We start from the raw sequence: 113,431 nt of genomic DNA, 5'->3' as shown, positions 1-113,431 counted from the left end.
CGGCGTGGAGATCTCCATCGACAACGGTGACTGGAAGCCGGCTCTGCTCGCCGCCGAGGCGTCGGTGGACACCTGGCGCCAGTTTTCCTACCGCACCGACGCACTCTCCCCCGGAAATCATACGGTCCGGGCCCGGGCCACCGACCCGCAGGACGGCGTCCAGACCGAGGCGCGGGCCGACACGGTTCCGGACGGAGCCTCCGGCTGGCAGTCCGTTCAGTTCATGGTGGAATAGAAACATGCCTGCCACTTTTACCGCGTCCGATGCCGTTGAACTTGCCGTTGTGGAACGCAGCGGTTTCATCGAGTCCCGCCATATCGGTTCCGCCGTGGTCATGGCTGCAGACGGAACCGTTGTCACTGCCCTCGGCGACATCACCACCCCCGTCTTTCCGCGCTCCACGCTGAAGCCGTTCCAGGCCGTGGCCGCCATGCAGTCCGGTGTTCCGCTGCGCGGGCCGCAGGTGGCCTTGGCCGCCGCCAGCCACACCGGGTCCCAGGAGCACATGGACGTTGTGAAGACCATGCTGGCTGCCGCCGGCGTCACCGAGGACCACCTGCAGTGCCCCGAAGACTGGCCGCAGGACGAGGCCGCCCGCCACGCGCTGATCCGTGCCGGCAAGGGCAAGAACAAACTGGCCTTCAACTGCTCCGGCAAGCACGCCGCTTTCCTCTGGGCCTGCACCGAAAACAACTGGGACCATGCCACGTATCTGGACCCGCAGCATCCGCTGCAGCAGCGCATCGCCGAAGTCATCGAGGAATTCACCGGCGAAAGCGTCAGCCACTGGGGAACCGACGGCTGCGGTGCGCCGCTGGCCGCCGTCTCCCTGACCGGGCTGGCACGCGGCATTGGCCGCCTCGCCAAGGCACCGTCCGGCAAACACGGCAATGCCCGGGCAGCCACGGTTGCCACCGCCATGCTTGACTACCCCTGGGCGGTTCACGGCCACGGCCGTGAAAACACCGTGGTGATGGAAGACCTCGGCATCATCTCCAAGAACGGCGCCGAGGGCGTCCTGGTCCTGGGCACCGACACGGGAGTGTCGGTGGCCCTGAAGATGCTCGACGGCGACACCCGGGCAGCGTCCCTGGTGGGCCTGACCCTGCTCGCTGCCAGCGGCGCCGTGGATCCCGGCAAGATCAGCGCGGTGCTGGACAAGATTGTCCGTCCCGTTCTGGGCGGCGGCGAACCGGTGGGCAGCATCCGCCTCGGCGCACCCGTGACGGCGCTGCTGGATTCCGCCCTGCTGGATTCCTGAGCGGACCGGCGGGACAAACCATGGCACGACGACGGGTCCCGGCTGCCGGGGGCGAAGCTGCGCTGCGCGCCGCCCTGACAGCCGCAGCGGCCGGGACGAAGGCTGACCGGAACACCCTGGCCACGGCCGTCCGCTATTCGCTGGAAGAACTGGCGGAGCGCGCGCCGGGCAACAGCGTAGAGGTACGGGTGCCGCCGTTCGGCGTCACCCAGTGCGTCGCCGGCCCCCGGCACACCCGCGGCACCCCGCCCAACGTGATCGAAACCGACGCCGCCACCTGGCTGGGCATGGTCTCCGGGCAGCAGTCCTGGGATGAGTCCGTCCAGGCCGGCAAAGTGGCGGCGTCGGGACTGCGGGCCAATCTCTCCGAGTGGCTGCCGCTGTTCCGTGCAGGCCAATAACCTCTACTGCCGGTAGAATTTCCGTATGGATTCCCAGCAGCACAACCCTGAACGCCGTGAGATTACCGTCCGCCGCGCTCCCCGCTTTGTCCCCTTCCTCATGCTGGGCGTGGTTGCCGGCTTCATCGCCGCGCTGCTGGTCGCCTATCTCGGGCCGGAAAACCCCACCTACACACGTGAAGCAACACTGGGTTTCTTCACCATCGTCTTCGCCATCCCCGGCGTCGCGCTGGGAGCCCTGGTTGTGCTGCTCCTGGACTGGATCAGTGTCCGCAAAACCCGCCGCGCCGTCGTCGAACGGGATGAAGACTAGCCCTTCCGGTCCCGGCCGTAATGGTTGCGCACGAAGGTCGGGCTTTCCCCGCGGCGTGAGAGACTTATCCCATGGCACGCGGTGATGGAAAGCTTTCCCACGATCTCATGCCCGGCGAGAAAGGTCCGCAGGATGCCTGCGGAGTTTTCGGAGTCTGGGCCCCCGGCGAAGAGGTAGCAAAACTTACCTATTACGGGCTCTACGCACTGCAGCACCGCGGACAGGAATCCGCCGGCATTGCAACCAGTGACGGTACAAGAATCAGCGTCTACAAGGACATGGGCCTGGTTTCCCAGGTCTTTGACGAGACAACGCTGAACACCCTCGGCGGTCACATAGCGGTGGGACACTGCCGCTACTCAACTACCGGCGCCTCGCACTGGGCCAACGCCCAGCCCACCCTCGGCGCAACCGCCAGCGGCACAGTGGCGCTGGCCCACAACGGCAACCTGACCAACTCCGCTGAGCTCTACGAGATGATCGTTGAACGCGGGGGGCGTCCCCGCTCCGGCGAGATCGCCCAGGGCAACACCTCGGACACTGCCCTGGTCACGGCACTGCTTAACGGTTCAGACGGCCGCTCCCTCGAGGAAACAGCGCTGGAGCTGCTGCCCAAACTGCGCGGCGCATTCTCCTTCGTCTTCATGGATGAAGGCACCCTGTATGCCGCCCGTGACACCTACGGGGTGCGCCCCCTGGTCCTCGGACGGCTGAACCGCGGCTGGGTTGTAGCCTCGGAAGGCTCCGCCCTGGCCACTGTGGGTGCCAGCTTCATCCGCGAAATCAAGCCCGGCGAGTTCATTGCGATCGATGAAAACGGTGTGCGGAGCACTCAGTTCGGCGAGCCCACCCCGGCCGGCTGCGTTTTCGAGTACGTCTACCTCGCCCGGCCCGACGCCGTCATCAACGGACGCTCGGTCTACGAGAGCCGGGTGGAAATGGGCCGCCAGCTCGCCCGCGAGTTCCCGGTCGAGGCGGATATTGTTATTCCCGTACCGGAGTCCGGAACCCCGGCCGCCGTCGGATACGCCGAAGAATCCGGTGTCCCTTTCGCCCACGGATTCGTCAAGAATTCCTACGTGGGCCGCACCTTCATCCAGCCCAGCCAGACCCTGCGCCAGCTGGGCATCAAGCTCAAGCTCAACGCGCTGGAATCCGTCATCCGGGGTAAGCGGGTTGTGGTGGTCGACGACAGCATTGTGCGCGGCAACACCCAGCGGGCCATTGTGCGGATGCTGCGCGAAGTCGGTGCCAAGGAAGTGCACGTCAAGATTTCCTCCCCGCCCGTTCAATGGCCCTGTTTCTACGGGATCGACTTCGCTTCCCGGGCCGAGCTGATCGCCAACGGTGCGGCCGTGGATGAAATCTCCGCGTCCATCGGAGCCGACAGCCTGGCCTACATCTCCGAGAACGGCATGATCGGAGCCACCCAGCAGCCCCGGGAGCGCCTGTGCACCGCCTGCTTCACAGGTGTGTATCCCATTGAGCTGCCGTCGGCGGACAAGCTGGGCAAGTCCCTGCTGGAGCCCGCGGCACCGGCCAACCCCGCAGCTGATGACGGCTCGAACGGCTGCGACCCCGGCCCCGACGCCGAATATGAGAACCTCCTCACCGAATCCGATAAGAAGGAAGCCGTATGAGCTCGTCCGAGACCGCCATCACCTATGCCTCAGCGGGCGTGGACGTTGAAGCCGGAGACAAAGCCGTTGAATTGATGAAGGCAGCCGTGAAGGCTACCCATAATTCCTCCGTCCTGGGCGGAGTGGGCGGTTTCGCCGGTCTCTACGACGTATCCCGTCTCCTGACCTACAACAAGCCGCTGCTGGCAACATCCACCGACGGCGTCGGCACCAAGGTTGCCATTGCCCAGGCAATGGACATCCACGACACCATCGGTTTCGACCTGGTGGGCATGGTGGTGGATGACATCGTCGTCGTCGGCGCCGAGCCGCTGTTCATGACGGATTACATTGCCTGCGGCAAGGTTGTGCCGGAGCGTATCGCCGATATTGTCCGGGGCATCGCCGCAGCGTGCGAGGTAGCGGGCACTGCCCTGGTGGGCGGCGAAACCGCTGAGCATCCCGGCCTGCTGGGCGAACATGAGTACGACGTCGCCGGCGCGGCCACCGGCGTGGTGGAGGCCGCCAACCTGCTGGGCCCCGAACGCGTCCGTGACGGTGACGTGGTGATCGGCATGGCTTCCTCGGGCCTTCACTCCAACGGCTACTCGCTGGTCCGCAGCGTCATCAACCGTGCCGGCTGGCAGCTGGAGCGCCAGGTCAGCGAGTTCGGCCGGACACTCGGTGAGGAACTGCTGGAACCCACCCGCGTTTATGCCGCTGACTGCCTGGACCTGGCCCGGCTGGAAGCTGCCGGCGTCCACGGGTTCAGCCATGTCACCGGCGGCGGCCTCGCCGCCAACCTGGCACGGGTGCTGCCCAAGGGCCTCGAAGCGACGGTGGACCGCTCCACCTGGGAGCTGCCGCCCATCTTCAAGCTGGTGGGTGAACTGGGCAATGTGCCGCAGTCCGATCTGGAACGCACCCTGAACCTCGGCGTGGGCATGGTGGCCATCGTGGACGCGGCAGGGGCGGACGCAGCTCTTGCCCGGCTCGCCGAGCGCGGCGTCCCGGCCTGGGCCATGGGCACCGTGGGTGCCGCAGGCCCGGCGCAGGCAGGACCCGACTACGTCCAGGGCGCGAAGGGCGTCGACGGCGGCGCCGTCCGTCTGGTAGGTAACTACGCGGGCTGACCGGCCGCCCTTCAATAAGGGTCCTCACAAACAAGGGCGCTCATCGGCTTCGATGAGCGCCCTTTGCGTTGGGTTGCCGGGGCGGGAAGAGAACTCCGCCGCGGACACGCTTTAACGGCCTTCAGCGGATCCACCCGAGGGTGAATCCGCTGAAGGATAGCAATTGGCCGACGCTTTGAAGTGTGCCGCTTTAGCCGGTGCGGCGGGAAGTACCTTCATCGTCGTCATCGTCGCCAAATTGATCCGCGTACTTGTCTTCGTACGCCGAGTAATCCGGCTCGGCCGGTTCCTCGGGATATCGACTCGATGGACGGCTCGTTGGTCCCGCAAGCTCACGCTGCAGTGCCGAGTAGTCCGTGGCCGGGGTGAAGTACTTCATTTCCCGGGCCTGCTTGGTTGCTTTTGCCTTTTGACGGCCGCGCCCCATGGCGTGACCCCCTTTTTGCGTCGATCCGGAGGTGGTCACTCTGAGCAAGATGAGCGAGGCCCCGGAATATTTGGTCAATTTGTCGTAAGTACAGGTTACATGTTTTCGGGCCGTCATGTGCCCCGCCTCGCCCTATGTGGCACTCCGAGACCCCGGATTGCTCACGGCCCCCTGCGCCCCTCATCCTGCACGACCGCAGCCACACTGGGTAAAGTCAGGGGTAGAGACAGTTTTGGGGCCCCTTCCGGGCCGCCTACAGGGAGGACTGACGTTCACCATGAGCGATAAAAAGAGCACGCCGCCAGGGACAGGTTCCTCTCCCGTTTCGGGAGCATCCCCGGTGAAGCCGACCGCTGATGGGGCCGGAGCTGCGCCCGCTGCATCACCCGGACTGCCGGACCTGGAAGCCCACGCCGAGGCACCGCAGTGGCTGTCGGGGGACAGCGGACACGACACCCGGGTGTGGTCCGACGAATTCGACGGCACCGAAGCCGGGCCGGACGGCGCGTTGGCCGCTGAAGAACCGGAGCTGACCGACCCGGACGATGTCACCCTGGAAGAGCCTTCCCTGAGCAGCCCGGACATCAGCTCCGATGCGGCGGACGCTGCCTCGCTCAACGACGCCGCCGCCGAGGTTAAGGCAGTGGAGGCCGAAGCTGCGGATGCGGCTGTCCTCACCGACCCGGCAGCCAACCACCCCGCCGCCGCGGGCCACACGGCTGCAATCGAGGCTGACCCCGTGACCGGCAGCGGGGCCGCCGACGATGCGTCAAAGACGGCTGAAACTCCCCGCCCGGACGGAGGCACGGAGGTGCCTCCGTCCGCGGGCGAAGCTGCAGGCCCGGAGGCTCCTGCACTGGCTTCGGATACCCGCCGTTCCCGCCGCGGCGGAACAGAGCCCCGCAGCACCGCTGCAACATCCGGTTCAGACGAGCCGCCCGCCAGTGGAACTGCCCGGCGCACCCTGATCATCATTGGGATACTGGGGGTGCTCGCCGTCCTGGTGGTGCTGTTCTTCACCGTGGTCCTGGGTTCGGATAAGGAACCGGGGGTGCTGGAAGAGGACGTTGCCCCCATTGAGCTGGATGCCGGTGCCTGCCTTACCGATTTCACCGGAGTCAATGAACCTGCCACGGTGGTCACCTGCGAGACTCCGCACAACGCCCAGCTGGTTGCCGCCGACACCTACCCGGATAACGGTGAGTTCCCCGGCACCGAGGCACTCTCGGAACGGGCCACCGAAATATGCTCCCAGGTCCGCTACTCCGAGGAGGTGACCGATTCCCCTGATTTGGAGCTTCAGGAGAACAAGGTCATTCCCACCCGCGAGTCGTGGGACGAGGGCGACCGCCGCATCGACTGCTTTGTGGTTTCCAGCGGAGAAGCGGACCTGACAGCCTCACTGCTTGCCGACTAGTTGGCTGATGCGGCTCAGGCCGCCCTGACGGCCTCCACCGTCAATCCCGCCGGCTCTTCCGTCACCAGTTCCTCGCCGTCTACGCTCACGTTGCCCTCCGGGCGGTCCACGAGCACGGTGTCGCCGTCGCTGATCCTGCCGGCAAGGATGCCGCGCGCCAGCTTGTCGCCGATTTCACGCTGCACCAGCCGGCGCAGCGGGCGGGCACCGTAGGCCGGGTCGTACCCGGTCAGTGCCAGCCATTCGCGTGCTGCGTCGGTGACGTCCAGGACCAGGCGGCGTTCATGCAGCCGCTTCGCCAGTGCCTGCACCTGGATGTCCACGATCTTGGACAGGTCCTCCAGGCTCAGCGGATCAAACAGGATGACGTCGTCCAGCCGGTTCAGGAATTCCGGCTTGAAGTTGGCGTTGACCATGGACATGACGGACTCACGCTTCTGGTCTTCCGTCAGGCCCGGATCCACCAGGAACTGGGAGCCGAGGTTGGACGTCAGGATCAGAATGACGTTGCGGAAGTCCACGGTGCGGCCCTGCCCGTCGGTGAGCCGGCCGTCGTCGAGCACCTGGAGCAGAATGTCAAAGACCTCCGGATGGGCCTTTTCCACCTCGTCCAGCAGGATCACGGAGTACGGCCGCCGGCGGACCGCTTCCGTCAGCTGGCCGCCTTCCTCGTATCCCACGTATCCGGGAGGAGCACCCACCAGCCGGGAAACGGCATGCTTTTCCGAGTACTCGCTCATGTCGATGCGCACCATGGCACGCTCGTCATCGAACAGGAACTCGGCAAGCGCCTTGGCGAGCTCGGTCTTGCCCACGCCGGTGGGTCCCAGGAAGAGGAAGGAACCGGTGGGCCGGTCCGGGTCGCTGACGCCGGCACGGGACCGGCGGACCGCATCCGAGACGGCGCTGACGGCCTTGGTTTGGCCAATCAGGCGGGACCCGATGTTGGCTTCCATGTCCAGGAGCTTTTGTGATTCGCCCTGAAGCATCCGGCCGGCCGGAACACCGGTCCAGGCAGAAACAACCTCGGCAATGTCATCCGCTGTGACTTCCTCCGAGACCATCAGTTCACGGGTTTCCTCACCGAAGTTGCTTTCCTCCGCCTGCTGGGCAGCTTCCAGTTCCTTCTGCAGGGCAGGAATCTCCCCGTATAGGATCCTTGACGCTTCAGTGAGGTCGCCGTCGCGCTGGAATTTTTCCGCCTCGCTGCGCAGCTCATCGATTTGTGCCTTGAGATCACCCACGCGGTTCAGGCCCGCCTTTTCCGCTTCCCAGCGGGCGTTCAGGGCGGCGAGCTCTTCCTTCTTATTAGCCATGTCTTCGCGGAGCACTGCCAGCCGTTCCACAGAGGCTTCATCCGTTTCATTGGCCAGCGCCAGTTCCTCCATGGTCAGCCGGTCCACGGCACGCCGCAGCTCGTCAATCTCTTCCGGGGCGGAGTCGATCTCCATCCGCAGCCGTGACGCGGCTTCGTCCACCAGGTCGATAGCCTTGTCCGGGAGCTGACGGCCCGTGATGTACCGGTTGGACAGCGTAGCCGCGGCCACCAGGGCGGCATCGGCAATGGCCACCTTGTGGTGTGCCTCGTAGCGTTCCTTCAGCCCGCGCAGGATTCCGATGGTGTCGGGAACGCTGGGCTCCCCCACATAAACCTGCTGGAAACGCCGCTCCAGTGCGGCGTCCTTTTCAATGTTCTCCCGGTATTCATCCAGGGTGGTGGCTCCGATCAAGCGGAGCTCCCCCCGTGCCAGCATGGGCTTGAGCATATTCCCGGCATCCATGGAGCCTTCGGCAGCCCCGGCCCCCACCACGGTGTGCAGCTCGTCAATGAACGTGACAATCTCGCCTTCGGCGTTGGAGATCTCCTCCAGCACCGCTTTGAAGCGCTCCTCGAACTCGCCGCGGTATTTTGCTCCGGCCACCATGGACCCCAGGTCCAGGGAGAGCAGGGTCTTGCCGTTGAGGCTCTCCGGGACATCGCCTGCCACAATCCGCTGGGCCAATCCTTCAACGACGGCGGTCTTACCGACGCCGGGCTCCCCGATCAGCACAGGGTTGTTCTTGGTCCGGCGGCTCAGCACCTGGATGACGCGGCGGATTTCAGAGTCCCTCCCGATCACGGGATCGAGTTTGCCGCTGCGTGCCATCTCGGTGAGGTCGGTGCTGAATTTCTCCAGCGCCTGGAAGGTGTTTTCCGGATCAGCATTGGTCACTTTTCGGTCTCCTCGTACAGATGGAAGGGCTGCCTGCAAAGCATCGTGGCCGGCTCCGTTGTCCCGCAGCGCCTTGCCGGCCGGCCCGCTGTCCAGGGACAGTCCGAGCAGCAGGTGCTCGGTGGACACATACGCGTCACCCAGTTGTTCAGCTTCCTGCTGCGCCGCGTTGATGACCTGCAGCATGGAACGCGAGAACTGCGGCTGGGCCACGGAAGAACCCGAAGACGAGGGCAGTGAGTGGATCGCATTGGAAGCTGCGGCGCTGACAGTATCCGCGCTGGCCCCAGCCGCCTTCAACAGGGCCACGGCAACTCCCTGCCGCTGGTCCATCAGTGCCTTCAGGAGGTGGGCGGGCTCGATCTGGGGGTTGCCCGCCGTGGCAGCATTCATGGCCGCTGCCTGCAGCGCCTCTTGGCTCTTGTTGGTGAATTTGGTGTCCACTACGGGTTCCTTCCAAGCTCAAACTGAATTCCAGCTCCCGGAGCGAGTCCCAGAAAGGTCATCCCACCGGACGCAACAAAGTTGAGTCAATTCGACTCAACTTGAATTGTATAGTTCATTGCCGGCGTTTGCACGACAATTGCGCCCGGTTGCACGCAGGGGAAGCGAAAAATTGAGAAGGCGCACGCCGGATTGCGCACGGCCCCGTTTCATGAGAGGCCGGGAACGGCTTCGTGCTCCTGGTCCCACTCCTCTTTAGTCCGTGCCCACTCGGCGTTTCGTTCCCGGTACAGCCGCAGCTGCTCCCCTTCCAGCGAGGTCCAGCCGATCACGCCCATGGTTTCCTCGAACACCTCGCCGCCGAGATAACCGGTGACGTGATCGAGGAAGAATTCCCAGCCGGGTCCCGCCGCCCATTCCCCGGACTCCGAGTCGATGAGGAAAAAACCGCTGCGCACCGATGCGTACTTCAGCTCAATGCGGGTCTGCGAGTCCTCGGCAGCGAGGTGTATTTCCAGTTCGGCTGTTCGACCGCCCGGCCGGGTGAAGGAGACCGTCAGCAGCCGGGGCGGATCACACCGCAGGATAGCGCCCCTGGTGCCGTCGGGCAGTTCGTAATTCCCGCCCCGGCGCAAATCCCCCTCGGGCCGGCCCACGTACTGCTCCAGAGCATCCGGGTCCGTCAGGGCCGCCCACACTTCTCCGATGGGATGGTCAATGGTCCTGCCGAGAACCATCATGAGCGCGTGACCGGCTTGGATTTGCCGCCTGCCAAAAGTGCGTTCGGTGGGGGCAGCCGAGGCATACGGTTCAGGCATAACTTCTACTCCTCCGTAGAACAACCGGCCCGAACTCCGGCTCATCCAACGGCCGGCAGCGGAGGAAAAGCCATGGCGCCAAATCGCTGAAGCGGGCTTGCGACCGGTCCGCGAAGCGCCGGTTTTCCAAAACCGTAGCAGGGAAAAACTACTGTGCACAGGGTTCCCGGCGTTGCCGGAGGGTTACGCCGCTGTGAAGAAAGCCATAGAAATAGTGGCTCTGATCAGGGGTTTGATAGGTTCAAATTGTCTCCCCTGCCACCCCGCAGCCTTATTCCTGCGGGTCCCTGACCGGGATTTTGGCCGGACGCTGCACCGCCAGGGCAATGACTGCTGCTGGCTGCCGGAGCACATTAAAACTCCAAAGCAACCAAAGGAATGATCCCATGAGCAAACCTGCGGAACCGGAGACAGCGGAGCCGCCTGCTCCGCGGACCCGGGTGAACAGAACCGTCTTTATCGGTTCAGCCGCCGGAATTCTGGCCATTGCAATGTGGGCAATGCTGGCGAAGGACAATGCCGATTCCGTCATCGGTTCCATGGTCGGCTGGGTTTCTACCAATATGGGCTGGTATTACTTCCTGGTCGTCAGTCTCGTCGTCATCTTTGTTCTGGTCACCGCATTGACGCGGGTGGGCAAGACAAAGCTTGGTCCGGACCACTCCAAACCGCAGTTCAGCATGTTCACGTGGGCCGCCATGCTCTTTGCAGCCGGCATCGGGATTGACCTGATGTTCTTCTCCGTCTCCGAGCCTGTCACCCAATACCTCGCTCCCCCAACCGGAGACGGCGCCACCGCTGAAGCGGCACGCCAGGCGCTGGTGCTCACCCTGTTCCATTACGGCATCACGGGCTGGGCCCTGTACGCCCTGATGGGCCTGGCCCTTGGCTACTTCGCCTACCGGCACAACCTTCCCCTGAGCATCCGCTCCGCCCTGTACCCGATCTTCGGCAAGAAGATTGACGGACCGCTGGGCCACGGCGTGGATATTGCGGCTCTGCTCGGCACTATCTTCGGTATTGCCACGTCCCTGGGAATCGGAGTTGTGCAGCTCAATTACGGGTTGAGCTTCATGTTCGGCCTTCCCGAGAACCTGACCGTGCAGATTGCACTTATTGCACTGTCCGTGGTCATGGCGACGGTCTCGGTGGTGTCCGGCGTCGAAAAGGGCATCCGCCGGCTGTCCGAACTCAACGTCATCCTCGCCGTCGGCCTGATGCTCTTTGTGCTGATTGCCGGCAAGACCAACTTCCTGCTGGACGGCGTTGTCCAGAACATCGGTGATGTCCTCAGCCGTTTCCCTGCCATGACCATGGACACCATGGCCTACGACCGCCCGGATGAGTGGCTGAGCTCCTGGACCCTGTTCTTCTGGGCCTGGTGGATCGCCTGGGCACCGTTTGTCGGCCTGTTCCTGGCCCGCATTTCCCGGGGGCGCACCATCCGCCAGTTCGTGCTGGGCACCATGGTGGTCCCGTTCGCCTTCATCCTGCTGTGGATCTCCATCTTCGGCAACTCAGCGCTGGAACTGGTGATGGGCGGCAACGCAGCCTTCGGCGAAGTGGCGATGAACCAGCCCGAACGGGCCTTCTACGGCCTGCTGGAGCAATATCCCTGGGCCCCGGCGACAGCAGCCATTGCCACCTTTACCGGCCTGCTGTTCTACGTGACCTCTGCCGACTCCGGAGCCCTGGTCATGGCCAATTTCACCTCTCACCTGAAGGACGCGGATTCCGACGGCCCCAAGTGGCTGCGTGTCTTTTGGGCCGTGGTTACCGGTCTGCTCACTCTGGCCATGCTGATGGTCGGCGGGGTGACCACCCTGCAGAACGCGACCATCATCATGGGCCTGCCGCTGTCCATCCTGCTGCTGTTCATCATGCTGGGGGTCTACAAGGCTCTGCGGGTGGAAAACTCGCTGACGGACAGCTACCGGGCCTCCCTGCCCAGCATCATTGCAGGACGCAGCCTGGATGCCCGCAGCGGCCGCAGCTGGCGCCAGCGCCTCTCCCGCGTCATGACCTACCCCGGGCCGCGGCAGGCTGAGCGCTTTGTGCAGACCGTCGCCCGGCCGGCCCTGCAGGAAGTCCATGACGAGCTCAAGGAACGCGGCGCCGACGTCGCGCTCTGCGAGGGCGAGGTGGCGCCGCACGGCATCCACCATCTGGACCTCCAGGTAGGCATGGCCGAGGAGCGCGGCTTCAAGTACCAGATTTATCCCGTGCAATACGACACCCCGTCCTACGCGCACAACGCGTCGGCGGACAGCAAGTACTTCCGCATGGAGGTGTTCTCCCTTGAGGGAAGCCACGGCTATGACCTCATGGGCTACACGAAGGAACAGGTCATTACCGACGTCCTGGACCACTACGAGACCCACCTGGAGTTCCTGCACCTCAACCGTGAAGTGCCGGGCAATACCTCCATTGCGGAGGACCAGGTTCCGAAAGACAACTGGGAAGCTGACTTTGTCAGCGAGGAGGAACGATCATGACAACTGCCACTTTGTTCATCGACGGCCAGTGGGTGCCCGCATCCGACGGCGGCACCCGCGAGATCCATAATCCCGCCGACGGCGAATTTGTAGCCGCAGTTTCCGAGGCCACCCGGGAAGACACCGAGCGCGCAATCGCCGCCGCCAAAGCCGCCTGGGAACGCGGGGAATGGTCTGCCGTGCCCGCTCCCGAGCGGGGGGATTTCCTGCTGAAGGTTGCCGCCCGGCTGCGCGAGCGCAGGGACGAATTCGCCCGAGCGGAAACGCTGGACACCGGCAAGCGGCTGGTCGAGAGCGAAATCGACATGGATGACATTGCCGCCTGCTTCACCTACTTCGGCAAGATCGCAGGCTCCAACGCCGGCCGGATAGTGGACGCCGGCAACAACGACGTCGTCAGCCGGATCGAATACGAGCCGGTGGGCGTGTGCGGCCTGATCGCGCCGTGGAACTATCCGCTGCTGCAGGCTGCCTGGAAGATTGCCCCGGCCCTGGCCGCGGGCTGCACCTTCATCCTCAAGCCGTCCGAGCTGACCCCGCACACCGCCATCCTGATGATGCAGGTGCTGGAAGAACTCGGCCTGCCGCGCGGCGTTGCCAACCTGGTGCTCGGCGCCGGGCCCGTGGCCGGAGCACCGCTCTCGGAGTCCCCGGACGTGGACCTGGTCTCCTTCACCGGCGGCGTGGCCACCGGCAAGATCATTGCCGCCGCCGCCGCCAAGACCGTGAAGAAGGTCGCCCTGGAACTGGGCGGCAAGAACCCCAACGTTATTTTCGCCGACGCCGACTTCGACGCCGCACTGGACAACGCCCTGAACGCCGCGTTTGTCCACTCAGGCCAGGTCTGCTCAGCCGGAGCACGGCTGCTGGTGGAGGAACCGATAGCCGAACGGTTTGTGGACGAATTGGTGCGCCGCGCCCGGATGATCCGGATGGGCGGACCCTTCGACGAGGACGCCGAGACCGGGCCGCTGATCTCCGCCGCACACCGCGACAAAGTCACCGCCTACGTCAACAAGGCCGTGGAGGAAGGCGCCCGCATCCGCTGCGGCGGAACCTGGGGCACGGGCGATCTGGAGAAGGGTTTCTACTACGCCCCGACCGTGCTGGACAACGTGAAGCGCGGCGGCTCCTCCCTGATGGATGAGGCGTTTGGCCCCGTGGTCACCGTGGAAACCTTCAACGGCGAAGACGAGGCCGTGGAACTGGCCAATGACACCGACTACGGCCTGGCCGGAGCCGTGTGGACGCAGGACGCCGGAAAGAGCCAGCGCGTTGCCCGCCGGATGCGCGCCGGCACCGTCTGGATCAATGACTTCCACCCCTACCTGCCGCAGGCCGAATGGGGCGGCTACGGCCAGTCCGGGATCGGCCGGGAACTCGGGCCCACCGGGCTGGGTGAATACCAGGAAGCAAAGCACATTTACCAGAACATCAACCCGCAGGTGACCGGCTGGTTCACCGATCACGGAAAGGGCTAGCACTCAATGGCTGACAAGACGGAATTCGACTACATCGTAGTTGGCGGCGGGTCCGCCGGTGCGGCTGTAGCGTCCCGCCTGAGTGAAGATCCCGGCGTCGAGGTGGCACTGGTTGAGGCCGGCCCCGATGACCGCGGACTCGAGGAGATCCTGCAGCTGGACCGGTGGATGGAGCTGCTGGAATCCGGTTATGACTGGGATTACCAGATTGAACCGCAGGAAAACGGCAACTCGTTTATGCGCCATGCCCGCGCCAAGGTGATGGGCGGCTGCTCCAGCCATAACTCCTGCATCGCTTTCTGGGCTCCCCGCGAAGACATTGACGAGTGGGAAACCAAGTTCGGCGCCGAGGGCTGGAACGCCACGATGGCCTGGGAGCTGTACCGGAAGCTGGAGACCAACGAGGACGCCGGCCCGGATGCTCCCCATCACGGAGACTCGGGTCCCGTGCACCTGATGAACATCCCCGCCAATGATCCGTGCGGCGTGGCCCTGCTGGATGCCTGCGAACAGTCCGGCATCCCGCGGGTGAAGTTCAACACCGGGGAAACGGTGATCAACGGCGCCAACTTCTTCCAGATCAACAGGCGTGCGGACGGGACCCGCTCTTCCTCCTCCGTCTCCTACATCCACCCGATCATGGAGCGGAAGAACTTCACCCTGCTCACCGGGTATCTGGCCAAGGAACTGACCTTTGACGACGCCAACCGCTGCACCGGCGTTGCCGTCGTCGACAACCCGTTTGGCCGCGCCAGGCAGCTGAGCGCCCGCAGCGAAGTCATCCTCTCCGCCGGCGCCATCGATTCCCCGAAGCTGCTGATGCTCTCCGGCATCGGTCCGAAGGAACACCTGGCGGAGCGCGGCGTAGAGGTCCGGGTGGATTCCCCGGGAGTGGGCGAGAACCTGCAGGATCACCCTGAAGGCGTGATCCAGTGGGAGGCCAAGAAACCCATGCCGGAGACATCCACCCAGTGGTGGGAGATTGGTGTCTTCACCCCCACAGAGGATGGGCTGGACCGCCCGGACCTGATGTTCCACTACGGTTCGGTGCCGTTCGACATGCACACCCTGCGGCACGGATACCCCACCACGGAGAACGGCTTCTGCCTGACCCCCAACGTCACCCATGCCCGCTCCCGCGGCACGGTGCGGCTGCGCAGCCGGGATTTCCGCGACAAGCCGATGGTGGATCCGCGCTATTTCACCGACCCGCATGACATGCGGGTCATGGTGGCGGGCATCAAGAAGGCCCGCGAGATCGTGTCCCAGCCGGCCATGGCGGAATGGGCCGGCGAGGAACTGTACCCGGGCAAGGACGTGCAGACGGACGAGGAGATCACCGAGTACATCCAAAAAACGCACAACACGGTCTACCACCCGGCCGGAACCGTGCGCATGGGCGCCGCTGACGATCCGATGGCTCCGCTGGATCCCCAGCTGCGGGTCAAGGGTGTCACCGGGCTGCGGGTGGCCGATGCCTCGGTTATGCCGGAGCTGGTCACGGTCAACCCGAACATCACCACCATGATGATCGGTGAGCGCTGCGCGGAGCTGGTGAAGGCGGACCGCGCCGCCTAATATTCCCTGCGAGGCAACAGAGGGCGGCCAGGTGCTCCCGGCCGCCCTCTGCCGCGTCCCGAACCCGTGTCCCGAGCCCGTGTCCGGGAACCGGTCGGTGCGGGTACCCTGTCCGAATGGGGAAAAACCGCACACTCACATCCGTCCTGGCTGTTTCGGCTCTTACGCTGACACTGATGTCCTGCTCCGCCGAAAAGCCGGCGCCGGACGATGCCGCCGCCGCGCTGGCGGAGGGGCTCAGCAAAGCTGATCTGTCAGCTTCCTCTTTCACTGCCGGTACCCCGGCCCAGATAAATACCGAGCTTCAGACGCTGCTGGAAGGCATGGGAACGGTCCGTCCCGCCGTCACCGTGGCCGGGATCGAAGAAGACCCGGAGAACGACGACGCCGCCGCCGTCCGCCTGGCCTACGCCTGGGATGTAAATATGGACTCGGCTCCCGACTGGACCTATGAAAGCACCGCCCGGCTGAGCCGCGGCGAGAATGACACCTGGCAGGTCCAGTGGGCTCCCTCCGTGCTCTTTGACTCCCTTGCCGACGGCGACCGGCTGGTCCGCACCGCCTCCACGGGGCTGCGCGCGGACATCCTGGACCGCAACGGCCAGCCTCTCATGGGCTCCCGCCCGGTACTGCGGATCGGCATCAACAAACCGGACATTCCGGAGGACCGGCAGGGCGCCTCCGCCACGGCCCTGGCCGAACTTGCTGGCTTGGACCCGGCAGGATACGCGGCCCAGGTGGCTGCCTCCGGCCCCGAAGCCTTTGTCGAAGCCATCGTTCAGCGCGAGGAAGCGGACGGCCCCGTCACTCCGGAAGCACTCGCCGGCATTCCGGGGGCTTTGTCCATTCCCGATTCACGGGTGCTGGCCCCCACCCGGACTTTTGCCCGTGCGCTGCTCGGCACAGTGGGAGAGGCCACTGCGGAACTGATCGAGGAATCCGGTGGCCGTCTCTCCGCCGGCAACCAGACCGGTCTCTCCGGACTGCAGCAGCAGTATGACGAGCAGCTGCAGGGTGCCCCCGGCGCTGCGGTCACCCTTGAGAACACGTCAGGCGCCAACATCGTCTTCAGCATCAATGCCGAGGACGGCATGCCCCTGCAAACTACCCTCGATCCCGGGCTGCAGACCCTTGCTGAAGGAATTTTGGCGGACGAGCCGTCGGCATCGGCCCTAGTTGCCGTCCAGCCCTCAACCGGAGACGTCCTCACCGTGGCCAACGGTCCCGGCAGCGAGGGACAGCAGACGGCGCTTCTGGGCCAGTATCCGCCCGGCTCAACGTTTAAGATTGCCACCTCGCTGGCCCTGCTCCGGCAGGGGGTGACGCCCGACAGCTCGCTCTCCTGCCCGGCGGAGCTCAGCGTCGACGGCCGCAAATTCAACAATGCAAGCAGCTATCCGGCAGCATTCGTGGGGGACATTCCCCTGCGGGATGCTTTTGCGCAGTCGTGCAACACCGCCTTCATCAATACGCGGGACACGGTGCCGCAGGACGCACTGGCCTCCGCCGCAGAGGATCTGGGAATCGGGGTTTCCGCTTCCATGGGCGTACCCGCGTTCTTCGGCTCAGTCCCGGAGGACGCCGAGGGGACGGCACACGCCGCGTCCATGATCGGGCAGGGCGAAATTCTCGTCTCTCCCCTGGCCCTCGCCGTCGCCGCCGCCTCCGTGGGCAAAGGCGAACGCGTGACTCCCCTGCTGGTGACCCCCGGTGCCGGGACGCAGGCACCGGGCGCAGCGACCGAAACAGCGTCGGCACCGGCTTCAGCCTCCGCTTCCGCGGCGCCCGCCGAGAGCGACGCCGGATCCTTCACTGCTGCGGAAGCGTCGTCGCTCCGCGAACTCATGCGCGGGGTCGTCACCGGGGGCGGGGCCGCCATGCTGTCCGATGTTCCGGGAGAACCGGTGCTGGCCAAGACCGGCACCGCGGAATTCGGCAGCGAAACTCCGCCGCGGACACACGCCTGGGTAGTGGCCGTACAGGGTGACCTGGCGGTTGCGGTGTTCGTGGCCGAAGGTGAACTCGGCTCGACGTCGGGCGGACCGCTGATGCAGGCGTTCCTGGACGGTGCCGCCGGCCGGCCCTAGCCCCGGTACTGTCCGTAACCTCGGGGAGATCCTCCGCCCTGTCCGTAAGCACTGTACGGGGCGGCCGATCCGTACGGTACGACGCCGGGACGCCCGGTGGGAACAATGACTTTCCCCAGCGGCATGAGCGAGATCGGCACCATTTTGAGGTTTGCGATGCCCAGCGGGATGCCAATGATGCTGATGAACATGGGGATGGCCGTCAGAATGTGCCCAACGGCGATCCAAACCCCTGCCACCACCAGCCAAATGACGTTGCCGACGGTGGAGAACAGGCCGGGGGCGCCGCCGCGGTCCACCACGGTACGGCCGAAGGGCCAGAAGGCGTAGGCCGCAATCCGGAAAGAGGCTATGCCGAAAGGGATGGTAACGATCAGCAGGCAGCAGACAATACCGGCCAGCACATAGCCCAGCGCCAGCCAGATGCCGCCGAACAGGAGCCAGATGAGGTTAAGGATGAGGTTCATCGTCTCATTCTGATGCACCCCGGCCTGCAGCACCATGCAGCGGACGGCCGTTCGTTGTGGCCGGCGCCGGTGCAACTAGACTGGAGGCATGTTGCCTATCAAAGATGATGCCGGAACACCTGCTGCCAAACCCGTGGAACTGACCACCAGCCAGTGCTGGGAGTACATCCGCCAGGCACCGATCGGCCGGCTGGCCGTCATTGCCGATCAGCACCCCGAGATTTTTCCGATCAACTTCGTCGTGGACCGGGGATCCGTTGTCTTCCGGACCGCCGAAGGCACCAAGCTGCGCGCGGCACTGGAAAGCGCTGCCGTGGCTTTCGAGGTGGACGGATATGATGACCGGCTCGGTTTCGCCTGGAGCGTTGTGCTGAAGGGCTCGGCCGCCCGGCTGGAGTCCATCGAGGAGGTCCTCGCCTCCGAGGAGCTTCCCCTGTTCCCCTGGCAGGCCGGGGAGAAGAACCACTTCATGCGCATTGAGCCGGTGGAGACCAGCGGCCGCAGCTTCCGGATCAACAGTGCAGCCCGAAGGCACTACCTGCGCGGCACCAAGCCGCAGCCCACCATCGAATAAGTTCAGCTAATTAAGGACACCGTGACCAACCCAGTGAATGCCGCCCCGATCATCCGTTTCCCGGAGCTTCCCTCGGTTCCCTGGGGGAAGAACAACGGCCGGGTCAAGGAACTCGCTGCGGGAGCAGGATGGCGCCTCAGTGTTGCCTCCATCGACAAGCCCGGTGCCTTCACGTCCTTTCCTGGGATGGACCGGATTACGGTCCCGGTGGAGGGCGAGCTGCTGGTCCTCACCGTGGACGGTGCCGAACACGGCATGGAAAAGTTCCGTCCGTTCCGCTATTCCGGCGATGCAGCCGCAGAGGCTGCGCTGCCCACCGGGCCGGTGACGGTGCTCAACACGTTTGCGGACCGTGCCACCACCGGCGCTGCGGTGATGGTGGCGGAACTGTCAAAGAAGAATCCGCAGACGCTCGGGGCCGGCCAGTTCCTGGTCCTGCTGCACGGCAGTGCCACGGTGACCGCCGACGGCGGGACGGCTGCGCTCGAGCCGCTGGACGCAGTGGCGGGAGCCGATGAACGTCCGTCAGTGCTGGGACGCGGGTTCGCCGCCGTCGTATCCTTTTACGACCTGGACTAGCCGAACCCGGCTGCGAAAGCTGAAAGGCGCCTGTCTCCCGAAGGGAAACAGGCGCCTTTGGCGCTTTAGGGCCGAACCCTAGCGGGAACGGCGCTCGTTCGACGCCGGAGCCGTGGCGCGGCGGGGGCCGGCGCCTCGTGCGGGACGGCCGGCACCGGAGGGACCCTGGGCACGCGCTCCGGCCGAGCGGCCGGCACCTGCGGGAGCAACATCACCGGCGCGCTGGCCGGTGGCCGGACGGCGGTTGCGGCCCTGCGCGGTGGATGCGGCGGCAGCGCCGCGGCGTCCGTCCTGCGACCGCTGGGACCGGGGCGCATCGGGAGTGAAATCGTTGCGGTCCCGCTCGCCGCGTTCGCTGCGCTCCGCGGAGACACGTCCGCGTCCGCCGGATCCGCCCCGGCCGCCGGCACGGGGTGCCGTGGTGGAACGGGCGGCGCGCTTGCGCTGGGCGTTGGCGCCGGTGGACCGGCCGCCGCCCTGCTGCGGAGACTTCGCTGCCAGCTGGGCGGCGCGCACATGCGGCTCAACAACAGCGGCTCGGTCACCGATCAGCTTGGCGATGGACGGAGAATTATGCGAAACCTTTTCGATCGAGACGTCGACGCCGGCAGCCTTCATCAGCTTGGATACTTCGCCCTTCTGTTCCGGCAGCGTGAGCGTGACAACAGTTCCGGAAGAACCGGCCCGTGCCGTACGCCCTGAACGGTGCAGGTAAGCCTTGTGCTCCGTAGGGGGATCAATGTGAACCACCAGTTCGACGTCGTCCACGTGAACGCCGCGGGCGGCGACGTCGGTGGCGACCAGCACGCGCACGTCACCGGAGGAGAATTCCGCCAGGTTCCGGTCGCGGGCGTTCTGGGACAGGTTGCCGTGCAGGTCAACGGTGGGGATTCCGCTGTCCGTCAGGAATTTGGCCATCTTCCGGGCGTGGTGCTTGGTGCGCATGAACATAATGCGGCGGCCCGAGCCGGAGGCCAGTTCCTTGACCAGCAGTTTCTTGGCCGTCTGGTCCTGGACCAGCAGCACATGGTGGTCCATGGTGGAGACGGCTGCCTGCGGCTCATCCACCGAATGCGTCAGCGGGTTGGACAGGTAGCGGCGGACGAGCTTGTCCACGCCGTTGTCCAGCGTTGCCGAGAACAGCATGCGCTGCCCCTTTTCCGGGGTGCGGTCCAGCAGCCGCTGGACCACGGGCAGGAATCCGAGATCAGCCATGTGGTCGGCTTCATCGAGCACAGTGATTTCAATGGATTCCAGGCTGATGACCTTCTGCTTCATGAGGTCTTCAAGCCGGCCCGGGCAGGCAATGACAATGTCAACCCCGGCCTTGAGCGCCTTTTCCTGGCGCTGCTGGGAGACGCCGCCGTAGATCACGGTGGTGGTCAGGCCCAGTTCCTTGGCGAGCGGCTCAATCACGTTGTTGATCTGCGTGGCCAGTTCGCGGGTGGGTGCCAGGACCAGGCCGAGCGGACGGTTCGGCTTGCGGCGGTATGCCGCTTCAGCTTCAGCCAGACGGGCGACCAGCGGGAGGGAGAAAGCGAGGGTCTTACCGGAGCCGGTACGGCCCCGGCCGAGCACGTCGCGGCCCTTGAGGGTATCGGGAAGGGTTTCCACCTGAATCGGGAATGCTTCGTCAATTCCTGAAGCGGAGAGGGAGGAAACCAGAGCCTTGGGTACACCAAGGGCAGCAAAAGTAGTCATTAAAAGACAAGCAACTTTCGGTAACGTGGCCCCAAAGCCGTATGGCACCGGGGTTCGCCGAAGAAAAGTCAGACAGTGTCCAGTGGCTCGGCCGTAAGCGGCCGGCGGGACAAAAGAAAGCGTTCATCGACGCAGGTTGCGCTGCTTACACACGCGGCTTTTAGGCGCGGCAGTCACAACAACTTCGTCCAGTTTACCGGTTTGCGCCCAGTTTCCTAATCGCGCCCCCGCGGACGGCGCCGCAGACGCGTTCCGGACCTGCAATCGTGACGCCGTGCAGCCGATAGCATTAACAGTGATGACTACTGAACCAGCCCTGCCCGACGCCGCCTCCCCGCACGCTGAAGATCCGGCGGATGCAAGCCTGCCGGACGAGACTTCAGACCCCCGGCACTTCCGCTCGCCGGTGTCCTTTGTCCGGCGCGGCTCCCGTCTCCAGGGCCGCCGCCAGCAGGCCTGGGACGAGCTCTCGGACCGGTTCGTCATTGACGTTCCGCGCGCGGAAGCGGACACCTCGGTGGATCCCGGGTACGTGTTCGACGCCGCCGCGGAGTTTGGGCGCACCGCTCCCCTGGTGGTGGAAATCGGTTCCGGCCTCGGTGAAGCCGTGACCCACGCGGCGGAACAGAATCCGGACAAGAACTACCTCGCCGTCGAGGTCTACCTTCCCGGACTGGCCCAGACCCTGCAGCGCATCGGGCAGAAAGAGCTCACCAACGTCCGTGTGGTCCAGGCCAATGCCCCCGAGGTCCTGACCACCATGCTCCCCGCCGGTTCCGTGGACGAAGTCTGGGTCTTCTTCCCCGACCCCTGGCACAAGACCCGCCACCACAAGCGCCGCATGGTCAAGGATGAATTTGCCGAGCTCGTGGCCCGTGTCCTGGTACCCGGCGGCATCTGGCGCCTGGCCACCGACTGGTCCGACTACGCCGTGCAGATGCGCGAAGTCCTGGATGCCTCAGCCGGGTTTGTGAACCTGCACCACGGCGAGCAGGCCGGCGAAGACAGCCCGCTGACGCGCGTCAACCGGGAAGGCCTGGAAAAGAAGGCTCCGATGGACGACGTCGACACCCGGGGCGGGTGGGCGCCGCGGTTTGAGGGACGCACGCTGACCAGTTTCGAGAACAAAGCACACCAAGCCGGCCGCCTGATCTTCGACCTGACCTACCGCAAGGCCTGATTCCCATGACTGAACCCAATGATGCCCGCGTCGGTCTCTACATCGACTTCGACAACATCGTCATCTCCCGTTATCAGCAGCTGCACGGCCGCAATGCCTTCCAGCGCGACGGCATCCGTAATTTCGATAAGTTCAGCCGTGACGCCGACCCCGACATCGCAGCAAAGCTGACCGCCGCCACCGTTGATTTCAACGCCATCATCGATTTCGCTGCGTCCTTTGGCACGCTGGTGGTCAACCGGGCGTATGCCGACTGGTCAGTGCCCGTCAACGCGAGCTACCAGCGCCAGCTGATGTCCAGGGCTGTGGATCTCACGCAGCTGTTCACCACCACCACCCGCGGCACCAAGAACGGCGCGGACATCCGCCTTGCCGTCGACGTGGTGGAGGACCTCTTCCGGCTGCCGGACCTGACCCACGTCATTATCGTGGCCGGAGATTCGGACTACATTGCGCTCGCCCAGAAGTCGAAGCGGCTTGGCCGGTTTGTCGTTGGCATCGGCGTCGCCGGCTCCACCAGCACCTCGCTGGCAGCGGCGTGTGACGAATTCGAGGACTACGATTCGCTGCCCGGTATCAGCAAGGCCGCAGCACCGGAGCGCGGCGACAAGGACCGGGCGCCCGAGCCCTCCGAGGCACGGCAGGAAACAACCCCCGGCAAGGTCCATCAGCTCACGACAATCCCCATGTTCTCCGATGCCGGGGACACCTCGCTGAATGATGAGCCGGACATCCACGAGGACATCGACCCGCAGACCATCGCGACCGAGCTCCTCATCCGCGCCCTGCAGATCGGCCACGCGAAGGGCGACTCCGATGAGTGGCTCAACACCGGCACCATCAAGAACCAGATGCGCCGGATGGATCCCTCCTTCAACGAAAAGCCGCTGGGTTACCGGTCCTTCACGGACTTCCTCGCCTCCCACAGCGATCTGGTGGAGCTGGAGGAAAGCGGTCCGCAGCGACTCATCCGCCTGCGCCCCGGGGCCGGCACCTCTGCCCAGTGACATCTCCGGGAGTCTGAACAGAGGGCAGGGCGGGCGCAGTTTGCCAAGCCCGCAAAAGGACTATGCCGGCCGGGTGCCCCCGGTGCATGCTTCAGTTATGGAACATGGAAATCATCACGCTGCGGATTCCTCCGAGCCCGCTGAGCCGGGCCGCGGCTCCCCGCAGACCCCGGAGGCCGTCAGCGGCTTCTGGGACCAGAGCTACTCCGAAAAGCCCGCACTCTGGAGCGGCCGGCCCAACGCCGCCCTGGTAAGCGAGATCCGCGGGCTGCAGCCCGGACGCGTCCTGGACGTCGGCTGCGGGGAGGGCGCCGACGCGGTGTGGCTGGCTGAACAGAGCTGGGAGGTGACGGCGCTGGAGGTCTCGACGGTGGCGCTGGATCGGGCAGCCCGGCAGGCGGCCCGGCGGGGCGTCACCGTAACCTGGCTGCATTCCGGACTGGTGGAGGCCGCCCTCCCGCCTGCTTCCTTCGACCTGGTTTCCGCACAGTATCCGGCGCTGCTCCGCACCGGGGACAAGGCAGCTGAATTCGCGCTGCTTCACGCCGTCGCACCCGGCGGCACCCTCCTGGTGGTGCACCATCAGCTGCCCGCCGATCCGGACACCAGCGCACACAGTGCGGCGCTCCGGGACTACGTGGGGCTCGCCGACGTAGCAGCCTTGCTGGATGAAAACTGGCACCTTGAGGTGCATGAGACCCGGCCACGGAACGTTTCAACGGGAGCGGGCGCCCACCACACGGAAGATGTTGTCCTGCGGGCTCGCCGCCTGCGCTGACCATTCATAAAAGTTTCCAACCACCCTTGCCGCAGAGCAGTTTGCAGTGCAAACTACTTTGCATCCGGCGGAACACCCTGCCGGAACAGGAGCGGAGAGTTCCATGGCAAGGAAACCAGCCAACCTGCGGGACGGCAGCGGCCCTGGGAAGAGCACTGCCCCGGACGCTGCCGTTGCCGACCGGCCCCTCGATCTCGCCTCCGCGCTGCGCATAGTGGATGATGCCGAACGGTCAGTGCGCCGGCAGCTGAACGGGAGTGCCGCCCTGATCTACCTGCTGTGGGCGCTGGCCTGGATAGTGGGCTACGGGGCACTTCAGGGCAGCAGGCAGGGCTGGATTCCGCTTCCGCTCTCCACTTCCCTCGCCGTGCTGGGCGCAGCGCTGGCCGCGGCCACCACCGCAACCATCATTCTGTCGGTCCGCGGCGCCAGGGGGCTTCGGGGCCCCACCTCCTTCCAGGCCGGCATGTACGGCGCCTCATGGGCCCTGGGCTTCCTCATCATGGGCATCCTGAGCGTCCTCATTGGCCGGGCGGTGGACGATTTCTGGGTCCGGGGCATGCTGATCAACTCCGTTGCCGTGTTGATCGTGGGCCTGCTTTACGTCACGGGAGGCACCACCTTCAATGACCGCCTCCAGTGCTGCCTCGGAATCTGGCTCCTCGCCGTGACCGTTGCCGCCCTTCTTTCCGGCCCCGGCCACTTCCTGGCCGTCTTTCTGTATCTGGGGTCCTCGGGGCTGCTCGCGGGGTCAGCCTTTGAATACCTGGCAACGCGACGCCGTCGCCCGGGCGCAGTGTCCCATGCCTGAACTCGACCCGGTGATCCACGCCGAAGCCCGGCTGAGGGCCCTCACCATGCTCAATGAGGTGGGTGAGAGCAACAGCATCGCTTTCACGAAACTGCGCGCAATGCTGGAAATGACGGCGGGGAATCTCTCCACCCACCTTCGCAAGCTCGAAGATGCCGGCTACATCGTGGTCACCAAGACCATTGAAGGCCGCTCCCCCGCCACCTATCTGGGGATCAGTCCGGAGGGAAGGCTGGCTTACGCCCGGTACCGCAAAGCTCTGCAGGAACTGCTGGCCACACCGCAACTATCGGAGGCACCGTGACTTCCACTCCCGGTTCAGCCATCCGGCCGGCCAGTCCCGCCGGCACATCCGACGTGCTGGCCGCCGCCCGGAACGTCACCAAAAGCTACGCCGGCAGGAACGCCCTCAACGGTGTCAGCCTAGACCTGCGGGCAGGGGAAGCCCTGGGACTGCTCGGGCCCAACGGTGCCGGGAAGTCCACCCTCCTGAATCTGCTGTGCGGAATCCGTACCCCTGATGCGGGAACGGTGGAGCTGTTCGGCCGTAATCCCCGTGAGCCTTCCGCCCGGCGGCACTTGGGGACAACGCCGCAGGCAACGTCGGTGCCGCCCACCCTGCGGGTCCGGGAAACCGTGGACTTCGTTGCTTCCCATTACGAGCATCCGGTACCGAGAGCCAGGCTGCTGGAAGACTTCGGGCTCACCCATATTGCCGACAAACAGTGCGGCGGGCTCTCCGGCGGACAGCAGCGGCGGCTGCTGGTCGCCCTGGCACTGGTGGGAAGGCCCCGGCTGGTCATCCTTGACGAACCAACCACCGGCCTGGATGTTGAAGCGCGGGAAACCCTCTGGGGGCACCTGGCCCGGTACCGCAGGGACGGCGGCACACTGCTGGTGACCAGCCATTACCTGGAGGAGATCCAGGCCCTCTCGGGGCGGGTGACGGTTCTGAACAACGGGAAGGTTGTTGCCGACGGCACCGTGGACCAGATCCGCAGCCGGGTCTCCGTCAGCAGAGTCTCTTTCCATACCGATCTTCCGCCGTCGCTGTTCGAGTCCCTGCCCGAAAGCGCGGGAGTCTCCGCCGGCGGGGACAACTTGGTGACGGTGCTGAGCCGGGACCCGGATACAACCGTCCGGCGCCTGGTCCGCGACAACATTCCGTTTTCCGGACTCGAGGTTCACACGGCCAGCCTCGAAGAGGCCTTCCTCGCCCTGACCCACCTCTCGGCCGGCCCCGAACCAACAGCCGGCGAGGAGACGCCATGAGCACCGCAACATTGGTCCGCGCGCACACCAAGGCACAGGTCCTGGAGCAGCTGCGCATTCCGATTTCCGTGATTTCGTCCACACTGTTCCCCACGCTGGCGCTGGTGTTTTTCGTCCTTCCGCAGCAGGCGGTGACATCCAACCCCATAGCCTCGCTCATCGCCGTCGCGCAGCTGGCGCTCTTCGGGGTGATGAGTTCCTTCCTGTTCAACTACGGCATCGGCGTTGCCGAAGACCGCGCCAATCCGTGGAGCAGCTACGTACGGACGCTGCCCGCCGGCGCGGTCCCGCCCACTGCGGCACGCGCCCTGACCGCCATGCTGTTTGCCTTCTTTTCCCTGATCCCGGTGATGCTGGCCGGCATGTTCACCACCTCGGCGCTGGAAGCTTTCACCACGGGGGCACTGTCCTGGTGGCGGGTGCCCGCAGCCATGCTGGTCTGGCTGGCGTGCGGCCTGCCGTTCCTGTTCCTGGGCCTGCTGATCGGCTACCTCTGCACTTCCAAGGTGGCCATCGCCGTCACCCAGGTGGTGTTTTTCCCGCTTGCCTTCGGCGGCGGGCTGATGCTGCCGCCCGAGCTGTTCAGTTCCGGGCTTAACAGCCTGTCCCTGTTCCTGCCAACCCGGGCTGCACGCGACCTCGCGGTGACGGTTTTTGCCGGGCAGCCGCTGAGCCCTTCCGCCATTCCCTGCCTCCTCGCCTGGACGCTGGTGCTGGGAGCGCTGGCGGTGTGGGCAAACCGGAGAGACCAGGGCCGGCGGTTCCGCTGAGGGTGGCCGGAGGCAGCAGTCAGAGAGACTGAACGTAACCGCCGTCGTAATCCATGACCTCCTGTTTTCCGGCGGGAAGGGCCCGCAGCTTGCTGCGGCGCTGCACCAGGGACGCGAGACTGAGCTGGGTGGCGTAGGGCCGTGAGGCGGGAGGCCGCTGCCCGCGGGTCAGGGTCACGACGTCGCCGGCCAGCCCGGCGGCAAACACCCGGCTGCGGTCCGGAGTGCGCTGCCGGATGGAATCCAGCTCCGCGGACAGCTCCTCAACGCGGGCGCGGAGCCCGGACACCTGGTTTTCCAGCTGCATGATGCGCTTGATGCCTTCCAGCGAGACGCCCTCCTGGGAAAGCCGCTGCACCTCGCGAAGCATATCGATGTCATGCTGCGAATAACGCCGGGACCTTCCGGGAGCGCGGCTCGGGCAGACAATCCCCAGCCGGTCATACTGCCGCAGGGTCTGCGGATGCATGTCCGCCAACTCAGCGGCAACGGAGATCACAAAGATAGGCGCGTTGACGTCTATACCCATTGTTCCTCCTTGGCAGCTGTTCAAAATAGTAACCATAGCCCGGTTCCGGTTCCCGGATGCGGGAGAACCGGAACCGTGTTCCGGCGGTTAGAGCCGTGCCCTGGCAGCCAGTCCGGCGCGCGGATCCTCACCCTTGGTGGCCTCGGCGAAGGCTTCCACCGCGGCTTTGGCTTCCTTGTTGAGATGCGACGGGACGGCAACGTCGATGGTTACCAGCAGGTCGCCGTTGCCCTTGGACGTCTGAACGCCCCGCCCCTTGACCCGGAGGGTACGCCCGGACGGGGTGCCGGCCGGCACCTTGAGCTTCACTTTGTCTGCAGTCAGCGTGGGAACTTCAATCGTGGCGCCAAGCGCAGCTTCGGGGAAACTGACCGGCACATGGATCCGGATGTTGTTGCCGTCGCGGACAAAGAAATCGTGCGGGGTGACGTTCACGGTAACCATCAGATCGCCGTTTCCGGCGGCACCCGGCTGGCCCTTGCCGCGGACGCGGATCTTTTGGCCGTCCTTGACTCCGGCGGGAACACGGACTTCCACCACTTCACCGCTGGGCTCGCGCAGCCCAATGACGGTGCCGTTGATGGAGCCCGCGAAGGAAATGGTGGTGCTCGCCGTACGGTCTGCGCCCTTCTGCGGCTGAGCTGAGCCGAATCCCCCGCCGAAGCCTCCGCCGCCGAACAGATCGGCGAATTCCGGGGGTATGTTGCTGCCGCCGGTGCTGTAGCTGGTGCGGCGGCCGCCGCCGGGACGTGCGCCCTGGCCGAAGAGCCCGCCAAAGAGGTCCTCGAAGCCGGCACCTCCTGGGGAACCCGCCCCGCCGGCACCGCCCGCCGAGAAGCGTGCTCCGCTGCCCATGGCACGGATCGCGTCATACTGCTGGCGTTCCTCCGCGTCGGAGAGAACGGCATACGCTTCGGAGAGGTCCTTGAACTTCTGCTCAGCCGAGGGATCATCCTGGTTCTGGTCCGGATGGTATTTGCGCGCCAGCTTCCGATAGGCCTTCTTGATATCGGCTTCCGACGCGTCCTTGGGGACACCCAGAATCTTATAAAAATCCTTATCGACCCAATCCTGACTAGCCAATTGGCGTCCCCTTCCTCAATTTACTGCTCCTGCCCGCACCCCGCAGGTTGCGGACCGGACGTGCACTGCTGGAAAAAGGGTGCCCGGGGCCGCCTTGAGCGGCCCCGGGCTACCCCTGCCTACTGCTCCGGAACGGAGACGATAACCTGTGCCGCCCGCAGGACCCGGTCATTGGACTTGTAGCCCACCCGCAGAATCTGCGTCACCGTATCGGACTGGACGTCCGGGCTCTGCTGCTGGATCAGCGCTTCGTGGATGTTGGGATCAAATTCAACCCCCACCTCGTCGATCCGTCCCAGGCCGTACGCCTTCAGCGAGTTCTCCAGCTTGTTGGCGATGGAGGCAAACGGCCCCTCCACCAGGTCACCGTGCTGGCGTGCGGCATCAATGTCATCCAGGACCGGCATCAGGGAGTTCAGCACTCCAATCACTGCCATTTCCCGCGCGACATCGCGGTCCCGCTCAACCCGCTTGCGGTAGTTGACGTATTCCGCCTGCAACCGCAGCAGGTCATTGCGCAGTTCCACCGCTTCGGGTGATCCCGCAGCAGCCGGTTCCGCAGGAACCTCGGCGCTGTTGAGGATCTCCTCGGCCTGGGCCAGGGCATCGCCCTCTGCACCGCTGCCCGCAGCGGGAGCCTCGCCGGACGCCGCAGCGTCGGAGTCCGCCGGCTGGGTGCCGGCGGGATCCTGCTCGTCGCCGTTGCGCTTCTCGTTGTTTGCTTCAGTCATGATTACTTCTTGTCTTCGTCGTCGACAACCTCAGCGTCAACGATGTCTTCGTCGCCCGCGGAGGATGAGTCGGAGGCGCCTGCACCGCCGGCTGCACCGGCACCGCCTGCGGCGCCTTCAGACTGCGCCTGGGCGTAGATCGCTTCGCCCAGCTTGGTCTGCGAGGTCTGCAGCTTCTCGAACGCGGACTTCACTTCGTCGTCGTTCTCGGTGCCTTCCAGGGCCTTCTTCAGCGCGTCAACATCGCCCTTGACCTCGGTCTTGACGTCTTCGGGCAGCTTGTCATCGTTGTCCGTGAGGAGCTTGTCCACGGAGTAGGCCAGCTGCTCGGCGGAGTTGCGGACGTCGGCAGCCTCGCGGCGCTTCTTGTCCTCCGCTGCGTGCTCTTCGGCCTCGCGGACCATGCGGTCGATGTCTTCCTTGGAGAGGGAGGAACCGCCCGTGATGGTCATGGACTGCTCGGCGCCGGTGCCCTTGTCCTTGGCGGACACATGCACGATGCCGTTGGCGTCGATGTCGAAGGTGACCTCAACCTGCGGGACGCCGCGCGGAGCCGGAGCAATGCCGGTCAGCTCGAACGTGCCCAGCGGCTTGTTGTCGCGGGTGAACTCACGCTCGCCCTGGAACACCTGGATGGCCACTGACGGCTGGTTGTCATCCGCCGTGGTGAAGGTTTCGCTGCGCTTGGTGGGGATGGCCGTGTTGCGCTCAATCAGCTTGGTCATCACACCGCCCTTGGTCTCAATGCCCAGGGACAGCGGGGTGACGTCGATGAGCAGGACGTCCTTGCGCTCGCCCTTCAGGACACCGGCCTGCAGTGCGGCGCCAACGGCCACAACCTCATCCGGGTTTACGCCCTTGTTGGGCTCCTGGCCGCCGGCCAGTTCCTTCACCAGTTCGGTGACGGCGGGCATACGGGTGGAGCCGCCGACGAGAATGATGTGGTCAATGTCGGAAACCTTGATGCCGGCTTCGGAGATGACGTCCTTGAACGGCTTCTTGGTGCGGTCCAGCAGGTCCTTGGTCAGGTCCTGGAACTTGGCGCGGGAGAGGTGCTCGTCCAGGTGGACCGGACCTTCGGGGGTCACCGAGAGGTACTGCAGGGAGATGTTGGTGGAGGTGGCCGAGGAGAGTTCCTTCTTGGCCTGCTCCGCGGCTTCCTTCAGGCGCTGCAGTGCGATCTTGTCCTTGGACAGGTCCGCACCCTTGGCCTTGGCCTGGCTCAGCAGGTAGTCAACAATGCGCTGGTCCCAGTCATCGCCGCCGAGGCGGTTGTCACCGGCGGTGGCGCGCACCTGGATGGTGGAGAAGTCATCTTCATCCTTGCCGACTTCCAGCAGGGACACGTCGAACGTGCCGCCGCCGAGGTCGAAGACCAGGATGAGTTCGTCTTCCTTGCCCTTGTCCAGGCCGTAAGCCAGTGCAGCCGCGGTGGGCTCGTTGACAATGCGCAGCACGTTGAGGCCGGCAATCTCGCCGGCTTCCTTGGTGGCCTGGCGCTCGGCGTCGTTGAAGTACGCGGGGACGGTGATCACGGCGTCGGTGACCTTTTCACCCAGGTACGACTCGGCGTCGGACTTCAGCTTCTGCAGGATGCGGGCCGAGATTTCCTGTGCGGTGTACTTCTTTCCGTCTACGTCAACGCTCCAGTCGGTGCCCATGTGGCGCTTGACGGAGGAGATGGTGCGGTCAATGTTGTTGACGGCCTGGCGCTTGGCAATCTCGCCTACGAGGACCTCGCCGGACTTGGCGAAGGCAACAACGGAAGGCGTGGTGCGGCCGCCTTCTGCGTTGGCGATAACGGTGGGCTCGCCGCCTTCAAGGACGGAGACAACCGAGTTGGTGGTTCCAAGGTCAATACCTACTGCACGTGACATTTGCTTCCTCTTTCCGTGGAAAACGACGGCGCCGGGAGGCCTGGGCCTGCCGAACGCGTCTTGAGCGTTCTGCACTCAACTTTACTCACGGCCGAATCTTTGTCAATAAAGTTGAGTCGAAGCGACTCAACTTCTTAATTCCGGCGGGCCGGTCTTGACGTTTCGGCTTCGCCGCAGACATGCACCGGGGGAAAGCCCCGGACCGGAACAAGGTTCTTCACTCTGCAGCGCCGGCGCAGGGTTGTGCAGCGGCGCCCCTGGCCGGACGACACAGACCGCAAACTCCTGCGGATACGGTCCCGCCTCCGCGTATCCTCCTCCTATGGCTTCCGAACAGTATTCGCACGGCCACCATCAAAGCGTGGTGGGTGCCCACGCCGTGCGTACGGCCGCCGATTCGGCGGCGTATCTGCTCCCCTACCTTGAACCCGGCATGACGCTGCTGGATGTAGGCTGCGGCCCGGGCAGCATCACGGCTGACCTGGCCAACCTCGTGGACCCCGGATCAGTGACCGGGCTGGACCAGTCCGAGGACGTGGTGGCCCAGGCCCGGAAGCTGGCCGCCTCCCGGGGACTGGACAACGCCGGGTTTGTCGCGGGGAACGTATATGACCTGGACTTTCCGGACGCTGCCTTCGACGTCGTCCACGCCCACCAGGTGCTTCAGCACCTGGCCGATCCCGTGGCGGCCCTGCGGGAGATGCGGCGTGTCACCCGTCCCGGCGGGATTGTGGCGGTCCGGGACGCCGATTTTCACGGAATGAGCTGGTACCCGGAGCTTCCCGAACTTACCGACTGGATGGACACCTACCAGCTGATTGCCCGGGGCAACGCCGCGCAGCCCGACGCCGGCCGGCGCCTTGTTTCCTGGATTCTGGCGGCAGGCTTTACGGAATTTGTGCCCTCGGCGTCCAGCTGGCTTTACGCCACCCCTGACCGCCGCGAGTGGTTTGGCGACGGCTGGGCACAGCGGGTACTGCATTCCGCATTCGCCGGCCAGGCTCTGGACCGGGAGCTGGCTGACCAGGCCGGGCTGGACCGGATGGCAGCGGGCTGGCGGCGCTGGTCACAGAGCCCGGACGGATGGTTCCTGATTCCGTCCGGGGAGATCATCGCCTGGGCCTAGCCGAGGCGCCGGCTCTCTTCGCCCGCCGTCTGTTCCGGTGGGTACGCTGGATGAATGTACAGAATCATCACGGTCTGCACCGGCAACATCTGCCGCTCACCCATGGCCCAGTTCTGCCTGGCGCGCGCAATGGACGAGGCCGGGCTCGGAAAAGACGTCAGTATCGATTCCGCCGGGGTGACCGCATGGGAAGCCGGGCGGCCCATGGACCCCCGCGCCGCAGAGGAACTCCGACACCACGATTTTGCTGCTTCAGAGACCCGGGAATTCCGGGCCCGGGAGTTCCAACCGGAATGGTTCGCCGACCGTGACCTCGTGCTGGCCATGGATTACGGGCATTACACCGAACTCCGGAATCTGGCCGCGAGTCCAAAGGAACGGGACAAGGTACGGCTGATTCGAAGCTTTGATCCGTCCTCGGCACAGCTTCCGGTTGAAGAACAGGGCATTGAAGATCCCTGGTACGGCACCATGAACGATTTTGACTCCTCATACGCCCTGATCCAGGCTTCAGTACCGGGCGTGGTGCAGTATGTACGGGACGCCCTCACATCCTCCGGCGGATCCCGCTGAAACCGCTGCGCGTGATCCCCCGCACGGGCACACTTCCTGTCCTCATTGCGGTTGACGGTTTCTCCGGCGCCGGCAAAACCACCCTCGCCACAGAGCTGGCTGCGGCACTTCGCGCCCACCACTCCGTGTCCCTTTTCCATCTGGAAGACATCTATCCGGGCTGGGACGGACTGATGGAGGGAATGGGGTACTTCCGCCGGCACGTCGCTGAACCGCTGGCCGCCGGCCGTGCCGCCGTTTGGCAGGCCTGGGACTGGGGCCTTGGCCGGTATGCCGATGAACGCCGCACCGAACCTGCCGACATCATCATCTTTGAGGGCGTGGGCTCCTCCGGCGCCGCCGTGCGCGGCCTGCTTCACGCCGCCGTGTGGGTCAGCGCACCGCCGGAACTTCGGAAAGAACAGGCACTGGCCCGCGACGGCGACACCTACGCGCCGCATTGGAACCGGTGGGCCGCACAGGAGCAGGCCTGGGCGGCGAAGGATCCGGCGTCGTCCTGCGCGGACATCACGGTGGACCTCGGGCCTCAGCGGAACAGCGGCGCGGGAGATCCCGCTGCCACCGCCCAATACGTGCTGCAGGCCCTGGGTGAACTTCAGCTTCCGCTGACCCCCGGCTGGCCCGGGGGCGGCACTGACACCGAAACTGTCCGGGTTCGGCGGCTGGACACCTGGCCGGACCCCGAGCGGCTGTACGCCGCGCTGTACGGCAGCTCTTCCCGCGCAGTCTGGCTGGATAGCTCCAGCGCTCCGAACTCAGGCGCGGCGAACTCAGGCGCGGCAGATCTGGATGTACCGGCCGCGGATGCGCCGGCCGGCCGGGGACGGTCCGGCGCTTCGCACGTTGCGGCCCGCAGCCGGTTCAGCATCATGGCCGACGACGGCGGCCCGCTGGGACGCTACGCCGAGCACCGGCCGGGAGCCGGCGGCGGACTGACCACCATCGTGTCCGGGCCGGTAAGCGTCTGCCGGCCGGGAGCTTTCTTTCCCTGGCTGGACTCGGTGTGGGGCCGCCCCCGGGGACGGGCCCCGGCCGACTACCCCTGTGGTTTCGCCTTGGGCTGGCTCGGGTTCCTGGGCTACGGCCTGAAGCGGGAAACAGGCGGCAGCAACCATCCGGGCGCTCCCGGCACAAACCCGGACGCCGTCCCTGATGCCGCCCTCATTTATGCCGGGCGGGCCGTGGTGCTGGATCACCATCAGCAGTGTGTTTACGTGCTGGCACTCGCGGGCAACAGTCCGGACGGCGGGGAAAGCAGCGTCGACAGCTGGACCGCACTGGTACGGCGGGCCGTCGAGGCTGCGGCCGTTTCCGCTCCCGCTGTCCTGCCGGATCTCCCGGACCGCTCTCCGTCCCTCCCCGTCCCGCAGTTTGCGGTGCGGGACAGCAGGGATTCCTATCTGGCTAAGGTCCGTTCCGCGCAGGAGGAAATCAGCAACGGCAACTCGTACGAGGTATGCCTGACCACTTCGCTGACCGGGCACCTGCCCGGGCCGCCGGGCCCGGAGGCCGTTCTGGCGCTGTACCGCCGGCTCCGGCTGCGCAGTCCCGCCCCGTTCGCCTCGCTGCTGCGCTTCGGGGGCTACAGCCTTGCCGGAACCTCTCCGGAACGCTTCCTGTCCTTTGACGCCGCAGGCCGCATGCGGGCCGAGCCGATCAAGGGAACCCGCCCGCGCGGAGCCACCGCCGCGGAGGACCGGGAGCTGGAAACAGACTTGGTGTCCTCCGTGAAGGACCGTGCGGAGAACATCATGATTGTGGACCTGCTGCGTAATGATCTGTCCCGTTTCGCCGTCCCGGGCTCAGTCACTGTGCCCCGCCTCTGCGCCGTGGAAACGTACGCCACGGTCCACCAGTTGGTCAGCACAGTGGACGCGGATCTGCTTCCCGGCGCCTCCCGGGCCGAGGCCCTTGCCGTTTCCTTTCCGCCCGGGTCCATGACCGGGGCGCCCAAGATCAGCACCATGGCCATCCTGGACCGGTTGGAGGGCGCGCCGCGCGGAGCCTATTCCGGCGTCGTCGGCTGGTTTTCCCTGACCGGAGCCGCTGATCTGTCCGTCGTGATCCGTACCCTGGAAATCCGGAACGGCGCCCTGTCCCTGGGCGTCGGCGGAGCGGTCACGGCGGATTCGGACCCGGAATCGGAATGGGAAGAAGTCCAGGCAAAGGCCTTCGGCGTGCTCAGCGCGCTCGGAGCCCGGTTTCCCGCGTAGCCTCCAGTAGTTTCCGGATGCCCGGAAACTACTGGAGGGTGGCGGTCAACCGGCACACGTTGTCGATGTACCGCTGCCAGACCGGGCGCCCCACCCATTCGGAGAGCAGGAGCTCGCGGGACATGGCCCGGTAGGTATCCTCAATCCGCCGCATGTCGGTCACGATGTTCCCGTCAAACATCATGACGGACACCTCGAGGTTCAGGGAGAAGGACCGCATGTCCATGTTCGAGGAGCCCAGGACAGCCACCTCGTTATCGATGGTGAAATGCTTGGCGTGCAGCACCAGCGGTTTGGGGTACAGGTAAATCCGGATGCCCGCCCGCAGCAGCGCCTCATAGTAGGAGCGCTGGGCATGGTCCACCAGGAACTGGTCGCCCCGCTCGGACACAAACAGTTCAACCTGCACGCCGCGCTGGGCTGCCGTGGTGATGGCGTACAACAGCGAATCATCAGGCACGAAGTACGGGCTGGTGATGGAAATGCGGTCCGACGCCGAGTAGATCAGGGAGGTGAACAGGCGCAGGTTGTTCTCCGTGGTGAACCCGGGGCCGCTGGGCACCACCTGGCACGTCACGTCACCGGGATGACTGCTCCATTCATAGAGGCTCAGCTCCCGTTCAAGGTTTTCATCCGTTTCCGCGTTCCAGTCGGTGGCAAAGACCACGTTGATCTCATCAACCACCGGGCCTTCCAGCCGCGCCATCAGCTCCACCCATTTGCGGCCCATTCTCCGGTTGCGCGGCTTCCGGTAGGAGGGCTCCACCAGGTTCTGGGACCCGGTGTAGGCCACCCTGCCGTCCACCACGAGGATTTTGCGGTGATTGCGCAGGTCCGGCCGGCGCCACAGACCGCGGGCCGGGAGCACGGGAAGCATGCGCCGCCACTGGATTTCGGACCCGCGGAGTTCCTTCAACAGCGTCCGGTAGCCCTTCACCCGCAGCGTGCCGATGTGGTCAAACAACAGCCGCACCCGGACACCGCGTGCGGCAGCCTCCTTCAGCGCGGCGAAGAACTCCCGGGTAACACTGTCATAGCTCATGATGTAGAACTCGACGTGCACGTACTTTTGGGCGCTGCGGACCACTTCGGTCATTTCACGGATGGACTCGGTGTAGTCCCGCTGCAGCCCCACCTTGTTTCCGTCCAGGCTCGGAAAGGACCCAAGCCGACGGTTCAGCTCGGTCGCCAGGACCACCCACTCCGGCCCGGAATACCGGCTGCCCTCAGCTTCCAGTTCGCGGGTGTTCTCACGGACGGCCCGGTTAATTTCCGCCTGCCGCTTCACCCGGTGCTCGGAAAGGCGGAAGTTTCCGAAGAGGAGGAACAGGATGATTCCGGGCAGCGGGAGGAAGAAGATGCACAGCAGCCAGGCCATGGCCGTGGTGGGCCGCCGGTTCCCCGGCACCACCCCCAGAGCGATGATGCGGATCGCGTAATCCAGCACGGTTAGTCCTGTGGCGATCCACACTGGGAGCGCCGCGCCCGTTAATGCCACCCACACACGAGGCTCCTATCAGCTGTCCGGTTCCTCAATAGCCTAGTCTGCCGGACGAACAAACTAGGCTGGAGTCATGACTGTTCTGGTGTTCCTGGATCCGAAATTTCCCGAAGGCCGTCTCGCGGATGCGGCCGTTCCGCAGTTGATGGCCACTGATCTGGGTGCCACACGGGGAGACGGCGTGTTTGAATCGATGCTTGCCGTTGACGGCGCTCCCCGCAAAATGGGTGCTCATCTGGACCGGATGGCGGCGTCGGCCCAGGCCCTTGACCTCGTTTTTCCGGAGCGGGAGAGCTGGGAACGAGCCGTTTCCACGGCCCTTTCCGAGCTGATGATCCAGGCCGGGCCTGCGGAAGCGGTGGTAAAACTGCTGCTGAGCCGCGGGGTCGAAGGAGCAGGCTCCCCCACTGCGTGGGTTGCAGCTTCCCCAGTGGCCGCCGATGTCAGGGAGCGCAGCGCCGAAGGCCTGGCCGTCCTGCTGCTGGACCGGGGTTATGACAGCACCGTGGCTGACCGGGCGCCCTGGCTGCTGCTGGGTGCCAAGACCCTGTCCTACGCCGTCAACATGGCAGCGCTGCGCTACGCGAAAGCCCAGGGCGCAGATGACGTCATCTTCACCTCCTCCGATGGAAAGGTCCTGGAGGGTCCGACATCCAGCGTCATCTTGGCGGTGGAGGAAGACGGCGTCAAAACGCTGCTGACGCCCGAACTGGAGAGCGGCATCCTTCCCGGCACCACCCAGCGCGCGCTCTTCGACGCGGCCGAAGCCGCAGGGTGGGCCCGGGGTTACGGCCCCCTGGAGCCCGCCCATCTGATGGAAGCCGACGCCGTGTGGCTGGTATCCAGCATCCGGCTCCTCGCCCCCGTGACCTCCATCGACGGCACCGCCATCGCGTCCTCCCCCGAACTGACGGAGGAGCTGACCGCCCTGCTGCGCGGCGCACTGTAACCGGGACGCCCGACTCAGCCCAACCCCGCCGGGGCCTCAGCTCAGGATGAAGTTGAATGCTCCCGCGGCCACGGCGGCGGTCAGCGCCGCACCCGCCAGCAGCACCCCGTAGAGGGCAACCCAGACGTCCAGCACCGTAAACACCGAGGTACGGGCCCAGGTCCGGTTCCCGCTGCCAAAGCCGCGGGCTTCCATGGCTGCGGCCAGCCGGGTAGCCCGGCGCACCGCCTGCACCAGCAGGGCAACCGCCTGACCCATAAAGGAACGGACACGGGTCAGCGGACCGGAATCCGCACCCACCCCCCGGGCATGCCGGGCCATGCCGAGGCTTTGCCACTCGGAAATCAGCAGCCCCACCAGACGCATGGCGGCCAGCGCACCGAGCACAAACCGGTGCGGAAGCCTCAGCTTCTGGGCGAGGGCGTCCGCCAAATCCGTGGGATCCGTTGAGGCCAGCAGGTAGATCCCCGGCAGGGCTATCGCCAGACCGCGCAGCCCGATCGCGATGCCGGCGGCCACCGAATCCGACGTGAACAGCACCGGGCCGGCGTCCAGGAGAACAGTCCCCGTCTTTTCCGCCAGCAGTGCCGTTCCCCAGGCACCAATCAGCGCGGCAATAATCAGCGGCCAGATGCGTTTGAGCAGGATCAGCGGCCGGACCCGCAGCAGCGGCAGCAAAAGCAGCTCGCCGGCCAGGACAATGCTTGAACTGATCCAGTCCACGCTCACCAGCACCGCGAGTGTTACCGCCGCGGCTGCCGTCAGTTTTGACAGGGGATTTGCCCGTTCCAGCAGTGTTCCGGCCGGACGCCGGGTCGGATTGCGCAGGTCCGTACCCACTTGCGTGCTGCTCACTTCCACACCGCGTTCCGCACGGTGCTGCCCAGCGTGGCCGCGCCGTCCTCCACATGAAGGACGTCACCTCCCAGCGCCTGCAGGAACTGCGCGTCGTGGGTCACCGCTACCACGCAGCGGCCTTCGGCCAGCAGACTGCGGAGCAGAATCACCAGCTCGGCCCACGTGTTGGCGTCCTGGCCGAAGGTAGGTTCATCCAGCAGCAGGATGTCCGGTTCCGTGGCGATCATCGTGGCCACCGAGAGCCGCCGCTTCTCTCCCCCCGAAAGGGTAAACGGATTGGCATCCAGCAGGGCGGTGAGCCCCAGCCGGTCCGCGAGCCGGTCCACCAGGCCGGTAATCTCCGCCTCGCCCAGCCGCCCTGCGCGGCGTGGCCCAAAGGCCAGTTCCCCGCGGACGGTGCCGGTCAGGAACTGGTGTTCCGGCTCTTGGAACACCGTGCCGATCCGGGTCACCAGGTCAGTGGACTTCCACCGGCGCGGATCAGTTCCGGCAGTCCCGGCGAGCTCCGGTGTGGCACGCAGGGCACCGGCCACGGGTGGAAGCAGTCCGCCCAGGGTCAGTGCAAGGGTCGTTTTCCCGGCGCCGTTAGGGCCGGTGATGCCGAGTGAGGTTCCGGCCCGCAGCGTCAGGTCCACCCCGCTGACGGCTGCCGGTTTCCTTTTCCCGCGTCCGGCAGCAAGCCCGCCGGCCGTCAGCAGATCCGCGCCGGCATCCTGGGCCGGAGGGTCCGGGACCGCAGGCCTGGCCCCCGGGAGCCAGACGCCGGCAGCGGCGAGCCGGGCACGGTTTCCCGGGTCCGCCAGGACCTGCGAGGGTGCTCCGTCAGCCAGGATGCCGCCGTCGGCCGCGAGGACCACCACCCGGTCCACCACGTCCGCCCACACGGCAACGCGGTGTTCCACCACGATCAGCGTGGCCCCGGTACGTGCCAAAACACGTTCGACGGCGGCGCGGACTTCCCGTACGCCTTCGGGGTCCAGGTTGGCGGTGGGTTCATCCAAGAGCAGCAGCCCCGGCTGCATGGCCAGCACACCGGCCAGGGCCAGACGCTGTTTCTGCCCCCCGGACAGGGCGGATGTGGAATGGTGCAGCGGCACCCGCAGCCCAACATCGTCAAGGCTGGAGCGCACCCGCTCCCAAATCTCCTGCGGGGGTACCCGCAGGTTCTCCGCACCGAAGGCAACCTCGTCCCCCACCCGGGAGAGCACCAGCTGCGAGTCGGGATCCTGAAGTACCAGGCCGGCCCGGCCGCGGGCCTCCAGCGCACTGGCGCCGTCCAGGGTGAGACTGCCGTGTTCCTCCCCTGCTGCGTCGGGCCCCGTGCCTTCGCCCAGGACACCTGCAAGGGCGTGCAGCAGCGTGGACTTGCCTGCCCCTGAGGCACCCAGGAGCAGGACCTTCTCCCCCGCTTCAATGTCCAGTGTCAGTGAAGAGATGGCGGGCGTGCTGCGGCCGGCATGCCGCCAGGAGTAATCCCGTGCCCGCACGGCCACGGGGGATGACACGGGGGACGACACCGGGGACGACACCGGGGACGATGTGGTTGAACCGTCAGGAACGCGCATCCGCTGCCCGTCCCGAGGCGAATGACGCCAGCACTCCGGTCCGGGCCAGCGCCCGGGCGGCCAGCCAGGACAGCACCCCGGCCAGGACGGCACCGGAAACAGCGGCAAAGACGGTGTACAGCGCCTGCCACTGCAGGGCCCATTCGGGCCGGTAGAGAATGTTTTCGCTAACCCCCAGAAACACTCCGGACACCAGCCCGGCCAGCACTGCAACGGACAGGGTGTACCGGACATAGAGGAAAGCCAGGAAGACCAGCTCGGCTCCCAGCCCCTGGATGAATCCGGAGAGCAGCACCGAGAGGCCAAACTGCGTGCCCAGCACACCGGAGACACCCGAGGCGAGTACCTCGCAGTAGATGGCGGCTCCCGGTTTGCGGATGATCAGGGCACCCAGGACGCCTGCGATGAGCCAGCCGCCGGTGTAAAGGCCGCTGAGCGGCGGAAAGGCGAGGAACACAACCTCCACACCGCTGTAGGCCAGCGACCAGACCCAAAATATGACACCTACGGCCACTGCGAGCACGGATGCCACCACAATGTCTACCACCCGCCACGGGCGCCGCCATGGTGAATCCTGCCGGCCGCTGCGCTGCGTCGGGGAACTGTTCTGCTGCATGAAAAAACCTCCTGAGGTACAGGAGGGGAGGGACTTTTCACGGCGGACTGCCGTGGGATCCCTTGAGATCTCGACTCCCTAGCGCCGGTACTAACCGGATCAGGTTCGAGGGTCTGCGGTGGTCCGCACTCTCAGCGCCGTGGTCTTTCCTCCGCATGCCGGGGCATGGGCGGCAAGGGCGCTCCCCTGTCGTATGTCTTGCGGGTCCCACTCTACACACGGACAAAACATTTTGGGCGGCCCGGCGGGTAGGGTTAGGAAAAAGGCCACAAAAACTAGGAGCATCCATGAACCTGATCCTTAAACTGCTCGGTACCGGTGCGAGCCTCGGCGCAGGAATTCTCTCCGCCAAACTGCTGGACTTCCTCTGGACCCGGATCACCGGCAACGAACCGCCCCGGGACAAGGACGGAGTTCTGGATGTCAGCCTCCGCACCGCGGTGACCTTCGCCGTCGTCTCCGGCGCTGTCAGCCAGGCCATCCGGGTGCTGACCAACCGCGGCACGCAGCGCGCCATCCAGCGCTACCAGAAGACCCCCGAGGTCGTCTAAGCAGCACCGGGTTTCACCACAGGGCGCTCAGCCCTCGGGACTGTGTCCCGGGCGGCGGGCGCCCTGTGCTGTCTGCGCCGAAGAGTCGTCGTCCAGGGATCCGGCCTGGCTGTGGGCTCCGGGATCGTCATCCACCTGCGGGTCTTCATCTTCGTCGGCGTCCCCGGTGCCGTCGGCCCTGGACTGAAGCAGCAGTTCCTGGGCGCGGCCCACCACGTCATCAAGCTCGTCAATGGTGAGCAGTTCCGGCCGCAGGTGCTTGGTCCGGTACCCGGCCCGCCCCACCATGTGGGCGGACACCGGCGCGGTGAGGATCATGAACAGCCAGCACACGACGAGCACCGGCAGCAGGGACCAGCTTTCAAACTGGACCGCGATCGCCAACAGGAACAGCAGCAGTCCCAGCACCTGCGGCTTGGACGCGGCGTGCATGCGGCTCATCAGGTCCGGGAAGCGGGTCAGGCCGATGGCGGCGGCCAGGGACATCAGCGCCCCGCCGAGCATCAGGATTCCAACAATCAGATCATTCAGTTCTGCGCTCACGGGCTACCTCCGGTCCGTAACAAAGCGGGCAACGGTCACGGAACCAATGAACCCGATCAGTGAAATCGAGACCAGCAGCGCCAGATAGTCCAAATTGCGGTTCACGATCATGTCCGTGGCCAGTGCAGCTCCCACGATGGTCAGCAGGACGTCAGCCGCCAGCACACGGTCCAGGATGGAAGGACCGCGCGCTATCCGGAAGATGGCACCGGCCGCCGCGACGGAGAGCATGACGGCTACCAGGACCACAAAGATGCTCATCATGGGTTCACTTCCTTGCTGGTTGTGGCCGCGCCGTCTGCCTGGCGGCCGCTCGGCGGTCCGGCCAGCGCCTGCTCCGCCTTCAGCACGTCCAGGTCCTCACGGGTTCCAATGCTGCGGATCAGCCACGACTCGGTGTCCCGCACGTCCTTGCGGACCTTGTCTGCCGCTTCCGGAGTGGAAACGTTCAGGCAGTGCAGGTACAGAGTGGAGGTGGACCGGTCCACCTCCACCACGAGCGAACCCGGAATCAGCGAGAGCGCGTGCCCGGTTGCGGTGACCAGCAGGTCGGAGCGGCTGCGCAGTTTCACACCCACCACGGCGTTCTTGATGTTCGGGCCCTTGGACACGGAAAGCCACAGCACTTCAAAACTGGCGTGCACCAGTTTGTAGAAGAACCGGACCAGGAAACCGGCGGCATAGAGCGGGTTGAAGCGTCCGCTCAGTTCCACGGGAGGCAGATAGAAGATATTGGCCACGATAAACGCAAGCACCGCCCCAAAGATCAGGTTGCCGGCGCTGAAGTCCTGCCAGAGGGCTCCCCACAGGAACACCAGCCAAATCAGCAGCGGAATTTCCTTCAGCAGCGGAACGCGCGGACGGTTCCGCATTTGGGCCCTGCGGGTCATTGTCCGGCCCCCTCTCCAAGAACGGCTTCAATGTAGGGTGTGCGGTCTATCAGGTCCTGGGCAGCGTGGTCGCTGAGTGAGAACAGCGGACCGGCCAGGACGGTCAGCGCAACGCCCAGCGCCACCAGCCCCACCGTGGGGTAGACCATGGTGCGCGGCAAAAGGTCGACGGCGCCGCGGCCGGAGAACTTGCCGGTGGACTTTTCCGTGACATCTCCCGAGGTGCGCAGCGCCGAACCGTCCGTGCCGGTGGCCAGCAGGATGGGATCCGGGTGCACTGCATCTTCCGGCGTGCGCCAGAACGCCCGGTTCCACACCCGGGCCATCACCAGCAGGGTCAGCAGGCTGGTGAGGACACTGGCTCCCACCAGGACGTAGGCCAGCGGGGTGCCGAGCTCCGCTCCGGCTTCCAGCAGCCCCAGTTTGCCCAGGAACCCGGAAAACGGCGGAATGCCGCCCAGGTTGATGGCCGGGATGAAGTAGAGCACGGCCAAGATCGGTGAGAGCTTTGCCAGCCCGCCGAGCCGGTCCATATTTGCCGTGCCGCCGCGGCGCTCGATCAGGCCGGTCACCAGGAACAGCGAGGTCTGGACCGTAATGTGGTGGACCACGTAGAACACGGCGGAACCGATGCCGATCACGGATCCGACGGCGAGCCCAAAGACCATGTAGCCGATGTGGCTGACCAAGGTGAAGGACAGCATTCGCTTGATATCCGTCTGTGCCAGGGCGCCGAGGATTCCCACCACCATGGTCAGGCCGGCCACCACCATCAGCAGCGAGTTGATCCGGTCGCCGGGGAACAGCAGTGTCTCGGTGCGGACCATCGCGTAAACGCCCACCTTGGTCAGCAGGCCCGCGAACACGGCCGTCACCGGAGCCGGTGCGGTCGGGTAGGAGTCCGGCAGCCAGAACGACAGCGGGAATACCGCTGCCTTGATGCCGAACGCCACCAGCAGCATCAGGTGCAGCATCAGCTGGGTTGACGGATCCAGGTCACCGAGTTTCACCGCAAGGTCCGCCATGTTCACGGTTCCCGTGGCAGCGTAAATCATGGCGATGGTGATCAGGAAGAGCAGCGAGGAGACCACGCTGACCACCACATAGGTGACGCCGGCGCGGATCCGCGGTGTGGTGCCGCCCAGCGTCATCAGCACATAGCTGGCCGTCAGCAGAATCTCAAAGCCTACGTACAGGTTGAAGAGGTCCCCGGCCAGGAACGCGTTGGAGACACCGGCCACCAGGATCAGGTACGTCGGATGGAAGATCGAGATGGGCCCGTCTTCATCGCCGTCGGCCATGCCCTGTCCGGCCGCATAAATGAGCACGGCCAGGCTGACGGCTGTGGAAATGACCAGCATGAGGGCGGAGAACTGATCCACCACCATGGTGATGCCCACCGGCGGGAGCCACCCGCCGAGGTTCACTGCCTGGGCACCGGTCTCCCAGACCGAGAACAGCAGGAAGAGTTCCAGGACCAGCGTGAGGGACAGGATGCTGACGCTGATGATGCGCTGGGCACGGGTGTGGCGGATGAGGATGAAGGCCAGGGCCGCACCGATGAACGGCAGGACAACGGCCATTGGGGCCATGCTTATGGTGTTCATTCCTTGGCCTCCGGGCTGGTGCTCTGACCGGTGGCGCGCAGGGAGCCCGGCGCCTCTTCAGCCTCTTCGGGCGGGGTGAATTCAGTGGTGTCCTCGGGGACATCGGCGTCGTCTTCGGCGTCAAAGCTGCTTTGGCTGGCCACGCGGCGGTCTTCGATGTCGTCCTGGACCTCGTCCTGGCGGCTCAGCACCCAGGACCGGTAGATGATGCCCAGCATGAACGCCGTCACGGAGAAGGAGATCACGATGGACGTCAGGATGAACGCCTGGGGCAGCGGATCGTTGTAGTCCTCCGCTGCTATCCCGGCCTTGAACAGCGGGGCCAGGCCCTGGAATCCGCCGGTGGAAAGCAGCAGGATGTTGGTGGCGTTGGTGAGCATGGCAAGCCCCAGCACCACACGGGTTAGGCTGCGTTCCAGGAGGAGGTAGATGCCGCAGGCATACAGCGATCCCATGATGATCATGAACGTGATGTTGACGCTCATCGGGCCACCTCCTCTTCTTTGACGGGTATCTCGGGTTCAGGTTCCAGCAGGTCCTCTTCGTCGGAGGATCCGCCTTCGCTGCGTTCATCGATTTCGGAGCCGAGACTGCGCAGGACATCCAGGACCAGCCCCACCACCACCATGTACACGCCGATGTCGAAGATGGTCGAGGTGACGAACTTGATTTCGCCAAAGATCGGCCAGCTGAACTTGATGATGGCGCTCTGCAGGATCTGGCCGCCGAAGAGCAACGGCGCCGCAGCCGTGAGGCCGGCAATCCCCAGCCCGCCGCCCAGCAGCAGGCCTGCACTGACCGGGCTCGCCTCGGCAAGTTCAAACCGGCCGCCCGCCAGGTACCGGATGGTCAGGGCGAGCCCTGCCATCAGCCCGCCGGCGAATCCGCCGCCGGGAATGTTGTGTCCGGCCAGCAGGAGGTAGATCGAGAACATGATGACGGAATGGAACAGCAGCCGTGTAATCACTTCGAAGATGATGGAACGGCGTTCCGGTGCCAGCGTCCGCCCGGCCACCAGCCAGGCATCCCGGCTCACGCTGGAGAACTTCCGGGCGAGGGCCAGGGTGGCTTCCTGGCGGCCCGTTGAGGCGAAGTGTTCGCGGCCGCGGTCCACCGAGCCGGTGGCAACGCCCTCGGCACGGCGGCGCTTGTCTCCCCGTCCGCGGATGAAGATCAGCGAGGCTACGCCCGTGGCGGCCATGGCCAGCACGGAGATCTCGCCGAAGGTATCCCAGGCGCGGACGTCCACGAGCGTGACGTTCACGATGTTGGCGCCGCCGCCCACCTCGTACGCGAGGTTGGGGAAGAGCAGCGAAATGGGCTCGGCAACCCGGGCGTTCATGGCGGTCATGGCAATCAGCACCATGGTGGCGCCGAAGGCAAGACCCAGCAGCGCCCGCAGCAGCCGGTGCCCTGCGGGTTCGCGCTTCCACAGCCGGGCCGGCAGGGACCGCAGGGCCAGCACGAAGGCCACCAGGACGATGGTTTCCACCAGCATCTGGGTCAGGGCCAGGTCCGGTGCCCCCTGCAGGGCGAAGATCAGGGCAATGCCGTAGCCGGTGACGCTCACCATGAGCACAGCCAGGAAACGCTTGTTGGCGCGTGCCGCGGCGAGGGCACCCAGGATGATTCCGACGGCGATTACGCCCTGCAGCGGGGTGTCCCACCAGTGGAACTGGTCGGGCAGCGATGCCCCCTGCCAGAGTAGCGCGGACAACGGCGTCAGGACGGCCACCGTCAGGATTACGAACAGGTAGAACATCAGCGAACCGCGCTGGGTGCGGCCGGTAATCCAGACCGCGACGTCGTCGAGCACGCCGATGGTGCCGCGGTAGGAACGCTCGGCGTCCAACGGAGTGGCAAACCGGCCCTGAAGCCTTTCCACTCGAACACGCTGCCAGAACAGCAGCACCCCGGCGCCGATGGTGATGACCGTCAGCAGCAGGGCCGTGGTGAAACCGTGCCACAGCGCCAGGTGGGTGGGGGCGCCGTCGGCCGGGTAGAGGTCAGCGTAGGAGGCAACGGCCGCATCGATGGGTGCCGGCCACAGACCGAACACCACGGTTGCGGCGGCGAGAATGGCCGGCGCTCCGATGAACGCCCACGGAACGGGTTTGAACGGCGTCGGCCGGCAGTTGGCCTTGGCCGCAAAACCGCCCCACACAAACCGTGCGCTGTAGGCAAAGGTGAGGATGGATCCGATCACGACGCCGGTCAGCAGGACGGCGGCACCGAGCGTTCCCTGCTTTTCGGCAAAGTGGACAAAGGTCTCGTAGACGGATTCCTTGGCCACGAAGCCGAGCAGCGGCGGCACGCCCGCCATGGAGGCGGCACCGATGAGGGCCACGACAAACAGTTTCGGTGCGGAGCGGCCAATGCCGGAGAGTTTGCGGATGTCGCGCGTGCCGGCCTGGTGGTCCACGATTCCCACGACCAGGAACAGGGTTGCCTTGAAGAAGCCGTGCGCCAGCAGGAGGCCGAGACCGGCGATGGCGGCCTCGTGGTTGCCAAGTCCCACCACCAGGGTCAGGAAGCCGAGCTGGCTGACCGTACCGTAGGCCAGGATCAGCTTGAGGTCATGCTGCCGCAGTGCCCGCCAGCCGCCCAGAAGCATGGTGGCAAGGCCAAGGATGAGCACAACCGCGTGCCAGTAGGCGCTTTCCGAAAACCCGGGGGCCAGCCGGGCAACAAGGTAGATGCCCGCCTTGACCATGGCGGCCGCGTGCAGGTAGGCGCTGACCGGAGTCGGCGCGGCCATGGCTGCAGGAAGCCAGAAGTGGAAGGGCAGCAGTGCGGATTTGGAGACGGCACCAACGAGCATGAGCACAATGGCGACATCCACGAGTGCGCCGCGTTCCAGCAGCTGCGGGGCCATGGCCATGATCTCGGAGATCCGGAATGTTCCGGCAGCGTCTCCGATGAGCACCATGCCCACGAGCATGGTCAGCCCGCCGAAGGTGGTGACCACCAGTGCTTGCAGGGCCGCGCGGCGGGCCGAAAGCCGGTGCGCCGAATAGCCGATCAGCAGATAGGACAGGACGGTGGTTATTTCCCAGAAGATGAACAGCAGGATCAGGTCATCCGCCGTCACAAGGCCGAACATGGCTGCCGCAAAGGCCAGCAGCTGTGAGCCGAAGGCACCCATCTGGGTGTCCCCCGGGCGGAAGTAGCGTGCACAGTAGAACAGCACCAGCGAACCGACGCCGAGGATGAGGATGGACAGGACCGCGGCCAGGGTGTCCATCCGGAACGCGAGCTCAACTTGGAGATCGGGAATCCAGGGGATCACTACGGACGGCGGGGCGTTGGGAGCGCCCGAGGCCAGCGTCTGGCCGGCATCTGTGTACCGGGGGAACGTGACCAGCAGCCAGACAAAGGCTGCTGCGGGGACGGCGGCCAGGACGTAGAACGCCGACCTGCCGATCCTGCGAAACATTAGGGGCGCCACCAATGCCACCGCAAATAAAACGGTGAGCACAACTAGCACTAGATCTCCCGAGCTTTTTTGACAATCTTCCGGCCGCAAATGCAGCTGTCATTATCAAGATGGTGGTCAGAGGGCGTATATCTATTCTACTCATGGCATACACCCCAGCCGTATTCGTGTGTTTCTTCTCCCGCCCGGGACATGCCGGGGTACGGGTTGTGTCCCGGACCCGGCCACGGCACCTATAGCATCTGCCTATGGTCTCCAACACAGAAGTTCGCAGCGCCCGGCCGGGCGGGCCGCCTCCGCGGTACCGGAAGCGGCAGGTCCTCGCCTGGGCCTCCTGGGACTGGGGGTCCGCGGCCTTTAACGCCGTCATGACAACGTTCGTCTTTACGGTGTACCTCACGTCGGAGAGCTTCGGCGGGGAAGACCATGCTTCCTCTGTCCTGGGGTACGGCATTGCACTGGCCGGGGTGGCGGTTGCAGTGCTCGCTCCGGTCATGGGGCAGCGATCGGATGCCGGCGGCCGGCGCCGGCTGTGGCTGGGTATCAACACGGCACTGGTATGCCTGGTCACCGCCCTGTGCTTCTTCGTTTTTCCCCGGCCGGAATTCCTGCTGCTCGGGGTCGCACTGATTGCACTGGGGAACGTCTTCAGTGAGTTTGCCGGTGTGAACTACAACGCCATGCTGTCCCAGATTTCGACTCCGGCAACGGTCGGCCGGGTCAGCGGTTTCGGCTGGGGCATGGGTTACGTGGGCGGCGTCGCTGCCCTGGCCCTGGTACTGGCGGGCTTCATCAATCCGGACGTGGGCTGGTTCGGTGTCACGTCGGAAGACGCTTTGAACATCCGCGCCGTAGCCTTGTTTGCCGCCGTCTGGCTCGCTGTCTTTGCGCTGCCCGTCCTGTTCGCGGTTCCCGAGGTTCCGCGCCAGGAGCGGGCCGCGAGCCTGGGCTTCCTGGCCTCTTACGGACTGCTGTTCCGCCGCGTCAAGGCCATCTACAAGACCAGTCCGCACACAATCTGGTTCCTGCTCGCCAGCGCGGTGTTCCGTGACGGTCTGGCCGCCGTGTTTACTTTCGGCGGGATCATTGCCGGAGGAACCTTCGGCTGGTCCCTGTCCGAGGTCATCGTGTTTGCCATCGTCGGCAACGTGGTGGCTGCCGTGGGCGCCGTTGCCGGCGGGTTCTTTGATGACCGCGCAGGCCCCAAGAAGGTCATCGTCTTCTCGCTCGTCGGCCTGCTGGTTTCCGGCGGAGTGATTGCCCTGTTCGGTGCCGGGGAGCAGAGCCTGTTCGGACTGCAGTGGAGCGGTGACACCACGTTCTGGATTTTCGGCCTGCTGCTCTGCCTGTTTGTGGGCCCGGCCCAGTCGGCGTCCCGTGCCTTTCTGGCCCGGCTTGCTCCGGCCGGCGAAGAGGCTGAACTGTTTGGGCTGTATGCCACCACGGGCCGTGCCGTGAGCTTCTTGGCGCCAACCATGTTTGCTGTCTTCATCACCATTTTCGGCGCCCAGCGGTACGGGATCCTCGGGATCCTGCTGGTGCTGCTCGCGGGCCTGCTGGTGCTGCTGCCGGTCCAGGCACCGGGCAAAGCACCGCGCGCGGTGGTTCCGGAGGTCTGAGCGGGGCAGCCCCCGCGCTAAATCTCGGTGCGGTGGAAGTTCAGGTGGCTGCGCGACGCCGTCGGGCCCCGCTGGCCCTGGTAGCGGTTGCCGTACTGTCCCGACCCGTAGGCATGTTCCGCCGGGGAGCTCAGGCGGAAGAAGCAGAGCTGACCAATCTTGGAACCGGGCCACAGCTTAATCGGCAGCGTGGCCATATTGGACAGTTCCAAGGTGACGTGCCCGGAAAAGCCGGGGTCAATGAAGCCGGCGGTGGAGTGCGTCAGCAGCCCGAGCCGGCCCAGCGAGGACTTGCCCTCAAGCCGTGCCGCGATGTCATCGGGCAGGGTGACCGTCTCGTAGGTGGACCCGAGGACAAATTCCCCCGGATGCAGTATGAACGGCTCGTCCGGATCAACTTCCACCAGGCGGGTCAGGTCCGGCTGGTCCGCTGACGGATCAATGTGGGCGTACTTGTGGTTGTCGAAGAGCCGGAAAAACCGGTCAATACGCACGTCCACGCTGGAAGGCTGAACCATTCCGGGATCGTAGGGATCAAGGACGATCCGCTGGTCGGCAATTTCGGTTCGGATGTCGCGGTCAGAAATCAGCACTATCTAAAAATAGCGCATGCCCGCCGGGCTGCCTGCCGGGCTCTCAGCGGCCAATCTCCGTCCGGACGGCATACAGCTCAGGGAAAAACGTCAACTCCAGCGCCCGCTGGAGGAAGGACGCTCCGGAGGATCCCCCGGTCCCCCGCTTGAATCCAATGGTGCGCTCCACGGTCTTCAGGTGGCGGAAGCGCCAGAGCTGGAAGTTGTCTTCCAGGTCCACCAGCTCTTCGCAGGCCTCGTAAACGTCCCAGTTCTGTGCGGCGTTCTCATAAACGTGTTTGTAAACACGCATCAGTCCTTCATTGGCCACATGTGCCTGCGTAACGTCGCGGTGGAGCAGTTCTTCGGGCACGGCATAACCCCGGCGGTGCAGGAACCGGATGAACTCGTCATAGATGCTGGTCTGTTCCAACAGTTCGGTGAGCAGTGCCTGTGCTGCAGGATCGGCAGCGAAAACGTTGACCATTGCGGCGTTCTTGTTGCCCAGCAGGAACTCCACGGCGCGGTACTGATAGGACTGGAATCCGCTCGAGGCGCCCAGATCCCCCCTGAACCCGGCATATTCCGACGGCGTCAGCGTCGCCAGCACCGACCACTGCTCGGTCAGCGAGCGCTGGATGTGCTTGATCCGGGCGATGCCCTTCATTGCGGCCCGCAGATCATCCGCAGCCAGGTTGGATCGGACGGCCCGCAGTTCATGCAGGACAAGCTTCAGCCACAGCTCCGAGGTCTGGTGCTGGATGATGAAGAGCATCTCGTCGTGATGCTCCGGACTGCTTACCGGATGCTGCGCAGCCAGCAGCTCATCCAGTGCCAGATAAGAGCCGTAACTCATCTTGTCGGTGAAGTCCCGCTCAATGCCCGGCTCCAGGTTTCGGGTGTTCCTGCTGACGCTCATTCTCCTACCGTAGCTTGATTCACCCCCCTGCCGCTGTGCCAGACTTGCGGCTGGGCCTTTGGCAGATACCGAGTACTCGAGGAGACACCATGACAGAGAACACAGACAGCACCGGCGCTGAGAGCACCGCAGCGGAAACGGACGGCATGCTGCCCGGCCAGGCACAGTATCAGGATCCCGAAGGTGCCGCGGCGCTGGAAGAAGCCATCCTCGCCGGCCAGGAAGGCCGGATCACCAGCCAGGAGCTGGTGGCCCGCATCTGCGAGTCGGAATTGCTCAGCGTCGGCCGGCTGCTCGATGAGAACGATCCCGCATCCTTCCAGGCCCTGGTGCTGAAGGCTCCTGAAGGGGACTCCGCCGTCGCCGCCACGTTCACCAGCGCCGGACGGGTACCGGAGCAGATCCGCGAAGCCGCACCGGTGATGGTCAAAGCCGGCGGCGAGGCAACTCTGCGCAGCATCGCTGAGGGCTACGGGCTGGCCATCAACCCCGGCAGCAACCTCGGACTGGAACTGGGTCCGGAGGGAATTGCCGCCATTGTGGCCGCCTATGACCAGGCCGCAGCTAACCGGGCAGCGGGCGGCGGCACGGACAAAACCGGCAACGCAGACGAAGCCGGCAGCTAAGCGCAGGCTTCGCGGCCTCCCCTCTTGCACTGTCGGAGGGGGGCCCTAGGCTGGGGCCACAGGTGTACAGGGAAACCAGTTGCCCTGACCCGGACCCCGGAGGACAGCATGATCTGTTCAAGCAAGACGTGTTCGATTGTTCCCCCCTATCTTCTGGCGCGCATCGCCGACCTTCAGGACGGCACATACCAGCGGGCCGCAGACGCAGCCCGGCGGGCACTCGCTGAACTGCCGCCCGTCCACGAGGCCCGGTCACGGTCCCTGCGGCCCCCGGCTTCTGCGCGGGGCACAGCGGCGGCGCCCTCCCTGCGCCGTGAAGTGTCCGACGCCGAAGAACGCGAGGTTCTTCCCGGCACCCTGGTGCGGAAAGAGGGCGACGCACCTACCGGTGATGCGGCGGCGGACGAGGCCTATGAAGGACTTGGAGCCACTGACGCGCTTTTCCGCGACAGCTACGGCAGGACGTCTGTGGACGGCACCGGCGGGACGCTGGCGGCAACCGTCCACTACGGCCGTGAATATGACAACGCGTTCTGGAACGGTGAACGGATGGTCTTCGGCGACGGCGACGGCGAGATCTTCCAGCGGTTCACAAAATCCCTGACGGTCATTGGCCACGAGCTGACGCATGGAGTGGTCCAGTACACCTCCGGGTTTGAGTACTCCGGCCAGGCCGGGGCCCTGAACGAATCGGCAGCAGACGTTTTCGGTGTCCTGGTCGAGCAGAAACTACTGCGCCAGGAGGCAGCCCGGGCAACGTGGCTGGTGGGGGCGGGATTGTTCACCGCCCAGGTGACGGGAGAAGCGCTGCGGTCCCTGAAGGCTCCCGGCACGGCCTACAACGACGACGTCCTGGGCCGGGATCCGCAGCCGGCCACTATGGCGGATTACGTTGACACTGAAGCGGACAACGGAGGAGTCCACATCAACTCCGGCATTCCGAACCATGCGTTCTATCTGGCGGCAACGGCCATGGGTAATTTCGCCTGGGAACGGGCCGGTCAAATCTGGTACGACACCCTCACCGAACAGGATCTCCCCGAGGACTGCACGTTCTCCCGCTTTGCGGCCGCAACGCTCGCTGCGGCGGACAAGCGCTACGGCAGCGCGAGTGCGGAATACGAGTCCGTCTCCGATGCCTGGGAAGCCGTGGGCGTGCAGCCGTGAAGATTGTCGTCATCCGCACCGGCGGATTCGCGGGGCTCACCCGGGTGTGGAGCACCCAGGTGAGTGCTGAGGAGGCCGAGCGGGAGTGGCTTCCGCTGCTGCAGGAACCGCCGCCGGAAAAACCCGCGGGCTCGGACCGGTTTATCTACGAAATCAGTGTGGGCCCGGCCGCTGTCACCCTGCCCGAGCAGTGTGTCCGGGGCAAATGGCGGGACTTGGTGGAACTCGCGCGGCAGGGCGGGAAGGAAGCGGAGGGCGGCGACGGCGCATGAACACGGAATTCGGCGCGGGGCAGGTTCCATGTAAAGTGGTTTTTTGTGCCGGAACCTTCCGTCGCTGCGGGCGTAGCTCAATGGTAGAGCGCTAGCTTCCCAAGCTTGATACGCGGGTTCGATTCCCGTCGCCCGCTCCCGGAAAAGACCCCTTGCGAATCCGCCGTGATTCAGAGGGGTCTTTTGTTGTCTGCGATGGTTTCTGCCGGGGATATACTGGGCCGGTGTTGGGGGTACTTACCGGGTTCACCGTTGTCTGGATCATCATCCTTACGGGATACCTGATCGGCAGGCTGAAGGTGCTGGGCGCAAACGCGCAGAATGTCCTGAGCCGGCTGGCGTTCTTCGTTGCCTCCCCGGCTCTGCTGCTCGTCACCCTCAGTGACGCGGACCTGCACACCGTCTTTTCCCTGCCGCTGCTCGTAGCGGCTGCCAGTGCCGTGGTGACAGCCGGCATCTTTGTCTTGAGCACCCGCTGGTGGCTGCGCCGTCCCCTGCCCGAGACACTAATCTCGGCCATGTCGTCGTCGCTGGTCAACGGTGCCAATCTGGGCCTGCCCATAGCCGTCTATGTTCTGGGGGACGCCGCCCTTATAGCCCCGGTCCTGATTTTCCAGATGGCCTTCTTCACTCCGCTGTTCCTGATGCTCCTGGATTCGGCGACCAGCGGGCGGCGGACCTCACTGCGCACGTTCCTGGGCCAAATCGTGCGCAACCCGATCATCATCGGTACCTTGATCGGCTTGTTCCTGGCCGGCACGGGACTCACGCTGCCGGTCATTATCCTGGAGCCGGTCACCCTCATCGGCGGAGCTGCGGTACCGGCAATGCTGCTGGCCTTCGGCATCTCCCTCGTGGGGTCCCGGCTCCTGGAGCGCGACGGCGGCCGCCGCGCCGATGTCCTGCTCGCCACAGCATTCAAACTGGTGCTGCAGCCGCTGCTGGCCTACGCCCTGGCGCGGTACATCCTGGGGATGGAAGGCGCCCTGCTGTTTGCCGTCGTCGTCACCGCTGCGCTGCCCACCGCCCAGAATGTCTTCGTTGCAGCGAACCGGTACGGGCAGGGAGAACTCGTCGCCAAGGACACCGTTTTGCTGACCACCATCCTCTCCCTTCCGGTCCTGACAGTCATTGCTGCACTCTTGACCTGATGTTTCTCTGCGTCCACCGGCCCTGAGAGTGGCGGAATTCATACCCAAGGCATAGTGTCATTTCGAAAGGCTGCTTAGGGTGGCAGCCTTGCGGAAAGTTCCATCTATCCGCGCCTACGACGAGGTGGAGGCACAACACCGATGCCAATGGATGCGAGACACTACGGCCGGCCCCGCAAACGGGCGCGTGCAGCTGCGGGGATTGCCCTCGCCATCGGAGCGACGCTGTTGACCGGCTGTTCCTCCGAAGAAGGTCCCCCAACCCTCACCTGGTACATCAACCCTGATGACGGCGGACAGGCGACGATCGCCCAGATCTGCACGGACCAGGCGGACGGGGCCTACACCATTGAGACTTCGCTGCTGCCCAGCGATGCGGGAGCGCAACGGGAGCAGCTGGCCCGCCGCCTCGCCGCCGGCGACGACACCATGGACATCATGAGCCTGGATCCGCCGTTCGTTCCGGAGCTTGCCGAACCCGGTTACCTCGCCCCGGTTCCGGAAGACGTTGCTGAGCGCACCACGCAGAATGTGGTCGAAGGCGCGCTGACCGGAGCCACCTGGAAGGACAAGGTGGTAGCTGTCCCGTTCTGGGCCAACACGCAGATTCTCTGGTACCGGAAGTCGGTGGCGGAGGCCGCCGGCCTGGACATGAGCCAGCCGGTCACCTGGCAGCAGCTCATCGACGCCGCCGCCGGCCAGGGCAAATTCCTGGGTGTTCAGGGCGCGCGTGCCGAATCCATGACTGTGTGGGTCAACGCCCTGGTGGAATCGGCCGGCGGAGCCATTGTCGAGAATCCCGATGCCCCTGCGGATGAAATCCGGCTGGGGCTCGAATCCGAAGCCGGAACCCAGGCCGCGGAAATTGTCTCCGCCATCGGCAAGGAAGGCCTGGGCGGCCCCGGGCTTCCCACCCAGACCGAAAACACCTCCATGATCCAGTTCCAGGGGGACCAGGGCTCGTTCATGGTCAACTACCCCTTCGTCTGGCCGGCCACCAATGCGGCAGTGGAAGCGGGAACCCTGCCGGCAGGCCTGATTGAGGACATCGGCTGGACACTGTATCCGCAGGTCAACGCCGGTGAAGACACCGCTCCCCCGCTCGGAGGCATCAACCTCGGAGTGGGTGCGGACAGCAAGCACCAGGACCTGTCCTACCAGGCCATCGAGTGCATCGTGAGCCCGGAGAACCAGTCCCTCTACTTCACCACCAACGGCAACCCCCCGGCCAACACCGATGCCTACAATGCCCCGGGCATTTCCGATACCTTCCCAATGGCGGAAACCATCCGCGAATCGCTTGAGCTTTCCAAGCCCCGGCCGCAAACCCCGTACTACAACGAGGTTTCGACCGGCATTCAGCAGACGTGGACCCCGCCCAGCGCCGTCGATCCGGCAACCACGCCGGCAACCAGCTCCGAGTTCATCCTTGCGGTCCTGAAAGGGGAGAAGCTGTTGTGAGTACTTCGGTAGAAGCTAAGCGGGGAGCTGCACCCGCACCCAAGCCCGCCAAGCCGCGCCTGAGCGACCGGGCCAGGGCCGAGCGCCGGCTCGGCCTGTGGCTGGCCGGACCGGCATTCATCATCATGCTGGCGGTTACCGCCTATCCGATCCTGCTGGCCCTGTGGGACTCCTTGTTCAAGTACCGGCTGACCGCACCGGATGACCGTGCGTTCATCGGTCTGGGCAACTACGGCGTTATCCTCACCGACAGTGTCTTCTGGCGCGACCTCGGCGTAACGCTCCTGATCACGGTCATTACCGTGGCTGTGGAACTGGTTCTTGGCTTCGCCCTTGCCCTGGTGATGAACAGTGCGCTGAAGGCTGTTCGGGGCTGGCTGCGCACCGCCATCCTCGTCCCCTACGGAATCATTACCGTGGTGTCTGCGTTTGCCTGGTTCTACGCCTTCGATATCAACTCCGGGTACATCAACCACTGGTTCGACTGGGTTCCGGGCATTAGCCCTGATCTGAACTGGTTCGCCGACGGCCCCACGGCACTGTTTGTCATCATTGCCTCGGAAATCTGGAAGACCACGCCGTTCATTTCGCTGCTCCTGCTCGCCGGCCTGGCCCAGGTTCCCGGCGAGCTGACTGAAGCCGCGGAAGTGGACGGCGCCACCTGGTGGCAGCGGATGGGGCGGGTCATCCTGCCGAACATGAAGGCCGCCATCATGGTTGCCGTCCTGTTCCGGGCACTGGACGCGTTCCGCATCTTCGACAACGTCTACATCATGACCAACGGCGCCTACGGAACCGAGGTCTTGTCGCTGCTGGCCTACCGCACCTCCATCTCCCGGCTGGAGATCGGCATGGGCTCCGCCATTTCAGTGCTGCTGTTCCTCTGCGTGATCATCATCTGCTTCATCGCCATCAAACTGTTCAAGGTGGACCTCACCGGTGCACGAGGGGGTAACTAATGAAGTCCTCACCCGTCCGTCGGAGAGTGACCTGGACCATCATCTCGATTGTGGTCATTGTCTACGCACTGTTCCCGGTGGCGTCCATCCTCGCCACCTCCTTCAAGATCCCCAGCGACCTGACCTCGGGGACTTTCCTCCCCAACACCTGGTCCACCACGAACTATGAGGAAATCCTGGTAGGAGATGCCCAGGACCTCTTCCTCTCCGCCCTGCGCAACTCCATCGGCATCTCCCTGATTGCAACGTTCGTTGCCGTGGTCCTGGCAACGCTCTGCGCCTACGCCATTGCACGGCTGGACTTTCCGGGCAAGAAGCTGATCCTGACCACCGCTCTCGGCGTGTCGATCTTCCCGGTGATTTCCATCGTGACCCCGCTGTTCAATCTCTGGCGGAACATCGGCCTGTACGACACCTGGCTCGGGTTGATCATCCCGTACCTGTCGCTGACCCTGCCGATCTCCATCTGGACCCTCGCCGCCTTTTTCCGGCAGATTCCCTGGGAGCTGGAACAGGCCGCCCAGGTGGACGGCGCCACTACGTGGCAGGCATTCCGCAAGGCCATTGTTCCGCTGGCGGCGCCCGGTGTGTTCACGACGGCGATCATTGCCTTCTTTATCGCCTGGAATGACTTCGTCTACGGCATTTCGCTGACCTCTACCGATGCGGCCCGGCCGGTGCCTGCAGCCTTGGCATTCTTTACCGGTGCATCCCAGTTCGAAGAGCCGACGGGCGCCATTTCGGCGGCCGCAATCATTGTCACCATTCCCGTGGTCGTGTTGGTGCTGGCGTTCCAGCGCCAGATCGTCTCGGGTCTAACCCAGGGCGCCGTCAAGGGCTAAGCGCCCGCGTCCGGTCGAAGAAAAGGATTTGTTCTCATGGCATCGATCACCCTCAACAACCTCGTCAAGAAATACGGAGACGGCTTCCCGGCGGTCAACGATGTCAGCCTTGACATCGCTGACGGCGAGTTCATCATCCTGGTTGGCCCGTCCGGCTGCGGAAAGTCCACTCTCCTGCGGATGATCGTGGGGCTTGAAGACATCACGTCCGGAGATCTGCTGATCAACGGGGAGCGGGTGAATGACAAGGCACCGCGTGACCGCAACCTCGCCATGGTGTTCCAGAACTATGCCCTCTACCCGCACCTGACTGTGTACGAGAACATTGCGTTCCCGCTGCGTCTGGCCAAGGGCAAGTACACCAACGAACAGATCGACAAACTGGTCAGCGATGCAGCCGCCACCCTGGAGCTGACCGAGCACCTGGACCGCAAGCCTGCCAACCTTTCCGGCGGCCAGCGCCAGCGGGTTGCCATGGGCCGTGCCATTGTCCGCCAGGCTGATGCCTTTCTCTTCGATGAGCCGCTCTCCAACCTGGACGCAAAACTGCGAGGCCAGATGCGGTCTGAAATTTCGCAGATGCAGCGCCGCCTGGGCGTGACGAGCGTCTATGTGACCCACGACCAGACCGAAGCCATGACCCTCGGAGACCGGGTGGCTGTGCTGAAGAAGGGGGTCCTCCAGCAGGTGGCCTCCCCGCGTGAGCTCTACGAACAGCCCATCAACCTGTTCGTGGCGGGGTTCATCGGGTCTCCGTCCATGAATTTCCTGCCGGCCACGCTGGACGGCAATGTACTGCGGACTGCCGTGGGGGATCTGACGATTCCGCAGGAGAAGGCAGCGAAGGCCGCCGGCAAGGACATTGTGCTGGTAGGCCTTCGGCCGGAATTCTTCGAGGACGCCAAGTTCGTCGACGAAGCCAAGCGCCCCCACGGCTCAGTGTTCACCGCTCCCATCAGCCACACCGAATGGCTGGGCAACGAACAGTACGGCTACATCCCCTTCCATCCGGACGCCGAGGTCAAGGAACTCCTGGACAACCTGGCCCGGGACATGGATGCCGACGAGCTGCGGCCGCAGATCGTGGTTACCCTCGACGCCGCCTCCCGCATCCGCGGCGGACGTGACGCCGAGCTGTGGCTGGACACCCGCAAGGTGCATCTGTTCGATCCGGAGACGGGGGACAACCTCACCCGCGACGCACAGGCAGGCGCTGAGCTGACCGAAGAAGCCAACGCCGCACGCGCAGAAGAGATTGCCATGGCCCGCGAGAATGACAAGGTGGGCAGCGGAAACTAAAGTTCCGGCGGATTTCCCGGCGAAGCCCCGACGGCGGCGGCCCGCTGTCCGGGCTTCGCCTGTTCCACCCGGTATCGTTTGATCGGTGCAGGGAACAACGTCAGTCATCAAAGCAGTGGCCGCCTGGCTGCTTGCCTTCATGCTCACCGTTGCGGCGGCGGTGGTTGTCATCCACTTCGTCAACGCCAAGGTGTACGGCCCCGGGCAGCAGATAAGCAGCTACTTCGAGGCCCTCCAAGAAGGAGACGGGGAACGTGCCCTTGGGCTGCTCTCCGCAAAGGTTCCGCAGTCCAATGCCGCACTGCTGGACGGAGACGCGCTGCGGGCCGCCGCCGCGGATCTTGAGCTGATTCAGATTGGCGAGCCCCGCGACGCCGGTGACAACAGGGTGGACATGGACGTCACCTACACCGTGGGAGACGAAGAAGCGCGGAGCACCTTCCGCCTGGCCCGCGTTGAAAAGGACTGGTTTTTCTTTGACCGGTGGTCCTTTGTGCCTTCGGTCCTGCCAACAGTGACGGTCACCGCCCCAAGCCAGCGTGAAGCGGTCCTCAACGGCGTTCAGGTTGCACTGCCTGAAGAGACCACCACGTTTGCTTCCTTCTACCCTGCACGTGTGGAAACGTCCTACGAGTCGGAGTTCTTCGCGGCTCCGTCGGAAACGGGAGTGCTGACGTCGCCGCGCGAAACGCTCTCCCTGACGCTGGCCACCGAGGCCACCGAAGCGCTGACAGACGCCGTGGATGCCGAGGTCCGCGGATTCCTCGCCGGCTGCACCAGTGCCCGGGACCGGCTTGCCCCGCCGGGCTGCCCGTTCTTCCACTTCACTGACAACCGGGTCCAGCCCCCCATCGTGTGGGACATCATCCAGTATCCGGAAGTCAATATTCGTTCAGTGTCAGGGAAGTGGGTACTCTCTCCGCTCAACGGCAGGGCGCGCCTCACCGCTGAACAAACGGACCTCTTCAGCGGCGCCAGGAGCCCGCTGGAGGTCGAGAAGGACTTCAGCTTCGCGGCGCAGCTGTCCGTGGGCGCAGGCGGGGTATCCGTCACTCCCCTCATCGACTAAGCCCGGCCGGACGTTTCCGGCCGGGCAGCCCCGCAGGTACCGCTAGTCGAGACCGCGCAGGTCCAGGGTGAGCTCCGTATCTCCCGCGGCGTCGATGGTTACCGGGATACCCCAGTCCTGCTGGTAGAGGTGGCAGGCGGCGTGATCGGGGATCTCACCGCCGGGCTCACCGTCGCAGGCTGCGGCGCGTGCCGTGATGTGCAGGACACCGCCGGATACCTGGTCCGAAAGCACCAGCTCACGCGTCAGGCCGGTGGACGTGCCGCCGCCGGAAACCAGCAGTTCCTCCGGAGAGGATGAGATCTTCAGCTGGGTGGGATCTCCCCACCGGTCGTCCAGCTTCTGGCCCTTGGGGGCGGCGAAACGGACGGAAAGCGCCACCGTGCCCGCTGCCATGGGGCTGGCCGGCCGCTGGGTCTGCCGGGCACCCTCATCCACGGACTGGGCTTCCTTGGGGATGGGCACCCGCACCAGTTCGTGCTTATTGGCCTCCACCACGATCAGGAGCGGCTCATCCGCAGTGGCATCCACCAGGACGCCGGAAGGCTCGGAAAGCCCCCGGGCCAGGGTGGAAACGGTCTCAGTTGCCGGGTCGTAGCGGCGGACTGCGCCGTTGTAGGTGTCAGCAATCGCCACCGAACCGTCCGGCAGCACGGCAACACCCAGCGGGTGCTGCAACCGTGCCTCTGCGGCAGCGCCGTCGCGGAAACCAAAGTCAAAGAGCCCGGCACCGACAGCGGTGCTGACTGACACCCGGGTCCCGCCGTCGGCCTCGGTGAAGGCCAGCCGGCGCACCGCGGAGGTTTCCGAGTCGGCAACCCAGATGTTGCCCTCAGCGTCCTCGGCCAGACCGGAGGACTGGGCAAACCAGGCCTCGGCACCGTCGCCGTCGAGCAGGCCTTCCAGACCGGTGCCTGCCAGGATGCCCAGCGCACCGGTGAGCGGATCAAAGCTGAAGATCTGGTGTGTGCCCGCCATGGCTACCACCAGGCGGTCCAGCGAGGAGGACCAGGTTACGTCCCACGGGGAGGACAGGGACACGGCCAGCGGGTCGGTTCCGAGCAGCTGCTGAACGGACTCGGAGCCGGAAGCGGCGCTGTGTCCCGCTGAGGCGGCTTCGGAGGGATGGTCTGCACCCGGAGCCCGCTTTGTCTGGTTGCCGGCGTCCAGGAGGCGCTGTACGCCGTTTCCGGCAACCGTCGTGACTGTTCCGGAGCTCAGGGCCACGCCGCGCAGCCGGTGGTTGACCGTGTCAGCCACCACGACGTCGTACCCCGCCTGCTTCGCCGCGGCGGCCGGCAGGACGGCCAGCCCCTGGGGTTCGTTGAACTGTGCCGTGCCGGCTTCGCCGTCGCGCCATCCCTTGGTGCCCTCGCCGATGACCGTGCGCACGGTGGTGAGGTCCGCTTCAAGCTCCACGAGGCGGTGGTGTCCCGTGTCGGCCACCAGGAACGTGCCGCCGGGAAGCGGAACCGCTTTGCCGGGGAAACGCAGGTTGCCGGCGGTGGGTTCGGCCGGAACGTACGGACCGTTTCCACGGTGCAGCGTGCCCTTGGCCTCGTGCTCTTCGACCAGCTCGCTGATCAGTGATTCGAGGCCGGCGGCGTGCCCCTCACCCGACAGGTTGGCCACGATGTAGCCTTCCGGGTCCAGGACCACGAGCGTCGGCCAGGCGCGGGCCGCGTAGGCCTGCCAGGTGATCAGCTCCGGGTCATCCAGGACCGGGTGGTGGATTTCGTAGCGTTCCACCGCAGCGGCCAGGGCCACGGGATCAGCCTCGTGCTCAAACTTGGGTGAGTGCACGCCCACCGTCACCAGAACGTCGGAATACTTCTCCTCCAGCGGACGGAGCTCGTCCAGGACGTGCAGGCAGTTGATGCAGCAGAAGGTCCAGAAGTCCAGGAGCACGATCTTCCCGCGCAGGTCTTCCAGCTCCAGCTGGCGGCCGCCGGTGTTGAGCCAGTTGCGGCCCTCCAGTGCGGAAGCCCGCACCCGGTATCCGGCGCGCACGGTTTCAGTCATTTACGGTCTCCTTCAAAGCTGCTGGCATCCCGCTTGGCCAGATTGGCAAACATATTGTTGTAAGCAGTCAGCTCAGCATCATTATTCCGCTCGGCCGCCCGATCTTTACGCCGTGTTTCACGGGCATCAGTCCGGGACCACTGCAGTGCCACGCCAATGGCCACCATGACCGTGGGAATCTCCCCCAGTCCCCACATGATGGATCCGCCCAGCTGCTGATCAGCGAGGGCCGACAGGCCCCAGTCGCGTCCCATATTGCCAAAGTAGGAGGCCTGGATCAGCGAGGTGCCGCCCATCACCGCCACACCGAAGAAGGCGTGGAAGGCCATCGTGGCCAGCAGGATCACCAGGCGCAGCGGATAGGGCGCCCGGTAGGGCAGCGGGTCGATGCCGATCATGGTCAGGACAAAGATGTACCCGGTCAGCAGGAAGTGCACCACCATCAGCTCGTGGCCCACGTGCTGGCGCAGGGCAAACCCGAACAGCTCCGAGTAGTAGAAGATCACAATGGACCCGGCAAAGTTGACGGCCGCGAAAATGGGATTCGTGACCAGTTTGGAGAACCAGGAGTGCACACCGATGAGGATCCATTCCCGGATCCCCCGGGTGCCGTCGCCGCGCGGCCTCAGCGCCTTCAGCGCCAGGGTTACCGGTGCGCCGAGTACCAGGAACAGCGGAACCACCATGGTCAGGGACATGTGGGCCAGCATGTGGGTGCTGAAGAGCACCATGCCGTACACCGCAGGAGCGCCGGACGTGACATAGGTCAGCGCGGCAAGGCCGAACAGCCAGCACAGGGCACGGACCACGGACCACTTGTCACCGCGCCGGCGCACCTTGATCATGCCGGCGATGTAGGAAACCGCCAGGACAAGCACGATCGCGACCCACAGCCAGTCGAAACGCCACTCGGTGAGGTACCGTTCCGTGGTCAGCTCCGGCGGCAGGTCATATCCGGTGAGGATCCGTGCCGGAGACGCGTTGGGCGGCAGCTCTTCGGGCCGGGGGGTGGCAGTGCGGCCCAGTGCAACTGCGACGCCGGAGACAGCGGACATGATGAGCAGCTCAACGCCGATCAGCTGCCAGAGGATACGGTTGGCGCTCTTGGCCCGCGGGCCGCCCCGTTCGCTGGAGCCGGCCGCGGAGCCGGGGATTTTGGCGGGAAGCTGGGGAATGATCCACCGCCGGTGCAGGAATCCGATAACGCCCAGCAGCAGGGTTGCCGCCGCCTTGACGATGACCAGGTTCCCCCACTCGGAATTCAGCTGGGAAAGCGACGTGATGCGCAGGGAGGCGTTGACGATGCCGGAGAGGAAGACCAGCGCGAAGGCAAAACCGGCAAGCGCCGAGTAGCGCCGCAGCACCACACCGGTGATGGGGCCCAGCTGGCGGGAGATCACGGCCAGGACAACGAGCCCGCCGATCCACAGGCACACGCCGGCCAGATGCAGGCCGATGGAGTTCACGGCGGCGCTGTGATCGTCACCGCCGGCCGAGTGGCCCACCAGGGCGATGGGAACGATGGCGCCGGCGGCCAGCACTGTGGTGGCCGCGAGACCATTCAGGGACCGGACCCCGAAGCTCAGGGTGGTGACCACCGCAGCGATGATGCTCACGGCAAGCCAGGCGCGGCCGGCGGAGAAATCAGTGACGAAGGCGCCCAGGCCCTGCGTGTAGCTGGCGTCCCCGCTCAGCGGCAGTCCGGAGACATCCGAATAAGTGAAGACCAGCACGGCCACGGCGGCCAGTGTCCAGACGGCTGAGGCATACCCTGCCAGTGTCAGGGCCCTGGCAAAGGCGGGGTGCTCGGGCTCGTCCGCCCGCACCTTGCGGGACCGGGTGAATTTCAGGGATTTCGGCAGGATGGCCACGGAGAACACCAGCGCACCGATGACGGCGGCCATGGCACCGTTCTGCACGGCCTTGGCAACAGGCAGGGCCCAGCGGGTCAGTGCGCCGGGGTCGGAAAGCTGCTGTGCCGCGGCCGCTCCGGAAAAGACCAGGGCCGCGGCAAGGGCCGTGAAGAGAACGGCGGCCGCAGCAGCCAGCCAACTGCCGCGGAGCGCTCCGGCAGGCGCGGCAGCGTCCGACGGCAGGCTGGTGTCCGGCGCCCGGCCGGCGCCGGCGGTATCGGTGTTCGCAGTTTTAGGCACGATACCTATTCTCTACCCACGGTAGAAATTTGGGCGAATTAGACGCAAAAGGCCGGCACCCGAAGGTACCGGCCGGTGCCTCTCGGCAAGAAGTTACTTCTTGGTGGAGACGGCAGCCTTCAGCTTGGAGCCGGCGGTCAGCTTGACGCTGTGGCCTGCCGGGATCTGAATGGTTTCACCGGTCTGCGGGTTGCGGCCCGTACGTGCAGCGCGGTCCGTGCGCTCGACTGCGAGCCATCCGGGGATGGTGATCTTCTCGCCATTGGCAACAGAGGTTGCGAAGATGTCGAAGACAGCGTCGAGAACGCCGTTCACTGCCGTCTGGCTGTTGCCGGACTTCTCTGCCACTGCTGCAACAAGTTCACTGCGGTTCATAGCCAATTTATGTCCTCCTGGACTAGGTGTTAGCTCGAGCGGATCACGGATGCGAAACCGCCACTGTTGGAAACTTACCAGTCCGCACCCGAAAATCAGGAAAAATCCGCTGTTTTTCGCGGTTTTTTCAGCTTTTAGCCCAGAAAAAGGTGCCATGTGCCCCATCCTCACCCTTAGCCTCTTTCCGCGCAACGGCGCGGATTTTGTCCGCACGGTCCGCCCGGCTTTTCCGGGGCATGCAAAAGGGCGGCAACCGAAGAGGTTGCCGCCCTTTTTCAAGCGGGTGAAGCAGTGCTTACCAGCTGGACTTCTTTACACCGGGCAGTTCGCCGGCGTGTGCCATGTTGCGGAAACGCACACGCGAGATACCGAACTTCTGGAGGGTACCGCGGGGGCGGCCGTCAATCTGGTCGCGGTTGCGCAGGCGAACCGGCGAGGCGTTGCGCGGAAGCTTCTGCAGGCCGAGGCGTGCAGCTTCGCGGGCTTCGTCGGTGGCGTTCGGGTCAACCAGGGTCTTCTTCAGTTCGAGGCGCTTTGCAGCGTAGCGCTCAACAACGACCTTGCGCTGCTCGTTGCGGGCAATCTTGGACTTCTTTGCCATTCTTAGCGCTCCTCACGGAATTCGACGTGCTGGCGGATCTTCGGGTCGTACTTCTTCAGGACCATGCGGTCCGGGTCGTTACGACGGTTCTTGCGGGTCACATAGGTGTACCCGGTGCCGGCGGTCGACTTCAGCTTGATGATCGGACGTACGTCCTTGTCCTTAGCCACTAGAGCTTCACACCCTTCGCGATAAGGTCAGTGATGACGGCGTCAATACCGCGCACATCGATCGTCTTGATGCCGCGGGCCGAAACCTGCAGCGTGACATTGCGGCGCAGGGACGGAACCCAGTAGCGCTTCTTCTGAATATTCGGGTCGAACCGGCGCTTGTTGCGGCGGTGCGAGTGCGAAATGCTGTGACCAAAGCCGGGGATGGCTCCGGTGACCTGGCAATAAGCTGCCATGATCTCTCCTCCAGTTGTAGTAAATATGACGGTCCTCAAAAAACAGACACAGGGCGTTTGCCTAAGCACCTGCCATAAAGAGCGTCCCGCCACCAGTTTTGACACCGTTATTACTGCGACTTTCCGGAGGTGAACCTGGCGGGGTGAGATCCAGCCGAAGTGCCTCGCCGCGGGGAAGACGGTGAAGTTCAGGATGCCAAGCAGTATCTGCCGGGACAGCCTTCAATTCTAGGTTTATACGGGTGGCTGCGCAAATGTTCCCCGGGCCGCCTCACGGCAGCCCCTTGTCGAACATAGGCGCAACTTAACGCCTCTCTATCCTAGGGGCAACCCGGCTTTCATTCAAACCGGCGGGATACTGTACCCGCAAAAGGTGCCTGACCTCACCCCTCGGACGGTGAGGACGGCCTTTCCACAGCACCGTCGGCCCCAACAACCACTACTGCCGCTTCCGGATCCAGCCCGGCGCCGTCGAGTTCAGTGCCGCCGCCAATTACTGCTCCGGCGTCCACAACGGCGTTGCGCAGCTTCGCTCCGGAACAGACCCTCACGTCGCCCAGGAGAACACAGTTCTCTACTTCGGCACCCGCTTCCACCAGGACACCGGCGCCCAGCACGCTGCGGCGGACGGTGCCTTCCACCCGTGAACCGGGCGCGAGCAGACTGCCCGAAACCCTTGCCGCAACCCCAACGAAACCGGGCAGGCGGCGCGGAGAGGCACTCAGGACGGGCCACTGCGGGTCATCGAAGTCCAGCCCGCGTCCGTCAATGAGGTCCATGTGGCCCTCGTGGTAGCTGCTCGGGGTACCCATGTCCCGCCAGTACCCGTCCAGCCGGTGCTCCGCCACCTTCTCCGTCTTCACGAGGTAGGGAATCAGCTGGTCACCGTAATCCTCCAGCTGGCCGTCCCTTTCCATGAGCTCGTCCATGGCATTGAGCAGCACGGATGCATCGTAAAGGAAGATTTCAGCTGCAATGAGGTCGGTTTTGGGCTTTTCCGGCTTGTACTCGAAGCCGGTCACAAAGCCGTCCTCAACCTCCACGACACCGTGGTCGGAGGGATTCCTGCGGATTTTGGTGGTAACCACGGTCAGGGCGGCGCCGGTGCGCCCGTGGGTGGCAAGAACATCCCGGTAATCGAGCCGGTAGAGGTGGTCCGCGCTGAGCACCAGGACCAGGTCCGGATCATATTCGCGGATATAGTCGGCCTGACGATACAGGGCATCGGCATTGCCTTCGGCAAACCCCTCTCCTTCGCCGCCCTGATAGGGCGGCAGTACCCGCAGGCCTCCGTTGGTCCGGTCCAGGTCCCAGGGGCGGCCGCTGACCAAATGGTCATTCAGTGACTTGGGCTTGTACTGCTCCACGATCCATACGTCGGACAACCCGCTGTTGTGGAGGTTGGAAAGCGGAACGTCGATGAGCCGGTAGGAGCCGGCAACGGGCATGGCGGGCTTGGCGCGGTGGTCGGTGAGGGAGCCAAGACGGCCCCCCGTTCCGCCGGCAAGGATCAGGGTCAGGATGCGGGGGGTGTGCATGGTGGTACCTCTCGCCGGGATGCTTGTTGACTGCTCTCCATTTACTTCAAGGCTAGCAAAACAGCCCGGACGCCCCTTACGGGGTGTTGTCTTCGACGATGCTGTTCCCCGGTTCCAGACGCCCCAGGATGCGCCGGCCAATGCGTTCGAGGTCGCTCACGTCCCGGGCATCCAGTCCGTCGAAAACCAGGTCCCGAACCGAACGGACGTGGTCCGGGGCCAGCGCGGCCAGGGCTGCCATACCGTCGTCGGTGAGCGCTGCCATGGTGACGCGGGCATCGTCCGGCGACTGTGAGCGTTCCATCCAGCCGCGGCCTTCAAGCTTCTTCACCACGTGCGAGAGCCGGGAGAGGGATGCATTGGACCGGGCCGCCAGCTCACTCATCGGCAGGGCACGGTGCGGGGCCTCGGAGGTCATCGCCAGCACATGGTAATCAAAGAGCGTGATTCGCGCCCGCTTGGACAGGTCCGCATCCAGGGTGGGATTCAGCCGTGTAGCCACGGCGTAGAGCGCCAGCCACGCCCGCCGTTCATCGGGGCTCAGCCAGGGGACAGAGGAAAGCTCGGTGTCGCTCATGGATCCATCCTCCCATATTTGCTTGAGCCTTCAATTATTTGGCGGGCGGGCCGGCCTTTCAGTTCCCCTGCGGCTTTGACTCAGCGGCACTTTCGATGCCGAACGGCAGGGCCGCGACGTCGAGCCGGGGGTTTTCGTCCTGTGTTGCGACAAGTTCCCGGGCTTCCTCGTGCGTCTCCACACTGGGCATGGACCCGGGCATGGGCCGGTTGGCGGATTCCTTCATGATGTACACGGCCACGGCACCCACGGCAGAGGTTGCCATCAGCCAGAAGGCCGGCATCAGCTCATTGCCGGTCAGGTTGATCAGCCCCTGCATGATCAGCGGTGCGGTGCCGCCGAAGATTGCCACAGCGAAGTTGTAGGAGATGCCCATGGCGCCGTAGCGGCTCGCCGTGGTGAACAGTGCAGGCAGTGCCGAGGCGAGGTTGGACACGTAGAGCGTCACGGGAACGGCCAGCAGCCCCAGTCCCAGCAGGGTGGACCAGACGGGACCGTTGGCGATCAGCAGGAATGCCGGAACGGCCAGCACAATGGTGGACCCGGCACCCATCAGCAGCACCGGCCGGCGGCCGATGCGGTCCGACAGCTTTCCGCACAGCGGGATGCACAGTGCCATCGCCACCAGCACGGGAATGGTCAGGAGGGTGCCGTGCAGCGCGTCGTATCCCATCGAGTCGGTGAGGTAGGACGGCATGTAAGAGGTCAGGGTGTAGCCGACGGTGTTGGCCGCGGCCACCAGGACCATGGCCACGATAATCGGGCGCCAGTAGAGGCCGATCATGGCCAGCGTGCCCGGGGGTGCCGTTTCGCCGTCGGGGTTCTCCGAAGCTGCGTTGGCTTCCTGCGCGTCCAGGGTTGCCTGGAACGCCGGCGATTCCTCGATCTTGAGCCGGAAGTAGATGGCGATCAAACCCAGCGGACCGGCAACCAGGAACGGAATACGCCAGCCCCAGTCCAGCATGGTTTCGGCGCTGAGCGTGAGCTGCAGGACGGACACCACTCCTGCGCCAAGGGCGAAGCCCATGTAGCTGCCGAGGTCCAGGATGCTCGAGAGGAAGCCGCGGCGCTTGTCCGGGGCGTACTCCGTGACAAAGGTGGTGGCACCGGCGTATTCACCGCCGGTGGAGAAGCCCTGGAGCAGCTTCATCAGGATGAGCAGAATCGGAGCCCACATGCCGATCTGGGCATAACCGGGCAGGAGTCCGATCACAAAGGTGGAACCGGCCATCAGCATCAGGGTGACGGCCAGGGTTTTTTGCCGGCCCAGGCGGTCGCCCAGCCGGCCGAACACAACCCCGCCGAGCGGGCGGGCCAGGAAGGTGGCAGCAAAAACGCCCAGGCTGAAGATGAGCTGGGCGGAGGCATCAGCCTCGGACAGGAAAACGGCACCCATGGTGACGGCAAGGTAGCCGTAGACACCAATATCGAACCATTCCATGGTGTTGCCGACGACGGTTCCGCCGACGGCCTTTTTCATCATTGATTTGTTGACAACATTCACGTCATCGACTTTGAGCCGCCGGCGCCTGAGGACAGGGCGGCGGAGGGTGGGTGCATCTTTCGGCATGTTGGCTTTCTTTCCTAGAAGTCAGCTGCGTGTATCGGAAGCAACCGGCCGGGACGCTGCAAAAAGGCGTCAGGCAGACCATAAAGTTTAGGAAAAACAGCGCAGGTTACCGAATTACCGGTGCCCGGAGGCCTCTCTCAGGGGCACATTCGCGGTGCCGCTGTCCCTGCAATTACTGGGAATTCAAAAAAATGTGTGAAACACCCCACAGGGACTGTTCAGGCGGCTTCGAGATGCACGGGAAGCGGGTATTTGGGTGCCAGATTGTCGCCCGAAGAAACGCCCCGCAGCCGGCGCCCAACCCAGGGACCGAGGTACTCCCTGGCCCACTGGGCATCACGCCGCAGCTGCTCGGCCCGGGTCCGTGCGGGCAGCTCATCCAGCTCCGGAACATCGATGGCATCGGTGCGGCGCAGGACTTCGAGGACTTTCTTGGCGGTGAGCATGTGCCCGGCCGGTGCCATGTGCAGCCGGTCGATGTCCCAGTACCTCTCGTCCTGCAGCTCCTTCATCCGCCAGTAATCCACGAGCTCGGCACCGCGGCGGTCAGCGACTTCGCGCACCAGCTCGTTGTACAGTGCCGTCCGCCCCCGGGTGGCACCGAATACCGGAGACCTGCCGGAATCAAAACCTGTGAACATCAGCACAGCTGTGCCGGAGGCGCGCAGCTTGGCGACGGCGTCGTCGTACGAGTCCATCAGCGCGTCAATGTCCACCTTGGGGCGCAGAATGTCATTGCCGCCCGCGTAAATGCTCACCAGGGTTGGTTTCAGTGCGACGGCGGCATCCACCTGTTCGGCGAGGACCTGGTGCAGCTTCTTGCCGCGGATCGCCAGGTTGGCATAGCCCCACGAATCATCGGCCAGGATCAGCTGCTCGGCGACGCGGTCCGCCCAGCCCCGCACGCCGTTGGGGCGGGAAACATCCCAGTCCCCCACACCTTCCGTGAATGAATCGCCCAGGGCCACATAACGAGAAGTAAAAGTCACTCCCACAGGCTACAAGTTGACCCGGCAGTTTCCGCATCGGCAGCAGTCGCGCGCCCGGGCGGATTAGACTCTGAACAAACCCCTGACCGTTTCGCAGCACACCGCGAGCAACCAAAGGAACCCATGGCCAGCTCAGCAGCCGGACCGCGCCAGCGTGCCGCAGTCATCATGAATCCCATCAAGAAGACCGATGTGGACATCCGCGCCCTGGTGGAGAGCGCCTGCCGGGACCGGGGCTGGGAGCAGCCGCTGTGGCTGGAAACCACAAAAGAGGATCCGGGACGCGGCATGGCCAAGGAGGCCCTGGCGGCCGGTGTGGACGTGGTGATCGCCGCCGGAGGCGACGGGACGGTACGCTGTGTTGCCGCGGAACTGGCGGGCACTGACACGCCGCTGGGGTTGATCCCGCTGGGAACGGGGAACCTGCTGGCCCGCAATCTGGACATCGCCGTCGACGATCCGGCGGCCGCGGTTGCCGCAGCCCTCGGGGGAGCTGACCGCAATATCGACGTCGTCCATGTCACGCTGGACCGCGCCCTGAAAGGCGACGTTTTCCTGGTCATGGCCGGGCTCGGTTACGACGCAGCTCTCATGGGCGACACAAACGACACACTCAAGGACCGTGTCGGCTGGCTGGCCTATATTGACGCGGGTATCCGAAACCTGCCCGGCAAGCCGGTCAAAAGCACTATCCGGCTCGACGGCGGCAAGGAAATCTCCGGCTATCCCCGCAGCGTGATGGGCGGCAACTGCGGAAAGATCATGGGCGGTCTGGAGATTTTTCCCGGAGCCAGGATCGACGACGGGCTCCTGGACATCATGACCATGGCCCCCAAGGGGCGGCTTGGCTGGCTCGGTGTTGTGGCCGGCCTGCTGCGGCGGGGGAAGGGCAGGGGAACTTCCGTGGAGTATTACCAGTGCAAGGAAGCTGAGATCTTCACACAGACTCCGCAGGAATTCGAAGTTGACGGTGACCACCTGGGCCAAGCCTCGCACGTGGCTTTCCGCGTCGACCCCGGCGCTTTGCGGGTTCGGATGCCGCAGGGGACAAAGGATCCGGCCATTCTCACCGATCCGGAGGTCTAGGGCGGCGCTCCGGCGCCTGCCGGGTCAGAGACCCAGCAGGGGCGCCGGATCGATGTACTCACCGTCGCGGAGCATCTCGAAGTGCAGGTGGGGTCCGGTGGAGTTACCGGTGGTGCCTACCGTACCGATCTGCTGGTTGAAGTCCACGTGCTGTCCCACCTCGACGAGGATCTCGTTCAGGTGGTTGTAGGTGGTCTCCAAGCCGTTACCGTGGTCAATAACCACCCGCAGGCCGCCGTACTGGTGGTATTCCGCGTAGGTGACCGTACCGGCGGCGAAGGACTTCACGGGGGTACCGGTATTGGCCCCGAAGTCGATGCCGTTATGGAGCTCCGCAGCTCCTGCGGGCAGCAGCGGATTCACGTTGGACCGCCAGCCGAACTCGTTGGTCACCCACATGTCGTCCAGGGGTACCGACGGTGCCGGCTCCTCGGGTGCAGGCTCAGGCGCCGGCTCGGGTGCAGGTTCGGGCGCCGGTTCCTCGGCCGCAGGCTCTTCCGATTCCGGGGCGGACTCTTCCGCCGGAGCCTCGTCACCTGCTTTCTGTTCCGCCGCGCCTTCAGGTTCCGGCTCCGTGGAAGCGCCGTCTTTGGCTGCTTCACCTTCTGCCGGAGCCTCGCCGCCTTCGGCTCCCTTTTCGGCTTTGTCGCCTTCACCGGAAGAATCCGCCGAGCCGGCTTCATCGCCGCTGGCCTCATGCTCACCGTCGTCGGGTCCTGTTACTCCCGCAGTGGTTCCGGTTTCGGGATCAGACTTGCCGTGCAGCAGCTCATTCAGTTCCGATGCCACCGATGTGCGCTGCACCTCGATGGGTTCCACTGCCTGAGCGGTTCCTACGACGACGCCGCCGAGGACAAGGGCCGCCCCGGCGCCGAAGGCTCCGGTCTTGCGCAGCGGAGTGGACAGCCAGTCCCGCTTCGGGACAGCAGCCTTGACCGCCGGCGGAAGCTTTTCGGGGAGCTTCCTGACCAGCTCGGACGCTGCCGGGGGGAGCTTGTCGGGCAGTTGCTTCGCGAAGGAGGACACCGCGGCGGGAACCTTCTCCTCGCGGGGACTGTTGTCAGTGGCCCAGTCCAGGACACGGGCCTTCAGCCCGGAAAAATATCGGATGGTCTCCTTTGAGATATTCGTCATTCATCACCTCGTTGCAGTGCAGGCAAAGGGGTACTGAACAATAGATCTGGGGAGTGCGGGCGAGGACGTTCTCCATCCTCCGCCCACAAATCCAGTTTACCGGCGAAGGTTTTTTGGGATTAAGCAAATGTGAGCAATAACAGATGCCCTCTGGCTGCAGATCACAGCCGCTGCAGCCGTGCGGAAACTAGCTTTCGGCGCGTCCTGCGCGCCAGTAGCCCATGAAGGCAACCTGTTTGCGGTCAATTCCCGCTTCGCTGACCAGGTATCGGCGCAGGCCGCGGACCATGGCAGCTTCACCGGCAATCCATGCATAAAACGGCAGGGCACCGGCAGGAGTTTCCGGATTGGGTGTGGCCTTCACTACAGCAGCTCCCAGGCGCTGCGGTGTCTCCCAGAGGATGGTCTCATCCACATTCACGTCTTCGATCAGGGGACGTGCGGGCGGAACGGGGCCGCCGTCCACGGAGGCCCAGCCGGGAAGCGCCACAGCCTCCCGGACAGCGGCTTCCAGCAGCTCCCCGTGGGGCCGGCCGCTCCTGGCAAGCCAGGTAACCCGGACCGAGGATTCCGTGGAGACCTGCTGCTCGTCCGTGGCCGCGGGAACTTCCAGCAGTGCATGGCCGGTGACGTCCGCCGGCAGGGATTCCAGGATGGCGGTGATAGCCGGGACTGCGGTTTCGTCACCCGCCAGCAGGATGTGCCGTGCCATTCCGGGACGCCACTCAATCCCGCCATAGGACTCCGCCGTGACGCAGTGGGCGGCGTTGGGGCCAATGATACTGACCCGGTCCCCCGGCTTCGCAGCGGCAGCCCAGCTGGACGCGGGACCGCCCCGCCCTTCTTCATCAAAGTGCAGGACGAAATCGACGTCGATCTCCGGTTCTGCAGCCGAGCAGCGGGCAGCCCTGACGGTGTAAGTGCGCATGGAACCGCGCACGGCAGAGTCCAGCTGCAGCCAGTTCCGGTACCAGGCGGTATCACTGCAGTCGAACGCCGGCAGCGGAATCCGGGTGCCGTCTGCGGCGACGGAGGGAACCACCACTTTGATCCGCAGATCATGGGTTTGCCCCTGGACCCCAAACTCGGAAAGACCCGGACCCGCAAAGGTAATGCGCTGGAAGTTTTCGCTCAGGCGCTGGACCCGCCGCACCTGGACGTCGAAGCACATCACGGCTCCAGCGCCCGAGGCACGCCGTGCTTTGCGGGGTGCCTCTGTTACTCCGGTGCGGGTGCTGACCTGAGTCATGATGCGGCCTCCAGGCGGGATTTCTGTTCACGTGCGGTGTGGGTGTCGTGCGGGTTGGGCAGGTAGCCCACCGGTCTGGCAGGATCCTCATCAGCCGGCTGCAACACATGATGGCGGCCAATGGGAACCACCATAGGGGTTCCGGAGACCGGATCGGGAATGACTTTGGATTCCAGACCAAAAACGTCACGGACCAGGTCTTCGGTGACCACCTCGGCCGGGGTGCCCTGCGCGGCGACGGCACCGGACTTCATGGCAATCAAATGGTCGGCGTAGCGGGCGGCAAGGTTCAGGTCATGCAACACGATTGCCACGGTGGTGCCTGCCCGCCGGTTCAGGTCGGTGATCAGATCCAGCACTTCAATCTGGTGGGTAACGTCCAGGAAGGTTGTGGGCTCATCCAGCAGGAGAATTTGGGTTTCCTGCGCCAGGGCCATGGCAATCCACACCCGCTGGCGCTGGCCGCCGGAGAGCTCATCGACATTCCGCTCCGCCAGATCCAGCGTGCCGGTGGCTGCCAGGGCGGCGGCAACAGCCTCGTCATCCCCGGGGGTCCACTGGCGGAACCAGCCCTGGTGCGGATAGCGGCCCCGGCCCACCAGGTCCGCCACGGTGATGCCGTCCGGCGCCACCGGGGTCTGGGGCAGCAGGCCCAGCGTGCGCGCCACCTCGCGGGCCGGGCGGGAATGGATGTCCCGCCCGCCCAGCAGCACCGTGCCGCCGGCGGGCTTGAGCAGCCGCGACAGGCCGCGCAGCAGCGTGGACTTGCCGCACGCATTGGCGCCGACGATGATCGTGATCCGGCCCGCGGGGAGGGTAACCGACAGGCCGTCCACCACCAGGCGCTCACCGTAGGAAAGAACCAGGTCCTGGGCGCTCAGGGTATGGGAATCGGGGGTATTACCCATCTCAGCCTCCTCGGCCTACGCGGTTGGAAGTCACCAGCAGCCATAGCAGGAACGGCGCGCCGAGGGCGCCCGTCACCACGCCCACGGGCAGTGAAACTCCGGGAACCAGATTGGCTCCCGCAAAATCTGCGGCCAGCACTATGACGGCGCCCACCAGGGCGGAAACTGTCAGTGAGTGCCGTCCGCCCAGCAGCCGCCGGGCAATGGGGCCGGAGAGAAAGGCGATAAAGGCCACCGGTCCCGCTGCGGCGGTGGCCACGGCAGCCAGCGCCACCCCCGAAACCAGCAACCCCAGTTTGGACGCCTCAACCCGCAGTCCCAGTCCCGCCGCTGTGTCTTCTCCCAGCTCCAACCCGCGCAGCCGGCGCGCAAGGACCGCTGTCACGGGCAGCAGCACCAGCAGGGACAGCGCCAGAACAGCGGCACGGTCCCAGTTGCTGGAGTTCAGCGAACCATTCAGCCAGACCAGCACCTGGGAGGCAGTGCGGATATCGGCCCGCGTCATCAGGAAGGTCACCAGTGCCTGCATCACGGCCGCAAAACCCACACCGATCAGAATCAGCCGGTAGCCGGCCGCACCGCCGCGCCGGGAGAGCAGGTAGATGGCCATCGCTACCACCAGGGCTCCGCACAAGGCGGCCAGGGAAACGGTGGTTCCGGCGGCGCCGAAGACCACGATGGCCACCACGGCGCTGGCGCTGGCTCCGTAGCTGATGCCAATAATGTCCGGGCTGGCCAGCGGATTGCGCAGCATGGTTTGGAAGATACTGCCCGAAATCCCGAAGGCCGCGCCCACAAGCAGTCCAATGACGGCGCGCGGCAGCTTGCTCTCCATCACGATGAACGTGGCGCCGGGGATCTGTTCTCCGCCGAGTATCCGGAAGAAGTCCGGGATGGTGACGGTGTAGGTGCCCAGCAGGATGCTGACGGCAAAGAGCACGACGACGGCGGCCGTCAGTACAGCGGCCACGGCACGCCCGCGTTTCAGGGACCGGCGGCGGGCAGCGCGGACGATAAGGGCTCCCGGTCCGGCTGCGGAACGGTCCAGCAGCGCGCTCACAGCTGTGCCTGCTTCCGGCGCCGGACCAGCCAGATAAAGACGGGAGCTCCGATGACGGCGGTCATGACGCCCACGGGTATTTCCCCCGGCGGGAGGGCAAGGCGCCCGATGATGTCGGCAGTGATCAGCAGCACCGGGGCCAGGATCAGGGAAAAGGGAAGGATCCACCGGTAGTCCGGCCCGGTGAAGGACCTGACCATGTGCGGGATGACCAGGCCGACAAACCCGATCGGTCCTACGGCGGCAGTGGCCGCACCGCACAGCAGCACCACGCCCAGAGCGGTGATGCCGCGGCTGAGGCCCACCCGCTGCCCGAGCCCCCGGGCCACGTCATCCCCGAGGGACAGTCCGTTCAGCGCCCGTCCGGCGCCCAGCGTGATGAGGGCCCCGGCGGCCAGGAAGGGAACAACGGCGCTGATGACGTCCCAGCCCCGCCCGGACAGGCTGCCGGCCTGCCAAAAGCGGAAGATGTCCAGCGTCTGCTGGCTGGAGACGAGGACTGCACTCATGAGCGAGCTGAGCCCCGCGGTCAGGGCAGCCCCGGCGAGTGCCAGTTTGACCGGGGTGGCGCCTTCCCGGCCAAGGCTTGCCACCGTGTATACAAGGACAGCGGCCAGCGCAGCGCCGGCCAGGGCAAACCAGATGTAGCCAAGGAAGGTGGAAACGCCGAATCCGTAGATGCCGAGCACAACAAAGAAAGCCGCTCCGGCGTTGACCCCCAGAATCCCGGGGTCCGCGAGCGGATTGCGCGCCACGCCCTGCATGGCGGCCCCGGCCAGTCCCAGCGCGCCTCCTGCCAGCAGGCCCAGGACGGTGCGGGGAATCCTGGACGCCACCACCGCATGGTCTCCGTTGGCCGGGTCATAGGCGGTCAGGGCTTCGAGTACGGTTCCGAAGGACAGTGCCCGCGCCCCGAAGGCCACGGACGCCAGGCAGGCCAGCGCCAGCACGCCGGCCGAGACGGCCAGCAGGGCCGTCCGGCGGCCGTTGCGGGGAACCGCAGCGCGGGACGGCACCTGCCCCTGGCTCCCGGCGGAGGGGAGGGTTTCGGGTGCCGGTGCGGAGGTGCTGGCGCTTATGCCCACCGCGGCACCTCCTTAAGACGGAATGATCTTAAGTAAGGCTAACCTACTGTCCCGGTCCTTAAGAAACATTTCCATGCCCTATTCCCGGGTGGAGATGTACTTAGTGCGCGCCGTGTCCCGGCGCCACCTCTTCACCGGGACGCACCGGCCCCGGAGGGGTTCCGTCTCCGAACGGCCGGCCGCCCAGCTCCTCCCGGTGATGCTCAGTGAGCCACCCGGACAGATCCGGCCCCTTGGGGACAATTCCCGTGGGATTAATGTCCTCATGGACGATGTAGTAGTGGGCCTTGATCTGCTCAAAGTCCACGGTGTCCCCAAAGCCGGGCGTCTGGAAGAGGTCCCGGGCGTAGCCCCAGAGGTTCGGCATCTCGCTGAGCTTGTTCCGGTTGCACTTGAAATGGCCGTGGTAGACCGCATCGAAACGGACCAGGGTGGTGAACAGGCGGACGTCGGCCTCGGTGATGGTGTCTCCGATGAGGTACCGCTGCCGGGAGAGCCGGTCCTCCAGCCAGTCCATGGCGGCCCACAGCCGGTCATAGGCGGCGTCATAGGCCTCCTGTGACCCGGCGAAGCCGCAGCGGTACACTCCGTTGTTGATCTCGGTGAAGACGCGCTTGTTAACGGCCCGCATTTCCTCCATGTGCTCTGCCGGCAACAGATCCGGAGCGCCTTCTCGGTGGAAGTCCTTCCACTCAGTGGAGAAATCTTCGGTGATCTGCGGAAAGTTGTTGGTTACCACGGCGCCGCTGGGAATGTCGACGACGGCGGGAACGGTGATGCCGCGGCTGTAGCCCGGTGTGCGGCGGAAGAATGCCTCCTGCAGGCGTTCGATCCCCAGCACCGGATCTTTGCCGTCCGGGTCCAGGTCGAAGGTCCAGCTGCGGGCGTCGTGGGTGGGGCCGGGGGTGCCCAGCGAAATGGCATCCTCCAGGCCCAGCAGGCGCCGAACAATGATGGTCCGGTTGGCCCAGGGGCACGCGCGTGCTGCGATCAGCCGGTACCTGCCGGCTTCCACCGGGTAACCGTCCCGGCCGTCGCGCGTGATCCGCGTTTCGATGTAGTTGGTGTCCCGGGTGTACTCCGTACCGCCGGTGACATAAGCACCGCGCGTGCTGAAACCGGAGCCGCCGTCCTGGTCTGTTGCTGTGTTCTCAGCCATGGAAGTCCTCATTCGGGTACGTGTGCCTGTTTTCGTACCCAACATTAGCCGCTGGAACCTGCCGCGCCTGCCCCCTGCTCTGCGGCCCGCCTCACCGGTAGAGTCGAGGTACAAAGCCTGCATATCCAGGATCACCACAGCGGAGGAAATGAGCCACATGCGAGTAGCTGTTATCGGAGCAACCGGAAACGTCGGCACAGCCCTGCTCCGCCGCCTGGCCCAGGCCCGCAGCGAACGTCCGGACGGTCTGGAAATTGTGGGCATCGCCCGGCGGATCCCGGACGGCGGCACCCCGCCCTACGACGGCGTCCAGTGGCACAGCATCGACATCGCCACGAGTGAGGGCAGGGAAAAGCTGACAGAGGCACTCAAGGGCGTCGACGCCGTCGTTCATCTTGCCTGGGCCATCCAGCCCAACCGTGACGAGGCGGAGCTGCACCGCATCAACGTGCACGGCACCGAGAATGTCCTGGCCGCTGCGGCGGCCGCCGGAGTACGCCAGTTTGTCTGTGCTTCTTCCGTGGGTGCCTACTCCCCCGCGCCCAAGGACCGCCTCACCGACGAGTCCTGGCCCGCGCGGGGCATCGCCAGCTCCCACTACAGCCGGCACAAGGGCGAGCAGGAAGCGCTGCTGGACACGTTTGTCCGCGAGTATCCCGAAATCCCGGTGGCCCGGCTGCGTCCCGGACTGATTTTCTCCTCTGACGCCGGCACCGAAATCGGCAATTACTTCCTGGGCCCGCTGGTGCCGAAGTTCATCCTGAACAAGCTGCGGCTGCCGCTCATCCCGCTCCCCAAAGAGTTCTCGTTCCAGATTGTCCATGCCGATGACATGGCCGATGCCTACTGGCGCGTAGTGGACCAGCGTGCCGAGGGCGCCTTCAACATTGCCGCCGATCCGGTGATCACTCCCGAGCTTCTCGCCGGAGTGCTCGGTGCCCGCCGGCTGCTGAACATTCCGCTGAAACTGGTCCGCGCCGTCGTCGGCCTGACGTGGGCCGCGCACCTGCAGCGCACCGATCCGGGCTGGATTGACATGGCTGCCGGTGCGCCGCTGATGGACACCTCACGTGCGCGGGAAGTACTGGGCTGGAACCCGCGGCGCACCTCGGTGGAGGCACTGCGGTTCGTGCTGGACGGAATGACGAAGGGCGACGGCGTCAAAGGCTCGCCGCTGCTTGCCCCCAGGCGCTGACCGCTTCCACGGTGTCTTCCTCCACCAGCTGCGCGTTCAGCGCGACGGCAAGCCGGTAGGCGTCACCGGCCACCGGCACCACCTGGCCGGAGGGATCGGTGACGTTGCCTACGGCCCAGATCCGGTCTGCGCCGGTCCGGCCGATCTCATCGGTTTTCACGCAGCCGTCCGCGTCCAGGGTGCATCCGGGAATCTTGGCCAGCAGGGGATCCACCGTGGCAGCCGGTTCACAGAACAGGGCCCGGCAGGGCACCGCCCGGCCGTCCGCGAGGACCACTGCATCCAGGACATCGTCGCGGATGAGCAGCCGCTGCGCCGTCCCATTAACCACGTCAACTCCCATGGCTTGCAGGGAACGGGCATCATCGCCGGACAGTTCGAGCCCGTCATGGACGATCAGTGTCACTTCGGCGGAGAAACTCCGGACCAGGATGGACTGCTGGACGGACGGCTGCCCCGTTCCCAGGACGGCCAGCGCCTGGTCCTTCACTTCCCAGCCGTGGCAGTAGGGACAGTGCAGGAGATCCCGGCCCCACCGTTCGCCGGCTCCGGCAATGTCCGGCACGGTGTCGCTCAGCCCCGTAGCCAGCACACCACATGCCGTCCCTGCAGCGTCCGGCCGCAGGCAAGCTCGACTGTCCTGTCTCTGTCCACCCGGACAACCCGCCCGGGCACCTGTTCAACGTCATAGCGCTTCAGGTCCGACCGGCACGCCCGGAGAAGCTCCCCGGGCGCTATGCCGTCCCGGGACGGGAAACCGTGGACCTGTTCGGCCGGAGCGTTCCGGGGCCGGCCCGCATCGACAACGGCTACCCGGCGGCGGGCCCGCCCCAGCACGGTGGCAGCGGTTAACCCGGCCATCCCGCCGCCGATAATGACCACATCAAAGATGTCCGCTGAGTGTTCCGCGGACGCAGGGAAAGATCGGCTCATAAAACTTTTCTACCGCACTTTTCAATAATCGTCAGCACACTTAGTTTTACTCCATGACCTCGACGCCGCAGAGAGGTTCCGATTCAAAACTCAAGCAGGGCATCACCGGGCCCATGCTGTATCTCTTCATCCTCGGCGATGTCCCGGGGCCGGCATCTATGCGCTGGTGGGCGAAGTGTCCGGAGAAGTGGGCGGAGCCATTTGGGTGCCCCTGGCTACGGCTTTGCTGCTGGCCCTGCTCACGGCATCCTATTACGCCGAACTGGTCACGAAGTACCCCAAGGCCGGCGGGGCGGCATTATTCGCGGAACGTGCCTTCAAACGTCCGGCCCTGTCCTTCATGGTGGGGTTCTGCATGCTCGCGGCCGGCGTCACCAGCGCGGCAGGCCTCGCCCTTGCCTTTACCGGCGACTACCTTTCGGTCTTCCTGGACGTCCCGCCGGTGCCGGCAGCCGTCGTCTTCCTGCTGCTCGTTGCCCTCCTCAACGCGCGGGGCATTTCTGAATCGGTCCGGACCAACGTGGTCATGACCGTCATCGAACTTTCCGGCCTGATCCTCGTCATTGTGCTGGTGGCGGTGATGGTGGGCCGGGGCGACGGCTATACCGAACAGATCACCCGGTTCCCTGCCGACTCAACCCGGCAACGGCGGTACTGGCAGCCTCACTGCTCGCCTACTACTCCTTTGTGGGCTTTGAGGTTTCGGCCAATGTTGCCGAAGAGGTCCGGGACGTCAGCCGGGTGTATCCGCGGGCGCTGTTCGGGGCGATGCTCACCGCCGGAGTGGTGTATCTTCTGATCGGGATTGCCGCATCCAGCGCCCTCCCCACGGAGAAGCTTGCCAATTCCAGCGGCCCGCTGCCCGCTGTCATCAGCGCCACGGGCTTCGGCCTTCCAGACTGGATTTTCAGCCTGATTGCGCTCGTGGCTGTGGCCAATGGAGCCCTTCTGACCATGATTATGTCCAGCCGGCTGACCTACGGCATGGCAGAGCAGGGACTGCTCCCCGCAGTCTTCGGCAAAGTCCTCCCCCGGCGGAAAACACCATGGGTGGCGATTGCGGCGACCACCGCCGTCGCCATGGCGCCGACCATGACCGGAGGCCTTGCATCCCTGGCCGAAACAGTGGTCCTGCTGCTGCTCCTGGTCTTCCTCAGCACGAATCTTTCAGTGATCGTGCTGAGGAAGGACTCCGTGGACCACCCGCATTTCCGCACCCCGCTGGTACTGCCCTACCTTGCCATCGCCTCCTGCATCCTGCTGCTCACCCAGCAGTCGGGATGGGTATCGCTGCGGGCCGGAATCCTGCTGGCAATCGGCGGGGTGCTGTATCTCGTGCGCCGGGCAGTTAAGGGCACGGCGGGGAGGGACTCACTTGAGGTCGTCGTCGTAATCCTTGCCGGCGTGCTGCTGGCGGAGCTTGCGGCCCTCCTCGATGTCTTCTTCCATCTGCGCCTCGCGCTTCTCCGTCTGGCGGGTGTCGCGCGGGGGCAGCTGGACTGACTCTTCAGCCTGGATGCCGGCCTGCAGTTCACGTCCGCGTTCCACTTCGGCATCGAACTCCGCCCCAAACAGCAGCGAGACGTTTGCCAGCCACAGCCACAGCAGAAGGACGATCACACCACCGATGGCACCGTAGGTTGCGTTGTAGTTGCCGAAGTTTGCCACGTAGAAACTGAAGCCCAGGGTGACGATCCCCAGCACGATCAGCGCGATGAAAGCACCCATGCTCATCCAGCGGAACTTGGGCTGCTTCACGTTGGGCGTGGCGTAGTACAGGATGGCAACCAGCAGCACGGCGAAGATCAGCATCACCGGCCATTTGGCGATGTTCCAAATCATGACAGCCTCGGTGCCGAGGCCAACATAGTCGCCCAGAGTTTCAGCAATCGGGCCGCTGAGGACCAGCATCATCAGCAGTGCGGCAACCAGCAGGACGAGCACCAGGGTGATCAGGAGCTGGGCCGGCAGCAGCTTCCAGGCCGGCCGGCCCTCATCCACTTCATAGATCCGGTTCATGGACCGCCCAAAGGCTTTGACATAGCCGGAGGCGGACCAGAGGGCGCCGAGAATACCGACGATCAGGGCGAATCCTGCACTGCTCGACGACGTCAGCTGGGTGATGGGACCTTCCAGGACTTCCACGGCGCTGCCCGGAGCGAACTCCCCAAGGAGCTCCAGCATGGTTTTGGTGGTGCTTTCCGCCTGCCCCACCAACCCAAGGATCGACACCAGCGCCAGCAGCGCCGGGAAAAGAGCCAGGACCGTGTAGTACGTCAGCGCCGCCGCGAGGTCCGTGCACTGATCCTTGCTGAACTCGCGGATGGTCTTGCGGACAATGTACTTCCAGTTTGGTTTCGTGACCTCGGCCGGGGTCTCCGGCTTGCTCGCGTGGTCCGGGCTGGGAGCCGTTTGCGCCTTGCCCCCTGTGTCCTGCTGCGCCATAACGGCCTCCTGGATACGCTGAATGACAGATTGGTTTGTAAGCGAGCTTACTACCAAGTGGCGGGGACGGCCGCGAAAGACAGCGGGCCGGGGATGTCAGAACTGTTTGTAATAGTCCGTCAGCAGCGTCTCCTCGGCGGGACTCAGGGCGCCGTCGGGATCAACCTCGGGCGAATCATCCACAGCCTGCCGGGTGTAGTTGACGTAAATGTCATCTTCATCCCGGCGGGCACCCGCCAGGGGAACAAAGTGCTGCCGGGTTTCGAAAAGTCCCAGGGCTACGGTGATCCATTCCGGCGCACCGGTGGCCCGGTCCAGGTGCACCTGACCCACGAGCCCCAGCCGCTCACCGTCTTTGGCCCAGACATTGGATCCCTGAAGTTCGTGGAGGACAAACTCATCTGCCATAACCGTTCCTCTTCTCATGTCCCGCCGGTTGTGTCCCGCCGGAGCGCGGGTTATCCCAGCAGGCCAGATAAGCGCCCGGACTGTCAACGGATGCCGGCGGAAAGATCAGCGGCTGCGGCCTCCCTGATCTCCGGGCGAGCTTTCCCCGCGCTCCTCATAGACCTCCTGCCCCGGCCCGGCAAAGGAATGCCGGCGGTCAACGGCCTCAAGTGAACCGGTAAAGAACTGCGAGGTGCTGGTATCCGCGGGGTCCCCGCCGGAGAGCGGACGTGTGTGCGGCTGCCCGTCCAGCTGCCCGTCCAGCTGCCCGTCCAGCTGCACACCCGCACGGGCGGACTTGACTTCCTCAAAGCGCCGCCGGGGCAGGGCACCCGGATGCCGCTCCTGCAGATAAATGACCATCGCTTCACGCACGAGGCAGCGCAGGTCAAACAGGGCTCCGCTGTCCGCGGCGCTGACCAGGATGCGCACACGCACCAGTCCTTTGACTGCGTCGGTGATCTGCAGAACGCCGGTGCGGCCGTCCCAGAGATCGGTTCCGGCCAGGGTTTCCTTCAGATGGCTGCGCAGGTCCCCCACCGGGGCACGCCAGTCCAGGTCCAGTTCCACCGTGCCCAGGATGGCGGACTGCTTCCGCGTCCAGTTCTCGAACGGCGTGGTGGTGAAGTAGGTGGAGGGCAGGATCAGGCGGCGGTCATCCCAGAGGTGCACCACAACGTACGTCATGGTGATTTCTTCGATGGTTCCCCACTGGGTTTCCACCACCACCACGTCATCCACCCGGATGGCGTCCGTGAAGGCGAGCTGCATGCCGGCAAACACATTGGTCAGCGTGCTCTGTACCGCCAGACCGGCCACGATGGAGATCAAACCGGCCGAGGCCAGGATACCGGCGCCGAGTGCCCGCACCTCGGGAATGGTCAGCAGGACGCAGGCCACGGCAACGGTGATGACGGCTGCCACGCCCAGGCGCCGGCCCAGTATTACCTGCGTCTTCAGGCGCCGCATCCGGCGGTTGTCCTTGGTATCGGTCTTGTACTTGCTCAGGAGCATTGCTTCGATGATGAGCAGGGTGACCACGGCAAGCCAGGCCAGCGAGGCAATGAGGGCGAGGGTCAGGATGTAATTGACCGGAGGGAACCACGGTTCGCCCGACACGGTGGCACCCAGGGCAATGCGGGTGCCGATGAGGGACAGCACCACCCTCAGGGGATTGCGTCCCAACGCCGTCACTTCCCGGATCCTGGGCACGCGCCGGAAAATCTTGGCGGTGGATTCGCGCACTATCCGCGCCAGCAGCAGGGCTGCGGCCAACGCGATCAGAACGGCAAAAACAGGTTTGAGACTGGAGGCTACAGAGAGGACATCTTGCATACCTTCGATCGTGTCAGCTCCCCCGGGGGTGCTGTCCAATCGAAGAAAAGGGCATCCCGGCCGTGCCGGGATGCCCTTTTTCCGCCGTAGTTACTTGGCGGCGTCGGCTGCAGCAGCCGCCTCCGCAATCATCGGCACTACATTATCCAGGGCGTAGGGGACGCTCAGGACATTGATGGCCGAAACAGAGAAAACGCGCTCAGCATTGGCATCGGCAACCAGGGCACCGTTCTTGACCGCCGGAATCTGGCCCAGCAGCGGGTCGTCCTCGAGGGCCGCTGCAGCCTCGTCGTCAGCCACCCAGGTCACAAAGATGTCGGAGTCCAGCCGGTTGGCGTCCTCATCGGCCCACGGGAAGTAGAAGGCATCCGCCGGAGCATTCTCATCCACAACCGGCGCCTGAACCATTCCCAGCTCGGTCAGGAACTTGGGGCGGTTGTCCAGGGAGGTGTAGACGGAGGAGGCACCCTTGGCGAGGTTGCCGTAAATGAAGGTCTTGCCCTCCAGTTCCGGATACTTGGCGGCGGTGTCCTTGATGGACTGCTCCGTCTCGGCCACCAGCTCCCCGGCCCTTTCGCTCAGTCCCAGGGCTTCACCGGTCATCTCAGCGGTTTCCTGCCATGAGGTGCCCCAGGGAGCATCCGGGTATGCGACGACGGGAGCGATCTTGGAGAGCTTGTCGTAGTCTTCCTGGGTCAGGCCGGAATAGGCGGCAAGAATGACGTCCGGATCCGAGGCAGCCACCTCTTCAAAGTCGATGCCGTCGGTATCCGAGTACAGGGCCGGAGCATTCTCGGATCCGATGGGAGCATCCAGTTCTTCCAGCGCCTCATCGATCCAGGGCGTGGTTCCCTGGTCATTGCCGCCGTAAGTGATGGCGGGCATGACCACAGGCACAACACCAAGGGCCAGAGCTGTTTCTGCATTCGACCACGCAACGGCCGCCACCCGCTCAGGAGCGGACTCTATGGTCGTTTCACCGTAGATATGTTCGATGGTAACCGGGAAGGAATCGTTTGCCGCTGCAGCGGAGCTGGCGCCGCTGCCCGCTTCGCCGGTGGCACCGGTTGAGCAGGCGGAAAGGGACAAAGCAGCGACGGCGGCAACAGCCGCAGCACGGCGCATCCGGGACAGGGCCATGGGGGCTCCTTGACTAAGGGTTGGACTCTTGAGCAAAACCAATGTCCGGTAAATCCGGACAGAAGTAAGGCTAACCTATCCTCGGATTAAATACGCAACGTCTGTCTTGCGTATTACATTGTCCGGGTCACTGTTCCTGGTCCGGAGCCTCTTCCGGGTAAAGGTAGACGCCGTCGTCGCGCGCTTCCACGCGATGCGTCCTGGCGTTCACCATCGCGGGCAGGCACAGGGCCCGGCCGGTGCGCAGACAGAACCGCGCCGAATGGACCGGGCACTCCACCTCCGTGTCCTCGATCCACCCTTCCGACAGTGACGCCTCCTCATGGGTGCAGGTGTCATCCAGGGCGTAGTAGTCTCCGTTGTCACTGCGGAACACCGCAATGTCGTCCGGGGTGCCGGCCACCTCCGCCTCGACTTTCAGTGCGGTTCCTTCATCAATTTCATCAGCGGCAGCTATACGTATGCCTTCGGCCATCATTGCCCTCCTCCGGCGCGGGACGCACAGGGTGTTCTTGTCACCCACCACGTTACCCGGCGCCCCGGTCCGCCGTGCGGAACGGCGGCGGGGGCTGCAGGGAGGCCGGCGCCCCGGTGCGCTTGACCTCCATTTCGCGAATGAGTCCGATAAGTTCACGGCGGAGTTCCGGCCGGATGGCTGCAGTGAATCCGGCCTGCTCAATATCATCGGCACGCCCCAGCATCTTTAATCCGTGCTCGGAGATGCTCACTGCCCGGCGTGAACCGTTGGTTGCGGGCGTAAATTCGCCCACGAGCCCCTGGCGGGACATCGTCACCAGTGACGTACCCAGCGTCTGCGCCGTAACCCGCAGCCTCCGTGCCAGCTCCGCCCGCTTCATCGGACCCTCGGCCTCCAGCACCCGAAGCACCGTGACCCGCTCCTGTGTCAGGCCAACACTCCTCAACCGGTTATCGATCTCGCGGCGCACCAGCCGGGCCGCCGTGGACAGCAGTCGGACAGCTTCCCAGTCCCCCTCGTTCTGCATTTGCCTGCTTTCCTGTCAATATCTCCAGTTGGCATCAAACAATCAGCGTGCTTACTATTCCAACGCGACAGAGGGGGGGTTTGTCAACAACGGGGGCCGGCGGATGGTCCGGCGGCACCAAAGTCAGATCCCTGCGGAAAGGGCGCCGCTTCACCCTTTCTGCCCGCTGTTGCCGCGCGTAGGCTGTGGCGCACAGCCAACGGAGGTTGCCTGGAGCAGCCCGGAGCGAGGGGAAGTGCCATGAGCACCAAGGACCTGCAGGACGCGCGCACCACCGCCAGCGAGGGTGTTCGGGAAGTCAAGGAACGCGTGGTTACCGCCCAGGATGCCCGTGCGCTGGCTGAAGAGTCCCGCATCTCCGAGGACCGGCGGCCCGGTTTCGCCAAAGGGCTCTACATGGGCAGTTATAACTTGGACCTGATTCGCCCCCAGCCGGCGGATCCCGAGGAAGCCGTCCGCGAGCGCGATTTCCTGGACCGGCTGGAAGCCTTCTGCCGCACGCTGGACGGGCAGGTCATTGAAACCACCGGCGTCATCCCCGATGAGTATCTGAGGGGACTGACGGATCTGGGGGTCTTCGGCATGAAGATTCCGCGCCGATACTCCGGACTGGGATTGTCCCTGCTCGCCTACGGCCGGGCACTGATGCTGCTCGGCTCCGTGCATCCCAGCCTCGGTGCACTGGTCTCCGCCCACCTGTCCATCGGCGTACCCGAGCCGGTCAAGGTGTTCGGCACCGACGAACAGAAGGAAAAGTACCTCCCCCGCTGTGCCGCAGGAGCCATCTCGGCGTTCCTGCTGACCGAACCCGATGTCGGGTCCGACCCGGCACGGATGCGTGCCACCGCGGTGCTTTCCGGGGACGGAACCGAATATGTCCTGGACGGCGTAAAGCTCTGGACCACCAACGGCGTAATTGCCGAGCTGGTGGTGGTCATGGCCGCAGTGCCGCCCCACGGCACAGAGAAGGGCGGCATCAGTGCCTTCGTCGTGGAAATGGACACCCCCGGCATCACCGTTGAAAACCGCAACAACTTCATGGGCCTGCGCGGCATTGAAAACGGGGTGACCCGGCTGCGCGGCGTTCGGGTTCCGGCCGCCAACCGGCTGGGCAGGGAAGGCCAGGGATTGAAGATTGCCCTCACCACCCTGAACACCGGACGCCTGTCCATCCCCGCCCTCTGCGCCGGCGCCGGCAAGTGGTCCACCAAGATCGCCCGCGAATGGACGGGCACCCGGGAGCAGTGGGGCCGGCCCATTGGCCGGCACGAGGCCGTGGCGAAGAAAGTGGCGTTCATCGCCGCCACCGCCTTCGCCCTGGAAAGTGTCTTCGAGCTGTCCGCCTCCCTGGCGGACGCCGGCACCAAGGACATCCGCATCGAAGCCGCACTGGCCAAACTATGGGCATCGGAAATGGCCTACCGGATTGGAGATGAACTGGTCCAGGTCCGCGGCGGGCGCGGGTTTGAAACAGCAGCATCGCTCGCCGCACGCGGTGAACGGGCCGTAGCGGCCGAACAGCAGCTGCGGGATCTGAGAATCAACCGTGTCTTCGAGGGCAGCACGGAGATCATGCATCTGCTGATCGCCCGCGATGCGGTGGACGCCCACCTCAAGGCCGCCGGCGATTTGGCGGTGGCGGATGCCCCCTGGGGCAACAAGGCCAGGGCCGCCGTGAAGGCCAGCGGATTCTACGGGCGCTGGCTCCCCACACTCGCCGCAGGGAAAGGGTCCGTTCCTAAGGCGTATGCCGAATTCGGCCCCCTGGCGGGCTATCTGCGCTACGCGGACCGGGCTTCACGCCGGCTGGCCCGCTCCACGTTTTACGGGATGGCACGGTGGCAGGCCCGGCTGGAACACCACCAGGTGTTCCTGGGCCGCATTGTGGATATCGGCGCAGAGCTTTTCGCCATGTCGGCAGTGTGCATGCGGGCGGAAACCCTCCGCCGCCGGAATCCGGAAGAGGGAGCCCAGGCATACCAGCTGGCAGAGGCGTTCTGCGCGCAGTCACGCGTACGGACCGAAACCCTCTTTGATGATCTGTGGCGCAACTCGGACGCAGAGGACCGCCGGCTCGCCAGGAGTGTGCTCGAGGGACGCTACACCTGGCTGGAGGAAGGGGTGCTGGACCAGTCCGAGGGCACCGGGCCGTGGATCTCTGAATCCGCGAACGGGCCGGAGGCCGGCGAGGACCTGCACCGACGGTACCGCTGACCACCCCCGGCCGCCCCTGCCCGTCAGCCGCCCATGGCGGCGCGGGCAATCACCACATACCGGGCGGCCAGCTCTTCCGGGGACAGTTCACCGGCTGACCGGTACCACTGGGCGACGCCGGTGCACATGGTGATCACGGCACGTGCGGATTCCGCAGGAAAGGGCGTGACGAAAGCACCGGCGGCTACGCCGTCGTTCACCACCTCCATCAGCAGCCGCTGCTGACGGTCACGGGACGCAATGTGTGCTGCACGGGCATCGTCATGGAGGCTGCGGATTTCCGAGGCCGCAATGAACGCGAGCTCACTGCGGTGGGCGTGAAAAAGCACCAGGCATTCGATGAGCAGCTGGAAACGCTCCTCCACTCCGGGGCCCGCCTCCGTAAGGGCGGCTTCGCTGCGCCGGAACAGATCAGCCATCGCGCGCTGAGCTATGCCTTCCAGGAGCGCGTGCTTCGAGGAATAGTGGTGATAGATCCCGGGGACAGAGAGTCCGGCACGGCCGGCCACTTCCCGGATGGTGGTGCCGTGGTAACCCTGCTCCACGAAACAGGCCAGGGCAGCCGACAGCACAGGCGGCAGCTCCTCTCCGGAGTAATTTCGCCACTGCGTATCGTCGGCGGCCGCCTGCAGTGCTTCCCCGCCGATGCTTCCGCTGACCATCGCGCTCACGCCCCTTCAATCGCCCGTCAGTGACCCTTGACACATTTTTCCCTCTGCACCAGACTAAGCGTACCCGTGCGCCATACCGATCGGTTGCTCGGTCCCAGTGCTTTTTGGTTCGGCTCTCGCCGGTCCCCGTTTCATCCTGAGGAGTTCCATGCCAGAGAACAGCGTTCCCGCCCGCAGGCTGGACGGAAAAACAGCCATTATTACCGGTGCCAGCCGGGGAATCGGGCTGGCTGTGGCCCAGCGGCTGGTGGCAGAAGGTGCCCGCGTCTGCATCACCGCCCGCAAGCCCGAACCTCTGGCGGAAGCCGCGGCAGCATTCCCCGCAGGCTCCGTCCTTGCCATTGCGGGCAAATCGGACGATGCCAACCACAGGGACGAAGTGCTGGACGCGGTGGCGGCAGAATTCGGCCGGCTGGACATCCTGGTGAACAACGCCGGCATCAACCCGGTCTATGGTCCGCTGATGGACCTTGACCCCGAAGCCGCCCGCAAGATCATCGACGTCAACCTGTTCGGCACCCTCGGCTGGGTGCAGGCTGCCTACCGCCACGAAAAACTCGATTTTGCCGGCCGGGGCGGTTCCGTGATCAACCTGTCCTCGGTCAGCGCCCAAACACCCTCTCCCGGCATCAGCTTCTACGGGATCAGCAAGGCTGCCATTGAGCAGCTCACGCGTTCCCTGGCCGTGGAGCTTGGCCCGGCCATCCGGGTCAACGCCCTGGCTCCCGCCGTCGTCAAGACACAGTTTGCCCGGGCACTCTATGAAGGACGCGAGGAGCAGGTGGCCGCCGCCTATCCGCTGGGACGGCTGGGCACACCTGAGGACGTGGCGGCAGCCGCCGCCTTCCTGGCCTCGGATGACGCGGCCTGGATCACCGGCCAAATCCTGAACCTCGACGGCGGCCTCCTGGCTGCCGGCGGCAACGCATGAGCCACGCAAAGGACACCGAATGAATACCCTCCCCCCGGACATAGAAGACCTGCGGCTGCGCACCCGGGACTTCATCCGCTCCGTTGTCATCCCGTCCGAGCCTTCCCCCGGCGAACGGCTGCAGGAATCCGAGCGGGACCGGCTGCAGGCCGCGGCCAGGAGCGCCGGAGTGTTCGCTCCCCATGTTCCGCGGGAATACGGCGGGCAGGGTGTTCCCCTGCAGTTCTGGTCCCCCGTCTTCCAGGAGGCGGGTTATTCACTGATCGGCCCCACGGTGCTCAACTGCCAGGCACCGGATGAGGGCAACATGCACATGCTTGAACTCATCGGCACCCCGGCACAGAAAGAGCAGTATCTGCGTCCGCTCGTCTCCGGTGCTGCACGTTCCTGCTTCGGGATGACCGAGCCGCATCCGGGTGCCGGATCGGATCCGGCCGCACTGCGGACCTCTGCGGCAAAGGTGGACGGCGGGTGGGTGATCAACGGCCACAAACGTTTTATCAGCGGTGCCAACAATGCATCCTTCTGCATCGCCATGGTGCGCACGCCGGAGATCGCTGCTGCAGCCGACGGCGGCTCCTCCTCCGCCCCCGCCGGCGCCACCATGCTGCTGGTGGACATGGATACTCCCGGCGTGCGGATCGGCGAACAAATCTCCACCATGGACCGAGCCATCGGCGGCGGGCATCCGCACCTGCACTTCGAGGACGTTTTTGTTCCGGACAGCGCTGTGCTGGGCGCCGCGGGACAGGGATTCCGCTATGCCCAGGTCCGCCTCGGTCCGGCCCGCCTGACGCACTGCATGCGCTGGCTGGGACTGGCCCGGCGGGCCATGGACATTGCCCTGGACCGGACCAACACACGGGAGATTTTCGGCTCCGGCATGCATGAGCTCGGGATTGCTCAGGACATGCTGGCCCTGAACGTGATGGATCTGGAAACATCCGACGCGATCATCACCAAGACGGCCGCCCTCCTGGAAGAGAATGCCAAAGCGGGCTCCGCGCTGAGCTCTGTCGCCAAGGCGCACACCTCCGAGGCGGTGTACCGGGTGATCGACCGCTCGCTGCAGCTGTGCGGGGGCGACGGCGTTTCCGACCGGCTGCCGCTGGCGTCCTACCTCAACGAGGTTCGGGCATTCCGCATCTATGACGGATCCAACGAAACCCATAAATGGGCCATTGCCCGCCGGGCCTCCGCCGCCCGGCGGCGTGAGGTGGAAGCCGGTGCCCCGTTCCAGGCTTCAGTGGACACTGCCGCCTCCTTTAGTTCCGCGGAAGGCTAGAAGATGTCGATCGGCACACTTTCCATGCAGTCGGTGCCTGACGGCAGCGAGGTGGTGGCAACCTCCGCCGAAGCCGCCGAGCTCGCCTCCCCGCCGCTGCTGATCCTGGACGCAGTCACCGCTTTCCTGGACGCCCGCAACCTCGGATCCGGGCCGTTGTCCTGGGCCCAAATCGGCGACGGGCAGTCCAACATCACCTACCGGCTGGAGCGCGGCGGTGAGGTGTTCGTGCTCCGCCGCGGCCCGCGGCCTCCCCTGCCCCGGTCAACACATGACATGGTCCGTGAAGCCCGGATCCAGCAGCTGCTGCAGGACCGCGGCATCCCGGTCCCCAAGATCCTTGCCGTCTGTGAAGACGAGTCGGTTCTGGGCGTGCCGTTTTACGTGATGACCTTCCTGACGGGGATGGTCATCACCAACGTGATTCCGGAAGCCCTGAGCTCACCCGAGCAGCGGCTGGCGACCAGCAACGCCGTCGTCGACACCCTGGTCCAGCTGCACGCTGTGGATGCGGCGGCCGGTGATCTGGCGTCCTTCGGACGTGCCGACGGATACCTGCGCCGCCAGGTGGAACGCTTTTCCGCACTGTGGGAGATCAACACCACCCGTTCGCTGCCCGACGTCGCCCGGCTGGGAACCTGGCTGGCTGACAATCTGCCGTCAAGCCAGCAGGCTTCCGTGCTGCACGGGGATTACCGGCCCGGCAACCTGATGTTCCATCCCGGCGCACCGGCGCGGGTCACTGCCGTCCTGGACTGGGAAATGGCGGCGGTGGGCGATCCCCTCGCTGACCTCGGCTACCTCACTGCAACCTACGCCGAGCCTGACAGCCCGCCCAGCCCGCTGGAGCTGACCGCAGTCACCCGCAATCCGGGCTACCTGACGCGGGCACAGCTGATCTCCCGCTACCAGGATCAAACCAGCCTGTCCCTGGATGCCCTCCCCTGGTACCAGACGCTGGCGCTGTGGAAAGCCTCCATCTTCTGCGAAGCGATCTACACCAGGTGGCTCAAGGGAGAGCGCCCCAACGACAGGCTGTTTGCGCCGTCGCTCGACGCCGGCGTTCCGCAGCTTCTCGCCCAGGCCCGGGTATTTGCGGGCCTGTCCCCTGCCCCGCGGTAGGAGCGTGCCGGCTACGGCACGATGACGGCGCGGCCCAGGACCTGGTTTTTCCTGAGTTTTTCGTAGGCCTTGGGCGCTTCCTCAAGGGAGAACACCTCGGTATGCACATTGATGCCGCTGGACCGCGCCAGATCAAAGACTTCAATGAGCTCCGGCCGGGTGCCCCAATACGGCGACCGGATGGATGACTCCATAGCCCCTGCCATGAGGCCCACCGGCAGCACGCCTGCACCAACGCCCACCAGCACCTGGTCCCCCTGCGCCCGGATCATGGCCTGGCCCAAATCCATGGTGGCCTGGTTGGCCACAAAATCGAACACCACGTTGGCGCCCTCACCGTGGGTCAGGTCCCGCACCAGCGCCACCGTTCCCTGCTCGGACGGGAAGGTGTAGTGGGCGCCCACATCCGAGGCGAGATTCAGCTTGTCCTCGCTGATATCCAGGGCAACCACTGTGGCCGGGGTCATCGCGCGCAGCAGCTGTACCGCCACGTGCCCCAGTCCGCCCACGCCAATCACCACGCAGGTGGCGCCGGCATGAAGTTTGCCCAATGACCCTTTAATCGCGTGATACGGCGTTAGCCCCGCATCCGTCAGCGAAACGTTCTTCACCGGATCAAGGTCGCCAAGCGGAACCAGATGCCGCGGACTGTCCACGATCATGTATTCCGCCATGGCTCCGGGTGCCCCCAGCCCCGGCGGGGTGATGCCGTACGCGGCCGCGTTGGTGCAGTAATTCTCGCTGCCTTTGGAACACTCGTAGCACTGCCCGCAACCCCAGGGTCCGTAGACCGCCACCGATGTTCCGAGTTCCAGGTGCTCCACGCCGTCGCCCAGCTTGTCCACTATGCCGGCGCCTTCATGGCCCAGGGTCTGCGGACGCCCATAGACGTACTGGTCATCGGGCAGGCTCATGATGAACTCATCTGAATGGCAGACGCCCGCGGCGGTCACCTTGATCCGGACCTGGCCGGGACCGGGCTCGGGAGTATCGATTTCCACGACTTCAGGCGGCGAGCCGATGGTGCGGTATTGGAGGGCCTTCACGTCTTTCTCCTTGTCCCCGCACGCAGGCAGATGGCTGCCGGTGCGGAACGATGAGTGGATGTGTCCCCCATAGTGACATCCCTCCCTCCGCCAAAACACCCCCTCTCCGGATAACGTGCACGCGCCGGACCTTCCGTTTGCCGGTCAGCCGAAGAGGGCCGCGGCGCGGGAGAGCGTCTGGAAGACGCCGTAGGCCAGCGGGACGCCCACGAGCAGCCAGCTCACGGCGATGCGGATACCTGTCTTGCTCATTTGTGCTCCTCTTCCAGTTCGGTTTTCTCAGCCGGCTCTTGGTGTTTGGCTGGTTCCTGGTGTTTGGCTGATCCCTGGTGCTTGTCCGGTTCGTGGTGCTTGGCATCGACCGCACGCACCATCAGGTTAGCGATGAAGCCGATCACCAGCAGGGCCACCATGGTGAGCAGCGCCGGCTGGTACGCCTCCGCGTTCAGCTCTCCCGGTGTTCCCTGCGCGTCAAGGAAGGAGTTCACGATCAGCGGGCCGGCGATGCCTGCAGCGGACCATGCCGTCAGCAGCCGTCCGTGGATGGCACCCACCTGGAAGGTGCCGAAAAGGTCCCGAAGGTAGGCCGGAACCGTGGCAAAACCGCCGCCGTAGAAGGACAGAATCACAAAAGCCAAGAGCACGTACAGGATGGTTGATGTGCCCCCGAACAGGGCGAGCATCAGGTAGAGGACGGCTCCAACTCCGAGGTAGACCATGTAGATCCGCTTTCGCCCGATCACATCCGACGTGGCGGACCAGACAAAGCGCCCGCCCATGTTGCCGATGGACAGCAGGCCCACAAAACCTCCGGCAACGGCCGCGCTCACCAGGGAAACGCCGTCGGGCTGGCGGAAGAAATCCTGAATCATGGGCGCGGCCTGTTCCAGGATGCCGATTCCGGCGGTGACGTTGCAGAACAGGACAATCCACACCAGCCAGAACTGCCGGGTCTTGATCGCGTTGGCTGCGGACACATGGTTTGTGGTGACCAATGCTTTGGACGCCACTGTTTTTGGATCGAATCCTTCCGGTGCCCAGCCGTCCGCCGGCACCCGGATGGTCAATGCCCCGTAGAGCATATATACGAGATAGATCGCGGCTAGGGTCAGGAAAAGCTTCCCGACGGCGTCGCCGGCATTCGCTCCGGGGGTCCCGAACTCGGGATCGTAGAAGGTCAGCAGTGCAGAGGAGAGCGGGCTGGCGATCAGCGCGCCGCCGCCAAACCCCATGATGGCCATCCCCGTGGCCAGCCCGGGACGGTCGGGGAACCATTTGATCAGAGTGGAGACCGGAGAAATGTAGCCGATTCCCAGCCCGATGCCGCCGATGACCCCGTACCCGATGTAGAGCAGCCACAGCTGATTCGTGAAGATGCCGAGCGCACCCACCAGAAAGCCTCCGGTCCAGAAGACGGCGGAGACGAACATTGCCTTGCGCGGCCCGTTCCGGTCAACCCAGGTCCCCATGACCGCGGCGGACAGACCGAGCATCACAATCGCCACCGAGAAGATGATGCCGATCTGGGTCAGGCTGGCGTCGAAGTGCTCCACCAGCGCGTTCTTGTAGACGCTCGTGGCATACACCTGGCCGATGCACAGGTGAACGGCCAGGGCTGCGGGCGGAATCAGCCAGCGGTTGAATCCCGGCGGGGCAATGGTGTTTTCACGGTCGAGCCAGCTCATCCATAACTCCCTTGTAAGGCTTAGGCACCTGCATCACTGTGTGCCAGCCAGCATTCCCCATGGCCGCCCGCAGGAACGCCGTGACACGCCGCAACCGGTTATCCGGGGGGCGGGAAATCTGCAACCTACCGGCCGGTAAGTTTTTTCCCCGGATTCCTTGCTTTGTTACCGCTCAGTAAGTTAGATGTAACAGACATCACACTTGTGTCGGGGGAATTCGTCATCAGAGCAGAGGCGCTTTCTGTCCGGCACGCCTGAATTCGAGGGCCCACCGGCGCACTCCCGGCTGACTGTCCGCTTATCGGACCCCCTTATGACCACAAAGGAATTTCAATGACGAGTTCTCTTTCCGGCCGGAACCGTTCCCGGCCGCATGCCCTTCTCACGGCACTTCTGGCTTTGTTCCTCATCCTCCTGCTGGCTTTCTTTGTACTGTTCACCAGCAGGGTTGCCGCGGGGGCAACCCAGCTCAGTGAAGGCGCGGTTCGCGCATCAACCGGTGCCGGCGACCTGAAAGAGGGAGCAGCCAGGGCCCGGGAAGGTGCCGCCAAGGTTGCCGCGGGCAGTGAGAAGGTCGATGCCGGCGCCAACACCCTGGCCGACGGCATTGCCGGTGCCAAGACCGGTGCCACATCGCTGAAGGATGGTGCCGTTGCCCTGGATGAGGGAGCCGTGAAGCTCCAGACCGGCGCGGTGTCTGCGGCCGAGGGAGCGCTGAAGATCGCCGCCGGCGCGGGAACGGCAAATGCAGGTGCAGGCCAGCTCGCCAACGGCGGCATCCAGCTTCGTGACGGGGCGGTCCGTGCCTCCGACGGGGCCCTGCAGCTCGCTGCCGGCTCTGGGGACCTGAACAAGGGTGCGTTGAGTGCCGCTGAAGGCGCAGGTGCGCTCAACGCCGGTGCCGTAAAGCTGAACGACGGCGGACTCGCACTGCGCAACGGAGCAGGACAAATTGTGGGCGGAGCCAAGGCGCTGAACGACGGCGGCAACAAGCTCCGTGACGGCGCCACGGCAGCCAAGGCCGGAGCGGGACAAGTGGCCGCGGGAGCCGGGGACCTCAATAAGGGGGCCCTCGCCGCCAAAGACGGCGCCGACACACTGAAGGTAGGTGCCGGAAACGCCAAAGACGGAGCCGACAAGATTTCCGGCGGCGCCGGGGCCCTCGCCGAGGGCGCACAGTCAGCCAAGGATGGGGCCACGGAGCTGGCTGCGGGCGCCGACAAGCTCAACGCGGGCGTTTCGAAGCTGGCCCAGGGGGCAGGCGGCCTCCGGGTGGGCGCAGAATCTCTGTATGAAGGAACCGGAGCTGCAGTAGCCGGCACCGAGGCGCTGCTGGCCGGCGCCAACCGGGTGAACGCGGGCGCTGCGGCTCTCAGCAACGGGGTCAACACGGCTGCAACCGGGTCAGCCGACCTGGCGGCGGGCGCGCGGAACCTCTCCAACGGCATCAATGCCCTCGTCAACGGCGGACCCCTGCTGCGTGACGGGGCTGCAGAACTCGCAGCCGGGATCCCCCTGGTCAACGGCGGTGCAGCCGTCCTGACAACCAGTGCAGATACCGTGGCCGGCGGTGCGGCAAACGCATCAGCTGCCGCAGCAAACATGGTGGCCCAGCTGCAGCAGCTGCAGCTGGATGCGCGGTCCCTGGGCGGGACACAGCTGGATGACCGCCTGGCGGCGATCACGGCGCAGGCGCAGGGCACCCAGGCCGGTGTGGACGGCATCGCCGCCGGTGCCACCAACTTCAGCAACGCGTACAACTCCCAGCTCAAGGACGGACTGGAACGGGTTCGTTCGGGCGCAGCGGATGCAGGCGCAGGAGCAGCCGCCCTCGCCGGCGGAGTCCCCGCCGTCCGCGACGGCGGACTGCAGGTTGCCGCGGGTGCGGAAACGCTCAACAACGGCATCCTCACCATCAAGGCCGGATTCGACGGCCGGGGCACCGCCGAGGAACCGGGACTGCGCAACGGTGCCAAGGGCGTGGCCGACGGCGCCGCAGCGCTTGCCGCGGGTTCCCCGCAGCTGCAGGGCGGGGCAAAGCAACTGGCAGACGGCGCAGGCGCCCTTGAGGCCGGCCTCGCTGAGGCGGCGGCCGGAACCGGAGCATTGAAGGCCGGATCCGCCGCGTTGGCGGAAGGCAACGGGAAGCTCGCCGCCGGCGCAACGGATCTGTCCACCGGAGCCTCAGATCTCTCCACCGGGCTTGCCGCACTGCGCGGCGGAGCAGGCAGCCTCGCCGCCGGCAACGGAACCCTGGCTGACGGCGCGGGCAGGCTGAACGCCGGCGCCGCCGCTCTGGCAACGGGCACAAAGGCCCTGGAGACGGGTGCCGCCCAGCTGGCTACCGGCGCGGGCGTCCTCACTACCGGTGCTGAAACGCTTTACGCCGGAACCGGAGAACTCTCCACGGGCCTGGCCACGCTCCGGGCAGGTGCCGGATCCCTGGCATCAGGCACCGGCGCCATTGCAGAGGGTGCCGGCAAGCTCAACGCGGGTGCCTCGGAGCTTGCCGCCAAGACACCGGAACTGGTGACAGGTGCAGACAAGCTCGCAGCCGGTGCGCAGACCCTCTCCACCGGTTTGACCACTCTTGAGACCGGCGCGGTGACGCTTTCGGAAGGCAACGACAAGCTGGCTACCGGGGCAACCAGCCTGGCCGAAGGCACCGGCAAACTGGTATCCGGCAGCGGATCGCTTGCTGACGGCACCGTCAAGCTGGACGAGGGCGGGAAGACGCTCACCGCTGGAACGGGCGAGCTCAGGGACGGCGCTGCCGAGCTGGCCGAAGGCAACAGCAAGCTGGCCGAGGGCAGCACAACCCTCGCTGACGGCAATGGAGAAATTTCCGACGGCGCCGACACCATGCGGGCCAGCACCACGGCCATGACCCCCGGTGAAATTGCCTCCTCCCCGATGGTTTTGGCCGTGCTCATCCCACTGCTCCTGCTCCTGATTCCCGCGGCCATGCTGTTTGCCGGCCGCTCACGCCGGTCTCAGCACTAGGCACAGGCACAACCCGCCGAAAGGGCGGAGCCGCTCACGCGGCTCCGCCCTTTTGTTGTGCCCTTAACCGGGTTCCTGGCCGTTGAACTCCTGCGAAAGGGAGGTGGCCGCAGAGCGCAGCAGCGGAACAGCACGCGCGGCGAAGCCTTCGTCCACCCGGGAGATGGGGCCGGAAACCGAAACCGCCGTGGGGGTGGGAGCATCCGGCACGGCGATGGCGAAACAGCGCACGCCCAGCTCCTGCTCCTGTTCATCAACGGCATATCCGCGCTTGCGGACCTGTCGGAGGTCTGCCAACAGCTCGTCCACGGTTCCGATGGTCTTATCGGTGGGCGTCGGCATCCCGCTGCGGGCGACGATTTCGCGCACCTTGTCATCGGGCAGCTGCGCCAGGATGGCCTTGCCGACACCGGTGGCATGGGGGTGAACCCGGCGGCCAACCTCGGTAAACATCCGCATCGAATGCTGGGAGGGGACCTGTGCCAGGTAGACCACCATGTCTGAATCCAGCACCGCGATGTTGGCTGTCTCTCCGAGCCCGTCAACCAGCTTCTTGAGCTGGGGAAGGGCCAGGGAACCAAGCTGCTTTGTGGCCCCCTCGCCCAACGGAATGAGGCGCGGCCCCAGGGTGTAGCGCCGGTTGGGCAGCTGCCGGGCATACCCAAGGGTTACCAGGGTTCGGAGCAGCCGGTGAATGGTGGGAAGCGGCAGATCCGTGGAAGCCGAAAGCTCGCTCAGCGTAACGGCGCCGCCGGCATCCGCAATGATCTCCAGCAGCTCAAAAACGCGTTCGACTGACTGCACGCCGGAACCGGCGGCTTTTCCGGCCATGGGTTTTCCTTCCGAGATTTTCCTGCACACTTTATCGCATGGCGGAAACTCTTTCTTGCACTTCGGTCAGAGTGCGAAGCGCGACCCCATCTCTGCGGTTCCAAACGGGATTGGCCGCAGCCTCAAATGGAACGTACCGCTGTCCAGCGTTTCCGATTCGAGCACCTGGAAGCCCGATGGTACGGATCCGGCGTCAAAGAGACGTTTTCCCGTCCCCACCACCACGGGAAAGACGAGCAGCCGAAACTCGTCCACCAATCCGGCGTCGTGCAGTGTCCTCGCCAGGCGGTGACTGCCGTGGACCTGAATCTCCCCGCGCCCCCGCTTCAGCTCTTCGACGGCATTCAGCGGGTTCCCGGGCAGAACCCGGGTGTTGTGCCACGTCGGGTTTTCCACAGTGGAGGAAACCAGGTATTTCGGGAGGTGGTTAAGGGCGTAGGCAACGGCGTCATCCGGGTCGGTGACGAGTTCCCAGAAGGGGTGCATCATGTCGTAGGTATACCTGCCCAGGAGCAGCGAATCCGCCCTCGCCAGCCAGCCGTTAACAATCTGGCCCACCGTGAGGTCATGGAGGTAAGGCGCCAGCCATCCGCCGCGGTCAAAGCCTCCGGACAGATCTTCATCCACTGAACCGGGGCCCTGCATCACGCCGTCCAAACTCAGGAATATGTTGACCGAGAGTGTCATAGGGGCCAATTTACGCCGGAGCGGGCCCCTGCCGGTATGACTGCCGTGCCTTTTGCCGCTCCGGCCCTCAGCTCTCCTGCACCCTATGCCCAGGCGTGCGGTGCCGGTCGACGGGTGCTCGGAAGTGCGCCGTCGGCCCGCCACTGCCGAACCCACTCGGGCAATTCCAGATCCGAGGGAGGCAGGACGCCGGCGGCTTTGAAGATTTCCTCGTTGCTCACCGGACCGTTCTTGGACACGAAGCGGGCGGCGATGTAGGCACGGGCATAGATTTCGCCGTCGGCCACCATGCGCTGTTCGATGTAAGTGGCGCGGTCGTCGAAGCCGATGACCTTGGTTTCGATCGTGTACCGCTGGCCCAGCTGAAGGGATTTGCGGAAGCTGATCGTTTCGTTGCCCACCACCGGGTTCCAGTCCTTGCGCCGCATGGTGTCCCAGAAGCCGCTGCGGACCATGAGGTCGAAGCGGCCGAGGTCCATCAGTGAAAAGTACATGCCGTTGTTCAGGTGCATGGCAATGTCGATGTCCGTGGGGAGCACCCGCATCGGAAGCGAGGACGAGTCGAAGAAGTCCAGTTTTGGACGCCTGCGGGAACGGATCAGGACCAGGAGGGTGCGAAGGAGAAGGTGCATGGACGCTATATTACTGGTCAGTAACTTAGTGGGCTACCCACTGTCCGGGCGGACACGGATACGCACACTGGCTTCATGGCGAATTTACCCGCTACAGGGCCGTGGGTGACCGGGTTCCCCGGCACTTCCGGGGATCAAACATTACCGGCCATGTGACGGAAATTTATACCGCCGATTGTAAGTTCATGGGCCGGCTCCGAGGCCGAGCCGCAGTACGGTCCGGATTCCCCCGAAATTGGTTAGGATGACCCTAAGCACTTTGGATGACCAGCCGCCAGCCCGTGAAGGACTGCACGGCGTTCGGCCATCCGAAGGACCCCACGTCCTCTATGGAGCATCAGATGTCACAGCATCCCCGAACAGCAGAACGCCGATCGAGACAACGCACCCGTCAGCCCGCCGCGATCTGGCGCGGAGCAGCGGCGCTGGGCATGATCGGAGCCCTTGCCGGTTGTGCAGGGCAGGAAACACCCGCGGCTTCCCCGGAGAACGGCAGTCAGAGCATGGTCCCTGAAGCCGCAGCCAAGATCACTGCCGAAAAAGTGGTCCAGGTGAGCGAGGTCCACCCGGAGACTGGCATGACACTGATCGAAGGGCCGACGTTCGGTCCCGACGGCGGGCTGTTCGTCGTCGACGTGACAGCGCCTCCCGGAGATCCAAAAGTTCATAAGATCGATGTCGACGCCCAAACGTCGGAGGGAATTTACACTGACGACGCCGGTGTCTATACCTCCGCACAGTTCAGTCCACAGGACGGACGCTTGTATCTGACAGATTTCCTGGGCGGAAAGATCACCAGTATTACTGCCGGGGGCAAGGATCCGCAGACTGTCTTTGCGGGTGAGGTCGAGGGAGCCCCCATGAAGCTCGATGACCTGGCTTTCGACGAGGACGGACACCTTTTCCTTAGCGACACCACGGGCCATGACGGACCAGCGGCGAAGGCACAGGGCAGGATTATCCGGATCGACAAGGACACCTCGGAGCCAACAGTCCTGGCGAAGGACCTCCCCGCGCCCAACGGCATCTCCTTCACAGAAGACTTTACGGGCCTTTGGATAAGCCAGTATTCCGACAACCGCATCGATTACTTTGGCCTGAGCGAGGACCGGACCGCTGTGACCGCCTCACACCCGGGGGTGCATTTCAGCGGCGGCAGGAGCCAGATCGATTCCAATGCCGTGGACGCGGACGGAAACATTTACCAGGCAGTGCACGGACAGCCGAGCATCTTCATCTACAGCCCGGAGGGCAGGCACCTCGGAACGGTCTCGGTTCCGCCTGCCGACGCCGAAGGCCTGTCATCAGCCACCAACGTGGCCATTAAGCCGGGCACTTCCGAGGCCTACCTGACAGTCAGCGGCGCTGACGGCGGCTTCGTCTATTCATTCGAGGCGCTGGGGACCGGTATCCGCCAGTCCAACGGCGGCTAGGCCCGGCCGGCACGGGGACCTCCCGGCCGCTACTTCTCCGCGCCGTCCCGCAGCGCTTTCCATGCACCTGTTGACCACAGCGCCCAGATCACCAGCAGCGGCTGGAAGAACAGTCGCCCCAAACGCTTCGAGTCCGAATCCAGCCCGAACGCGTCGGTTTGCGTGACGTACTGGGAAATGTTGCCCGGGAAGATCAGCACAAAGAACGCCGCCGCAGCCCATCCCACCGGCACCCGCCGCCTGCGGAGCAGAATCAGGGCCGCTCCGAGACTGATCTCCACTGCTCCGGACAGCAGCACCACGGCGTCGTCGTCCAGCGGCACCCAGTCCGGAACCTGCGCCTGAAACTCCGAACGGGCAAACGTCAGGTGCGAGGTTCCGGCAAACGCCAGGAACGCACCAAGGACGACGGCGCCCAGCCGCCGGGGTTTCGACGTCGGCGGGGCAGGTCGGGCCGCAGCCGCGGCAAGGCGTGGGACAAGAGACATGGGGCCAAGCTTACGTGAGGCGGTTGTATGCCAGCTGGGCAAGTGCGGCGGCCTGGTCGCCCAGCACGGAGTCGTCAAAGAGCACCCGCGGGGAGTGGTTCCAGGCTGCGTTTTCGGGGTCCAGTGACGGCGGCGTGGCGCCCAGGAACAGGAAGGTCCCGGGAATTTCATCCAGCACCAGGGAGAAATCCTCGGAGCCCATCAGCGGATCACGGGATTCCAGCACCCGGTCTTCGCCGAACAGTGACCTCAGGTCGGCAAGTGCTTCACGGGTCCGGCCGTCGTCGTTGCGGGTGACCGGGTAGCGGACAGTGAAATCGACGTCGACGCTGCAGCCGTGCGCCGCCGCTATCCCTTCGGCGAGCGCCTTGGACTCCAAAATCACCCGGTCCAGCGACTCCTCGGACAGGGTCCGCACGGATGCGCCCAGCTTCGCCGTATCGGGAATGACGTTGATTGCCTCCCCTGCTTCCAGCTGCGTAACGGTCAGGACAATCGGGTCGAAGACGGAGAACCGCCGGGTGGACATGGTCTGCAGAGCGGAGGCAATCTCCGTGAGCGCAGGGACGGGGTCGACGGCGGTCTGCGGCTGGGAACTGTGGCCGCCGGAGCCCTTGACGGTAATGCGCAGCTCGTTCGCTCCGGCCATCAGGGTGCCCGGTTTGGTGCGGAAAACACCCAACGGACCGGGACGCACGTGGATCCCATAGGCGGCAACGGGGCGTTCCCCGGCGGCGTCGAGCACGCCTTCATCGATCATCAGGCTGGCCCCGTTGTGGCCCTCTTCCCCGGGCTGGAACATGAAGATGACGCTGCCGGCCAGATCCTGCTGCTGGGCGCACAGCAGCTTCGCGGCGCCCACCAGCCCTGCCACATGCAGGTCATGCCCGCAGGCGTGCATGTTTCCGTTGGTCGAGGCGTACTCCACATCCGTCAGCTCCCTCACGGGGAGTGCGTCCATATCCCCGCGCAGCAGGACTGCCGGTCCCGGCTCGGCTCCCCGCAGCACAGCGACTACGGATGAGGCTTTCAATCCCAGAGTGATTTCCAGGTTCAGACCCTCCAGCGCAGCAAGAATGCGGGACTGGGTCCGCGGGAGGTCGAGTCCCGTCTCCGGATCCTGGTGGAGTTCGCGCCGCAGCGCTACAAGTTCCGGAAGGATTGCCTGTGCTTCAGTAACAAACATGCATTGAGTCCTGTCATCCGCGCTGATGCCCGGCCGCAGCAGCGGCAGGAGTGTCACTAAGGAGTAAACCATTCCTCCTGCCGCCGGCACAGCCGCGCAGCGCTTCGCCGCAGTCCCGAAACCCGCAGAAGGGCCGGGCACCGCGAGAGTTTTCCACAGTGGCGGCATTACCCGTGCCGCAGGGAAGCGCCCCCGCCTACTCTGGGCGCACGAGGGGGCAAGCTCATGCACTATGACATTGACACAGCGGCCGTACAAGCCGTGCTCATGGCGGTTGCCGCCGAAGGCACGGCACTGAACGAGTCAGCGAACGCTGCCAGGCAGGCGGGCGACGACGCCGCGGCCGGATTCGGCATGGCCCGGGACGTTGCGGAGGCCTTCCGAAACTTCTGGAAACCCCGGGAGGATGTAGCACAACGGGTTTCCAGCCTGGTGTTCCGCAAGGCAGACAGCGTCGCTGAAGCCGCCCGGGCCTTCGTGGCGGCCAACCGGGAGATGACGGACAGTGCCCACCAGGCTCTGGCACGCATCAGCACGGACTTCGCCGCTCCGGTACCCCGTCACCGTCCCAAGACTCCCGTGGCCTGACACCATGCCATCCATCGACCCGGTTCCCCGCATCGACGTCCCCTGGACTGAACTCTCTGTTGCGGTGGAAGACATGCGGGCCAGGGCATCCACGGCCCCCGCCATCCTCGATGCTGCCTCCGCCGCATGGAACGGGCTGCAGCAGGCCTACCACCATCCCGGCACTGAGGAACGGGTTCGCGCTGCGTTGAAGGACCTGCGCGATCCCACTGTGGGTTGGGTTGTGGCCCTGTCTTCCGCCTGCGCCGCCGTGCAGGATTTTGCGGCAGCCGGGCGGCCGCTGCAGCGCGAATCGGAGTCCCTCGACGCCGAACGCGCCGGGCTCCTGAGACTGGCCGCGGAAGCAGGGAATTCCGTTCCTGAGGACAGGGCCGCCGCCGAACGCGCCGCCGCGGATTTCAATGACCGGGTCCGGTCCCTGAAGGACAGGTGGAACACCCTCACCGGAAGCACAGCGGCGGAACTGGCCGGCATAACCGGAGGTACCGGAGACGGGCTTCCGGTTACACCCGCGATTGGCGGCGGAACACTCCCCTCGGTTGACTGGCTTCACCTGACATCCACTCTGGACGACATCAGTGCCATCGATCCGGAAGCTGTTGTGGAGTCCATCCTTCACCTCAATGCTGAAGAACTCCGCGAATGGGCCAGCATCAACCCGGAGGCAGCACTGATACTGGCCACCAACAAGATGCCCCGCCACCGTCAGGATCCGGAACGGACCATGGGCAACGTCAGCAGCTACGGCTACCGGCGGGAGCGGGGCAGCCTCACCGCCACGCTGGCACCGGAAGGCATTGCGCGGATCCGGGAGGCCTGGCTGAATCTCACGGACCCGGAACAAAAACGGCTGCTGCTGCTGTACCCCGGCACGTTCGGGAACATGAACGGCATACCCATGGAACAGCGGGCCTTCGCCAACATCGTCACCGTTGCCGGGCTGCGTGAACAGGTCACCCGGCAAATGGCCGCTATGGGAGGGGAACCGGTTGAGGGTTACTTCGCACAGAACCCGGCGGAACAGGCGCTTCACACTTCGCTCCGCTCCGTCTGGGAAGAACTGAACAAAAAGAAGACAGGCCTGGACAACGCCATGGAGAAAAACAGGCGGGTGGTGATGATCAGCTTGGAGGGAGACGGCCGTATCGTCACCATGAACGGCACTCCGTCTCCGGCCACGGAAATCAACACCGTCCTGGTCCCCGGGACGGCCGCGGATCTGTCGGCTCTGGAAGATTACTCCCTACGGCTGGACAACATCGCACCGGACCGGGGGTCGAAGGATCTCTCGTTCTACTGGCAGGGCACCGACCTCCCCGATAAGGTGCCGGACAACCGGTCCAGCACCTACAACGAAACGGGCGGACCCCTTATTGCCGGTTTCGACGCAGCCCTTGATCTTGAACTGCCGCCCAAAACGAGAACCACGTACATCGGGTACAGTGCCGGGGCAGCTCTGGTGGGCACAGGCGAACGAGAAGGACTCAATTCCACCAACATTATTTATCTCGCCCCTTCCGGTGCCGGCAACAACGTCGACAGTGTGGAAGATACCCAGAACCGGGAAGCCCACCGGTATTGGATCCAGGCCCGGGCTGATCCCATTGTGCTGGCGCAGATTCTGGGCGGGATTTCCCAGGGCGGAGACCCGCAGCAGATGGACGTGCTGCGGCTGGAATCCGGGTTCATAGACCATGATGAGGGTGACGCGCTGGTTTCGGGCCACCAGCAGTATTTCTCGCCGGACTCAACGGCCATGCTGAACATGCGCCGGGTGGTGCTCGGTGAAGATGTGTTTCCGTACGTTCCCGACGAAGTATTCGTGGATGAAGGCGGCATGTGGACGTACAGTCCCTTACAAACCGCACCGCAGAATTACGCGGGAGAAAAAATGCCTTCGGTACCTGTGGAAAGTGCAGGCATCTGATGCAGGAACGTGCCCCGAAACTGCAGCGGCTCACTGCCGCCGCACTGTTGATCTTGAGTCTGGGAGGCTGCACCGTCATGTCAGAAGCCGAAACACCGGATCCGTCCGAGCCATCCCCGCGCCCCGCTGCCGAAGTGCTCCCCGAACTGGAAACCATCCTGCCGGACCTGCTGACGCTCAGCGGCGAAGGGTCGCTGCTTGCCGTCCAGCAGCTCAAGGAAGAATCGTGCCTTGATCCCCTGCAGGAGCACAACTGGAATACCCGGACCCGCGCCCTCGGATGGCTGGTGGGCAGATACGCGGATCACGAATCCGCCCAGGGAGCCATGAACGCGTGGAAAAGCCATCTCGAAACAGTGGGTTGGGTCCGGGATGAGGAGTTGCGCAACGAGCCGGAAACCAACGGCGATGTCCACGTCATGCGTTACCACAATGCGGATCTGCAACTCAGCGCCCGCTATGACCATGCCGAGCTCACCAGCAGCCGGAACGTGAGCGTCGTCATCACCAGCCCGTGCCTGAAGAACCCCGACAACCATCGGATGACCCGCTCAAAACTGGACCCCGACTACGGTGTCAGCAGTAAGTACTATGACTCCGATGCGGAGAAAGCTGACCCAGCCCAGGCCGGCGCGCCCTAGACTGTGCTCCATGATCGAAGACTGTGTTCCATGATCGAGAGCGCGACCATAGACCAAAGCACCCCGCCCCAAAGCCCCGGTTGGATCCGGGAGCGGCTGCGAAAGAAGAACGACGACGGCTGGGAACGCCCGGCCCCTACGCCGGATCAGATGCGGCGGGACGTCATCGGAACCGCCGCCGTCATTGTGGTTGCCGCCCTTGCGCTTGAAACCAGCCGCGGATTCGGTGCCTTGGGCGGGGAGGACCGCCCGTTCTGGCTCCAGCATCTGGTGCTCGCGCTGATGGTGGCGCCCCTGGCTCTTCGGCGCCGTTTCCCGGTCAGTGTCCTGCTGGTGTCATCATCGCTTTTCTTTCTCCTGAGCACCTATATGCCGGCCATCAGCAACCAGCTCGCTTTTCAAGCTGCGTACTTTGCTTCCATCTACTCCGGCGTGGCCTGGGCGCGGGACCGGCGGCTGCTCCGGCTGGCACTGGTGGCGGTAATCGCGGCAATGGGACTGTGGCTGATCCTCGGGTTCACCATGTCCAGCGCCTATGACTCCTTCGTCGAAAACCTCAAAGAGAACGCCCCGGAGGACGATGAAACCTACGGCGGTCTCCTGCCTCCGCTGGCCTCGTATGCCGTCTATTCATTCCTGATCAATGCCGCCTTTTTTGGCGGAGCCATCCTGTTCGGGCTCACCTCCTGGCGCAGTGCGCACCAGCGCGAGCGTCTGGCCGAGCAGGCCGTGCAGCTGCGCACCCAGTCCGCCGAGCTCGCACACCAGGCAGTGGTGAACGAAAGGCTGCGGATCGCACGGGAACTGCACGACGTCGTCGCGCACCACATCGCGGTCATCGGCGTGCACGCCGGGGCGGCCCGGCGGGTGATGGAGAAGAAACCCGAAACGGCTGCAGGAGCCCTGCAAACCATCGAGGAGTCGAGCCGGGAGGCGGTGCAGGAAATGCGTTCCCTGCTGGGCGTGCTGCGGGCCGGCGACGAAGCGGACCCCGCCGGGGACAGCGCCCACCGCCGCCCGGAACCCGGTCTTGCGGACCTGGATGCGCTGGTGGCCGAACATGGCGCCAACGGTTTGCGGGTGACCTTCACCCGGATCGAAGACACCCCGGGAGCGCTGGAGAACGTCGCGGCTCCGCTGGCCCTGTCCGTCTACCGCACTGTCCAGGAATCCCTCGCCAACGTGCGCCGGCATTCTACTGCCGGTTCCGCCGTCGTCGCCCTGCGCAGCGGCTCAACCGACGGCGTGCGCTGGCTTGAGGTGGAAACGGTCGACGACGGCCTCCCCCGGACGGGCGGACAGCCCGGCTCCGGATTCGGTCTGCGGGGAATCCGGGAGCGGGCAGCGCTGCACGGCGGAACCGCGGAGATTGGACCCCGGGCCGGCAGCGGGTGGCGGGTACGCGTCCGCTTCACACAGCGTTGAGATTCCCTGCCGCCGGAGCAAACCCCGCTAGGCTCGTGGCACGGGGGGATGAAGGAGACCATGAAACCAATTCACGTACTGCTCGCTGATGACCAGGCCCTGGTGCGGGCCGGCTTTGCCATGATGCTCTCCGTCGAGGATGAGATCGAGGTGGTGGGCCAGGTGGCCAACGGCGCCGAGGCTGTGGACTTTGCCGCCGAGCACCCGGTGGACGTCATTCTGATGGACGTGCAGATGCCGGTCCTGGACGGAATCCGCGCCACGGAGCGAGTGGTGCGGGCCGGCACTGCCAAGGTCATCATCCTGACCACGTTCGAACGCGAGGATTATCTCTTCGATGCCATCCGGGCCGGAGCCAGCGGCTTCCTGCTGAAGAATGCGGATCCCGATGACCTCGTGGCGGCCGTGCACGCCGTCGCCTGCGGCCACGCGCTGCTGGCACCGGAAGTCACCATCCGCGTCATCGAGCGGTTCGCCCGCTCGCTCGAGTCCGAGGCAGGAGCCGGGACAGGGACGGAAGCCGCGGGAACATCCCCGGCGGCTCCGGCCACCGCGGAACAGCAGAAGCTCCTCGACTCCCTGACCTCCCGCGAGCGCGAGGTTCTCATCCAAATCGCCGCCGGCCGGAGCAACGCTGAAATTGCCCGGGAGATGTTCCTGGCTGAAGCCACGGTGAAGACCCACATCTCCAACCTGCTGGCCAAGATCCAGGTGCGCGACCGGGTGCAGGCGGTGGTGTTCGCCTATGAAAGCGGCCTCATCCTTCCGGGGGAGAATCCCGCGGAGTCTGCCGCCCGCAGCTCCAACTGAGGCCGCGCCGGTTCACCCGCACGGCCGATCCGCCGCCTTCCCGCCGCCTCTAGGGTTAAGGGACAAGATTCCCCATCACGCCCGGCGCGCCCGGGAAAGGAGCAGCCACCATGCTGCAGGTTTGCAACCTGACCCGAACATTCGGGGACAAAGTGGCGGTCGACAACGTCAGTTTTGATGTTCCGTCCGGCCAAATGACCGGCTTTGTCGGCGCCAACGGCGCCGGGAAGACCACCACGATGCGGATGATCATGGGGGTCCTGAGTGCAACCTCGGGCGAGGTGCTGCTCGACGGCGCCCCGCTGACTGCTCTGGCCCGCTCCACCTTCGGGTACATGCCCGAGGAACGCGGTCTCTACCCCAAGCAGCCCATCCTCGATCAGCTGGTCTACCTTGGTCAGCTGCACCGCATGAGCCAGTTGCAGGCCCGCAAGGGTGCGCTGGACCTGCTGGAAAGGTTCGGGCTGGGCGACCGGACCAAGGACAAGCTTGAGTCCCTGTCTCTGGGCAACCAGCAGCGGGTGCAGATCGCAGCCTCCCTGCTGCACAAGCCAAGTGTGCTGATCCTGGACGAGCCCTTCTCCGGCTTGGATCCGGTGGCCGTGGACTCCATGGTGGAACTGCTGCGTGAACGCACGTCCGCCGGAGTTCCCGTTCTTTTTTCCAGCCATCAGCTGGACCTGGTGGACCGGCTCTGCGACAGCATGGTGGTCCTGCAGCAGGGCCGGGTGGTGGCCTCCGGCTCGGGCGATGACCTGCGGGCCCGCGCCGTCAACCGGCACCGGATTACCGTCTCTCCGGATGCCGGCTGGGTTCGGGATGAGCCGGGCGTGCGCGTCCTGGACGTTGCCGGTCCCACCGCTGTCCTGGAATTCGACGACGACGGTGCCCGGCAGCGGCTGCTGGCAACCGCGCTCACCCGCGGCTCCGTCGAGGAGTTCGCCCCCATCCGTCCGTCCCTTAGCGAAATCTACCGTGAGGTGACCGCAGTATGAGCACCACCGTTTCCCGTCCCACTCCGCCCTGGGCGATCGTCACCCTCCGCGAGGTCATGGTCAAGGCCCGCGACCGCAGCTACCTGATCTCAACGCTCGTCACCCTGGTCCTGATTGTGGGCACCGTGCTCTTTAACGCCTACATGAGCACCCGTGCCGACGAGTACAAAGTGGCGGTGACCGAAATGCAGAGCACCGCCCTCGAAAATCCTGCCAGGGAAATCGTGGAGACTGCCAATGAGGCAGGCCGGGCAGACGGCGGCACCACAAGTTTTGAAGCGGTCACAGCGGATTCCCCCGAGCAGGCCAAGGAACTGGTCCGTTCAGGGGAAGCCGACGCCGCGCTCCTGGTGGCCTACGACGGCTGGACGCTGATCGGCAACGAGGAACTCTCAAGCGGCCTGCAGGCGGGCATCGCCGACGCCATGCGCGCGTACACCCTGGAGATCAATGCCGGTTATGCCGGGACCACGGCGGAAGCTCTGCTGGCGGGCAGCGAATTTCAAACCGACCTGCTGAACGGCAGTGCCGAGAACCAGTTTGTTGCCCAGTTCACGGGATTCGTGTTTGGGTTCCTTTTTTACATGGCCGCCATCATCTTCGGCATGGCCATCGCCACCTCGGTTCTGGAGGAGAAGCAGAACCGGGTGGTGGAGATCCTCGCCACGGCCATTCCGATCCGGCAGCTGCTCTACGGAAAGGTGGCCGGCAACACCGTTCTGGCCATGATCCAGCTGGCCCTCTATGCCGGAGCCGCACTGCTTGCCCTGACCTTCACCGACACCGCGGAACTGGCGGGGACCATCATTCCGGCCTCAGGCTGGTTCCTCGTGTTCTTCCTGGCCGGCTTCCTGATCCTCGCGTCCCTCTGGGCCATGATCGGCTCCATGGCCTCCCGGTCCGAGGACCTGAACAACAGCTCCGGACCGGTGCTCACCATCATCATCGTGGCCCTCTTTGCCGGCCTGTTCGCCAAGGGACAGCTGCTGGTCGCCGCATCCTACGTTCCGGTGATCTCCACCGTGGCCATGCCGGTGCGGATGCTCAACGGGGAGGTGCCGCTGTGGGAAACCTTCCTGTCGCTGGCGATCGCCCTGGCCGCCGCCTACGCCCTGCTGCGCTTCGGCGAGAAGATCTACCGCCGGGCCGTGATGCAGAGCGGCAGCGCACTGACCCTTCGCAAGGCTATGAAGCTGGAGTCCTAATTTTTCGGCACTGAAGGCCGGACGGCCGAAGAGGCATGTCTTCACCTCTTCGGCCGTCATGGGCTTCCCGGAGACAACCGGTTATCGCGGCCGGGTCAGATCGCGTCCCTGAGCAGGTCCGCCAGCGAGTTGAAGCGCTCGTTGGATGGCAGGTCATCGAGCAGGACTGCTTTGCCGTCCGGGCCGCACAGCGGAATGCGCCAATTGGGATACTCATCCCCGGTGCCGGGCTGGTTTTGGGTGCGCCGCTCCCCCACGGCATCAGCGAGTGCGACGCCGATGAGCACGGAGGGGGACTGCAGAATGAAGGAGTGGAGCGCCTCCACGGTCTGCTGGACGTTATCCGTGCCGCTGGCTCCTTGAGGCAGCAGCCCGGCGCTGCGGACCAGCGCCAGCACGGATTCCTGGGCCGCGGCATCCGCTGCCCGCTCCTCCTCCACCGGACGGCTCAAAAGCCCCAGCGACTCCCTCAGGTCCACGTGCTCTCCGGCAAGGTAACCGGCCGTGGGCGGGAGGTCATGAGTGTTCACTGACGTCAGGGCGCCCTTCCGGTACTGCTCCGGGTGGCGGGGTCCGGCGTCGCCGTGCTCAAACCACAGGATGGAAGTGCCGAGCACGCCGCGCTCGGCGAGGTATTCCTGCACCCAGGGCTCAAAGACCCCCAGGTCCTCGCCGATCACCACAGCACCGGCACGCTGTGCTTCCAGGACCAGAATCCCGATCAGTGCCTCGTGGTCAAAGTGCACGTATGCTCCCTCGCCGGGCCCCGATCCCTGCGGGATCCACCACAGGCGGAACAGGCCCAGGATGTGGTCAACCCGTATGCCTCCTGCGTGGCGGAGGATGGTGCGCAGCATGTCCCGGTAGGGAAGGTAGCCCGCGTCCGCGAGCCGCCGGGGATGCCACGGCGGCTGGCTCCAGTCCTGGCCCTGCTGGTTGAACATGTCCGGCGGGGCGCCCACTGAAACTCCGGGGGCCAGGACCGGGCGAAGCATCCAGGCATCGGCCCCGGCGGGGTGCACGCCCACGGCCAGGTCATGCACAATGCCAATGTCCATGCCGGCGCTCCGGGCGGCTGTCTGGGCTGTTTCCAGCTGCTGGTCGCAGATCCACTGCAGCCACTGATGGAACCGGATGCGCTCGGTGAAAGCGGAGCGGTGCTCCCGGACCCACCCGCTGTCCGGACCGTTGATCTGCTGCCACTGGGGATCATCCGCCGGCAGCTTCTCGGACAGTGCGCACCAGAGGGCGAAATCCTGCAGCCCTTTGCCCTCCAACGTGCAGAAACGCTCAAACTGCTGCTGCCGCGCGATGCTTCGGGGTACGGAAAAGATCAGCTCCAGCGCCGCGAGTTTGGCGGCGTAGGTGGCGTTGCGGTCCAGCTTCTCGGCAGAATGGTTGGCCGCCTCGAGGGACCGGGCGGCTTCTTCAACCCGGGCACGGTCTGCTCCCGGCAGATAGCCGTACTCGGGAATGTCCTCAACCCGGATGTAGAGCGGGTTGAAGAATCGGCGCGTGGTGGGCAGATACGGCGAGGGTTCCACCGGCGGGACCGGTTCCGCCGCATGCAGCGGGTTGGTCAGGAGGAAGCCGGCGCCGTGGCGTCCGCCGGAGAGTGCCGCGAGATCCGCGAGATCGCCCAGGTCTCCAATGCCCCAGGACCGGGAGGAACGCACCGAATAGAGCTGGGCCATGAGCCCCCAGGCCCGGCGGCGGTCAAGGCCGGCGGTTGTCGTCAGCCGTTCCGGCGTGACCACCAGAACGGCGCCGGCCTGCCGCTCACCCGCCGCCACTTCGAGCCGGTGCCAGCCCAGCGGGAGGTCCTCCGGGAGCGGAATCAGGGTGCGGCCGGTCAGGATCCCGTCAATCTCCAGCTCCTCGCCGGGCACTGCCGGCCATTCCAGCCCGCGCCGGCTTCCGTCCTCCAGCACGATCCGGACGTCCGCGTGCACTCCGGCGGGCAAATGGACGGGGACGGTTCGGCTGCGGTGTTCGCGCACGACGACGGCGCCCGGCAGCGTTTGGTACCACCCCTGCAGGCGTGCCGAAGCCAGTGACTGTGTCAGGTCCGCCGCCGTTTCCGTGGCTACCCCCAACGCACCCAGGATTTTCTTCAGTGTCTCGCTGGCAACCTCACGGCGGGTTCCATCCCAGCCGTTGAACGTGGTTGCTATCTGATGATGTTCGGCGAGCTCCTGCAGGAGTTCGGTCTCTCCGGCCGGGTCGCCTGTGATATTCGCTTCAGTCATGTCAGCCAATCTAAGCGTCCCGGGCTGCCTTCGCCCAGCCGGACGGAATCGGCTACCCTCAGCCGCGTTTTCCGGTGAGCCGCCAGACGTCCTGATAATCGGGATGGTCCTGGTAGCCGGCAGCCATGGAGGCCAGCGCCAGCGTGGTCCATTCCAGTTCATCGGCGAACAGTTTGCCCTGGCCGTCGGGGTCCAGGAGCATCCGTGCCAAGGCATTGCGCCGGGCACCGCCGATGATGTCGATCAGCATGAGTTTGGCTTCGCACTCGCGCAGCAGCCGCTCCTCGTACCAGCGGTCAGACGGAGCAACGCCCCTCGCCGTCAGAAGCTTCCGGGACTCCGCGGCGTCGTCCTGGAAGCGGGTCAACAGGAAATCCACGATGTCCATGTCCATGCCCATGATCGTAAGCGGGGATAAATCGCGGTGTCAGGGGGTGGTGCCGAAAAACCCCATGCCGGGACGGGAATATTTCTTCCGGACGCTTAGTTGACATAACTAGTCGAACGAAAGAGAGCCCGTGCCAGCTGTCAGCGC

General features: G+C 65.0%; 104 protein-coding genes, 1 tRNA gene, 2 pseudogenes and 1 riboswitch (1 of these 108 cut by a window edge). Of the genes and pseudogenes, 52 read left to right on the top strand and 55 right to left on the bottom strand.

Annotation, left to right across the window (positions count from 1 at the left end; genetic code table 11):
* The 6 genes from QMA10_RS04365 to purM form a co-directional block, all read left to right on the top strand.
* On the top strand, positions 1–235 hold the end of the coding sequence (locus QMA10_RS04365; RefSeq protein ID WP_290166461.1) for a molybdopterin-dependent oxidoreductase. It extends 1,499 nt beyond the left edge of the window; the window shows 235 of its 1,734 coding nt (coding positions 1,500–1,734); the start codon falls outside the window, past its left edge; its stop codon occupies positions 233–235.
* Between the two features lie 4 nt (positions 236–239).
* Complete coding sequence (locus tag QMA10_RS04360; protein ID WP_290166460.1) at positions 240–1,262, top strand: asparaginase; 1,023 nt, start codon at positions 240–242, stop codon at positions 1,260–1,262.
* A gap of 20 nt (positions 1,263–1,282) precedes the next feature.
* Positions 1,283–1,663: a sterol carrier family protein gene (locus tag QMA10_RS04355; protein WP_290166459.1), complete on the top strand. Its 381-nt coding sequence runs from the start codon at positions 1,283–1,285 to the stop codon at positions 1,661–1,663.
* Positions 1,664–1,688: 25 nt separating this feature from the next.
* Positions 1,689–1,976: a hypothetical protein gene (locus QMA10_RS04350; protein WP_290166457.1), complete on the top strand. Its 288-nt coding sequence runs from the start codon at positions 1,689–1,691 to the stop codon at positions 1,974–1,976.
* Positions 1,977–2,047: 71 nt separating this feature from the next.
* Positions 2,048–3,616 (top strand): amidophosphoribosyltransferase, encoded by a 1,569-nt coding sequence (purF, locus tag QMA10_RS04345; RefSeq protein ID WP_290166455.1) that lies wholly within the window; start codon positions 2,048–2,050, stop codon positions 3,614–3,616.
* Positions 3,613–4,728: a phosphoribosylformylglycinamidine cyclo-ligase gene (gene purM, locus QMA10_RS04340; RefSeq protein ID WP_290166453.1), complete on the top strand. Its 1,116-nt coding sequence runs from the start codon at positions 3,613–3,615 to the stop codon at positions 4,726–4,728. The genes purF and purM overlap by 4 nt, the downstream gene beginning before the upstream one ends.
* A 190-nt stretch (positions 4,729–4,918) precedes the next feature.
* On the opposite strand, the gene QMA10_RS04335 is transcribed toward purM, so the two are convergent.
* On the bottom strand, positions 4,919–5,155 hold the full coding sequence (locus QMA10_RS04335) for a DUF3073 domain-containing protein (protein WP_104102792.1): 237 nt from the start codon (positions 5,153–5,155) through the stop codon (positions 4,919–4,921).
* Between the two features lie 277 nt (positions 5,156–5,432).
* On the opposite strand from QMA10_RS04335, the gene QMA10_RS04330 reads away from it, so the two are divergent.
* Complete coding sequence (locus QMA10_RS04330; protein WP_290166451.1) at positions 5,433–6,572, top strand: septum formation family protein; 1,140 nt, start codon at positions 5,433–5,435, stop codon at positions 6,570–6,572.
* 14 nt (positions 6,573–6,586) lie between these two features.
* Here the strand turns inward: QMA10_RS04330 and clpB are convergent, their stop codons facing one another.
* Positions 6,587–9,229, bottom strand: coding sequence for an ATP-dependent chaperone ClpB (clpB, locus tag QMA10_RS04325; protein ID WP_290166449.1), 2,643 nt, complete (start codon positions 9,227–9,229; stop codon positions 6,587–6,589).
* A gap of 209 nt (positions 9,230–9,438) precedes the next feature.
* Positions 9,439–10,047, bottom strand: a complete 609-nt coding sequence (locus tag QMA10_RS04320; protein WP_290166448.1) for an SRPBCC domain-containing protein — start codon at positions 10,045–10,047, stop codon at positions 9,439–9,441.
* Positions 10,048–10,433: 386 nt separating this feature from the next.
* Between QMA10_RS04320 and betT the strand changes: the two genes are divergently transcribed.
* The 4 genes from betT to QMA10_RS04300 all read left to right on the top strand — a co-directional run bounded on the left by betT (position 10,434) and on the right by QMA10_RS04300 (position 17,688).
* Positions 10,434–12,542, top strand: coding sequence for a choline BCCT transporter BetT (gene betT, locus QMA10_RS04315; protein ID WP_290166446.1), 2,109 nt, complete (start codon positions 10,434–10,436; stop codon positions 12,540–12,542).
* On the top strand, positions 12,539–14,023 hold the full coding sequence (locus QMA10_RS04310; protein WP_290166445.1) for an aldehyde dehydrogenase family protein: 1,485 nt from the start codon (positions 12,539–12,541) through the stop codon (positions 14,021–14,023). Before betT ends, QMA10_RS04310 begins: the two co-directional genes overlap by 4 nt.
* Before the next feature lie 6 nt (positions 14,024–14,029).
* Positions 14,030–15,601: a GMC oxidoreductase gene (locus QMA10_RS04305; RefSeq protein ID WP_290166444.1), complete on the top strand. Its 1,572-nt coding sequence runs from the start codon at positions 14,030–14,032 to the stop codon at positions 15,599–15,601.
* Between the two features lie 116 nt (positions 15,602–15,717).
* On the top strand, positions 15,718–17,688 hold the full coding sequence (locus tag QMA10_RS04300) for a penicillin-binding transpeptidase domain-containing protein (protein ID WP_290166443.1): 1,971 nt from the start codon (positions 15,718–15,720) through the stop codon (positions 17,686–17,688).
* Here the strand turns inward: QMA10_RS04300 and QMA10_RS04295 are convergent.
* Positions 17,685–18,155, bottom strand: a complete 471-nt coding sequence (locus tag QMA10_RS04295; RefSeq protein WP_290166441.1) for a YccF domain-containing protein — start codon at positions 18,153–18,155, stop codon at positions 17,685–17,687. The genes QMA10_RS04300 and QMA10_RS04295 overlap by 4 nt on opposite strands.
* Before the next feature lie 88 nt (positions 18,156–18,243).
* Here QMA10_RS04295 and QMA10_RS04290 point away from each other — a divergent pair, with 88 nt between their 5' ends.
* Both QMA10_RS04290 and QMA10_RS04285 read left to right on the top strand, forming a co-directional pair.
* A complete protein-coding gene (locus tag QMA10_RS04290) occupies positions 18,244–18,729 on the top strand; it encodes a pyridoxamine 5'-phosphate oxidase family protein (RefSeq protein ID WP_290166440.1) in 486 nt (161 codons plus the stop codon).
* Positions 18,730–18,750: 21 nt separating this feature from the next.
* Complete coding sequence (locus QMA10_RS04285; RefSeq protein WP_290166439.1) at positions 18,751–19,308, top strand: HutD family protein; 558 nt, start codon at positions 18,751–18,753, stop codon at positions 19,306–19,308.
* A gap of 78 nt (positions 19,309–19,386) precedes the next feature.
* On the opposite strand, the gene QMA10_RS04280 is transcribed toward QMA10_RS04285, so the two are convergent.
* Complete coding sequence (locus QMA10_RS04280) at positions 19,387–21,009, bottom strand: DEAD/DEAH box helicase (RefSeq protein WP_290166437.1); 1,623 nt, start codon at positions 21,007–21,009, stop codon at positions 19,387–19,389.
* A gap of 298 nt (positions 21,010–21,307) precedes the next feature.
* On the opposite strand from QMA10_RS04280, the gene trmB reads away from it, so the two are divergent.
* The 7 genes from trmB to QMA10_RS04245 all read left to right on the top strand — a co-directional run bounded on the left by trmB (position 21,308) and on the right by QMA10_RS04245 (position 26,827).
* Positions 21,308–22,189, top strand: a complete 882-nt coding sequence (trmB, locus tag QMA10_RS04275; RefSeq protein WP_290166436.1) for a tRNA (guanosine(46)-N7)-methyltransferase TrmB — start codon at positions 21,308–21,310, stop codon at positions 22,187–22,189.
* Between the two features lie 5 nt (positions 22,190–22,194).
* Positions 22,195–23,196: an NYN domain-containing protein gene (locus QMA10_RS04270; RefSeq protein ID WP_290166434.1), complete on the top strand. Its 1,002-nt coding sequence runs from the start codon at positions 22,195–22,197 to the stop codon at positions 23,194–23,196.
* A gap of 97 nt (positions 23,197–23,293) precedes the next feature.
* Positions 23,294–23,974 carry a class I SAM-dependent methyltransferase gene (locus tag QMA10_RS04265; protein WP_290166433.1) on the top strand — a complete coding sequence of 227 codons (681 nt, stop codon included), beginning with the start codon at positions 23,294–23,296 and terminating at the stop codon, positions 23,972–23,974.
* Between the two features lie 103 nt (positions 23,975–24,077).
* Positions 24,078–24,785: a hypothetical protein gene (locus QMA10_RS04260; RefSeq protein WP_290166432.1), complete on the top strand. Its 708-nt coding sequence runs from the start codon at positions 24,078–24,080 to the stop codon at positions 24,783–24,785.
* Positions 24,778–25,089: a transcriptional regulator gene (locus QMA10_RS04255; protein WP_290166430.1), complete on the top strand. Its 312-nt coding sequence runs from the start codon at positions 24,778–24,780 to the stop codon at positions 25,087–25,089. The genes QMA10_RS04260 and QMA10_RS04255 overlap by 8 nt, the downstream gene beginning before the upstream one ends.
* Complete coding sequence (locus QMA10_RS04250) at positions 25,086–26,057, top strand: ABC transporter ATP-binding protein (RefSeq protein ID WP_290166428.1); 972 nt, start codon at positions 25,086–25,088, stop codon at positions 26,055–26,057. The genes QMA10_RS04255 and QMA10_RS04250 overlap by 4 nt, the downstream gene beginning before the upstream one ends.
* Positions 26,054–26,827 carry an ABC transporter permease gene (locus QMA10_RS04245; protein ID WP_290166426.1) on the top strand — a complete coding sequence of 258 codons (774 nt, stop codon included), beginning with the start codon at positions 26,054–26,056 and terminating at the stop codon, positions 26,825–26,827. The genes QMA10_RS04250 and QMA10_RS04245 overlap by 4 nt, the downstream gene beginning before the upstream one ends.
* Positions 26,828–26,846: 19 nt before the next feature.
* Here the strand turns inward: QMA10_RS04245 and QMA10_RS04240 are convergent, their stop codons facing one another.
* The 4 genes from QMA10_RS04240 to dnaK all read right to left on the bottom strand — a co-directional run bounded on the left by QMA10_RS04240 (position 26,847) and on the right by dnaK (position 31,047).
* Positions 26,847–27,356 carry a helix-turn-helix transcriptional regulator gene (locus QMA10_RS04240; protein WP_290166425.1) on the bottom strand — a complete coding sequence of 170 codons (510 nt, stop codon included), beginning with the start codon at positions 27,354–27,356 and terminating at the stop codon, positions 26,847–26,849.
* Positions 27,357–27,443: 87 nt separating this feature from the next.
* On the bottom strand, positions 27,444–28,439 hold the full coding sequence (locus QMA10_RS04235; RefSeq protein ID WP_290166423.1) for a DnaJ C-terminal domain-containing protein: 996 nt from the start codon (positions 28,437–28,439) through the stop codon (positions 27,444–27,446).
* Positions 28,440–28,558: 119 nt separating this feature from the next.
* Positions 28,559–29,170 carry a nucleotide exchange factor GrpE gene (locus QMA10_RS04230; RefSeq protein WP_290166421.1) on the bottom strand — a complete coding sequence of 204 codons (612 nt, stop codon included), beginning with the start codon at positions 29,168–29,170 and terminating at the stop codon, positions 28,559–28,561.
* Between the two features lie 2 nt (positions 29,171–29,172).
* A complete protein-coding gene (dnaK, locus tag QMA10_RS04225; RefSeq protein WP_290166419.1) occupies positions 29,173–31,047 on the bottom strand; it encodes a molecular chaperone DnaK in 1,875 nt (624 codons plus the stop codon).
* 322 nt (positions 31,048–31,369) lie between these two features.
* Here dnaK and QMA10_RS04220 point away from each other — a divergent pair, with 322 nt between their 5' ends.
* From QMA10_RS04220 to QMA10_RS04210, 3 genes are read left to right on the top strand one after another with little or no spacing between them, the layout of a single operon-like run.
* The gene (locus QMA10_RS04220; protein ID WP_290166417.1) at positions 31,370–32,173 is read left to right on the top strand and encodes a methyltransferase domain-containing protein; all 804 of its coding nucleotides are present in this window, start codon (positions 31,370–31,372) and stop codon (positions 32,171–32,173) included.
* Positions 32,174–32,227: 54 nt separating this feature from the next.
* The gene (locus tag QMA10_RS04215) at positions 32,228–32,746 is read left to right on the top strand and encodes a low molecular weight protein-tyrosine-phosphatase (protein WP_290166416.1); all 519 of its coding nucleotides are present in this window, start codon (positions 32,228–32,230) and stop codon (positions 32,744–32,746) included.
* A gap of 11 nt (positions 32,747–32,757) precedes the next feature.
* The gene (locus QMA10_RS04210; RefSeq protein ID WP_290166414.1) at positions 32,758–34,959 is read left to right on the top strand and encodes a chorismate-binding protein; all 2,202 of its coding nucleotides are present in this window, start codon (positions 32,758–32,760) and stop codon (positions 34,957–34,959) included.
* 28 nt (positions 34,960–34,987) lie between these two features.
* Here QMA10_RS04210 and cls read toward each other — a convergent pair whose 3' ends face one another.
* Positions 34,988–36,430 (bottom strand): cardiolipin synthase, encoded by a 1,443-nt coding sequence (gene cls / locus QMA10_RS04205; RefSeq protein WP_290166478.1) that lies wholly within the window; start codon positions 36,428–36,430, stop codon positions 34,988–34,990.
* Between the two features lie 103 nt (positions 36,431–36,533).
* Between cls and QMA10_RS04200 the strand changes: the two genes are divergently transcribed.
* Positions 36,534–37,409, top strand: coding sequence for an aminodeoxychorismate lyase (locus QMA10_RS04200; protein ID WP_290166413.1), 876 nt, complete (start codon positions 36,534–36,536; stop codon positions 37,407–37,409).
* A 36-nt stretch (positions 37,410–37,445) separates the two neighbouring features.
* On the opposite strand, the gene QMA10_RS04195 is transcribed toward QMA10_RS04200, so the two are convergent.
* From QMA10_RS04195 to QMA10_RS04185, 3 genes are read right to left on the bottom strand one after another with little or no spacing between them, the layout of a single operon-like run.
* Positions 37,446–38,264 carry an energy-coupling factor transporter transmembrane component T gene (locus QMA10_RS04195; protein ID WP_290166411.1) on the bottom strand — a complete coding sequence of 273 codons (819 nt, stop codon included), beginning with the start codon at positions 38,262–38,264 and terminating at the stop codon, positions 37,446–37,448.
* Complete coding sequence (locus QMA10_RS04190; RefSeq protein WP_290166410.1) at positions 38,261–39,832, bottom strand: ATP-binding cassette domain-containing protein; 1,572 nt, start codon at positions 39,830–39,832, stop codon at positions 38,261–38,263. Before QMA10_RS04190 ends, QMA10_RS04195 begins: the two co-directional genes overlap by 4 nt.
* Complete coding sequence (locus QMA10_RS04185; protein ID WP_290166408.1) at positions 39,819–40,448, bottom strand: ECF transporter S component; 630 nt, start codon at positions 40,446–40,448, stop codon at positions 39,819–39,821. The genes QMA10_RS04190 and QMA10_RS04185 overlap by 14 nt, the downstream gene beginning before the upstream one ends.
* A 58-nt stretch (positions 40,449–40,506) precedes the next feature.
* Positions 40,507–40,646, bottom strand: a riboswitch (TPP riboswitch).
* A gap of 89 nt (positions 40,647–40,735) precedes the next feature.
* On the opposite strand from QMA10_RS04185, the gene QMA10_RS04180 reads away from it, so the two are divergent.
* Positions 40,736–40,999: a DUF4235 domain-containing protein gene (locus QMA10_RS04180; protein ID WP_290166406.1), complete on the top strand. Its 264-nt coding sequence runs from the start codon at positions 40,736–40,738 to the stop codon at positions 40,997–40,999.
* A gap of 201 nt (positions 41,000–41,200) precedes the next feature.
* On the opposite strand, the pseudogene mnhG reads toward QMA10_RS04180, so the two are convergent.
* From mnhG to QMA10_RS04150, 6 genes and pseudogenes are all read right to left on the bottom strand, one after another.
* Positions 41,201–41,542: pseudogene (gene mnhG, locus QMA10_RS04175) on the bottom strand (monovalent cation/H(+) antiporter subunit G); the annotation flags it as partial.
* Positions 41,543–41,545: 3 nt separating this feature from the next.
* The gene (locus QMA10_RS04170) at positions 41,546–41,806 is read right to left on the bottom strand and encodes a monovalent cation/H+ antiporter complex subunit F (RefSeq protein ID WP_290166405.1); all 261 of its coding nucleotides are present in this window, start codon (positions 41,804–41,806) and stop codon (positions 41,546–41,548) included.
* A complete protein-coding gene (locus QMA10_RS04165; protein ID WP_290166404.1) occupies positions 41,803–42,432 on the bottom strand; it encodes a Na+/H+ antiporter subunit E in 630 nt (209 codons plus the stop codon). Before QMA10_RS04165 ends, QMA10_RS04170 begins: the two co-directional genes overlap by 4 nt.
* Positions 42,429–44,039: a Na+/H+ antiporter subunit D gene (locus QMA10_RS04160; protein ID WP_290166402.1), complete on the bottom strand. Its 1,611-nt coding sequence runs from the start codon at positions 44,037–44,039 to the stop codon at positions 42,429–42,431. The genes QMA10_RS04165 and QMA10_RS04160 overlap by 4 nt, the downstream gene beginning before the upstream one ends.
* Entirely contained in the window at positions 44,036–44,524 is a 489-nt protein-coding gene (locus tag QMA10_RS04155; RefSeq protein WP_290166401.1) for a Na(+)/H(+) antiporter subunit C, read from the bottom strand. The genes QMA10_RS04160 and QMA10_RS04155 overlap by 4 nt, the downstream gene beginning before the upstream one ends.
* Entirely contained in the window at positions 44,521–47,526 is a 3,006-nt protein-coding gene (locus tag QMA10_RS04150; RefSeq protein WP_290166400.1) for a Na+/H+ antiporter subunit A, read from the bottom strand. The genes QMA10_RS04155 and QMA10_RS04150 overlap by 4 nt, the downstream gene beginning before the upstream one ends.
* Positions 47,527–47,723: 197 nt before the next feature.
* Here QMA10_RS04150 and QMA10_RS04145 point away from each other — a divergent pair, with 197 nt between their 5' ends.
* Positions 47,724–49,094 carry an MFS transporter gene (locus tag QMA10_RS04145; protein WP_290166398.1) on the top strand — a complete coding sequence of 457 codons (1,371 nt, stop codon included), beginning with the start codon at positions 47,724–47,726 and terminating at the stop codon, positions 49,092–49,094.
* 17 nt (positions 49,095–49,111) lie between these two features.
* Here the strand turns inward: QMA10_RS04145 and dcd are convergent, their stop codons facing one another.
* Together dcd and kynA are read right to left on the bottom strand one after the other, a co-directional pair.
* Complete coding sequence (dcd, locus tag QMA10_RS04140; RefSeq protein WP_290166396.1) at positions 49,112–49,687, bottom strand: dCTP deaminase; 576 nt, start codon at positions 49,685–49,687, stop codon at positions 49,112–49,114.
* Between the two features lie 43 nt (positions 49,688–49,730).
* A complete protein-coding gene (gene kynA / locus QMA10_RS04135; protein ID WP_290166394.1) occupies positions 49,731–50,585 on the bottom strand; it encodes a tryptophan 2,3-dioxygenase in 855 nt (284 codons plus the stop codon).
* Between the two features lie 89 nt (positions 50,586–50,674).
* Here kynA and QMA10_RS04130 point away from each other — a divergent pair, with 89 nt between their 5' ends.
* The 10 genes from QMA10_RS04130 to QMA10_RS04085 all read left to right on the top strand — a co-directional run bounded on the left by QMA10_RS04130 (position 50,675) and on the right by QMA10_RS04085 (position 59,431).
* On the top strand, positions 50,675–51,211 hold the full coding sequence (locus QMA10_RS04130) for an SseB family protein (protein WP_290166393.1): 537 nt from the start codon (positions 50,675–50,677) through the stop codon (positions 51,209–51,211).
* Between the two features lie 108 nt (positions 51,212–51,319).
* Positions 51,320–52,378, top strand: coding sequence for a M4 family metallopeptidase (locus QMA10_RS04125; RefSeq protein ID WP_290166392.1), 1,059 nt, complete (start codon positions 51,320–51,322; stop codon positions 52,376–52,378).
* Positions 52,375–52,650, top strand: a complete 276-nt coding sequence (locus QMA10_RS04120; protein ID WP_290166390.1) for a protealysin inhibitor emfourin — start codon at positions 52,375–52,377, stop codon at positions 52,648–52,650. The genes QMA10_RS04125 and QMA10_RS04120 overlap by 4 nt, the downstream gene beginning before the upstream one ends.
* A gap of 66 nt (positions 52,651–52,716) precedes the next feature.
* Positions 52,717–52,787: transfer RNA gene (locus tag QMA10_RS04115), tRNA-Gly, on the top strand.
* 87 nt (positions 52,788–52,874) lie between these two features.
* Positions 52,875–53,801: an AEC family transporter gene (locus QMA10_RS04110; protein ID WP_290166389.1), complete on the top strand. Its 927-nt coding sequence runs from the start codon at positions 52,875–52,877 to the stop codon at positions 53,799–53,801.
* 147 nt (positions 53,802–53,948) lie between these two features.
* On the top strand, positions 53,949–55,262 hold the full coding sequence (locus QMA10_RS04105) for an extracellular solute-binding protein (RefSeq protein WP_290166387.1): 1,314 nt from the start codon (positions 53,949–53,951) through the stop codon (positions 55,260–55,262).
* A complete protein-coding gene (locus tag QMA10_RS04100; RefSeq protein ID WP_290166386.1) occupies positions 55,259–56,221 on the top strand; it encodes a sugar ABC transporter permease in 963 nt (320 codons plus the stop codon). The genes QMA10_RS04105 and QMA10_RS04100 overlap by 4 nt, the downstream gene beginning before the upstream one ends.
* Entirely contained in the window at positions 56,221–57,063 is an 843-nt protein-coding gene (locus QMA10_RS04095) for a carbohydrate ABC transporter permease (RefSeq protein WP_290166384.1), read from the top strand. The genes QMA10_RS04100 and QMA10_RS04095 overlap by 1 nt, the downstream gene beginning before the upstream one ends.
* Positions 57,064–57,099: 36 nt before the next feature.
* Complete coding sequence (gene ugpC / locus QMA10_RS04090; protein WP_290166382.1) at positions 57,100–58,362, top strand: sn-glycerol-3-phosphate ABC transporter ATP-binding protein UgpC; 1,263 nt, start codon at positions 57,100–57,102, stop codon at positions 58,360–58,362.
* Between the two features lie 85 nt (positions 58,363–58,447).
* On the top strand, positions 58,448–59,431 hold the full coding sequence (locus tag QMA10_RS04085; RefSeq protein WP_290166380.1) for a hypothetical protein: 984 nt from the start codon (positions 58,448–58,450) through the stop codon (positions 59,429–59,431).
* A 42-nt stretch (positions 59,432–59,473) separates the two neighbouring features.
* Here the strand turns inward: QMA10_RS04085 and QMA10_RS04080 are convergent, their stop codons facing one another.
* From QMA10_RS04080 to QMA10_RS04035, 10 genes are all read right to left on the bottom strand, one after another.
* On the bottom strand, positions 59,474–61,453 hold the full coding sequence (locus QMA10_RS04080) for an NHL domain-containing thioredoxin family protein (RefSeq protein WP_290166378.1): 1,980 nt from the start codon (positions 61,451–61,453) through the stop codon (positions 59,474–59,476).
* On the bottom strand, positions 61,450–63,501 hold the full coding sequence (locus QMA10_RS04075; protein ID WP_290166476.1) for a cytochrome c oxidase assembly protein: 2,052 nt from the start codon (positions 63,499–63,501) through the stop codon (positions 61,450–61,452). Before QMA10_RS04075 ends, QMA10_RS04080 begins: the two co-directional genes overlap by 4 nt.
* Positions 63,502–63,699: 198 nt before the next feature.
* Entirely contained in the window at positions 63,700–63,987 is a 288-nt protein-coding gene (locus QMA10_RS04070) for an HU family DNA-binding protein (protein WP_104053170.1), read from the bottom strand.
* 289 nt (positions 63,988–64,276) lie between these two features.
* A complete protein-coding gene (gene rpsN / locus QMA10_RS04065) occupies positions 64,277–64,582 on the bottom strand; it encodes a 30S ribosomal protein S14 (RefSeq protein ID WP_104102015.1) in 306 nt (101 codons plus the stop codon).
* Positions 64,583–64,584: 2 nt separating this feature from the next.
* Complete coding sequence (rpmG, locus tag QMA10_RS04060; protein WP_013602737.1) at positions 64,585–64,752, bottom strand: 50S ribosomal protein L33; 168 nt, start codon at positions 64,750–64,752, stop codon at positions 64,585–64,587.
* Positions 64,752–64,988 carry a 50S ribosomal protein L28 gene (gene rpmB, locus QMA10_RS04055; RefSeq protein WP_104053173.1) on the bottom strand — a complete coding sequence of 79 codons (237 nt, stop codon included), beginning with the start codon at positions 64,986–64,988 and terminating at the stop codon, positions 64,752–64,754. The genes rpmG and rpmB overlap by 1 nt, the downstream gene beginning before the upstream one ends.
* Positions 64,989–65,371: 383 nt before the next feature.
* Entirely contained in the window at positions 65,372–66,526 is a 1,155-nt protein-coding gene (locus tag QMA10_RS04050; protein WP_290166362.1) for a sugar phosphate nucleotidyltransferase, read from the bottom strand.
* Between the two features lie 76 nt (positions 66,527–66,602).
* Complete coding sequence (locus QMA10_RS04045) at positions 66,603–67,103, bottom strand: MarR family transcriptional regulator (RefSeq protein ID WP_290166361.1); 501 nt, start codon at positions 67,101–67,103, stop codon at positions 66,603–66,605.
* Positions 67,104–67,161: 58 nt separating this feature from the next.
* Entirely contained in the window at positions 67,162–68,673 is a 1,512-nt protein-coding gene (locus QMA10_RS04040) for an MFS transporter (protein WP_290166360.1), read from the bottom strand.
* Between the two features lie 218 nt (positions 68,674–68,891).
* Positions 68,892–69,662: an SGNH/GDSL hydrolase family protein gene (locus tag QMA10_RS04035; protein ID WP_290166359.1), complete on the bottom strand. Its 771-nt coding sequence runs from the start codon at positions 69,660–69,662 to the stop codon at positions 68,892–68,894.
* Positions 69,663–69,785: 123 nt separating this feature from the next.
* On the opposite strand from QMA10_RS04035, the gene QMA10_RS04030 reads away from it, so the two are divergent.
* A complete protein-coding gene (locus tag QMA10_RS04030; protein WP_290166358.1) occupies positions 69,786–70,748 on the top strand; it encodes a diacylglycerol kinase family protein in 963 nt (320 codons plus the stop codon).
* Between the two features lie 24 nt (positions 70,749–70,772).
* Here the strand turns inward: QMA10_RS04030 and QMA10_RS04025 are convergent, their stop codons facing one another.
* From QMA10_RS04025 to QMA10_RS04000, 6 genes are all read right to left on the bottom strand, one after another.
* Positions 70,773–71,882: a M23 family metallopeptidase gene (locus tag QMA10_RS04025; protein WP_290166357.1), complete on the bottom strand. Its 1,110-nt coding sequence runs from the start codon at positions 71,880–71,882 to the stop codon at positions 70,773–70,775.
* Positions 71,883–72,069: 187 nt separating this feature from the next.
* A complete protein-coding gene (locus QMA10_RS04020) occupies positions 72,070–73,053 on the bottom strand; it encodes a siderophore-interacting protein (RefSeq protein WP_290166473.1) in 984 nt (327 codons plus the stop codon).
* A gap of 74 nt (positions 73,054–73,127) precedes the next feature.
* Positions 73,128–74,039, bottom strand: a complete 912-nt coding sequence (locus QMA10_RS04015) for an ABC transporter ATP-binding protein (RefSeq protein ID WP_290166356.1) — start codon at positions 74,037–74,039, stop codon at positions 73,128–73,130.
* Between the two features lies 1 nt (position 74,040).
* Entirely contained in the window at positions 74,041–75,027 is a 987-nt protein-coding gene (locus tag QMA10_RS04010) for an iron chelate uptake ABC transporter family permease subunit (protein ID WP_290166471.1), read from the bottom strand.
* Between the two features lie 68 nt (positions 75,028–75,095).
* Complete coding sequence (locus QMA10_RS04005) at positions 75,096–76,184, bottom strand: iron chelate uptake ABC transporter family permease subunit (RefSeq protein ID WP_290166355.1); 1,089 nt, start codon at positions 76,182–76,184, stop codon at positions 75,096–75,098.
* A gap of 100 nt (positions 76,185–76,284) precedes the next feature.
* Complete coding sequence (locus QMA10_RS04000) at positions 76,285–77,343, bottom strand: glutathione S-transferase C-terminal domain-containing protein (protein ID WP_290166353.1); 1,059 nt, start codon at positions 77,341–77,343, stop codon at positions 76,285–76,287.
* Between the two features lie 157 nt (positions 77,344–77,500).
* Between QMA10_RS04000 and QMA10_RS03995 the strand changes: the two genes are divergently transcribed.
* Positions 77,501–78,538 (top strand): NAD-dependent epimerase/dehydratase family protein, encoded by a 1,038-nt coding sequence (locus QMA10_RS03995; protein WP_290166352.1) that lies wholly within the window; start codon positions 77,501–77,503, stop codon positions 78,536–78,538.
* On the opposite strand, the gene QMA10_RS03990 is transcribed toward QMA10_RS03995, so the two are convergent.
* Both QMA10_RS03990 and QMA10_RS03985 read right to left on the bottom strand, forming a co-directional pair.
* The gene (locus QMA10_RS03990) at positions 78,504–79,130 is read right to left on the bottom strand and encodes an NAD(P)/FAD-dependent oxidoreductase (RefSeq protein ID WP_290166351.1); all 627 of its coding nucleotides are present in this window, start codon (positions 79,128–79,130) and stop codon (positions 78,504–78,506) included. The two genes, QMA10_RS03995 and QMA10_RS03990, sit on opposite strands and share 35 nt — an antisense overlap.
* Positions 79,112–79,471 carry an FAD-dependent oxidoreductase gene (locus QMA10_RS03985; protein WP_290166350.1) on the bottom strand — a complete coding sequence of 120 codons (360 nt, stop codon included), beginning with the start codon at positions 79,469–79,471 and terminating at the stop codon, positions 79,112–79,114. The genes QMA10_RS03990 and QMA10_RS03985 overlap by 19 nt, the downstream gene beginning before the upstream one ends.
* A gap of 53 nt (positions 79,472–79,524) precedes the next feature.
* On the opposite strand from QMA10_RS03985, the pseudogene QMA10_RS03980 reads away from it, so the two are divergent.
* A pseudogene (locus tag QMA10_RS03980) lies at positions 79,525–80,815 on the top strand (APC family permease); the annotation flags it as partial.
* A 27-nt stretch (positions 80,816–80,842) separates the two neighbouring features.
* Here QMA10_RS03980 and QMA10_RS03975 read toward each other — a convergent pair.
* From QMA10_RS03975 to QMA10_RS03950, 6 genes are all read right to left on the bottom strand, one after another.
* Positions 80,843–81,916, bottom strand: a complete 1,074-nt coding sequence (locus tag QMA10_RS03975; protein WP_290166349.1) for a YhjD/YihY/BrkB family envelope integrity protein — start codon at positions 81,914–81,916, stop codon at positions 80,843–80,845.
* A gap of 96 nt (positions 81,917–82,012) precedes the next feature.
* On the bottom strand, positions 82,013–82,324 hold the full coding sequence (locus QMA10_RS03970; protein WP_290166348.1) for a PRC-barrel domain-containing protein: 312 nt from the start codon (positions 82,322–82,324) through the stop codon (positions 82,013–82,015).
* 105 nt (positions 82,325–82,429) lie between these two features.
* Positions 82,430–83,698, bottom strand: a complete 1,269-nt coding sequence (locus QMA10_RS03965; protein ID WP_290166347.1) for a mechanosensitive ion channel domain-containing protein — start codon at positions 83,696–83,698, stop codon at positions 82,430–82,432.
* A gap of 90 nt (positions 83,699–83,788) precedes the next feature.
* Positions 83,789–84,838, bottom strand: coding sequence for an ABC transporter substrate-binding protein (locus QMA10_RS03960; RefSeq protein ID WP_290166346.1), 1,050 nt, complete (start codon positions 84,836–84,838; stop codon positions 83,789–83,791).
* A gap of 127 nt (positions 84,839–84,965) precedes the next feature.
* The gene (locus QMA10_RS03955) at positions 84,966–85,313 is read right to left on the bottom strand and encodes a bifunctional 3-phenylpropionate/cinnamic acid dioxygenase ferredoxin subunit (protein WP_290166345.1); all 348 of its coding nucleotides are present in this window, start codon (positions 85,311–85,313) and stop codon (positions 84,966–84,968) included.
* 52 nt (positions 85,314–85,365) lie between these two features.
* Entirely contained in the window at positions 85,366–85,842 is a 477-nt protein-coding gene (locus QMA10_RS03950) for a MarR family winged helix-turn-helix transcriptional regulator (RefSeq protein WP_290166344.1), read from the bottom strand.
* Positions 85,843–86,082: 240 nt separating this feature from the next.
* Here QMA10_RS03950 and QMA10_RS03945 point away from each other — a divergent pair, with 240 nt between their 5' ends.
* Complete coding sequence (locus tag QMA10_RS03945) at positions 86,083–88,056, top strand: acyl-CoA dehydrogenase family protein (protein WP_290166343.1); 1,974 nt, start codon at positions 86,083–86,085, stop codon at positions 88,054–88,056.
* 23 nt (positions 88,057–88,079) lie between these two features.
* Here QMA10_RS03945 and QMA10_RS03940 read toward each other — a convergent pair whose 3' ends face one another.
* Positions 88,080–88,718, bottom strand: coding sequence for a TetR/AcrR family transcriptional regulator (locus QMA10_RS03940; protein ID WP_290166470.1), 639 nt, complete (start codon positions 88,716–88,718; stop codon positions 88,080–88,082).
* A gap of 157 nt (positions 88,719–88,875) precedes the next feature.
* Here QMA10_RS03940 and QMA10_RS03935 point away from each other — a divergent pair, with 157 nt between their 5' ends.
* From QMA10_RS03935 to QMA10_RS03925, 3 genes are read left to right on the top strand one after another with little or no spacing between them, the layout of a single operon-like run.
* Positions 88,876–89,658, top strand: coding sequence for an SDR family oxidoreductase (locus QMA10_RS03935; RefSeq protein WP_290166342.1), 783 nt, complete (start codon positions 88,876–88,878; stop codon positions 89,656–89,658).
* A 19-nt stretch (positions 89,659–89,677) separates the two neighbouring features.
* Positions 89,678–90,943 (top strand): acyl-CoA dehydrogenase family protein, encoded by a 1,266-nt coding sequence (locus QMA10_RS03930; RefSeq protein WP_290166341.1) that lies wholly within the window; start codon positions 89,678–89,680, stop codon positions 90,941–90,943.
* Between the two features lie 3 nt (positions 90,944–90,946).
* The gene (locus tag QMA10_RS03925; RefSeq protein WP_290166340.1) at positions 90,947–92,065 is read left to right on the top strand and encodes a phosphotransferase family protein; all 1,119 of its coding nucleotides are present in this window, start codon (positions 90,947–90,949) and stop codon (positions 92,063–92,065) included.
* An 11-nt stretch (positions 92,066–92,076) separates the two neighbouring features.
* On the opposite strand, the gene QMA10_RS03920 is transcribed toward QMA10_RS03925, so the two are convergent.
* Both QMA10_RS03920 and QMA10_RS03915 read right to left on the bottom strand, forming a co-directional pair.
* A complete protein-coding gene (locus QMA10_RS03920) occupies positions 92,077–93,111 on the bottom strand; it encodes an NAD(P)-dependent alcohol dehydrogenase (protein ID WP_290166339.1) in 1,035 nt (344 codons plus the stop codon).
* 248 nt (positions 93,112–93,359) lie between these two features.
* Positions 93,360–94,796 carry an OFA family MFS transporter gene (locus tag QMA10_RS03915; RefSeq protein WP_290166337.1) on the bottom strand — a complete coding sequence of 479 codons (1,437 nt, stop codon included), beginning with the start codon at positions 94,794–94,796 and terminating at the stop codon, positions 93,360–93,362.
* Positions 94,797–95,129: 333 nt separating this feature from the next.
* Between QMA10_RS03915 and QMA10_RS03910 the strand changes: the two genes are divergently transcribed.
* Positions 95,130–97,799, top strand: a complete 2,670-nt coding sequence (locus tag QMA10_RS03910) for a hypothetical protein (RefSeq protein WP_290166336.1) — start codon at positions 95,130–95,132, stop codon at positions 97,797–97,799.
* A 63-nt stretch (positions 97,800–97,862) separates the two neighbouring features.
* Here the strand turns inward: QMA10_RS03910 and QMA10_RS03905 are convergent, their stop codons facing one another.
* The 3 genes from QMA10_RS03905 to QMA10_RS03895 all read right to left on the bottom strand — a co-directional run bounded on the left by QMA10_RS03905 (position 97,863) and on the right by QMA10_RS03895 (position 99,949).
* A complete protein-coding gene (locus tag QMA10_RS03905; RefSeq protein ID WP_290166335.1) occupies positions 97,863–98,630 on the bottom strand; it encodes an IclR family transcriptional regulator in 768 nt (255 codons plus the stop codon).
* Between the two features lie 66 nt (positions 98,631–98,696).
* On the bottom strand, positions 98,697–99,317 hold the full coding sequence (locus QMA10_RS03900) for a dihydrofolate reductase family protein (RefSeq protein ID WP_290166334.1): 621 nt from the start codon (positions 99,315–99,317) through the stop codon (positions 98,697–98,699).
* An 83-nt stretch (positions 99,318–99,400) separates the two neighbouring features.
* On the bottom strand, positions 99,401–99,949 hold the full coding sequence (locus tag QMA10_RS03895) for an acyl-CoA thioesterase (RefSeq protein ID WP_290166332.1): 549 nt from the start codon (positions 99,947–99,949) through the stop codon (positions 99,401–99,403).
* A gap of 341 nt (positions 99,950–100,290) precedes the next feature.
* On the opposite strand from QMA10_RS03895, the gene QMA10_RS03890 reads away from it, so the two are divergent.
* Entirely contained in the window at positions 100,291–101,382 is a 1,092-nt protein-coding gene (locus tag QMA10_RS03890; RefSeq protein WP_290166331.1) for an SMP-30/gluconolactonase/LRE family protein, read from the top strand.
* A 29-nt stretch (positions 101,383–101,411) separates the two neighbouring features.
* Here QMA10_RS03890 and QMA10_RS03885 read toward each other — a convergent pair whose 3' ends face one another.
* Both QMA10_RS03885 and QMA10_RS03880 read right to left on the bottom strand, forming a co-directional pair.
* Positions 101,412–101,870: a hypothetical protein gene (locus tag QMA10_RS03885; RefSeq protein WP_290166329.1), complete on the bottom strand. Its 459-nt coding sequence runs from the start codon at positions 101,868–101,870 to the stop codon at positions 101,412–101,414.
* A gap of 10 nt (positions 101,871–101,880) precedes the next feature.
* On the bottom strand, positions 101,881–103,056 hold the full coding sequence (locus QMA10_RS03880; protein WP_290166328.1) for a M20 family metallopeptidase: 1,176 nt from the start codon (positions 103,054–103,056) through the stop codon (positions 101,881–101,883).
* A 225-nt stretch (positions 103,057–103,281) separates the two neighbouring features.
* Between QMA10_RS03880 and QMA10_RS03875 the strand changes: the two genes are divergently transcribed.
* The 7 genes from QMA10_RS03875 (at position 103,282) to QMA10_RS03845 (ending at position 110,647) form a co-directional block, all read left to right on the top strand.
* On the top strand, positions 103,282–103,644 hold the full coding sequence (locus QMA10_RS03875) for a DUF6507 family protein (RefSeq protein ID WP_290166327.1): 363 nt from the start codon (positions 103,282–103,284) through the stop codon (positions 103,642–103,644).
* 4 nt (positions 103,645–103,648) lie between these two features.
* The gene (locus tag QMA10_RS03870; RefSeq protein ID WP_290166325.1) at positions 103,649–105,571 is read left to right on the top strand and encodes a hypothetical protein; all 1,923 of its coding nucleotides are present in this window, start codon (positions 103,649–103,651) and stop codon (positions 105,569–105,571) included.
* Between the two features lie 77 nt (positions 105,572–105,648).
* On the top strand, positions 105,649–106,212 hold the full coding sequence (locus tag QMA10_RS03865) for a hypothetical protein (protein ID WP_290166323.1): 564 nt from the start codon (positions 105,649–105,651) through the stop codon (positions 106,210–106,212).
* Positions 106,213–106,242: 30 nt separating this feature from the next.
* Positions 106,243–107,637: a histidine kinase gene (locus QMA10_RS03860; RefSeq protein ID WP_290166321.1), complete on the top strand. Its 1,395-nt coding sequence runs from the start codon at positions 106,243–106,245 to the stop codon at positions 107,635–107,637.
* Between the two features lie 60 nt (positions 107,638–107,697).
* Positions 107,698–108,447, top strand: a complete 750-nt coding sequence (locus tag QMA10_RS03855) for a response regulator transcription factor (RefSeq protein ID WP_290166319.1) — start codon at positions 107,698–107,700, stop codon at positions 108,445–108,447.
* Between the two features lie 110 nt (positions 108,448–108,557).
* Entirely contained in the window at positions 108,558–109,442 is an 885-nt protein-coding gene (locus QMA10_RS03850; RefSeq protein WP_290166318.1) for an ATP-binding cassette domain-containing protein, read from the top strand.
* Positions 109,439–110,647 carry an ABC transporter permease gene (locus tag QMA10_RS03845; RefSeq protein ID WP_290166317.1) on the top strand — a complete coding sequence of 403 codons (1,209 nt, stop codon included), beginning with the start codon at positions 109,439–109,441 and terminating at the stop codon, positions 110,645–110,647. Before QMA10_RS03850 ends, QMA10_RS03845 begins: the two co-directional genes overlap by 4 nt.
* Positions 110,648–110,742: 95 nt before the next feature.
* Here the strand turns inward: QMA10_RS03845 and malQ are convergent, their stop codons facing one another.
* Positions 110,743–112,896, bottom strand: coding sequence for a 4-alpha-glucanotransferase (malQ, locus tag QMA10_RS03840; protein WP_290166316.1), 2,154 nt, complete (start codon positions 112,894–112,896; stop codon positions 110,743–110,745).
* 58 nt (positions 112,897–112,954) lie between these two features.
* Positions 112,955–113,290, bottom strand: coding sequence for a DUF6221 family protein (locus QMA10_RS03835; RefSeq protein WP_290166315.1), 336 nt, complete (start codon positions 113,288–113,290; stop codon positions 112,955–112,957).
* Between the last annotated feature and the right edge of the window lie 141 nt (positions 113,291–113,431).

The organism is Arthrobacter sp. APC 3897, assembly GCF_030407495.1.
Classification (GTDB): Bacteria; Actinomycetota; Actinomycetes; order Actinomycetales; family Micrococcaceae; genus Arthrobacter_B.
Note: the sequence above shows the minus strand (reverse complement) of the source record. Positions and strands in the feature narration are given on the sequence as shown.

What these genes read in the sequence shown, in the direction of transcription:
- QMA10_RS04255 (WP_290166430.1), top strand. Translation starts at nt 24,778, where the DNA reads ATGCCTGAACTCGACCCGGTGATCCACGCCGAAGCCCGGCTGAGGGCC.
- trmB (WP_290166436.1), top strand. Translation starts at nt 21,308, where the DNA reads ATGACTACTGAACCAGCCCTGCCCGACGCCGCCTCCCCGCACGCTGAA.
- QMA10_RS03915 (WP_290166337.1), bottom strand. Translation starts at nt 94,796, where the DNA reads ATGAGCTGGCTCGACCGTGAAAACACCATTGCCCCGCCGGGATTCAAC.
- QMA10_RS03850 (WP_290166318.1), top strand. Translation starts at nt 108,558, where the DNA reads ATGCTGCAGGTTTGCAACCTGACCCGAACATTCGGGGACAAAGTGGCG.
- QMA10_RS03860 (WP_290166321.1), top strand. Translation starts at nt 106,243, where the DNA reads ATGATCGAGAGCGCGACCATAGACCAAAGCACCCCGCCCCAAAGCCCC.
- QMA10_RS04030 (WP_290166358.1), top strand. Translation starts at nt 69,786, where the DNA reads ATGGCCAGCTCAGCAGCCGGACCGCGCCAGCGTGCCGCAGTCATCATG.
- rpsN (WP_104102015.1), bottom strand. Translation starts at nt 64,582, where the DNA reads ATGGCAAAGAAGTCCAAGATTGCCCGCAACGAGCAGCGCAAGGTCGTT.
- QMA10_RS04320 (WP_290166448.1), bottom strand. Translation starts at nt 10,047, where the DNA reads ATGCCTGAACCGTATGCCTCGGCTGCCCCCACCGAACGCACTTTTGGC.
- QMA10_RS03845 (WP_290166317.1), top strand. Translation starts at nt 109,439, where the DNA reads ATGAGCACCACCGTTTCCCGTCCCACTCCGCCCTGGGCGATCGTCACC.
- QMA10_RS04215 (WP_290166416.1), top strand. Translation starts at nt 32,228, where the DNA reads ATGTACAGAATCATCACGGTCTGCACCGGCAACATCTGCCGCTCACCC.
- betT (WP_290166446.1), top strand. Translation starts at nt 10,434, where the DNA reads ATGAGCAAACCTGCGGAACCGGAGACAGCGGAGCCGCCTGCTCCGCGG.
- QMA10_RS04190 (WP_290166410.1), bottom strand. Translation starts at nt 39,832, where the DNA reads ATGCGCGTTCCTGACGGTTCAACCACATCGTCCCCGGTGTCGTCCCCG.
- QMA10_RS04260 (WP_290166432.1), top strand. Translation starts at nt 24,078, where the DNA reads ATGGCAAGGAAACCAGCCAACCTGCGGGACGGCAGCGGCCCTGGGAAG.
- QMA10_RS04185 (WP_290166408.1), bottom strand. Translation starts at nt 40,448, where the DNA reads ATGCAGCAGAACAGTTCCCCGACGCAGCGCAGCGGCCGGCAGGATTCA.
- dnaK (WP_290166419.1), bottom strand. Translation starts at nt 31,047, where the DNA reads ATGTCACGTGCAGTAGGTATTGACCTTGGAACCACCAACTCGGTTGTC.
- QMA10_RS04290 (WP_290166440.1), top strand. Translation starts at nt 18,244, where the DNA reads ATGTTGCCTATCAAAGATGATGCCGGAACACCTGCTGCCAAACCCGTG.
- QMA10_RS04045 (WP_290166361.1), bottom strand. Translation starts at nt 67,103, where the DNA reads ATGAGCGACACCGAGCTTTCCTCTGTCCCCTGGCTGAGCCCCGATGAA.
- QMA10_RS04245 (WP_290166426.1), top strand. Translation starts at nt 26,054, where the DNA reads ATGAGCACCGCAACATTGGTCCGCGCGCACACCAAGGCACAGGTCCTG.
- QMA10_RS04280 (WP_290166437.1), bottom strand. Translation starts at nt 21,009, where the DNA reads ATGACTACTTTTGCTGCCCTTGGTGTACCCAAGGCTCTGGTTTCCTCC.
- QMA10_RS03950 (WP_290166344.1), bottom strand. Translation starts at nt 85,842, where the DNA reads ATGCAGAACGAGGGGGACTGGGAAGCTGTCCGACTGCTGTCCACGGCG.
- rpmB (WP_104053173.1), bottom strand. Translation starts at nt 64,988, where the DNA reads ATGGCAGCTTATTGCCAGGTCACCGGAGCCATCCCCGGCTTTGGTCAC.
- QMA10_RS03875 (WP_290166327.1), top strand. Translation starts at nt 103,282, where the DNA reads ATGCACTATGACATTGACACAGCGGCCGTACAAGCCGTGCTCATGGCG.
- QMA10_RS03945 (WP_290166343.1), top strand. Translation starts at nt 86,083, where the DNA reads ATGAGCACCAAGGACCTGCAGGACGCGCGCACCACCGCCAGCGAGGGT.
- QMA10_RS04270 (WP_290166434.1), top strand. Translation starts at nt 22,195, where the DNA reads ATGACTGAACCCAATGATGCCCGCGTCGGTCTCTACATCGACTTCGAC.
- QMA10_RS04180 (WP_290166406.1), top strand. Translation starts at nt 40,736, where the DNA reads ATGAACCTGATCCTTAAACTGCTCGGTACCGGTGCGAGCCTCGGCGCA.
- QMA10_RS03970 (WP_290166348.1), bottom strand. Translation starts at nt 82,324, where the DNA reads ATGGCAGATGAGTTTGTCCTCCACGAACTTCAGGGATCCAATGTCTGG.
- QMA10_RS03905 (WP_290166335.1), bottom strand. Translation starts at nt 98,630, where the DNA reads ATGGCCGGAAAAGCCGCCGGTTCCGGCGTGCAGTCAGTCGAACGCGTT.
- kynA (WP_290166394.1), bottom strand. Translation starts at nt 50,585, where the DNA reads ATGAGCGTCAGCAGGAACACCCGAAACCTGGAGCCGGGCATTGAGCGG.
- QMA10_RS04160 (WP_290166402.1), bottom strand. Translation starts at nt 44,039, where the DNA reads ATGAACACCATAAGCATGGCCCCAATGGCCGTTGTCCTGCCGTTCATC.
- QMA10_RS04355 (WP_290166459.1), top strand. Translation starts at nt 1,283, where the DNA reads ATGGCACGACGACGGGTCCCGGCTGCCGGGGGCGAAGCTGCGCTGCGC.
- QMA10_RS03935 (WP_290166342.1), top strand. Translation starts at nt 88,876, where the DNA reads ATGCCAGAGAACAGCGTTCCCGCCCGCAGGCTGGACGGAAAAACAGCC.
- QMA10_RS04240 (WP_290166425.1), bottom strand. Translation starts at nt 27,356, where the DNA reads ATGGGTATAGACGTCAACGCGCCTATCTTTGTGATCTCCGTTGCCGCT.
- QMA10_RS03870 (WP_290166325.1), top strand. Translation starts at nt 103,649, where the DNA reads ATGCCATCCATCGACCCGGTTCCCCGCATCGACGTCCCCTGGACTGAA.
- QMA10_RS04080 (WP_290166378.1), bottom strand. Translation starts at nt 61,453, where the DNA reads ATGACTGAAACCGTGCGCGCCGGATACCGGGTGCGGGCTTCCGCACTG.
- QMA10_RS04050 (WP_290166362.1), bottom strand. Translation starts at nt 66,526, where the DNA reads ATGCACACCCCCCGCATCCTGACCCTGATCCTTGCCGGCGGAACGGGG.
- QMA10_RS03880 (WP_290166328.1), bottom strand. Translation starts at nt 103,056, where the DNA reads ATGTTTGTTACTGAAGCACAGGCAATCCTTCCGGAACTTGTAGCGCTG.
- QMA10_RS03895 (WP_290166332.1), bottom strand. Translation starts at nt 99,949, where the DNA reads ATGCACCTTCTCCTTCGCACCCTCCTGGTCCTGATCCGTTCCCGCAGG.
- QMA10_RS04265 (WP_290166433.1), top strand. Translation starts at nt 23,294, where the DNA reads ATGGAACATGGAAATCATCACGCTGCGGATTCCTCCGAGCCCGCTGAG.
- QMA10_RS04015 (WP_290166356.1), bottom strand. Translation starts at nt 74,039, where the DNA reads ATGGGTAATACCCCCGATTCCCATACCCTGAGCGCCCAGGACCTGGTT.
- QMA10_RS03925 (WP_290166340.1), top strand. Translation starts at nt 90,947, where the DNA reads ATGTCGATCGGCACACTTTCCATGCAGTCGGTGCCTGACGGCAGCGAG.
- purF (WP_290166455.1), top strand. Translation starts at nt 2,048, where the DNA reads ATGGCACGCGGTGATGGAAAGCTTTCCCACGATCTCATGCCCGGCGAG.
- QMA10_RS03975 (WP_290166349.1), bottom strand. Translation starts at nt 81,916, where the DNA reads ATGGCGCAGCAGGACACAGGGGGCAAGGCGCAAACGGCTCCCAGCCCG.
- QMA10_RS04350 (WP_290166457.1), top strand. Translation starts at nt 1,689, where the DNA reads ATGGATTCCCAGCAGCACAACCCTGAACGCCGTGAGATTACCGTCCGC.
- QMA10_RS04130 (WP_290166393.1), top strand. Translation starts at nt 50,675, where the DNA reads ATGACAGAGAACACAGACAGCACCGGCGCTGAGAGCACCGCAGCGGAA.
- QMA10_RS04095 (WP_290166384.1), top strand. Translation starts at nt 56,221, where the DNA reads ATGAAGTCCTCACCCGTCCGTCGGAGAGTGACCTGGACCATCATCTCG.
- QMA10_RS03910 (WP_290166336.1), top strand. Translation starts at nt 95,130, where the DNA reads ATGACGAGTTCTCTTTCCGGCCGGAACCGTTCCCGGCCGCATGCCCTT.
- QMA10_RS04125 (WP_290166392.1), top strand. Translation starts at nt 51,320, where the DNA reads ATGATCTGTTCAAGCAAGACGTGTTCGATTGTTCCCCCCTATCTTCTG.
- QMA10_RS03865 (WP_290166323.1), top strand. Translation starts at nt 105,649, where the DNA reads ATGTCAGAAGCCGAAACACCGGATCCGTCCGAGCCATCCCCGCGCCCC.
- ugpC (WP_290166382.1), top strand. Translation starts at nt 57,100, where the DNA reads ATGGCATCGATCACCCTCAACAACCTCGTCAAGAAATACGGAGACGGC.
- purM (WP_290166453.1), top strand. Translation starts at nt 3,613, where the DNA reads ATGAGCTCGTCCGAGACCGCCATCACCTATGCCTCAGCGGGCGTGGAC.
- QMA10_RS04105 (WP_290166387.1), top strand. Translation starts at nt 53,949, where the DNA reads ATGGATGCGAGACACTACGGCCGGCCCCGCAAACGGGCGCGTGCAGCT.
- QMA10_RS04155 (WP_290166401.1), bottom strand. Translation starts at nt 44,524, where the DNA reads ATGAGCGTCAACATCACGTTCATGATCATCATGGGATCGCTGTATGCC.
- QMA10_RS03940 (WP_290166470.1), bottom strand. Translation starts at nt 88,718, where the DNA reads ATGGTCAGCGGAAGCATCGGCGGGGAAGCACTGCAGGCGGCCGCCGAC.
- QMA10_RS04230 (WP_290166421.1), bottom strand. Translation starts at nt 29,170, where the DNA reads ATGACTGAAGCAAACAACGAGAAGCGCAACGGCGACGAGCAGGATCCC.
- malQ (WP_290166316.1), bottom strand. Translation starts at nt 112,896, where the DNA reads ATGACTGAAGCGAATATCACAGGCGACCCGGCCGGAGAGACCGAACTC.
- QMA10_RS03835 (WP_290166315.1), bottom strand. Translation starts at nt 113,290, where the DNA reads ATGGACATGGACATCGTGGATTTCCTGTTGACCCGCTTCCAGGACGAC.
- QMA10_RS04335 (WP_104102792.1), bottom strand. Translation starts at nt 5,155, where the DNA reads ATGGGGCGCGGCCGTCAAAAGGCAAAAGCAACCAAGCAGGCCCGGGAA.
- QMA10_RS04310 (WP_290166445.1), top strand. Translation starts at nt 12,539, where the DNA reads ATGACAACTGCCACTTTGTTCATCGACGGCCAGTGGGTGCCCGCATCC.
- QMA10_RS04170 (WP_290166405.1), bottom strand. Translation starts at nt 41,806, where the DNA reads ATGATGAGCATCTTTGTGGTCCTGGTAGCCGTCATGCTCTCCGTCGCG.
- QMA10_RS03885 (WP_290166329.1), bottom strand. Translation starts at nt 101,870, where the DNA reads ATGTCTCTTGTCCCACGCCTTGCCGCGGCTGCGGCCCGACCTGCCCCG.
- QMA10_RS03955 (WP_290166345.1), bottom strand. Translation starts at nt 85,313, where the DNA reads ATGGCCGAAGGCATACGTATAGCTGCCGCTGATGAAATTGATGAAGGA.
- QMA10_RS04305 (WP_290166444.1), top strand. Translation starts at nt 14,030, where the DNA reads ATGGCTGACAAGACGGAATTCGACTACATCGTAGTTGGCGGCGGGTCC.
- QMA10_RS03985 (WP_290166350.1), bottom strand. Translation starts at nt 79,471, where the DNA reads ATGAGCCGATCTTTCCCTGCGTCCGCGGAACACTCAGCGGACATCTTT.
- QMA10_RS03965 (WP_290166347.1), bottom strand. Translation starts at nt 83,698, where the DNA reads ATGCAAGATGTCCTCTCTGTAGCCTCCAGTCTCAAACCTGTTTTTGCC.
- QMA10_RS04295 (WP_290166441.1), bottom strand. Translation starts at nt 18,155, where the DNA reads ATGAACCTCATCCTTAACCTCATCTGGCTCCTGTTCGGCGGCATCTGG.
- QMA10_RS04040 (WP_290166360.1), bottom strand. Translation starts at nt 68,673, where the DNA reads ATGCCGAAAGATGCACCCACCCTCCGCCGCCCTGTCCTCAGGCGCCGG.
- QMA10_RS03855 (WP_290166319.1), top strand. Translation starts at nt 107,698, where the DNA reads ATGAAACCAATTCACGTACTGCTCGCTGATGACCAGGCCCTGGTGCGG.
- QMA10_RS04165 (WP_290166404.1), bottom strand. Translation starts at nt 42,432, where the DNA reads ATGACCCGCAGGGCCCAAATGCGGAACCGTCCGCGCGTTCCGCTGCTG.
- QMA10_RS04360 (WP_290166460.1), top strand. Translation starts at nt 240, where the DNA reads ATGCCTGCCACTTTTACCGCGTCCGATGCCGTTGAACTTGCCGTTGTG.
- QMA10_RS04020 (WP_290166473.1), bottom strand. Translation starts at nt 73,053, where the DNA reads ATGTGCTTCGACGTCCAGGTGCGGCGGGTCCAGCGCCTGAGCGAAAAC.
- QMA10_RS04220 (WP_290166417.1), top strand. Translation starts at nt 31,370, where the DNA reads ATGGCTTCCGAACAGTATTCGCACGGCCACCATCAAAGCGTGGTGGGT.
- QMA10_RS03930 (WP_290166341.1), top strand. Translation starts at nt 89,678, where the DNA reads ATGAATACCCTCCCCCCGGACATAGAAGACCTGCGGCTGCGCACCCGG.
- QMA10_RS03900 (WP_290166334.1), bottom strand. Translation starts at nt 99,317, where the DNA reads ATGACACTCTCGGTCAACATATTCCTGAGTTTGGACGGCGTGATGCAG.
- QMA10_RS04200 (WP_290166413.1), top strand. Translation starts at nt 36,534, where the DNA reads ATGACTGTTCTGGTGTTCCTGGATCCGAAATTTCCCGAAGGCCGTCTC.
- QMA10_RS04300 (WP_290166443.1), top strand. Translation starts at nt 15,718, where the DNA reads ATGGGGAAAAACCGCACACTCACATCCGTCCTGGCTGTTTCGGCTCTT.
- QMA10_RS04145 (WP_290166398.1), top strand. Translation starts at nt 47,724, where the DNA reads ATGGTCTCCAACACAGAAGTTCGCAGCGCCCGGCCGGGCGGGCCGCCT.
- QMA10_RS03995 (WP_290166352.1), top strand. Translation starts at nt 77,501, where the DNA reads ATGCGAGTAGCTGTTATCGGAGCAACCGGAAACGTCGGCACAGCCCTG.
- QMA10_RS04000 (WP_290166353.1), bottom strand. Translation starts at nt 77,343, where the DNA reads ATGGCTGAGAACACAGCAACAGACCAGGACGGCGGCTCCGGTTTCAGC.
- QMA10_RS03960 (WP_290166346.1), bottom strand. Translation starts at nt 84,838, where the DNA reads ATGGCCCTGTCCCGGATGCGCCGTGCTGCGGCTGTTGCCGCCGTCGCT.
- QMA10_RS03890 (WP_290166331.1), top strand. Translation starts at nt 100,291, where the DNA reads ATGTCACAGCATCCCCGAACAGCAGAACGCCGATCGAGACAACGCACC.
- QMA10_RS04025 (WP_290166357.1), bottom strand. Translation starts at nt 71,882, where the DNA reads ATGACGAATATCTCAAAGGAGACCATCCGATATTTTTCCGGGCTGAAG.
- QMA10_RS04330 (WP_290166451.1), top strand. Translation starts at nt 5,433, where the DNA reads ATGAGCGATAAAAAGAGCACGCCGCCAGGGACAGGTTCCTCTCCCGTT.